General features: G+C 67.0%; 97 protein-coding genes and 4 pseudogenes (2 of these 101 running past the window's edge). 51 read left to right on the top strand and 50 right to left on the bottom strand.

The window, feature by feature from the left end:
• The 3 genes from QE373_RS04850 to QE373_RS04840 all read right to left on the bottom strand — a co-directional run.
• Window positions 1–1003: the 5' portion of a polyketide cyclase gene (locus tag QE373_RS04850; RefSeq protein WP_057508853.1), read on the bottom strand. 71 nt of this gene lie to the left of the window's left edge; only the first 1003 of its 1074 coding nucleotides appear in the window; its start codon is at window positions 1001–1003; its stop codon lies beyond the left edge, outside the window.
• Between the two features lie 228 nt (window positions 1004–1231).
• A complete protein-coding gene (locus QE373_RS04845) occupies window positions 1232–1873 on the bottom strand; it encodes a response regulator transcription factor (RefSeq protein ID WP_057508852.1) in 642 nt (213 codons plus the stop codon).
• The gene (locus QE373_RS04840) at window positions 1873–3063 is read right to left on the bottom strand and encodes a sensor histidine kinase (protein WP_309684132.1); all 1191 of its coding nucleotides are present in this window, start codon (window positions 3061–3063) and stop codon (window positions 1873–1875) included. The genes QE373_RS04845 and QE373_RS04840 overlap by 1 nt, the downstream gene beginning before the upstream one ends.
• Before the next feature lie 140 nt (window positions 3064–3203).
• On the opposite strand from QE373_RS04840, the gene QE373_RS04835 reads away from it, so the two are divergent.
• From QE373_RS04835 to QE373_RS04815, 5 genes are read left to right on the top strand one after another with little or no spacing between them, the layout of a single operon-like run.
• Window positions 3204–3800: a GNAT family N-acetyltransferase gene (locus QE373_RS04835; protein ID WP_057508850.1), complete on the top strand. Its 597-nt coding sequence runs from the start codon at window positions 3204–3206 to the stop codon at window positions 3798–3800.
• Between the two features lie 13 nt (window positions 3801–3813).
• On the top strand, window positions 3814–4593 hold the full coding sequence (gene minC / locus QE373_RS04830) for a septum site-determining protein MinC (RefSeq protein ID WP_309684129.1): 780 nt from the start codon (window positions 3814–3816) through the stop codon (window positions 4591–4593).
• Window positions 4594–4635: 42 nt separating this feature from the next.
• Entirely contained in the window at window positions 4636–5445 is an 810-nt protein-coding gene (gene minD, locus QE373_RS04825; RefSeq protein ID WP_042615169.1) for a septum site-determining protein MinD, read from the top strand.
• Window positions 5446–5447: 2 nt separating this feature from the next.
• Window positions 5448–5708, top strand: a complete 261-nt coding sequence (gene minE / locus QE373_RS04820) for a cell division topological specificity factor MinE (protein ID WP_042615170.1) — start codon at window positions 5448–5450, stop codon at window positions 5706–5708.
• A 49-nt stretch (window positions 5709–5757) separates the two neighbouring features.
• Window positions 5758–6237 carry a hypothetical protein gene (locus tag QE373_RS04815; protein ID WP_309684125.1) on the top strand — a complete coding sequence of 160 codons (480 nt, stop codon included), beginning with the start codon at window positions 5758–5760 and terminating at the stop codon, window positions 6235–6237.
• A 497-nt stretch (window positions 6238–6734) separates the two neighbouring features.
• On the opposite strand, the gene QE373_RS04810 is transcribed toward QE373_RS04815, so the two are convergent.
• The 5 genes and pseudogenes from QE373_RS04810 to QE373_RS04790 form a co-directional block, all read right to left on the bottom strand.
• Window positions 6735–7976 (bottom strand): DUF819 family protein, encoded by a 1242-nt coding sequence (locus QE373_RS04810; RefSeq protein ID WP_309684123.1) that lies wholly within the window; start codon window positions 7974–7976, stop codon window positions 6735–6737.
• A 121-nt stretch (window positions 7977–8097) separates the two neighbouring features.
• Window positions 8098–8700: pseudogene (locus QE373_RS04805) on the bottom strand (prolyl oligopeptidase family serine peptidase); the annotation flags it as partial.
• Window positions 8679–8780, bottom strand: a complete 102-nt coding sequence (locus QE373_RS04800; protein WP_309689557.1) for a hypothetical protein — start codon at window positions 8778–8780, stop codon at window positions 8679–8681. The gene QE373_RS04800 and the pseudogene QE373_RS04805, both read right to left, overlap by 22 nt.
• Window positions 8781–8953: 173 nt before the next feature.
• Window positions 8954–10550, bottom strand: a pseudogene (locus tag QE373_RS04795) (S9 family peptidase); the annotation flags it as partial.
• Window positions 10551–10675: 125 nt separating this feature from the next.
• On the bottom strand, window positions 10676–12643 hold the full coding sequence (locus QE373_RS04790) for an oligopeptide transporter, OPT family (RefSeq protein ID WP_123700434.1): 1968 nt from the start codon (window positions 12641–12643) through the stop codon (window positions 10676–10678).
• 141 nt (window positions 12644–12784) lie between these two features.
• Here QE373_RS04790 and QE373_RS04785 point away from each other — a divergent pair, with 141 nt between their 5' ends.
• Window positions 12785–13936: a heparan-alpha-glucosaminide N-acetyltransferase domain-containing protein gene (locus tag QE373_RS04785; protein ID WP_309684121.1), complete on the top strand. Its 1152-nt coding sequence runs from the start codon at window positions 12785–12787 to the stop codon at window positions 13934–13936.
• A gap of 75 nt (window positions 13937–14011) precedes the next feature.
• Window positions 14012–15763: an oligopeptide:H+ symporter gene (locus QE373_RS04780; protein ID WP_309684119.1), complete on the top strand. Its 1752-nt coding sequence runs from the start codon at window positions 14012–14014 to the stop codon at window positions 15761–15763.
• A 53-nt stretch (window positions 15764–15816) separates the two neighbouring features.
• Here QE373_RS04780 and QE373_RS04775 read toward each other — a convergent pair whose 3' ends face one another.
• The 3 genes from QE373_RS04775 to QE373_RS04765 all read right to left on the bottom strand — a co-directional run bounded on the left by QE373_RS04775 (window position 15817) and on the right by QE373_RS04765 (window position 19898).
• Complete coding sequence (locus QE373_RS04775) at window positions 15817–17796, bottom strand: S9 family peptidase (RefSeq protein ID WP_309684117.1); 1980 nt, start codon at window positions 17794–17796, stop codon at window positions 15817–15819.
• A gap of 99 nt (window positions 17797–17895) precedes the next feature.
• Window positions 17896–19116, bottom strand: coding sequence for an ISL3 family transposase (locus QE373_RS04770; protein WP_309683344.1), 1221 nt, complete (start codon window positions 19114–19116; stop codon window positions 17896–17898).
• A 146-nt stretch (window positions 19117–19262) separates the two neighbouring features.
• On the bottom strand, window positions 19263–19898 hold the full coding sequence (locus QE373_RS04765; protein ID WP_057508841.1) for a LysE family transporter: 636 nt from the start codon (window positions 19896–19898) through the stop codon (window positions 19263–19265).
• Window positions 19899–20034: 136 nt separating this feature from the next.
• Between QE373_RS04765 and QE373_RS04760 the strand changes: the two genes are divergently transcribed.
• The 4 genes from QE373_RS04760 (at window position 20035) to QE373_RS04745 (ending at window position 26388) form a co-directional block, all read left to right on the top strand.
• A complete protein-coding gene (locus tag QE373_RS04760) occupies window positions 20035–20940 on the top strand; it encodes a LysR family transcriptional regulator ArgP (RefSeq protein ID WP_042614669.1) in 906 nt (301 codons plus the stop codon).
• A 182-nt stretch (window positions 20941–21122) separates the two neighbouring features.
• On the top strand, window positions 21123–22829 hold the full coding sequence (gene mqo, locus QE373_RS04755; RefSeq protein ID WP_309684112.1) for a malate dehydrogenase (quinone): 1707 nt from the start codon (window positions 21123–21125) through the stop codon (window positions 22827–22829).
• A 196-nt stretch (window positions 22830–23025) separates the two neighbouring features.
• Window positions 23026–25182: a TonB-dependent siderophore receptor gene (locus tag QE373_RS04750; protein ID WP_309684110.1), complete on the top strand. Its 2157-nt coding sequence runs from the start codon at window positions 23026–23028 to the stop codon at window positions 25180–25182.
• A 258-nt stretch (window positions 25183–25440) separates the two neighbouring features.
• Complete coding sequence (locus QE373_RS04745) at window positions 25441–26388, top strand: nucleoside hydrolase (protein WP_057508872.1); 948 nt, start codon at window positions 25441–25443, stop codon at window positions 26386–26388.
• A gap of 144 nt (window positions 26389–26532) precedes the next feature.
• On the opposite strand, the gene QE373_RS04740 is transcribed toward QE373_RS04745, so the two are convergent.
• A complete protein-coding gene (locus QE373_RS04740; protein ID WP_309684109.1) occupies window positions 26533–27774 on the bottom strand; it encodes an MFS transporter in 1242 nt (413 codons plus the stop codon).
• A 249-nt stretch (window positions 27775–28023) separates the two neighbouring features.
• On the opposite strand from QE373_RS04740, the gene QE373_RS04735 reads away from it, so the two are divergent.
• Window positions 28024–28926 carry a TIGR03571 family LLM class oxidoreductase gene (locus QE373_RS04735; protein WP_309684108.1) on the top strand — a complete coding sequence of 301 codons (903 nt, stop codon included), beginning with the start codon at window positions 28024–28026 and terminating at the stop codon, window positions 28924–28926.
• On the opposite strand, the gene QE373_RS04730 is transcribed toward QE373_RS04735, so the two are convergent.
• Window positions 28892–30031 (bottom strand): metallophosphoesterase, encoded by a 1140-nt coding sequence (locus tag QE373_RS04730; protein ID WP_309684107.1) that lies wholly within the window; start codon window positions 30029–30031, stop codon window positions 28892–28894. The two genes, QE373_RS04735 and QE373_RS04730, sit on opposite strands and share 35 nt — an antisense overlap.
• Window positions 30032–30404: 373 nt before the next feature.
• Between QE373_RS04730 and QE373_RS04725 the strand changes: the two genes are divergently transcribed.
• Both QE373_RS04725 and QE373_RS04720 read left to right on the top strand, forming a co-directional pair.
• Window positions 30405–31067 (top strand): SDR family oxidoreductase, encoded by a 663-nt coding sequence (locus QE373_RS04725; protein ID WP_309684106.1) that lies wholly within the window; start codon window positions 30405–30407, stop codon window positions 31065–31067.
• A gap of 32 nt (window positions 31068–31099) precedes the next feature.
• Window positions 31100–31942 carry an isocitrate lyase/phosphoenolpyruvate mutase family protein gene (locus QE373_RS04720; RefSeq protein WP_309684103.1) on the top strand — a complete coding sequence of 281 codons (843 nt, stop codon included), beginning with the start codon at window positions 31100–31102 and terminating at the stop codon, window positions 31940–31942.
• 97 nt (window positions 31943–32039) lie between these two features.
• On the opposite strand, the gene QE373_RS04715 is transcribed toward QE373_RS04720, so the two are convergent.
• The 10 genes from QE373_RS04715 to QE373_RS04670 all read right to left on the bottom strand — a co-directional run bounded on the left by QE373_RS04715 (window position 32040) and on the right by QE373_RS04670 (window position 42363).
• Window positions 32040–32741 (bottom strand): MOSC domain-containing protein, encoded by a 702-nt coding sequence (locus QE373_RS04715; RefSeq protein ID WP_309684101.1) that lies wholly within the window; start codon window positions 32739–32741, stop codon window positions 32040–32042.
• Window positions 32738–33445, bottom strand: coding sequence for a FadR/GntR family transcriptional regulator (locus tag QE373_RS04710; protein ID WP_309684099.1), 708 nt, complete (start codon window positions 33443–33445; stop codon window positions 32738–32740). Before QE373_RS04710 ends, QE373_RS04715 begins: the two co-directional genes overlap by 4 nt.
• 85 nt (window positions 33446–33530) lie before the next feature.
• Window positions 33531–35378 carry an NPCBM/NEW2 domain-containing protein gene (locus QE373_RS04705; protein ID WP_309684097.1) on the bottom strand — a complete coding sequence of 616 codons (1848 nt, stop codon included), beginning with the start codon at window positions 35376–35378 and terminating at the stop codon, window positions 33531–33533.
• Window positions 35379–35389: 11 nt separating this feature from the next.
• Window positions 35390–36952, bottom strand: a complete 1563-nt coding sequence (locus tag QE373_RS04700) for a sodium/sugar symporter (RefSeq protein ID WP_309684095.1) — start codon at window positions 36950–36952, stop codon at window positions 35390–35392.
• Window positions 36953–37035: 83 nt separating this feature from the next.
• Window positions 37036–37914, bottom strand: a complete 879-nt coding sequence (locus QE373_RS04695) for a 2-dehydro-3-deoxygalactonokinase (protein WP_309684093.1) — start codon at window positions 37912–37914, stop codon at window positions 37036–37038.
• Complete coding sequence (locus QE373_RS04690; protein WP_309684090.1) at window positions 37911–38828, bottom strand: SMP-30/gluconolactonase/LRE family protein; 918 nt, start codon at window positions 38826–38828, stop codon at window positions 37911–37913. The genes QE373_RS04695 and QE373_RS04690 overlap by 4 nt, the downstream gene beginning before the upstream one ends.
• Before the next feature lie 2 nt (window positions 38829–38830).
• Window positions 38831–39979, bottom strand: coding sequence for a galactonate dehydratase (dgoD, locus tag QE373_RS04685; RefSeq protein ID WP_057509055.1), 1149 nt, complete (start codon window positions 39977–39979; stop codon window positions 38831–38833).
• On the bottom strand, window positions 39976–40590 hold the full coding sequence (locus QE373_RS04680) for a 2-dehydro-3-deoxy-6-phosphogalactonate aldolase (RefSeq protein WP_309684088.1): 615 nt from the start codon (window positions 40588–40590) through the stop codon (window positions 39976–39978). The genes dgoD and QE373_RS04680 overlap by 4 nt, the downstream gene beginning before the upstream one ends.
• A 7-nt stretch (window positions 40591–40597) precedes the next feature.
• Window positions 40598–41365 carry an SDR family oxidoreductase gene (locus QE373_RS04675; RefSeq protein WP_309684086.1) on the bottom strand — a complete coding sequence of 256 codons (768 nt, stop codon included), beginning with the start codon at window positions 41363–41365 and terminating at the stop codon, window positions 40598–40600.
• A complete protein-coding gene (locus QE373_RS04670; protein ID WP_309684084.1) occupies window positions 41362–42363 on the bottom strand; it encodes an aldose epimerase family protein in 1002 nt (333 codons plus the stop codon). Before QE373_RS04670 ends, QE373_RS04675 begins: the two co-directional genes overlap by 4 nt.
• A 454-nt stretch (window positions 42364–42817) precedes the next feature.
• Between QE373_RS04670 and QE373_RS04665 the strand changes: the two genes are divergently transcribed.
• Window positions 42818–44353 (top strand): M4 family metallopeptidase, encoded by a 1536-nt coding sequence (locus tag QE373_RS04665; protein WP_309684082.1) that lies wholly within the window; start codon window positions 42818–42820, stop codon window positions 44351–44353.
• Between the two features lie 69 nt (window positions 44354–44422).
• Here the strand turns inward: QE373_RS04665 and QE373_RS04660 are convergent, their stop codons facing one another.
• Window positions 44423–45430, bottom strand: coding sequence for a LacI family DNA-binding transcriptional regulator (locus QE373_RS04660; RefSeq protein WP_309684080.1), 1008 nt, complete (start codon window positions 45428–45430; stop codon window positions 44423–44425).
• Window positions 45431–45523: 93 nt separating this feature from the next.
• Between QE373_RS04660 and QE373_RS04655 the strand changes: the two genes are divergently transcribed.
• The 5 genes from QE373_RS04655 to QE373_RS04635 are packed head-to-tail and all read left to right on the top strand — an operon-like array spanning window position 45524 to window position 50156.
• Window positions 45524–46576, top strand: a complete 1053-nt coding sequence (locus tag QE373_RS04655; protein ID WP_309684078.1) for a sugar phosphate isomerase/epimerase family protein — start codon at window positions 45524–45526, stop codon at window positions 46574–46576.
• 27 nt (window positions 46577–46603) lie between these two features.
• Entirely contained in the window at window positions 46604–47821 is a 1218-nt protein-coding gene (locus QE373_RS04650) for a nucleoside permease (RefSeq protein ID WP_309684076.1), read from the top strand.
• 12 nt (window positions 47822–47833) lie between these two features.
• Window positions 47834–48958 carry a Gfo/Idh/MocA family oxidoreductase gene (locus QE373_RS04645; RefSeq protein ID WP_309684073.1) on the top strand — a complete coding sequence of 375 codons (1125 nt, stop codon included), beginning with the start codon at window positions 47834–47836 and terminating at the stop codon, window positions 48956–48958.
• Between the two features lie 19 nt (window positions 48959–48977).
• The gene (locus tag QE373_RS04640; protein ID WP_309684071.1) at window positions 48978–49841 is read left to right on the top strand and encodes a sugar phosphate isomerase/epimerase; all 864 of its coding nucleotides are present in this window, start codon (window positions 48978–48980) and stop codon (window positions 49839–49841) included.
• 18 nt (window positions 49842–49859) lie between these two features.
• A complete protein-coding gene (locus QE373_RS04635; protein WP_309684069.1) occupies window positions 49860–50156 on the top strand; it encodes a cytochrome c in 297 nt (98 codons plus the stop codon).
• A gap of 29 nt (window positions 50157–50185) precedes the next feature.
• Here the strand turns inward: QE373_RS04635 and QE373_RS04630 are convergent, their stop codons facing one another.
• The 5 genes and pseudogenes from QE373_RS04630 to QE373_RS04610 all read right to left on the bottom strand — a co-directional run bounded on the left by QE373_RS04630 (window position 50186) and on the right by QE373_RS04610 (window position 54964).
• Entirely contained in the window at window positions 50186–50929 is a 744-nt protein-coding gene (locus tag QE373_RS04630; protein WP_309684067.1) for a DUF1080 domain-containing protein, read from the bottom strand.
• Window positions 50930–50973: 44 nt separating this feature from the next.
• Window positions 50974–51549, bottom strand: a complete 576-nt coding sequence (locus QE373_RS04625) for a gluconate 2-dehydrogenase subunit 3 family protein (protein WP_309684065.1) — start codon at window positions 51547–51549, stop codon at window positions 50974–50976.
• Window positions 51549–53238, bottom strand: a pseudogene (locus tag QE373_RS04620) (GMC family oxidoreductase). Before QE373_RS04620 ends, QE373_RS04625 begins: the two are co-directional and overlap by 1 nt.
• Before the next feature lie 30 nt (window positions 53239–53268).
• Complete coding sequence (locus tag QE373_RS04615) at window positions 53269–54174, bottom strand: TIM barrel protein (protein ID WP_309689555.1); 906 nt, start codon at window positions 54172–54174, stop codon at window positions 53269–53271.
• Between the two features lie 229 nt (window positions 54175–54403).
• Complete coding sequence (locus tag QE373_RS04610) at window positions 54404–54964, bottom strand: single-stranded DNA-binding protein (RefSeq protein ID WP_309684063.1); 561 nt, start codon at window positions 54962–54964, stop codon at window positions 54404–54406.
• Window positions 54965–55700: 736 nt separating this feature from the next.
• Here QE373_RS04610 and QE373_RS04605 point away from each other — a divergent pair.
• Window positions 55701–56732, top strand: coding sequence for a LacI family DNA-binding transcriptional regulator (locus QE373_RS04605; RefSeq protein WP_123700462.1), 1032 nt, complete (start codon window positions 55701–55703; stop codon window positions 56730–56732).
• Between the two features lie 74 nt (window positions 56733–56806).
• Here QE373_RS04605 and QE373_RS04600 read toward each other — a convergent pair whose 3' ends face one another.
• The 4 genes from QE373_RS04600 to QE373_RS04585 form a co-directional block, all read right to left on the bottom strand.
• Complete coding sequence (locus QE373_RS04600; RefSeq protein WP_057509074.1) at window positions 56807–57187, bottom strand: SseB family protein; 381 nt, start codon at window positions 57185–57187, stop codon at window positions 56807–56809.
• A gap of 309 nt (window positions 57188–57496) precedes the next feature.
• Window positions 57497–59215 (bottom strand): alpha-amylase family glycosyl hydrolase, encoded by a 1719-nt coding sequence (locus QE373_RS04595; RefSeq protein WP_309684059.1) that lies wholly within the window; start codon window positions 59213–59215, stop codon window positions 57497–57499.
• The gene (locus tag QE373_RS04590) at window positions 59215–60714 is read right to left on the bottom strand and encodes an MFS transporter (RefSeq protein WP_309684057.1); all 1500 of its coding nucleotides are present in this window, start codon (window positions 60712–60714) and stop codon (window positions 59215–59217) included. Before QE373_RS04590 ends, QE373_RS04595 begins: the two co-directional genes overlap by 1 nt.
• The gene (locus QE373_RS04585; RefSeq protein WP_309684055.1) at window positions 60711–62957 is read right to left on the bottom strand and encodes a Six-hairpin glycosidase-like protein; all 2247 of its coding nucleotides are present in this window, start codon (window positions 62955–62957) and stop codon (window positions 60711–60713) included. The genes QE373_RS04590 and QE373_RS04585 overlap by 4 nt, the downstream gene beginning before the upstream one ends.
• 256 nt (window positions 62958–63213) lie before the next feature.
• On the opposite strand from QE373_RS04585, the gene QE373_RS04580 reads away from it, so the two are divergent.
• Both QE373_RS04580 and QE373_RS04575 read left to right on the top strand, forming a co-directional pair.
• Window positions 63214–65250 (top strand): glycoside hydrolase family 97 protein, encoded by a 2037-nt coding sequence (locus tag QE373_RS04580; protein ID WP_309684053.1) that lies wholly within the window; start codon window positions 63214–63216, stop codon window positions 65248–65250.
• A gap of 373 nt (window positions 65251–65623) precedes the next feature.
• Window positions 65624–68389 carry a TonB-dependent receptor gene (locus QE373_RS04575; protein ID WP_309684050.1) on the top strand — a complete coding sequence of 922 codons (2766 nt, stop codon included), beginning with the start codon at window positions 65624–65626 and terminating at the stop codon, window positions 68387–68389.
• Window positions 68390–68449: 60 nt separating this feature from the next.
• Here the strand turns inward: QE373_RS04575 and QE373_RS04570 are convergent, their stop codons facing one another.
• Together QE373_RS04570 and QE373_RS04565 are read right to left on the bottom strand one after the other, a co-directional pair.
• The gene (locus QE373_RS04570) at window positions 68450–68767 is read right to left on the bottom strand and encodes a hypothetical protein (RefSeq protein ID WP_309684048.1); all 318 of its coding nucleotides are present in this window, start codon (window positions 68765–68767) and stop codon (window positions 68450–68452) included.
• A gap of 206 nt (window positions 68768–68973) precedes the next feature.
• Window positions 68974–70590: an alpha glucosidase gene (locus QE373_RS04565; protein WP_309684046.1), complete on the bottom strand. Its 1617-nt coding sequence runs from the start codon at window positions 70588–70590 to the stop codon at window positions 68974–68976.
• A gap of 227 nt (window positions 70591–70817) precedes the next feature.
• Between QE373_RS04565 and QE373_RS04560 the strand changes: the two genes are divergently transcribed.
• Window positions 70818–71816 carry a polyprenyl synthetase family protein gene (locus QE373_RS04560; protein WP_309684044.1) on the top strand — a complete coding sequence of 333 codons (999 nt, stop codon included), beginning with the start codon at window positions 70818–70820 and terminating at the stop codon, window positions 71814–71816.
• Window positions 71817–72052: 236 nt separating this feature from the next.
• Here the strand turns inward: QE373_RS04560 and murD are convergent, their stop codons facing one another.
• The 3 genes and pseudogenes from murD to QE373_RS04545 all read right to left on the bottom strand — a co-directional run bounded on the left by murD (window position 72053) and on the right by QE373_RS04545 (window position 77486).
• Window positions 72053–73459, bottom strand: a complete 1407-nt coding sequence (gene murD / locus QE373_RS04555) for a UDP-N-acetylmuramoyl-L-alanine--D-glutamate ligase (protein ID WP_309684041.1) — start codon at window positions 73457–73459, stop codon at window positions 72053–72055.
• Window positions 73440–74792 carry a UDP-N-acetyl-alpha-D-muramoyl-L-alanyl-L-glutamate epimerase gene (gene murL / locus QE373_RS04550; protein ID WP_309684039.1) on the bottom strand — a complete coding sequence of 451 codons (1353 nt, stop codon included), beginning with the start codon at window positions 74790–74792 and terminating at the stop codon, window positions 73440–73442. The genes murD and murL overlap by 20 nt, the downstream gene beginning before the upstream one ends.
• Before the next feature lie 98 nt (window positions 74793–74890).
• Window positions 74891–77486, bottom strand: a pseudogene (locus QE373_RS04545) (bifunctional aspartate kinase/diaminopimelate decarboxylase).
• Window positions 77487–77562: 76 nt separating this feature from the next.
• Here QE373_RS04545 and QE373_RS04540 point away from each other — a divergent pair.
• Both QE373_RS04540 and QE373_RS04535 read left to right on the top strand, forming a co-directional pair.
• Window positions 77563–78435, top strand: coding sequence for a PhzF family phenazine biosynthesis protein (locus tag QE373_RS04540; protein WP_309684036.1), 873 nt, complete (start codon window positions 77563–77565; stop codon window positions 78433–78435).
• Window positions 78436–78463: 28 nt separating this feature from the next.
• Window positions 78464–79339 carry a PhzF family phenazine biosynthesis protein gene (locus QE373_RS04535; protein WP_309684034.1) on the top strand — a complete coding sequence of 292 codons (876 nt, stop codon included), beginning with the start codon at window positions 78464–78466 and terminating at the stop codon, window positions 79337–79339.
• A gap of 144 nt (window positions 79340–79483) precedes the next feature.
• On the opposite strand, the gene QE373_RS04530 is transcribed toward QE373_RS04535, so the two are convergent.
• Window positions 79484–79915, bottom strand: a complete 432-nt coding sequence (locus tag QE373_RS04530; RefSeq protein ID WP_057507030.1) for an OsmC family protein — start codon at window positions 79913–79915, stop codon at window positions 79484–79486.
• A gap of 351 nt (window positions 79916–80266) precedes the next feature.
• Here QE373_RS04530 and QE373_RS04525 point away from each other — a divergent pair, with 351 nt between their 5' ends.
• From QE373_RS04525 to QE373_RS04510, 4 genes are all read left to right on the top strand, one after another.
• Window positions 80267–80665 (top strand): HU family DNA-binding protein, encoded by a 399-nt coding sequence (locus tag QE373_RS04525; RefSeq protein WP_042612716.1) that lies wholly within the window; start codon window positions 80267–80269, stop codon window positions 80663–80665.
• 264 nt (window positions 80666–80929) lie between these two features.
• Entirely contained in the window at window positions 80930–81238 is a 309-nt protein-coding gene (locus QE373_RS04520; RefSeq protein ID WP_123700475.1) for a DUF3861 family protein, read from the top strand.
• 323 nt (window positions 81239–81561) lie between these two features.
• Window positions 81562–82086, top strand: coding sequence for a hypothetical protein (locus tag QE373_RS04515; RefSeq protein ID WP_309684028.1), 525 nt, complete (start codon window positions 81562–81564; stop codon window positions 82084–82086).
• Window positions 82087–82163: 77 nt separating this feature from the next.
• Window positions 82164–82760, top strand: coding sequence for a DUF1439 domain-containing protein (locus QE373_RS04510; protein ID WP_309684026.1), 597 nt, complete (start codon window positions 82164–82166; stop codon window positions 82758–82760).
• 63 nt (window positions 82761–82823) lie between these two features.
• On the opposite strand, the gene QE373_RS04505 is transcribed toward QE373_RS04510, so the two are convergent.
• Window positions 82824–83366: a type 1 glutamine amidotransferase domain-containing protein gene (locus tag QE373_RS04505; protein WP_309684024.1), complete on the bottom strand. Its 543-nt coding sequence runs from the start codon at window positions 83364–83366 to the stop codon at window positions 82824–82826.
• A gap of 87 nt (window positions 83367–83453) precedes the next feature.
• Complete coding sequence (locus tag QE373_RS04500) at window positions 83454–83921, bottom strand: SET domain-containing protein-lysine N-methyltransferase (protein WP_309684021.1); 468 nt, start codon at window positions 83919–83921, stop codon at window positions 83454–83456.
• Window positions 83922–84116: 195 nt separating this feature from the next.
• Between QE373_RS04500 and QE373_RS04495 the strand changes: the two genes are divergently transcribed.
• The 5 genes from QE373_RS04495 to QE373_RS04475 all read left to right on the top strand — a co-directional run bounded on the left by QE373_RS04495 (window position 84117) and on the right by QE373_RS04475 (window position 89425).
• Window positions 84117–84572: an SUF system Fe-S cluster assembly regulator gene (locus tag QE373_RS04495; protein WP_042615235.1), complete on the top strand. Its 456-nt coding sequence runs from the start codon at window positions 84117–84119 to the stop codon at window positions 84570–84572.
• A gap of 16 nt (window positions 84573–84588) precedes the next feature.
• Window positions 84589–86064 carry a Fe-S cluster assembly protein SufB gene (sufB, locus tag QE373_RS04490; protein WP_309684016.1) on the top strand — a complete coding sequence of 492 codons (1476 nt, stop codon included), beginning with the start codon at window positions 84589–84591 and terminating at the stop codon, window positions 86062–86064.
• Window positions 86065–86145: 81 nt separating this feature from the next.
• Window positions 86146–86910 (top strand): Fe-S cluster assembly ATPase SufC, encoded by a 765-nt coding sequence (gene sufC / locus QE373_RS04485; protein ID WP_309684014.1) that lies wholly within the window; start codon window positions 86146–86148, stop codon window positions 86908–86910.
• Window positions 86910–88172 (top strand): Fe-S cluster assembly protein SufD, encoded by a 1263-nt coding sequence (gene sufD, locus QE373_RS04480; protein ID WP_309684012.1) that lies wholly within the window; start codon window positions 86910–86912, stop codon window positions 88170–88172. Before sufC ends, sufD begins: the two co-directional genes overlap by 1 nt.
• Complete coding sequence (locus QE373_RS04475) at window positions 88169–89425, top strand: cysteine desulfurase (protein WP_309684010.1); 1257 nt, start codon at window positions 88169–88171, stop codon at window positions 89423–89425. Before sufD ends, QE373_RS04475 begins: the two co-directional genes overlap by 4 nt.
• Window positions 89426–89448: 23 nt before the next feature.
• Here the strand turns inward: QE373_RS04475 and QE373_RS04470 are convergent, their stop codons facing one another.
• A complete protein-coding gene (locus QE373_RS04470; RefSeq protein WP_309684008.1) occupies window positions 89449–90117 on the bottom strand; it encodes a transposase in 669 nt (222 codons plus the stop codon).
• Window positions 90118–90344: 227 nt separating this feature from the next.
• On the opposite strand from QE373_RS04470, the gene QE373_RS04465 reads away from it, so the two are divergent.
• Window positions 90345–90884: a GNAT family N-acetyltransferase gene (locus QE373_RS04465; RefSeq protein WP_309684003.1), complete on the top strand. Its 540-nt coding sequence runs from the start codon at window positions 90345–90347 to the stop codon at window positions 90882–90884.
• Window positions 90881–91213: a non-heme iron oxygenase ferredoxin subunit gene (locus QE373_RS04460; RefSeq protein ID WP_057508058.1), complete on the top strand. Its 333-nt coding sequence runs from the start codon at window positions 90881–90883 to the stop codon at window positions 91211–91213. The genes QE373_RS04465 and QE373_RS04460 overlap by 4 nt, the downstream gene beginning before the upstream one ends.
• 1 nt (window position 91214) lies before the next feature.
• Here QE373_RS04460 and QE373_RS04455 read toward each other — a convergent pair whose 3' ends face one another.
• On the bottom strand, window positions 91215–92246 hold the full coding sequence (locus QE373_RS04455; protein ID WP_309683999.1) for a hypothetical protein: 1032 nt from the start codon (window positions 92244–92246) through the stop codon (window positions 91215–91217).
• Between the two features lie 782 nt (window positions 92247–93028).
• On the opposite strand from QE373_RS04455, the gene QE373_RS04450 reads away from it, so the two are divergent.
• From QE373_RS04450 to QE373_RS04410, 9 genes are all read left to right on the top strand, one after another.
• Window positions 93029–95353, top strand: coding sequence for a catecholate siderophore receptor Fiu (locus tag QE373_RS04450; protein ID WP_309683998.1), 2325 nt, complete (start codon window positions 93029–93031; stop codon window positions 95351–95353).
• Window positions 95354–95410: 57 nt separating this feature from the next.
• Window positions 95411–96088: a Fe2+-dependent dioxygenase gene (locus QE373_RS04445; protein WP_309683996.1), complete on the top strand. Its 678-nt coding sequence runs from the start codon at window positions 95411–95413 to the stop codon at window positions 96086–96088.
• Between the two features lie 125 nt (window positions 96089–96213).
• The gene (locus QE373_RS04440; protein ID WP_309683993.1) at window positions 96214–96660 is read left to right on the top strand and encodes a hypothetical protein; all 447 of its coding nucleotides are present in this window, start codon (window positions 96214–96216) and stop codon (window positions 96658–96660) included.
• Window positions 96661–96807: 147 nt separating this feature from the next.
• Window positions 96808–99189, top strand: coding sequence for a TonB-dependent receptor (locus tag QE373_RS04435; RefSeq protein WP_309683990.1), 2382 nt, complete (start codon window positions 96808–96810; stop codon window positions 99187–99189).
• A gap of 166 nt (window positions 99190–99355) precedes the next feature.
• Window positions 99356–99994 carry a PepSY-associated TM helix domain-containing protein gene (locus QE373_RS04430; RefSeq protein WP_309683988.1) on the top strand — a complete coding sequence of 213 codons (639 nt, stop codon included), beginning with the start codon at window positions 99356–99358 and terminating at the stop codon, window positions 99992–99994.
• A 31-nt stretch (window positions 99995–100025) separates the two neighbouring features.
• Window positions 100026–100544 carry a DUF2271 domain-containing protein gene (locus QE373_RS04425; protein WP_309683985.1) on the top strand — a complete coding sequence of 173 codons (519 nt, stop codon included), beginning with the start codon at window positions 100026–100028 and terminating at the stop codon, window positions 100542–100544.
• Between the two features lie 89 nt (window positions 100545–100633).
• Window positions 100634–101437 (top strand): DUF4198 domain-containing protein, encoded by an 804-nt coding sequence (locus QE373_RS04420; RefSeq protein WP_309683983.1) that lies wholly within the window; start codon window positions 100634–100636, stop codon window positions 101435–101437.
• Between the two features lie 56 nt (window positions 101438–101493).
• Window positions 101494–102453 carry an FAD:protein FMN transferase gene (locus tag QE373_RS04415; RefSeq protein ID WP_309683981.1) on the top strand — a complete coding sequence of 320 codons (960 nt, stop codon included), beginning with the start codon at window positions 101494–101496 and terminating at the stop codon, window positions 102451–102453.
• Window positions 102450–104063 (top strand): flavodoxin domain-containing protein, encoded by a 1614-nt coding sequence (locus QE373_RS04410; protein WP_309683978.1) that lies wholly within the window; start codon window positions 102450–102452, stop codon window positions 104061–104063. Before QE373_RS04415 ends, QE373_RS04410 begins: the two co-directional genes overlap by 4 nt.
• 53 nt (window positions 104064–104116) lie before the next feature.
• Here the strand turns inward: QE373_RS04410 and QE373_RS04405 are convergent, their stop codons facing one another.
• The 4 genes from QE373_RS04405 to QE373_RS04390 all read right to left on the bottom strand — a co-directional run bounded on the left by QE373_RS04405 (window position 104117) and on the right by QE373_RS04390 (window position 107250).
• Entirely contained in the window at window positions 104117–104725 is a 609-nt protein-coding gene (locus QE373_RS04405) for a HutD family protein (RefSeq protein ID WP_309683976.1), read from the bottom strand.
• A gap of 49 nt (window positions 104726–104774) precedes the next feature.
• On the bottom strand, window positions 104775–105491 hold the full coding sequence (locus tag QE373_RS04400; protein WP_309683974.1) for a murein L,D-transpeptidase catalytic domain family protein: 717 nt from the start codon (window positions 105489–105491) through the stop codon (window positions 104775–104777).
• 31 nt (window positions 105492–105522) lie between these two features.
• Window positions 105523–106596: a L,D-transpeptidase gene (locus QE373_RS04395; protein WP_309683972.1), complete on the bottom strand. Its 1074-nt coding sequence runs from the start codon at window positions 106594–106596 to the stop codon at window positions 105523–105525.
• Between the two features lie 327 nt (window positions 106597–106923).
• Window positions 106924–107250: a helix-hairpin-helix domain-containing protein gene (locus tag QE373_RS04390; protein ID WP_309683970.1), complete on the bottom strand. Its 327-nt coding sequence runs from the start codon at window positions 107248–107250 to the stop codon at window positions 106924–106926.
• A 262-nt stretch (window positions 107251–107512) separates the two neighbouring features.
• Between QE373_RS04390 and QE373_RS04385 the strand changes: the two genes are divergently transcribed.
• The 4 genes from QE373_RS04385 (at window position 107513) to murU (ending at window position 111135) form a co-directional block, all read left to right on the top strand.
• Window positions 107513–109006 carry a M20 family metallopeptidase gene (locus tag QE373_RS04385; protein ID WP_309683968.1) on the top strand — a complete coding sequence of 498 codons (1494 nt, stop codon included), beginning with the start codon at window positions 107513–107515 and terminating at the stop codon, window positions 109004–109006.
• A 69-nt stretch (window positions 109007–109075) separates the two neighbouring features.
• Complete coding sequence (locus QE373_RS04380; protein ID WP_123700492.1) at window positions 109076–109348, top strand: GlsB/YeaQ/YmgE family stress response membrane protein; 273 nt, start codon at window positions 109076–109078, stop codon at window positions 109346–109348.
• 54 nt (window positions 109349–109402) lie between these two features.
• Complete coding sequence (locus tag QE373_RS04375) at window positions 109403–110425, top strand: phosphotransferase (RefSeq protein ID WP_309683966.1); 1023 nt, start codon at window positions 109403–109405, stop codon at window positions 110423–110425.
• A complete protein-coding gene (murU, locus tag QE373_RS04370) occupies window positions 110422–111135 on the top strand; it encodes an N-acetylmuramate alpha-1-phosphate uridylyltransferase MurU (protein WP_309683964.1) in 714 nt (237 codons plus the stop codon). Before QE373_RS04375 ends, murU begins: the two co-directional genes overlap by 4 nt.
• A 510-nt stretch (window positions 111136–111645) precedes the next feature.
• Here the strand turns inward: murU and hda are convergent.
• The 3 genes from hda to QE373_RS04355 are packed head-to-tail and all read right to left on the bottom strand — an operon-like array spanning window position 111646 to window position 114658.
• Window positions 111646–112356, bottom strand: coding sequence for a DnaA regulatory inactivator Hda (gene hda / locus QE373_RS04365; protein WP_057687340.1), 711 nt, complete (start codon window positions 112354–112356; stop codon window positions 111646–111648).
• A complete protein-coding gene (locus QE373_RS04360) occupies window positions 112353–113525 on the bottom strand; it encodes an AI-2E family transporter (protein WP_057687339.1) in 1173 nt (390 codons plus the stop codon). Before QE373_RS04360 ends, hda begins: the two co-directional genes overlap by 4 nt.
• Entirely contained in the window at window positions 113522–114658 is a 1137-nt protein-coding gene (locus tag QE373_RS04355) for a DUF2066 domain-containing protein (RefSeq protein WP_057687338.1), read from the bottom strand. Before QE373_RS04355 ends, QE373_RS04360 begins: the two co-directional genes overlap by 4 nt.
• A 98-nt stretch (window positions 114659–114756) precedes the next feature.
• Between QE373_RS04355 and purM the strand changes: the two genes are divergently transcribed.
• On the top strand, window positions 114757–115343 hold the 5' portion of the coding sequence (gene purM, locus QE373_RS04350) for a phosphoribosylformylglycinamidine cyclo-ligase (protein WP_309683959.1). Its footprint extends 475 nt past the window's final position; only the first 587 of its 1062 coding nucleotides appear in the window; its start codon is at window positions 114757–114759; its stop codon lies off the right edge, out of view.

The raw sequence follows: 115343 nt of genomic DNA, 5'->3' as shown, positions 1-115343 counted from the left end.
TTTCGTACGGACGGTCGATCACTTCGTTGCCGCCGGTCACCGACCAGGCGCGCAGTGCATTGCGGGCAATGTCCAGGCCAGCTACGTGACCGGTGTAGGTCGCATGGGCCGAACGGTGCGGAGCAACACGGACGTACTTCACCGGGGCGCCGCCATCGATCTTGACCGCCAGCTCTTCAGCCGGCACGCCTTCGGTACCCTTCTTCTTCACCGGCTGGGCGACGTCGAAGGCGTACTTCTCGGCACCGAAATCGGTGGTGATGATGCGGAACGGACCGACGGCTTCGAGGTTGTTGGCCTCCATCACGCGCTTGATCCATTCCTGGTTGTCAGCGATGGACTTGGTGATGGTGGCTTCGCCACGATCCACGTTGCCCGCGGTGACCACCAGCAGGTCTTCGGCCGGGACATCGACGATGGCCAGGTCGTTCAGCGGTGCTTCGGCGGTGCGGTAGTCCACGTTCGGCACGGTGGCCAGCATGTTCGCCATGCGCGACAGACCCAGCTTCAGGTCGTCACCGATGTGGCGGCTGACGTACAGGCCGGCGTAGCGACCGAACAGGTCGAAGCCGTACTTGACGCTGTATTCCTGGGTGATCTTGACGTTGCGACCATCCTTGCCGGTCGGCTCCAGCAGGAAGGCGGTCGTCTTGTCGTGACCCTTGGTGGCGTCTTCGATGGCGATGGCGACGCGCTTGTTCTGCTCGCTCTCGGTGATCTTCCAGGTGCCGTTGCCCAGGTCCTTGGACGTGTAGTCCAGGGTGGCGCCGACGCCAGCGGCCGGGCCGGAGAACTTCAGGTCGGTAGCGGGATCACGCAGCAGGAGTGGGTTCCAATCCTTGAAGCGACGCAGGCTGTTGACCGTGTCGTACACGATCGTCATCTTGCGGTTGGTCTCGATGCTTTCCGAAATGTGGCGCTCGCCCGGGAGGACCACGCCAATGATGACGAACAGGCCAGCCACGATCCCCAAGGCGATCAGGAACTCGATAATACGGGTCATTCAGAAGTCTCCGGGGCCGATCCCACGGCCGGGTTAATTGAAGCGAAGCGCCAATCCTAGCAGCTTCGTTGGCTTTGTTGATCTGGTTTGGACCACCGGTTTCCGTGTCGACAACCGATTTGTACAGACAAGGGGCCGAAGGGTAGCGCACATGGGCCACCCACCAGTAGGGGGGCGACCGGGCTTACCGGTTCATATTATCGGCAAACCCCCGTCATTCAACGGTTTTCAGACCAATTGCAGCTCGAATGCCTTGAGCACGGCACGGGTCCGGTCGCGCACGCCCAGCTTGGACAGGATATTGGACACGTGGTTCTTGATCGTGCCCTCGGCCACGCCCAGCGAATTGGCGATTTCCTTGTTGGAGAATCCACTGGCCATCAGCCGCAGGATCTCGGTTTCGCGGTCGGTCAGCGGATCCGGGCGGTCCAGGCTGACGAACTCGTTGCGCATGTGCTCCAGTCCGGACAGCAGGCGCTGGGTCACCGCCGGCTGCACCAGCGATCCGCCTTCGGACACGGTGCGGATGGCCCCCACCAGCTGGTCCAGGGTCACGTCCTTGAGCAGGTAGCCCTTGGCGCCGGCCTTCAGCCCGGCCAGCACCAGCTGGTCGTCGTCGAAGGTGGTCAGGATGATGGTCGGTGGCAGCTGCTCCAGCTTGGACAGCATCTGCAGGGCCTCCAGCCCGGACATGGCGGGCATCCGCATGTCCATCAGCACCACGTCCGGCTTGACCTGCGGAATGATCTCCACGGCCTGGCGCCCATCGGACGCCTCGGCGATGACTTCGATGCCATCGTCCAGCGCCAGCAGTGAGCGGATCCCCTGCCGCACCAGGGTTTGGTCGTCGACCAGGCAGACGCGAATCATCAACGAACTCCTTCAGGTGCGGTGCTCAGCGCCAGCGCTGGTACACCGGGAACCGAGGCACGCAGGCGGAAGCCTTGTCCCCGGTGGGTTTCAATCTGCAGTTCTCCACCACATTGTTGCAGGCGCTCGCGCATTCCGCGCAGGCCGTTGCCCACCATGATGCCATCAGCGCCGTCCCCATCGTCACGCGCCTCCAGGCTGACCCCGCCGGCCTCGCGCCGGACGGTGATCCACAGGTTGCGCGCGCCGGCGTGGCGCACCGCGTTGGTGATGATTTCCTGGGTGCAGCGCAGCAGTACGTGGGCCCGCTCGGGGTCTTCCACGTTCAGCGGACTGGGCACGTCCAGGTGGATGTCCAGCGAGGGCACCCGCTGGGTCAGCGGGCGCAGCGCCGCGGCCAGGTCGATGGCCCCGCTGTCGCGCAGCTGGCTGACCGCCTCGCGCACGTCGGTGAGCAGCAGCTTGGCCAGCGTATGCGCCTGGTGCACGTGTTCCTGTGCCCGGCCCTCGGTGATGTGGCCGGCCACTTCCAGGTTAAGACTGAGCGCGGTCAGGTGGTGGCCCAGCAGGTCGTGCAGTTCGCGGGAAATGCGCGTGCGCTCGTTGACCCGCGCACTTTCAGCCAGCAGCACGCGGGTGGCGCGCAGTTCGGTATTGAGCTGGCGCTGCTCCTCGCGGGCGTCGGTCTGCTGCCGCGCGACCAGGCTGGTCACGAAGATGAACATGGAGAAGCCGCCGTACAGCAGCGACTGCATGACCGCCTCGAACAGCGGGAACCGCAGCAGCACGTAATAGACCGGGGCGACCGCCAACTGGCTGACCAGCAGCCACAGCACCCCATAGCGGGCCGGCAGCATCCACGGAATCACCCCGGCCGCCACCATCATCAGGATGCTGCCCAGCCCGGAACCGCTGAGGAAGCTCACGCCCAGCGCGGAAATGGTCAGCAGCACCAGCGTGCCGCGATCGAGCCAGCTGGCATGGCCGCCGCTGCGCAGGTCGCGGGTCAGCCGGAAGTAGGCGCCGCCGAATACCAGATAGGCGGCAAACAGCAGCACCGCACCGCCGTTGTCACCGGCCGGGCGACGCAGGTTCTCGATCTGCGAGTAAACCAGGGGAAGACCGACCATGACCCAGGTAAACAGGCCGGCCAGGCGGAGGACACGGGTATGACTGAGGGCTCCCAACATCCCTGCATCTTAGGCTGAACCTGCCCTGCGTCACTCCCACGGAAGTCATGCCCCGGTTTCCCCCGGCAGCGTCCCCCCCATGCAATAATCAGTGGGAAGGGCCCGGCAACGGGCAACACGCACCACCCCACGGAGTCACAATGTCGATTGTCATCCGCGACGTGCGCGAGCATGAGCTCGATTCCGTCCTGGCCTTGAACAACAACGCCGGTCTGGCGATCCTGCCGTTGGACGCGCACCGGCTGCACCTGTTCTATGAAACCGCCGAGTATTTCCGCGTCGCCGAGCGCGACGGCAACCTGGCCGGGTTCCTGATCGGGTTCGGCAGTGAAAGCCAGCACGACAGCAGCAACTTCGCCTGGTTCAAGCAGCAGCTCGCCAGCAGCTTCTTCTATATCGACCGCATCGTGGTGGCCAGCCGCCGCCGTGGCGGTGGCGTGGGCCGTGCGTTCTACGCCGATGCCCAGAGCTACGCCGAACTGCGCTACCCGCAGATGACCTGCGAAGTTTTCCAGGACCATGGCGCCGATGCGGCGCTGCTCTTCCACGGCAGCTTCGGCTTCCGCGAACTGGGCCAGAACACCATGCCGCACGTGGATGTCCGCGCCAGCATGCTGGCCAAGGAACTGTGCAGCTACGCCTGGGTGAGCGATACCTACGGTGGCAAGCTGCCGGACGTGGCGTGGGCACGTGGCCGGCAACGGCCAGCCCCCGCCCTGCAGCCGGCGGGAACTTGAGGTGGCAGTGAACATGGATTACGAACAGGCCGGTGAACTGAAGATCGGCCAGGTGGGCATCGCGAACCTGCGCATCCGCACGATGGATGTGGAGCGCCTGGTGCAGGAAATGAACGAGCGGGTCAACCGCGCGCCCAAGCTGTTCGGACGCGCTGCGGTGATTCTTGATTTCGGCGGGCTGAGCCGCACCCCGGACGTGGCCAGCGCCAAGGCGCTGCTGGACGGGCTGCGTGGCGCCGGCGTGCTGCCGGTGGCGCTGGCCTACGGCACATCCGAGATCGAACTGCTGTCCCAGCAGTTGGGCCTGCCGCTGCTGGCCAAGTTCCGCGCGCAGTACGAACGTGCCGATGCCGAGCCGGCCCCGCCCCGTGCAGCGCCCGCTGCGGCCCCTGCGCGTGAACCGCGCCGCGCCGCGCCGGCTGCCGCCGCACTGGCCGCCGCATCGGCGCCGGGTGAAGCCCCCAAGCCGGGCCGCATGCAGTTGGCCAACGTGCGTTCGGGCCAGCAGCTGTACGCTGAAAACTGCGACCTCACGGTGATGGGCACGGTCGGCGCTGGCGCCGAAGTGATCGCCGATGGCAGCATCCACATTTACGGCACCCTGCGCGGACGCGCGCTGGCCGGTGCCCAGGGCAATACCGCGGCGCGTATTTTCTGCCGCGATTTCCATGCCGAACTGGTGGCCATTGCCGGCCACTACAAGGTATTGGACGATGTACCGGACAACCTGCGCGGCAAGGCCGTGCAGGTCTGGCTGGAACAGGACCAGATCAAGATCGCTGCGCTGGATTGACTTTGTCGCAGCCCCAACCAGAACAAGAGCAGGAGAAGTCCTTTGGCTGAAATCATCGTAGTCACCTCCGGCAAGGGCGGCGTCGGCAAGACCACCACCAGCGCAAGCCTTGCCTGCGGCCTGGCACGTCGTGGCAAGAAGGTGGCGGTGATCGACTTCGACGTCGGCCTGCGCAACCTCGACCTCATCATGGGCTGCGAGCGCCGCGTGGTGTACGACTTCGTCAACGTCGTGCACGGCGAAGCCACCCTCAAGCAGGCCCTGATCAAGGACAAGCGCTTTGACAACCTGTACGTGCTGGCGGCCTCGCAGACCCGCGACAAGGATGCGCTGACCCAGGAAGGCGTGGGCAAGGTGCTCAAGGACCTGGCCGCCGATGGCTTTGAATATGTCATCTGCGATTCGCCGGCCGGCATTGAAAAGGGCGCGTTCCTGGCCATGTACTTCGCCGACCGCGCCGTGGTGGTGGTAAACCCGGAAGTGTCTTCGGTGCGCGACTCCGACCGCATCATCGGCCTGCTGGACTCCAAGACCCACAAGGCCGAGAACGGCCATGACGTGCCGGCCTTCCTGCTGCTGACCCGCTACACCCCGGTGCGCGTGGAAGCCGGCGAGATGCTGAGCATCACCGACGTGGAAGAAGTGCTGGGCCTGAAGGCCATCGGCGTGATCCCCGAATCCGGTGACGTGCTCAATGCCTCCAACAAGGGCGAGCCGGTCATCCTGGACGGCGAATCACCGGCCGGCCAGGCCTATGACGATGCCGTCGCGCGCATCATGGGCGAAGATCGCCCGATGCGCTTCACCGCCGTGGAGAAGAAGGGCTTCTTCAGCAAGCTGTTCGGAGGGTAAGCATGGGCCTGTTCGATTTCCTGAAAGCCAAGAAGACCACCGCCGAGACAGCGAAGAACCGCCTGCAGATCATCATCGCGCAGGAACGCAGCCACCGCGGCGGTCCCGATTACCTGCCGCTGATGCAGCGCGAGCTGCTGGAAGTGATCCGCAAGTACGTCAACATCGATGTCGATGCGGTCAAGGTCGACCTGGTCAAGGACGGACAGCACGACGTGCTGGATATCTCCGTGGCCTTGCCGGAAGGGCCTGAAAAGCCCTGACTCCCTGCCCTGCCCGCGCCAGCCGCGGGCGGGGCATCTGCTTGATGCCATGAACGAACCCGCTCCCGAACCGTCGGTCACCCGCGTCGGCGACATCGCCTTCGACGATGCCGTGCGCCTGCTGTCCGCGCATGGCCTGCAGCTGCATCACGTGGCGCCCGGCGCGCCGATTCCCGGCAGCTACTGGGGCGAGCCCGAAGCCGGGATCATCGCCAGCGATGTCTACGTCCGCGATGACACGCCGGTGCATTCGATGCTGCACGAAGCCTGCCACCTGATCGTGCTGCCGCCGGAGCGGCGTGCGCTGGTGCATACCGATGCCACCGATTCGGTGCCCGAAGAAGACGCGACCTGCTACCTGCAGATCGTGCTGGCCGGGCAGCTGCCGGGGGTGGGCAGCGCGCAGCTGATGGCGGACATGGATGCCTGGGGGTACACCTACCGCCTGGGCTCCACGCGGGCGTGGTTCGAGCACGACGCGGAAGACGCACGGGCGTGGTTGGTCGAACGGGGTTTGTTGGTCGGCTGAGCTGTTTTGAGGGGATCAGTGGGCTGCGAGGGCGCGGGCGAGGCAGGCTGCACGGGACACGCCGCAAGTACGTCCATGTAGGCTACATCGCCGCATCCATGCGGCTGAGTGTCCCGTGCAACCTGCCCCGCCCGCGCCTGCCAGCTCAGCGCGACCGGTGGGGAAGAAGAAGAGCAGAAGCGGTAGCGCCGAAGGTAGCGGCAGGAGCCGCTGCCAACGTCGCTTGCGACGGCCCGTAGGGGGCCGGTCAGGATGACCGGCATAGCCATGCTCGGCGGCTGTTTGTTGACGATCGCGGATGGATTCCGCCGAGCACGGCTCGGCGCTACCTGCTTCTGCCTTTTTCTTTTCCCCTCCCCGGCGCGGACTGTCTGGGCGCGGGGTGGCGAGGGCAGGCGGGACCTTGAGCCGCAGGAGCGGCGAAGAGCTCCATGGACGGATTCACGCGTGTCCCGCTTGTCCTCGCCCACCCCGCGCCACGCATCAGCAATAAAAATCTACTGCCCCGCCAGCGCCCGCAGCGTGATCCCCACTACGTACGCCAGGTACGTGCCGGACGCATACCCCATCGTGCCCAGCAGCACGCCCACCGGCGCCAGCGCGGGATGGAACGCCGCCGCCACCACCGGTGCCGACGCCGGCCCGCCGATGTTGCTCTGCGAACCGATGGCGAAATAGAAGAACGGCACGTGCAGCAGCTTGGCCAGCAGCCACAGCAGCACGATGTGCACCGCGATCCAGATCAATCCCAGCGCGAACAGCCACGGACGATCCAGCAACGCCACCAGGTCCATCTGCATGCCGATGCAGGCAATCAGGAAGTACAACAGCAGCGATCCCACCCGCGAGGCGCCGACGCCTTCCAGCGTGCGCGCGCGGGTGAAGCTCAGCCCCAGGCCCAGCGTGGTCGACAGCACCACCACCCACACGAACGGCGCGTCCAGGCTGAACTGCGAGGCCCAGCTGACATGCAGCTTGAACCAGGCCGCCAGCGGGGCGCCGATGGCGTGGGCCAGGCCGACACCGCCGAAGGCCACCGCCACGATCAGCATCAGGTCGGTCAGGGTGGGAATGCGTTCGTGCTCGGCCTGGAAGCGGGTGATCCGCTCCTTCAGTTCATCGATCGCGGACGTATCGGCGCCACTGCGCGCATCGATCTTCGCCGAGCGCCCGGCCAGGAAAATCAGCACCGCCATCCACACATAGCCCACGCCCACGTCCACCACCGCGAACTGGCCGAAGGTGGTCGCGTCGACGTCGAACACTTCGCGCATCGCCAGCATGTTGGCCCCGCCGCCGATCCAGCTGCCGGCCAGCGCCGCCATGCCGGCCCAGGTATCGCCGGCCACGGTTTCCGGGTGCAGCGCGCGCATCAGCAGGAACGCCACCACCGCACCGATCATGATGCTGGCCGATGCGCCCAGGTACATCAGCACCAGCTTCGGCCCCAGCCGCAGGATCGCCTTGATGTCCACCGCCAAGGTCAACAGGACCAGCGCCGCCGGCAGCAGCACGTCCCGCGCGATCGGGTTGTACAGCCGGGTGTTCTGGCCGTCGATCAGGCCCACGGTGTTGTAGATGCCGGGCAGCAGGTAGCACAGCAGCAGCGCCGGCACGAAGGCATAGACGCGCTTCCACGGGCCGTGCGGGCGCGAGGCGGTCCAGAACACCGCACCGAGGGTGGCGGCGATCAGGCCGAAGACGACGATGTCGTTCTGGATCAAGGGAGTCGACGGCATGCGAATCCAGGGGTAGCGCCGAGCCATGCCCGGCGAGTGCAGCGGGGAAAAATGCCGCCGGGCATGGCTCGGCGTTACGGAAACAAAAAGCGCCGCCCCGGGGGCGGCGCTTCAACGCGGCTTACTGGCCGATGTGCTGCTTCAACCAGGCGTTCACCGTGTCATGCCACAACACGCTGTTGGCGGGCTTCAGCACCCAGTGGTTCTCATCCGGGAAGTACAGGAACTTCGAGTCGATGCCCTGGCGCTGCGCAGCAGTGAATGCCGCCAGGCCCTGCTCGACCGGGATGCGGTAATCCAGCTGGCCGTGGATGATCAGGATCGGCTTCTTCCAGTCCGCGACATGGTTGACCGGATTGAACTTCTCGTAGTTGGCCGGCTTGGCGAACGGGGTACCGCCCTGCTCCCATTCGGTGAACCACAGTTCTTCGGTGGCATAGCCCATCATGCGCTGGTCGAACACACCATCGTGGTTGACCAGGCACTTGAACGGGCTGTTCCAGTTGCCGGCGATCCAGTTGACCATGAAGCCGCCGTAGCTGGCGCCCAGCGCGCAGGCCTTGTCGCCATCCAGGAACGCATACTGCTTCAACGCCGCGTCCCAGCCCTTCTGCAGGTCTTCCAGCGGACGGTCGCCCCAGTGCTGGCTGATCGCATCGGTGAAGGCCTGGCCGTAGCCGGTGGAGCCGTGGAAGTCGATCATCACCACCGCGTAGCCCTGGCCGGTATACGGTCGCCCCAGTGCTGGCTGATCGCATCGGTGAAGGCCTGGCCGTAGCCGGTGGAGCCGTGGAAGTCGATCATCACCACCGCGTAGCCCTGGCCGGTATATCTTACCTGCCGCTGGAACTGATGGTGCCGATCTTCCTCGGTGGCCTGATTTCCTACCTGGTGGAGCGCTTCACACAAGGTGCGTGCCGATGATGAAGAAGGCCGCGACCGCGTGCACAAGCCGGCGTGCTGTTCGCCGCCGGCCTGATCACCGCGAAGCCCTGATGGGTATCGGTCTGCGGATTCCAGCGGTAGCTCCAGCCATTGCCGAAGCTGCCCTGCGGTCCGCCGTGGATCAAGAACGCCACCGGGTACTGCTTGCCTTCCTGGAAGTCGTGCGGCTTGACCACGTAGCCATGCACGGTGGCCGAAGCTGCCCTGCGGTCCGCCGTGGATCAAGAACGCCACCGGGTACTGCTTGCCTTCCTGGAAGTCGTGCGGCTTGACCACGTAGCCATGCACGGTGTCGTTGTTCCAGCCCTTGAACTCGAACTGTTCGAAGTCACCGAAGGACACGTCCTTCAGCACGTCACCGGCTGCGGGGGTCAGCGCGCGCAGCTCACCGATCGGCTGGCCGGCGGCCGGCAGCAGGCCGACCAGCACCTGGTCGTTGCTCTTCAGGCTGTTGCGGGTGATCGCCACGCTGTTGCCGGCCACGTCCACGGCGGTCACGCTGCCATCGCCGATCAGCTTGTCGACCTTGCCACTGGCCACGTCCACGGCGAACAGCGGGTGCTCGCCCAGCTCATCGGCGGTGGTGTAGATCGTGCTGCCATCGGCGGACAGCACGATGCCACCGGCCGAACGATCCCAGTCCGCGGCGATTTCGCGGGTGCTGCCGCTGGCCAGGTCCATCGCCATCAGGCCGAAGCGGTCGGCTTCGAAGCCCGGGCGCTTCATCGCGCGGTAGAACAGGGTCTTGCCGTCGGCGCTGAACACCGGGCCGGCATCCCAGGCCGGGTTGGCGGCGGTCAGGTTGACCGGCGCCTGCTTGCCTGCGGCGTCGAAGCGGTACAGGTCGAAGTTGGTCGACCACGGTTCTTCGCGGCCGGCCACGCGGATGCTGGCGACCACGCTGCTGCCATCCGGCGACCACGCGAAATCATCATTGCCACCGAATGGCTTGGACGGCGCATCGCCAGCCAGGGTCGCGCTGAGCGCAGAGGCGCCCTTCACCCCGGCGGCCTTGCCGGTCGGCAGCGGCGCTACGAACAGGGTGTTGCGGCGGCCATCGTTCCAGGTGTCCCAGTGGCGCACGAACATCGAATCGAACACCTTGCCGCTGGCCTTGGTGCCCTTGATCGCGGCCAGCTTCTTTTCGGTGCAGGCCAGGTCCGAACCACAGTCCTGGAAGACGCCGGCACTGAACAGCACGCGGTCGTCCTGCGGGGACACGTGGTAGCTGTCCACGTCCACCGGGAAATCGGTCAGCTGGCGCGGCGTGGTGCCGTCCAGCCCCTGCGCGTACAGCTGCTGGCTGCCGTTCCTGGCGCTGAGGAAGTACACGGTGCGGCCATCGGCCGACAACGAGGCCGAGTTGACGTTCCAGCCATTCGGGGTCAGCTGCTTCGGCGGCGCGGCATCGCGGGTGCGCAGGTTGCGCACGAACAGCGCATTGCTGGCCTTCTGTTCGTTGTCCACGCTGCGCTTGGCGAACACCACGCTGCCGCCATCGGCGGTGAGCACGGGCGAGGAAACACGGTCCAATGCGATCAGGTCGCGGACATCAAGGCCGCGGGCAGCAGCCACGGACGGCAGCGCCGCGAGCAGGCTCAAAGGCAACAAGGCATGACGCAGTTTCATCGGGTTCTCCGCGGGACGGCAAAACGTCGATGGTAGGCCCCGGCACGGCAGCGTGCCAAGGCCATCGGTCATGCCCGCGGCCCGGACAACGCCGGGCATGACCCGGCGCTACCCGACCCCGCCGATCAGCCGGCGTTGGCCTTCTTGCCGGTGCGGTAGATCAACCAGCCGACCAGGAACAGCACGGCCAGGCCGATCCACTGCGCGGCCGGCAGCGCGAACGGCACCGCCAGCACGTCGGCGCGGCCACTGACCACGATCGGCACGGCGATGGCGATACCCATCAGGGCTTCGCCGGTGATCAGGCCGGCGGCGAACAGCACGCCCGGCTTGTGCACGCGGTCGCGGCCTTCTTCATCATCGGCACGCACCTTGTGGAAGCGCTCCACCAGGTAGGAAATCAGGCCACCGAGGAAGATCGGCACCATCAGTTCCAGCGGCAGGTAGATACCGATGGCGGCAGCCAGCACCGGCACGCGGAAGCGCTTGCCGGTCTTCTTCAGCCACTCGTCCAGGGCGATGATGGCGGCACCGACCACGGCACCCATCATGATGAAGTTCCACGGCAGTTCGCCGCCGAACAGGCCGCGCGCCACCGACGCCATCAGGTTGGCCTGCGGGGCCGCCAGCGCGTTCGGGTGCTCCGGGGTGGGCGCGCCGATGCCGTAGGCGGTCGCCAGCAGGTTCAGCACCGGGGCCATGATCAGCGCGCAGGAGAACGCGCCGATGCCCAGCATCAGCTGCTGCTTCCACGGCGTGGCGCCGACGATGTAACCGGCTTTCAGGTCCTGCAGGTTGTCACCGCCGACCGCCGCCGCGCAGCACACCACCGCACCGATCATGATCGCCGCCACCGCGCCCAGCGGCGCACCGAAGGCGCCCACCGGGGTCAGGCCGTCCTTGCCCAGCAGCAGCACCAGCACCGCCGAAGCAAACAGGATGGTGGAGATGGTGATGCCCGAAACCGGGTTGTTGGATGAACCGATCAGGCCGGCCAGGTAGGCCGACACCGAGACGAACAGGAAGCCGGCGACGATCATGATGAGAGTCATCGGGATCGACACGTGCCACTGGCCGACGATGGCCTGGTACAGCGCCAGCAGCGGCAAGGTGAAGGCGACCAGCGCCACCAGCATCCACTTCATCGGCAGGTCGCGCTCGGTTTCGGCCAGCGCCGGACCGGTGCTCTTGCGCGCCGCGGCGAAGCCACTCTTGACCCCGCTCAGCAGCGATCTGCGCAGCGAGAACAGGGTCCAGATGCCGCCGATCAGCATCGCGCCCACGCCCAGGTAGCGCATCTTCGCGCCCCAGATGGCGAACGCCGCATCGGTGGACGAGGCGGTGGCGATGGACGCGGCCAGCGCCGGGTCGGTCTGCAGGAAGAACGCCTGGTAGACCGGGATGGCGATGTGCCAGGTGAGGATCGAGCCGGACACCACCACGATGCCGACATTCAGGCCGACGATGTAGCCCACGCCGAGCAGGGCCGGCGACAGGTTGGTGCCGATGAAGGCGGTGATCTTCGAGCTGCCCACGTAGGCCGAGGTGGCCCAGGCATCGGGGATCAGGCGCATGCCGCTGGCTGCGGCGACCTTGACCACCGCGCCGATCACGGCGGACAGGCCGAGGATCTTCAGGCCCGGGCCGGGGTTCTCGCCGGCCTTGAGCACTTCGGCCGCCGCCTTGCCTTCCGGGAACGGAAGCGGATCTTCAACGATCATCGAGCGCCGCAGCGGCACCGAGAACAGCACGCCGAGCAGGCCACCGAGGCCGGCGATACCCAGCACCCACCAGTACTTGAAGTCCGGCCAGTAGCCCATGATCACCAGCGCGGGGATGGTGAAGATCACACCGGCGGCGATCGACGAGCCGGCCGAGGCACCGGTCTGGACGATGTTGTTTTCCAGGATGGTGCCACCGCCCAGCAGGCGCAGCACGCCCATGGAGATGACGGCGGCGGGAATCGCGGTGGCGATGGTCAGGCCTGCGAACAGGCCCAGGTAGGCGTTGGCGGCCGACAGCACCACGGCCAACACGATGGCAAGCACCACCGCGCGGAACGTGAGCTGCTTGGGCGCAGCGACGTTGTTCATTGAAGCCCCTGATACGAAAAAATCCCTGCAACGCTAGCGTCCGGGTGCCTGCAAGTCCAGCGCGCCACAGCGCACGGCCTGGCAGGGGCTTGCCTGCAAATGATATGTTATATCCTTTCCACCCGCTTCCAGCGCAACCGCATGCCCCCTTCCGTCTCCACCCGGCTGGCCTCCATCGATCAGCTGCGCGGCACCGTGATGCTGCTGATGCTGCTCGACCACGTCCGCGAAACCTTCTTCCTGCAGCATCAGGTCAGCGATCCGATGGACGTGACCAGCGTGTCCCCTGCGCTGTTCGCCTGCCGCCTGCTGGCCCACCTGTGTGCACCGGTGTTCGTGCTGCTCACCGGCCTTTCGGCCTGGCTGTACGGCCAGCGCCAGGCCGATCCGCGCCGCGCCATCGCCGGCTTCCTGTTCAAGCGCGGGCTGTTCCTGGTGGTGCTGGAACTGACCCTGGTCAACTTCGCGTGGACCTTCCAGTGGCCGCCGGACACGATCTACCTGCAGGTGATCTGGGTGATCGGCCTGAGCATGATCGCGCTGGCCGGACTGGTCTGGCTGCCGCGCAGCGTGCTGCTGCCACTGGCCCTGCTGCTGGTGGCCGGGCACAACCTGCTCGATGGCGTGCACGTGCAAGGCAACGGCGTGCTGGCCACGCTGTGGAAAGTGCTGCATCAGCGCGACTGGATCGTGCTCGGCGATGCGCTGCGCCTGCGCACGTCCTACCCGCTGCTGCCGTGGATCGGGGTGATCGTGCTGGGCTACCTGATGGGACCGTGGTTCGCGGCCACCCGCCCGCCGGCACAGCGCCAACGCTGGCTGCTGTGGGCCGGCTGGGGCGCGCTGGCGGCCTTCATGCTGCTGCGGGCGCTGAATGTCTACGGCGATGCGCCGTGGCAGTTGCAGCCCACCACGCTGCAGATGCTGATGGGGATCTTCAACGTCACCAAGTACCCGCCCTCGCTGCTGTTCCTGCTGGCCACCCTGGGCGTGGGCCTGCTGCTGCTGCGCCTGTACGAAGTGCCCGGGGTGGCCGACGCGCTGCAGCCGTTGGCCCGGATCGGCGCCGCGCCGATGTTCTTCTACCTGCTGCACCTGTATGTGCTGAAGCTGATGTACCTGGCCGCGCTGGCGCTGTGGGGGCCGACCAACGGCGCACTGTTCGCGGTGGAATCGGTGGCCGCGCTGCTGCTGATCAGCACCGCGCTGGCGCTGCTGCTGTACCTGCCGACCAAGGCCTTCGCCGCGCTGAAGGCACGCCGCAGGGACCTGGCGTGGCTGCGCTATCTGTGAGGACCGCACGCACGTTCCGCGCATCGAAGGGGTTCTGACCGCATAATCCCGGGCCTCATTGTCTGCCCCCGACCGATGACCGCCATCGCTGCCAACGACGACTTCCTGGGCCATCCCAAGGGCGTGTACGTCTGCTTCTTCACCGAGATGTGGGAGCGCTTCTCCTTCTACGGCATGAAGGCGCTGCTGCTGCTGTACCTCACCAAGTACCACCTGTTCGGCGACAAGGCCGGGCTGGACCTGCTCGGCGCCTACGGCGGGCTGGTGTACTGCATCCCGGTGTTCGGCGGCATGCTGGCCGACCGCTGGCTGGGCATGCGCCGGGCGGTGCTGTTCGGCGGCGTGCTGCTGGTGCTCGGCCACCTGGGCATGGCCTTCGAAGGGCACGCGGCCTATCTGGAAAACGGCCAGGTGGTGCGCGATACCGGTGCACTGACCATCACCTACCTGTCGCTGGCGCTGATCATCATGGGGGTGGGCTTCCTGAAGCCGAACATCTCCACCATCGTCGGCAAGCTGTACGCCGAAGACGATCCGCGCCGCGATTCGGGCTTCTCGCTGTTCTACGCCGGCATCAACCTGGGCGCCCTGTTCGCTTCGCTGGTGTGCGGTTTCCTGGGTGAAGCGTACGGCTGGAAGTACGGCTTCGGCGCGGCCGGCATCGGCATGCTAGTCGGCCTCGGCATGTTCCTGTGGGGGCAGAAGTACCTGCACGGCCACGCCGAACCGCGCGATCCCGCTTCGCTGCGTGAACGCGTGCTGGGGCTGCCGCGCGAGTGGCTGATCTACGCCGGTGCGGTGCTGGCGGTGCTGCCGGTGGCGTGGCTGATGTGGGCCGCCGGCAACGGCGCCTTCGCCCTGGGCGGTGAGATCAGCCTGGCGCTGATGCTGATGCTGGTGGTGCTCGGTGGCGTGCTGCTGTGGTTCGCCTGGTTCACCGGCACCCGCTGCACGCCGGTGCAGCGCCAGCAGATGATCGCGCTGATGGCGCTGATCCTGATGGCGCTGGTGTTCTTCACCCTGTACGAGCAGAGCTATGGCTCGTGGGTCACCTTCACCGATCGCCTGTTGACCAAGGACATCGTGCCTGCGCTGGTGATCCGCGACGGCACGCCGCTGCCGTGGTCGATCGTGTCGCTGCTGCTGGCGCCACTGGGCTTCGTGGTCAGCGCGCGGCTGTCCGACCGTTCGCCGGGTTCGCCGTGGCCGCGCCGCATGTTCATCGCCATCGTGCTGGTGATGCTGGTGCTGCTGGTCCGCGATTGCCTGGTCATCCCGCAGACCGCCGGCTCGCTCACCTACCTTGGCGGGTTGTTCCTGGTGGTGCTGGCGCCGTTGTTCGCGTTGCTGTGGGCCTGGCTGGATCACCGCCGTGCCGAACCGGGCAAGGCGATGAAATCGTCCATCGGCCTGGTGCTGGGCGCGCTGTCCTTCGTGCCACTCGCGCTGGCTGCGCAGCAGGTCGGCGCGACCGGGCAGATGGCCAGTGTCTGGTGGCTGGTGCTGGCCTATTTCCTGCTGGCCAGCGGTGAAATGTGCCTGTCCCCGGTGGGCCTGTCGGCGGTGACCCAGCTCGCGGTACCGCGGGTGGTCAGCCTGATGATGGGCACCTGGTTCCTGGCCACTGCGTTTTCCGAAACGCTGGCCGCGTTGTTCGGCAAGCTGGCCGCCATCGAAGTACCCGAAGGCGAAACGCTGGACATCGTCAGCGCCTCGGCCAGCTACGCCCACCTGTTCTGGCTGTTGATGTGGATCGGCCTGGGCTGCGCCGTGCTCGCCTTCGCCACCGCCCCGCTGCTGCGGCGCATGATGCACGGGGTGAAGTAGGAAATAGGGGGACGGAGGGAATTAATCTCGATTAATTACCTCCGTCCCCTTTTTCACGGCGCCGCCGGCTTCGGTGCGGCGGCCTTGTCGCCCCCCAGGTTCTGCGACAGGAACGCCAGCAGCTTGCCGTAGTACTCGCGGCGGTTGGCATCGACGTAGAAGCCATGCCCTTCGCGCGGGTAGTACAGGCTTTCCACCGGCACGCCGGCCTTCTTCAGTGCCGCTTCCATGCGTTCGGTGTGCTGCACCGGCGCGCGCTGGTCTTCGCGACCGGCCGCCAGGAACACCGGCACCTTGATCTGCGCGGCCAGGTTGACCGGCGAGACGTCGCGCACCTTGTCGGCCGGGCCGATCCATTCGCGCAGGTAGGTTTCCCCGGACATCCACTGCTGGATGTCGCCGCGGCTGTGCATCATCGGCAGGTCGTAGACACCCACGTAGCCGGCGGCGCATCGGTACAGGTCCGGTTCCTTCGCCGCGCCCATCAGCGCCGCATAGGCGCCATAGCTGGCACCGTACACGCAGATTTTCGTCCTGTTGGCGACGCCCTCGCTGATCGCCCAGCGGGTGGCATCGGTCAGGTCGTCCTGCATCGCCATGCCCCACTGCTGGGCACCAGCCTGTTCGAAGGCACGGCCGTAGTTGCCGGAGCCGCGGAAGTTCATCTGCAGCACGGCGTAGCCGGCACTGGCCAGCATCTGCGCCTGGGTGTCGTAGGTGCCATCTTCGAAGATGCCGAACGGCCCACCGTGGGGCAGCACCACCATCGGCAGGTTCTTCGCCTCACGCCCGTGCGGGGTGGTCAGGAAGCCATGCAGCGGCAGGCCGTCACGCGCCTTGACGGTGATCGCGCGCACCGGGGCGGTCCGTGCCGGATCGATCCAGGTGCTGCGGCTGACCACGTGCTGGGCCGCCTTCGCTTTCTGGTCATAGATGAAGAAATCACCCGGATTGCGGCCGGAGAACGTCTCCACCAGCACCTTGTTGCTGTCGCGCGTACTGGAGGTAATGAAAACGGCGTCCCCGCCGAATGCCGATTCCAGGCTGCGGTACAGCTTGGCGTCGGCCGAGGTCTCGTCGAAGAAACGGGTGCGCGGCGTATCGCCGAGGAACAGCGCGCCCACCGGCACCGCCGTGCCGGGGCGATGGATCAGCCGCGCCGGGTCGACCATCGGATCGCGCAGCACGTCCTTGCGCTCGCCGCTGGCCGGATTCCAGCTGACGATCTTGTTGGGTCCCGAAGGCTGTTCCACGTTGAGGTAGGCCAGCGTGCCGTCGGCGGAAAAACCGATCGCGCGCTCGATCCGCTTGGACACCGCCTCGTCGTTGACCAGCTTCCAGTTCTCGTTGTTGCGATCGCGGTAGAACAGCTTGTTGACGTTGTCCGAACCGGCGCCCAGCGCGAAACGCGCGTTGCCTTCCGCATCGGTGGTGAAGGAGGCGCGCTGCACCGGCGAGCGGGTCACCGGGATGCGGCGCCCACTGGTCACGTCCATCCGCTCCAGCCGCGTATACGGGTCGCCGTTGAACGAGGACACCGCGATCAGCACGTGCTTGTCATCGCCGGGCAGGTCATCGCTCAGGAACGCGGCGACGGCTTCGGCCTTCTTGCCCGAAATGCGCGTGCCGGTGTTGCCGCCGGTCACCCGGTAGCCGACCAGCAGCTCGCCGCTGGTGGTGTTGGCGCGCAGCGAGTACAGCTCGCCGGTCGGCTGTGGCTCGTCGAGCGAACCGAATTTCTGTCCCAGTTCGATCAGCACGCGGTCATCGCTGACCCAGTCGAAACGCCGCGCGTGGTTGTTTTCCGGCGGCACGAAGCGACCCACGATCTGGCCGTCGGCCACGCGCAGGATCGCGACGGCGGTCGACTTCTCCAGCGGAATGGTCGCTGCGTAGTACTCGCCATTCGGCGACAGCTTGAGATCGGTGAAGCTGTCGCGCTTGAGGAACGTATCCAGGTCCACGTCGGCGGCCATTGCCATCAGCGGCAGGGCCATCGCGGCCATCATCGCCGCCAGTATCGTCTTGCGCATCCTTATCCCGCCCCTTGCGGACACCATGTCCGCGACAGGGCGATTGTAAACAGGACGTGAACGGATTGGGAATCAGGAAAACCTGAAATAAAAGGTTCTTCACCCAACTCCGGGGAAGGCCGCCCGGATCTTCAGGAAGAAATACGCGTCGTCTCGGTATCCGTAGGCGACGCGCTTGATGACCTTGATCTTGTTATTGATGCCTTCCACCAGGTTCGTCCCGAGCGGCCATCGGCAGTGGGCCAGGATGCCCGGGAGATATGGTTGCAGACGGCGGACAAAGATGCGCAGCGGCTCCAGCCCGCTTCGCAGGGCGCGATGCTTCCATGACCGCCAGGCCTTCTCCGCCCAGCTCTGGCTTCGGTAGCGCCACAGCTGCTTCAGGTCGTCTTTGAGCAGATACGTGGTCAGCAGGGCTTTGTTGGCGGCCAGCAGCTCCTCGAGTTGGACGCGCTGCTCGGCTGGGACGTTTTGCCTATTGCGCAGCAGGAGCCAGCGCGAGGTCTTCACCACCCGTCGCGCGGGCTTGTCGGTGCGTAGGCGATTGGCCTCGTCAACCCGCACCCGATCAATGACTTCGCGCCCGTACTTGGCCACGACATGGAAGAGGTCGTAGACCACCTCGGCGTTGGGGCATTGGGCTTTCACTTCCAGGTCGAATGCCGAATTCATGTCCATGGCGACCGCTTGGATGCGTTCGCAGCCGTCCCTTCCGAGTAACTCGAAGAAGGGGCGCACGTCAGCGCGACTGCGTCCTCGACCGACCCAAAGCACGCGCTTGCGTGATGGCTCGACCACCACGGTGGCGTAGCGATGGCCCTTCTGGATCGCAAACTCGTCCATCGCGATCACTCTTACGTCCGATAGGTCCACCGGCCCCAGCGTCTGCACCAGATGCCTGAAATCAAGTGCCTTGACCGTCTTCCAGTCCAAGCCATGCCACTTTGCGGTGGCATGGATCGAGGTCGTGGCACACATGCGTGCCACGCTCTGCGCAAGCCGTTGCGTTACCCGGGCATGCCGCTCCAACCAATCCAGATGCTCCAGCTTTGGCCCGCAGCGAGGACAGGCCAGTCGCTGTCGCTGGATCTCCAACTCGACCGGCGCATCGAACACAGGCAGGTCACGAACCCGCCGGAGCGTCTGGTCGTGGACGGCCACGACCCACTTGTCGCATCCGCTGCAGCGTCGGCGGCGGCGTGAATCGGGCACCAGCGAAAGCACCAGCCACGTGGCTGCGCCACGTGCCTCGCGGCGCCACCCATCCAGGCGATACCCCGCCCAGCCTCCCAGCAACGGCATACAATCCAGCTTGGCCACGGCCGGCCTCGGTTTGTTGTCTCGACAACTACAAATCTAGCTGGTCGGCCGTGCGCCTTCTCCCCTCAGATGGGAGAAGAACCAAATAAAAAGGGCGGCACCGTTTCCGGCACCGCCCTGCACACCACACCTTGGAGAGAGTGGAATCAGTGCACGCCACGGACCGCCAGGGTCAGGGCGAGGATGCTCAGGATCACCGCGATGGTGCCGTCCAGCACCCGCCAGGTGCCGGGCTTGTTGAACAGCGGCGCCAGCAGGCGGGCGCCCAGGCCCTGCGCGGTGAGCCACATGCAACTGGCGGTGACCACGCCGGCCGCATAGGCCATGCGGTCGTTGCCGAAGTTTTCGGCGATCGAGCCGATCACCATCATGTCCAGCCAGAAGTGCGGGTTGATCAGCGAAAAGCCGACCGCGGCCATCAGCACCGCGCGGCGGCTGCCGTCATCGCTTTCGGCTTCGCCCATGCCGCCGCCGCCGGCGATCGCACGCCGTGCCGACTTCAGGGCATACCAGGCCAGGAACGCCACGCCGGTCCACAGCACCGCGCTGGTCAGCCACGGCGCGGCCTGGATGAGGGTACGCAGGCCGGCCACGCTGGCGAAGATGAAGACCGCATCGATCGCCGCGCAGGTCGCCACGACCGGCACGATGTGCTTGCGCAGGATGCCCTGGCGCAGGATGAAGGCGCTCTGCGCGCCGACCACGGCGAACAGGCCGATGCCGGTGGCGGCACCACTGAACCAGGCCGCAAGGCCGGTGCTGGCGGAAATGATCGAGAACATGGGATACAACCTTGTCGTGCAGGGGGGCGGTGCCTCGCTAAGGCGGACAGCACCGGGTACGGGGCGTATTGTCGCGTTGCACCAATCCCAAGAAAAGCTAAACTTCCTTAAGCCTCTTTAGCAGAACTTAATCGCCATGCGCGTCGACCATGCCCAGCTCCGCGCCCTCGCCGCGGTCATCCGCGAAGGCAGCTTCGACCGCGCCGCGCAGGCGCTCAACGTCACCGCGTCGGCCGTGTCGCAGCGGGTCAAGGCGCTGGAAGACCGGGTCGGCCGGCTGCTGGTCAAGCGCGGCGCACCGGCCACCGCCACCGCCGAAGGCCAGGTGCTGGTGCAGCTGGCCGAGCAGACCGCGCTGCTGGAACACGATGCGCTGCACCGCATGGGACTGGCCGACGAAGACCTGCCGCAGGCCAGCATCCCGGTGGCGGTCAACCATGACAGCCTGGAAACCTGGTTCCCGCAGGCCGCCCAGCAGTTCGCCCAGGTCACCGGCACCACCCTGGACCTGCGCGTGGAAGACCAGGACCACACCGTGGAACTGCTGCGCCAGGGTACCGTGCTGGGCGCGGTGACCACGCTGGATGAACCGGTGCAGGGCTGCCAGATCCACGCGCTGGGCAGCATCCGCTACGCGGCCACCTGCACCCCGGAATTCCGCGACCGCCACTTCGGCAAGGGGGTCAGTGCGCAGGCGCTGGCCCAGGCCCCGGTGCTGGTGTTCAATCGCAAGGATGACATGCAGGCCCGTTTTGCCCGCCGCATGGCCGGGGTGGAGGTCCCCAACACCGCCCCCACCTGGTGGATTCCGTCCACCCGCGCCTTCGTGCAGGCCAACCTGGGCGGGCTGGGCTGGACCATGAACCCGTTGCCGCTGGTCAAGCGCCACCTGGATGCCGGGCGGCTGGTCTACGTGCGCCAGCGCGCCTGGGAGGACGTGCCGCTGTACTGGCAGCACTGGAAGGGCGATGTACAGACCATGGCCCTGCTGACCCGCGCCGTGCTGGGCGCTTCGACCGCACTGATCCGCCGCAAGCGCTGAGGCTTTGCCGGGTCGGGCCGGTCGCGCGCGCCGTCGCGCAGGATGCTGCGTCGCACCAAATCCGTACCGGAAAGGGGTAAAATCAGACACTGGTTGCCGTGGGCGGCTCTATCCTGACGCGTTTTCACGCGCCGTACCTGTCCGGCACGCATCCTGATTCCCTCCCCAAACGAATCGTTCCCATGAAGAAATTTGGCAAGGCTTTAGTCGCCCTGCTCGTGCTGCTGTTGGTGGCGTCGGTACTGTTCCTGTACTGGCCGCTCACCACGCGCTCGGTGCCGGCGGCAAGCAACGAAAAACCCGTTGATGTGGTCCTGGTGGGCGCTGGCATCATGAGCGTCACCCTGGCGACGTACCTGCAGGAACTGCAGCCGGACTGGAACATCCAGATCTACGAACGGCGCGATGGCGTGGCCGAAGAAAGCTCGGATGGCTGGAACAACGCCGGCACCGGCCACTCCGCGTTCGCCGAACTGAACTACACCCCCGAGCTTCCCGATGGCAGCATCGAAACCAAGCGCGCGGTCGGCATCGCCGAGCAGTTCGAGATCTCGCGCCAGTTCTGGTCGCACCAGGTGCGCGAAGGCCGCCTGAGCCAGCCGAGCGACTTCATCAACCCCACCCCGCACATGAGCTTCGTGTGGGGCGATGAGAACATCAACTTCCTGCACAAGCGCCAGCAGGCGCTGGTCAAGAACCCGCTGTTCTACGGCATGCAGTACTCCGAAGATCCCGCGCAGATCAAGGCGTGGGCACCGCTGCTGATGGAAGGCCGCGACCCGGCCCAGAAGGTCGCCGCGACCTGGATGCCGCTCGGCACCGACGTGAACTTCGGCGTCATCACCCGCCAGCTGACCGATGGCCTCAAGCGCAGCCCGAACTTCGGCCTGCACCTGGGCCATGAAGTGAGCGCGCTGCGCCAGAACGACGACAAGACCTGGAACGTGACCGTCAAGGACCTCACGTCCGGCAACGAGAGCACCACCCACGCGCGCTTCGTCTTCATCGGTGCCGGTGGTGCCGCACTGAAGCTGCTGCAGCTGTCGGGCATCCCGGAATCGAAGAACTACGGCGGCTTCCCGGTCGGCGGTCAGTTCCTCGCCTTCAAGGGCGCCGACGTCGCTTCGCGCCACAGCGTGAAGGCCTACGGCATGGCCGAAACCGGTTCGCCGCCGATGTCGGTGCCGCACCTGGATTCGCGCAAGCTGGATGGCAAGCCGGTGGTGCTGTTCGGACCGTTCGCGTTGTACAGCACCAAGTTCCTCAAGCACGGTTCGTGGTTCGACCTGTATTCGTCGGTGACCCACAACAACGTGGCGCCGATGTTGAACGTGGGTGCGGACAACCTGGACCTGGTGAAGTACCTGATGAGCCAGGCCCAGTTGAACGACGACGACCGCCAGGCGGAACTGGTCAAGTACTACCCCAACGCCAAGCGCGAAGACTGGACGCTGGTCACCGCCGGCCAGCGCGTGCAGATCATCAAGAATGATCCGCAGAAGGGGCCGCTGCTGCAGTTCGGTACCGAAATCGTGACCGACAAGGACCACACCCTGGCCGCCCTGCTGGGTGCGTCCCCGGGTGCCTCGACCTCCCCGCCGATCATGCTCGACCTGATGGCCAAGGCCTTCCCGGAAGAGATGAAGGCCGGCTGGGAAGCGCGCCTGCGCGAGATCGTGCCGTCCTACGGCCGTAAGCTCAACGAGAGCCCGGCGCTGACCAACGAGATCCGCACGCTGACCAGCCAGACGCTGAAGCTGCCGTTCCTGGACGTGCCGGCCGACGTGGCCCAGCCGGCCGCCATTCCGGCGACCGTGGCGCGCCCGGCCGAAGCGCCGCTGCCGCCGCAGGAAAAGCGCAACAAGAACGAGGAACTGCAGGCACTGTAAGCCTGCCCCGAGCTTCCGGCAGCAGACCAACGGCCACCTTCGGGTGGCCGTTTCTGTATCTGCCCGCCAAGGCCAACAGATGCGAATTGTAAAGTTTTCGATAATCATTTACATTTGCGCACCCTGATCCATCCGCTGGCGGCATCCCCGCCGGCCTTGCCCTGCCCGCCTTCCAGGCCCTTCCAGCGAATCCGTCATGACCGCCATTGCTTCGTTCCGCCACGCCCCGTTGGCCGTTGCCCTGCTGGCCGCGCTGTCCACCGCGCCCGCCCTGGCCGATACCCTCGCCGATGCCAGCGCTGCCGCCGACGCCAAGACCCTCGACAAGGTCAACGTGCGCGGCAGCCGCGCCGTCCCGTCCAGCACCACGCGCCTGCCGATCACCCTGCAGGAGACGCCGCAGTCCAGCACCGTGATCGGCCTGGAACGCCTGCAGGACGAATCGCTGTTCAGCATCAACGATGTGATGCGCAACGTCACCGGCGTCAACGTCTCCTTCTACGATACGCAGCGCCCGCTGTATTACGCGCGCGGCTTTGCCATCACCGATTTCCAGGTGGACGGCCTGCCGACCTACAGCGGTTCGACCAACCAGGAATACGACACCGCTTTCTATGACCGCATCGAAGTGATCCGCGGTGCCAACGGCCTGCTCAGCGGTGCCGGCGTGCCGTCGGCCACGGTCAACCTGCTGCGCAAGCGCCCGGGCAAGGACTTCGATGCATTCTTCGCGGTCAGTGCCGGCAGCTGGGACTTCCGCCGCATGCAGGCCGACGTCAACGCACCGCTGACCGCCGATGGCCGTTTCCGCAGCCGCGTGGTCGCTGCCTGGCAGGACAAGGACTACTACTACGACCGCTACAGCGAGGACAAGATGTCCGGCATGGCGGTACTGGAAGGCGACCTGACCGACTCCACCACCGTCACTGTCGGCTTCCAGACCCAGGACAACAACCCCACCGCCACCACCTGGGGCACGGTGCCGTTCTTCAACAGCGATGGCAGCTTCGCGCACCTGCCGCGCAGCACCAACCTGGCCCCGGACTGGGCCAAGTGGCAGCGCCAGACCAGCACCGCGTTCGCCAACCTGGAACAGCGCTTCGGCGAGAACTGGCTGCTGAAGGTCAACACCGCCTACACCCGCGGCAACGTGCAGAACGTGCGCGTGTACGGCAGCGGCTATCCGGATGCGACCACCGGCGCAGGCATCTACCTGCTGGGTGCGGCCGGCGAGACCGATGACACCCGCAAGGGCGTGGACGTCTACCTGTCGGGCACCTTCGGCCTGTTCGGCCGCGAGCACGACGTGGTGTTCGGCGGCAGCTTCTCCGACCTACAGTCCACCGCCTGGACGATGACGCCCACCGGCAGTTGGCGCTACGACATCCCGGACATCCACGCCTGGAATGGCAATGCGCCGGAACTGGTGGTCAACCGCACCGGCGCCCACCGCGATGCGCGCACCACCCAGCGCGGCGTGTATGCCTCCACCCGCCTGCGCCTGGCCGAGCCGCTATCGCTGATCGCCGGCGCGCGCCTGAGTTCGTGGGAAACCCGCACCCGCGCCTACAACACCGCCAACACCTATACCGCCACCAGCGGCGCCTACAAGGTGGATGACGAGGTCACCCCGTACGTGGGCTTGGTGTATGACATCACCCCGAACGTTTCCGGGTACGCCAGCTACACCGAGATCTTCAACCCGCAGAACTTCAAGGACCGCAACGAAAACCTGCTGGCGCCGGTGGAAGGGTCCAATGTCGAGGCAGGCATCAAGTCGCAATGGCTGGACGGCCGCTTCACTGCCAATGCAGCGGTGTTCGAGGCGAAGCAGGACAACTACGCCGTGCGCGATGCCAGCGTGCCGGACGGTTCGCTGAGCGACGGCAGTTCGGCCTATATCGGCATCAACGGCACCAAGGCGCGCGGTTGGGAAATGGACCTCAATGGCGAGATCCTGCCGGGCTGGACGGTCAATGCCGGCTTCACCCACGTCAAGGTGACCCGCGCGGCCACCGACCTGCTGTACGCGAACCTGCCCGAAGACTTCCTGCAGCTGAACACCAGCGTGCGCCTGCGCGGAGCCTGGGAGCGGCTGACCCTGGGCGGTGGCGTGCAGTGGCAGAGCAAGGTGCAGGGCTTCAACGTGCCCTACCCGCCCGGTGGCACGGTGACGGTCAACCAGCCGGCGTATTCGCTGGTGCAGTTCAACGCCAACTACCGCATCAGCGACAGCTGGACGGCCACGCTGAGCGTGCGCAACGCGCTGGACAAGACCTACTGGGCCAACCTGGACTACAACAACTACGGCGAACCGCGCTTCGTCGCCTTCAGCCTGCGCTGGAAGTACTGAGGGCAAGGCACGATCCTCTGCCCCGGTAGTGACGACCGCTGGTCGTCACGCGCTTCGCCGCTGCGCTCGCCGAGTATGGCTCGGCGCTACCGACCGCCGACCCTGCCTTGGTAGTGACGACCGCTGGTCGTCAGCGCCCTGGCGCTGCGCCCGCCGGGCGCGCCTGTCATCATGTCCGGACACTTGAGACACTACGCTACGGGCAGCCCCGCTGGGCGCGCCCCGCACCACCACGGACAGAAGAAGAACAACAACATGATGCACAACGTAATTTTCGATACCGACCCGGGCGTCGACGACGCCCTGGCGCTGCTGTACCTGCACAAGCACCCGCAGGTGAACCTGCTGGCCGTCACCACCGTGTTCGGCAATGCCGCCGTCGAATCGACCACCCACAACGCGCTGTTCCTGAAGCAGGCCTGGGGCCTGGACGCACCCGTGGCGCGCGGCGCCGCCGGCCCGCTGCAGCCCGATGCACAGCCCGAAGCCTGGCCGGTGCACATCCACGGTGACAACGGCCTGGGCAACCACCCGGTGCCGGCACAGCTGGACGTGGCCGCCGATCCGCGCAGCGCACACCAGCTGATCATCGACCTGGTCCGTGCGCAGCCGGGCCAGGTCACCCTGGTCGCGGTGGGCCGCATGACCAACCTGGCACTGGCCCTGCGCGAAGCACCGGATATCGCCTCGCTGGTACGTGGGGTAGTGATCATGGGCGGCGCGTTCCATGTCAATGGCAACATCACCCCGGCCGCCGAGGCCAACATCTGGGGCGACGCCGAAGCCGCCGACATCGTGTTCACCGCCAGCTGGCCGGTGATCGCCATCGGCCTGGATGTCACCACCCAGGTGGAGATGGATCGCCACGGCCTGGATGCACTGGCCCACGCTGGCGGCGCCGATGCGGACCTGGTGCGCGCGCTGTCGCAGGACTACGTGGACTTCTACCTGCAGGCCGGCCATAAGGGCATGGTGGTGCACGACTGCTGCGCCTGCATCGCGCTGACCCGTCCGGAACTGTTCGAGTTCGAGCATGCCAGCGTGCGCGTGGCCACCGATGGCGTGGCACGCGGGATGACCATCCCCAAGCCGGCCGGCATGGCCTTCGGCCCCAGCGTATGGGACGGCCAGGCAATGCAGTCGATCGCGATCGGCGTGGATGCCAGCGCCGTGCTGGCCGACATCGAAAAGACCCTGTCGCTGTAACGGCAGGGACGCTGTCACGGCCGCTTCGCTCGCCGAGCATGGCTCGGCGCTACCGGAGCGGGCGGCAGCGCCAGGGTAGTGACGGCCGCTGGCCGTCATCTGGTGGCGGGTGACGACCGTTGGTCGTCACGGCCGGCCGCTGCGCTACCGGAGCGGGCGGGTTTCCGGCAGGCGCCACAACACCGGCAGCACCAGCACCGCGACGATGGCGATCATCGCCCCGGGCGCGGCATTCCACCCGCTGCGCTCGACCCACCATTGGGCCAACCACGGCGTGGCACCACCGAATACCGCCGTGGCCATGGTCACCCCCAGCGCCAGCCCACTCAGCCGGCCTTCGCCGGGGAACTGTTCGGCCGTGGCCGAAGCCGCCACCGCACTGATGCCGCCAGCCACGCAGGCCAGCACCACCGCAGCACCGATCACGCCCATCGTCGATGCCTGCGCCATCCACCCGAACATCGACAGCGGCAGCAGCGCTGACAGCAGGGTCAGCCCCAGCAGCAGGGGGCGCCGACCAAACCGGTCCGACAGCAGCCCGAACAGCGGCGTGGCCAGGATCACCGCCACCGCGGCGATGGTCGACAGCCACAACGCTTCGCCCTCCCCGCGCCCATTGGCGTGCAGGAAGGCCGGCACATAGGTGATGCCTACGTAATAGGTGATCGAACCGAGTGCGGAGATCGCGAAGGTGCGTGCCACCGCGCCGGGATGGCTGCGCAGGATCTGCCGTATGGGCGCACTGGGCACGCTGCCCTCGCGCTGCTGGCGTTCGAATTCGGGCGATTCGTGCATGCCCGAACGCGCCAGCAGGATGAGCAGCGCCAGTGCGGCGCCGACGAAGAACGGGATGCGCCAGCCCCATGTATCCAGCGCAGGGGCCGGCAGCAGCGCCACGGTCAGCGCGGACAGCGCAACCGCCAGCAGCGCACCCACTTCACTGGCTGCCGAGGCCAGCGAGGTCACCAGCCCGCGTCGTCGTGGCGGCGCGCTTTCCAGCAGGTAGGCCACTACCCCGGTGTATTCGCCACCGACCGAAAACGCCATCACGCAGCGCAGTGCCAGCAGCAGCACACCGGCACTGGCACCGATCTGCGCATAGGTGGGCAACAAGGCCGTGGCCAGCATCGCCGCCGCCATCAACGCCATCGAGGCCAGCAGCATCCAGCGCCGCCCCAGCCGGTCGCCGAGATGGCCGAAACACAGCGCACCCAAGGGACGCATCAGATAGGACACCGCGAACCCGGCGAGGGTGGCCAGCAGGGCGGTCTCGCCGCCGCCGAAAAACACCCGTGACAGCACGGTGGCGAAGTACAGGTAGAGCGTGAAGTCGTACCACTCCACTACGGTGGAAAGCGCCGCGACCCACATTGAACGGCGATGCATCGTACCAACCGCGCTTCCTGCCCGATGCTGCATCCGCCCGCCTCCGCTCCAGAAGCGGCCACCCTAGCGCAGCGCAGGTGAAGAACAGACCGTGTACGCCACTGGGCTGCAGTATTCCAACGGGCGTGGCGCCTGCTGCACGGCATTGCGGCTAGGCTGCAGGGCTTGCCGGAAGGACGCATGCCCGTGCCCCGATACAAAGCCGCTTACGACACCCTTTTCATTCCTGGAGGCGTCACGCTCGGGCTCATGACGCCCGTCGGCAGCGACGCCGGCGCCCAACCCGACACCCCCCGGGCGGCCGCGCTGGCACGCTTGGCCGAAGCACAGGGTTTCGCCGCGCTGTGGGCGCGCGATGTCCCGTTGATGGTGCCGCAGCGCTCACCTGCGGACACGGCCGCGCCGCAGGCCAGCGCCGTCGATGATCCCTTCGTCTGGCTCACCCTGCTCGCCGCCGCCACCTCGCGCATCGCCATCGGACTGGCCGCGGCGGTGCTGCCACTGCGCCACCCGCTGCACATCGCCAAGGCCGCCCTGAGCCTGGACCGCGTCTCGAATGGGCGCTTCGTGCTGGGGCTGGGTTCGGGCGACCGGCCCGAAGAGTTCGCCGCCTTCGGTGCCGTGCTTGAGCAGCGCGCGCAGGTGTTCCGCGAGCGCTGGCCGTTGCTGCGCGCGGCGCTGTCGCCGGATGCACAGGAGCGTGCGCTGATGCTGCAGCAGGTCGGCTATCCGGTACTGCCCGCGCCTGCCGCACGGATCCCGATGCTGGTCGTGGGATCGGCCCGGCAGTCCCTGCAGTGGATCGCCGAACATGCCGATGGCTGGGCCACCTACCATCGCGAAGAAGCCACGCAGGAAGGCCGGATCGGACTGTGGCAGCACGCCCTGCGGCAGAAGCTCGGCAGTGCAACCAAGCCCTTCGTACAGTCCGCGCAGCTGCAGCTGCTGGAAGATCCTGCAGCGCCGGCCACCCCGCTGGAACTGGGCCTGCGTGGCGGCAGCGCTGCCGTTCGGGACTACCTGCAGCGCATGCATGCTCTCGGCGTGGACCACGTGATGTTCAACCTCAGTGGCGGGCGGCCCGCCGAAGAGGTCATCGAACAGATCGGCGCGGAGATCATTCCCGCGCTGTCGGCGCCGCCTTCAGGGTGATCAGGGTGATCTCCGAAGGCACGCCGATGCGCGCGGCAAAGCCCGGCCACAGGCCCGCGCCGTTGCTCACGTACAGGGTCATGTCGCCCACCTGGTAGCGGCCGGATACATAACCGCCGTTGGCCCGCTTCACCAGCTGGTCCATGCCGACGATGTGGCCGCCGTGGGTGTGGCCGGACAACTGCAGCTTCACCCCACGCGCCGCATTGGCCTGTGCTTCGCGCGGGCGATGGTCGAGCAGGATCACCGGCGCCTGCGGGTCGGCCCCCTGCAGCGCGGCGGCCAGGTCCGGCTGCGGCAGGTCATAGCGCGCGGCCACCGGGTCGGTGACCCCGGCGATGGTCAACGCCGCATCACCACGGCGCACTTCGGTATGGGTGTTTTCCAGCACCTGCATGCCCAGGCCGCGGAAGGCCTGCATCCATTGCGTGTATTGGGCGTAATACTCGTGGTTGCCGGTGATGGCGATGACCCCGTCCGGTGCCTGCAGGCCACCCAGCGGCTGGAAATCATCCGCACGGGCAGTGACCGTGCCATCGATCAGGTCACCGGTGATCACCACCAGGTCCGGCTTCAGCGCGTTGCTTTCGGCCACGACCTTGCGCACCCAGTCGCCGGTCAGCAGGCGGCTGGCATGGATATCGGTCAGCTGCAGCATGCGGTAGCCATCGAACGCGGGCGGCAGGCCGGCGATCTCCACGTCGATGCTGCGCGGCTTGGGTACGGCCATGCCCTGGCTGACCCCGAAGATGCCCAGCGCCAGCGCAGTGATTCCAGCCGTGGGCCGCAGCCAGCGCGCGCGCAACGCCGCGGTTGCGCTGGCCGAGCGCAGCAGGCGTGCAAGCAGCAGGGCGGCATCCAGCAGCAGCAGGAACAGCGCCCCCAGCAGCAGGGAGGTAAAGCCCGTGGCGAGCACGGCGATGGCCATTTTCGGGATTTCAGGCGAGGCCATGGTGCCGGTGAACTGGGCCACGATGCGGTGATGCAGGGCCATGGCGAAGACCAGCACGGCCAGGACAAGACGCACGGGCAGTGGCAGGCGCAGCGGCCAGACCAGGCGCAGCACGATGTACAGCGCGAGAACGGAAGCGATGACACTCAGCACGATGGGGGTTCCAGGGGGAGCAGTGGGGACGATAGCCGTGCATCGTGACTGATTTCGTATCCGGGGTTCCAGTGCGGAAAGCAGTGTTCCGCTGCGAACGGCTGGGCCCCTCGCGGGCGGCGTTTGACGTGGGTGCTGGGGTGGTCCGGGCGGGTGGGGTTGGCAGGACACGCCGCAAGTACGTCCGTGTAGGCTGCATCGCCGCATCCATGCGGCTCAGCGTCCTGCCAACCCCACCCGCCCGGCCCATGACAGGTTCACTGCGCCGGCCGCGGTTGGGAAAAAAGAAAAGAAGAGCTGCGCGCGGCCGCTACATGGTGGCAACGTTGGGTGGGGCATGGTGGGGGTTCATTTCCTGTCTGGAGTGCTCGGTATGAGCCAGGTCTTTGTTGTGGGTGCGGCTGGCAAGGTCGGGCGGCACCTGGTGCGGCAGTTGGCGGAGCGCGGCCACCGCGTGCGGGCCCTGCATCGCAAGGCGGAACAGGCCGATGCACTGCGGTCCGATGGCGCGCTGCCGGTGTCCGGGGACCTGCAGCAGTTGGATGCGGCGGGCCTGGCCGAACTGCTGGCCGGGAGTGACGTCGTGGTGTTTTCGGCCGGCGCCGGCGGCAAGGGCGGCGTGGAGACCACGCGTGCCATCGATGGGCGCGGACTGCAGGTCGCGGTGGATGCGGCGCGGCGTGCCGGCGTGCAGCGCTTCCTGCTGGTCTCTGCGTTCCCGGAAGCCGGACGCGGCACCTCGGTATCGGACACCTTCGAGGTCTACATGGAGGTCAAGAAGCAGGCCGATGTGTACCTGGCCGGGTCCGGGCTGGAGTGGGTGATCCTGCGGCCGGGCACCTTGTCCGATGCCGAAGGCAGCGGGCTTGTAACGGCCGGTCCGGCCATCGCCTACGGCGAGGTGCCGCGTGCCGACGTGGCCGCTACCCTGGTGGCCCTGGTCGAGCGCCCCACCATTGCGCGGGCGATCATCGAACTGACCGCGGGCAGCACGCCGGTAGGCGAGGCACTGCACTATCTTGCTTCGCAAGCCTGACACTCCCTCCACCGCCCACCGGGATTTCCCGCATGCCCACGCCCGATATCGGCGAACGCCGCCGACAGTTCCGCGCCCTGCACCAGCACGGCTGCTTCGCACTTCCCAACCCCTGGGATGTCGGCAGCGCGCGTTACCTGCAGAGCGCAGGCTTCAAGGCCCTGGCCTCGACCAGTTCCGGCCATGCCTGGAGCCAGGGCAAGGCCGATGGCGGTGAGGGCCTGGAGCAGGTACTGGCGCATCTGCGCGACATGGTCGATGCCACTTCGCTGCCGCTGAACGCGGATTTCGGTGATGGCTTCGGCGCGACGCCGGCCGATGTCGAACGTGCCGTCCTGCGCGCGATCGACACCGGCGTGGCCGGGCTGTCCATCGAAGATGCCGGGCCGGATGCGTTCCAGCCGCTGCGGCCCCTGGATGAAGCATTGGACCGGCTGCGTGCCGCGCGCGCGGCGATCGACCGTTCGGGTGCAGACGTGATGCTGATCGGTCGTGCCGAGAATTTCTTCGTCGGCCAACCCGACATCGACGACACCCTGCTGCGCCTGCGCGCCTATGCCGATGCGGGCGCGGACTGCCTGTATGCACCGGGCATCGTGCAGCGTACGCACATCGAGGCGGTGGTGGCCGCCGTGGCACCCAAGCCGGTGAACCTGCTGGTCGGTGGACCCAGCGCGTTCACCCTGCAGGACATCGCGGCGATGGGCGTGCGGCGGGTCAGCCTGGGCGGTGCATTGGCACGCGCGGCCTGGGGCGGTTTCATGCAGGCCACGCAGTTGCTGCAGGAACAGGGAAGCTTCGCCGGACTGCAGGGCGCAACGCCGGGCGCCACGTTGAATGCCTTGTTCGATCCGCCCCTCCACCGCGATGCCTGATGCAGGCCGCCGGCATGGCGATGCCGGTCGTCCTGACCGTCACCCTCCGGGCCGTCGCGAGCGACGTTGGCAGCGCCTCCTGCCGCTGCCTTCGCCGCTACGGGTTATCCGGTCCCTGCAACCGAGACTGCCAGGATTCCACTTCGTTGCGCTGCAGTCGGTTGGACAGCAGCTTCTTCCACGATTCGGTCAGCGGCAATCGGCTGGCTTCCTCCAGCACGCTGCGCTCCAGCGTCCGGTCGAACAGCACATGGCCCAGCCGGCGCAACGGCCAGTCCGGGCACACCCGCTCCACCACCGTCATCGCATCGCCCGGAGCCACCTGCCCGCCTTCCAGCACGCGGTAGTACCAGCCGGTGCGACCGCTGGACTGCATGCTGCGTGCCACGTCCGGCAGCCCGAAGCGGTCGTTGAGCTTCCAGCAGGGCTGGCGGCCCTGTGATACCTGCAGGATGGCCGTGCCGACCCGGATCACGTCGGCCAGGTGGATCGTATCTTCGGTCCAGCCGGTGCTGGAAAAGTTTTCGCCGAAGGCCCCACTCCCCGCCAGCAGCGGATGCGGATGTCCTTCGCGCCAGAAGGGATAGTGGTCGAAGGGATAGTGATGGATCGCTTTTTCCGGCCCCCCGTGCACGCGGCGATCGCCCTGCTCATCGCCTTCGATGCCTTCGGCATGGATGCGCACGGCCTGGCTGACTGGCGATTTGGCGATCGCGCTGCAGCTTCCAGGCCGCGTGTACGGTACTGCGCGTCCGGTATGGATCGCGTCCAGGGTCACCTCGGGCGGTATCGTGCTCATCGCGGTGCGGGCGCCTCGCTGCGCAGGTTGCTGCGGGAATCGGCAATCATCTCCAGCATCGCCTGCCGGGCCTGTTCGGGCTGCTGCGCGGCGATGGCTTCATGCACGCGCGCATGTCGTGGCAGCGAATACTTGAAGTCCGCATCGGCCTTGCGCGCGGACAGCAACAGGTAACTACCCAACGCGGTTTCGATCACGCTGAACAGCGGGCGCAGCAGTGCATTGCCGGTCGCGTCCAGCACGGCATGGTGGAAGCGCAGGTCCGCTGCCGCCCAGGCCTCCATGTCTTCGGACGCCGCCATCGCGGCGTACGCCTGGCCGATACGCGCCAACTGGGCATCGGTTCGCCGCTGCGCGGCCAACGCGGCTGCCGGCGGCTCGATCAGTTCGCGCATCTCCGCCAGTTGCTCGACGAACGCAAGCGTGGGCAACGCCGCGCCGTGCCAGGACAGTACGTCCGGATCCAGCAGGTTCCAGTGTTCGGACTCCCGCACCCGCGTGCCGATCTTCTGGCGGGTTTCGATCAGCCCCTTGGACCCCAGCACACGCAGTGATTCGCGCAGCGCGGTGCGGCTGACCTGCAGCTGCACCGCCAGCCGTTCTTCGCGCGGCAGTATTTCCCCGGGCTTGTACTGGCCAGCCACGATCAGCTTGCCCAGCTCATGCACGATCTGCCCATGCAGGCTACGACTGGACGTCGCCATCATGTCCGGACCTGGTCGGGGGCGCGTGGTTGTTGCATGCCGCCAGTATAGACCGGCCCTGCGCATGCCCCCGGCGGGCCTGCGGTCATTGCAGGCCCGCGCCGGCCCAGGCCACCACCGGAGCGGGGCCGCCTGCTGCCGTACTGGCCGCCTCGGCCACCAGTTCCAGCACCTGCACACCGTCCAGCCCGACCGCGATCCGCACCGGTGCCTGGCCGCGCCCGACTGGCGCGCTGGTGAACAACGGCTTGCCGTCTCCGTAGACCTTGAACACCACCTTGGACGAAGCGGCGGCGGCACTGTCATCCACGCCCGCAAGCGCGGTGAAGCGCTTGAAATCGCGCGCTGCCAGCACTTCAAGACGGGAGTTGGCGTGGATGCCGATCCCCCGCGCGTAGGACGTGCCGGCGATGCGCAGCGGCTCGCCCTGCGGCGTGCGGTCCACCCGCGGCGTGCCCGATACCTCGGCCGGCCGGGCGCTGTAACCGGGCAGGCCATCCACCGCCACATGGATGCGGCCGGTGATCTCGCCCAGTGAAATGCCGTCGCGCGTATCCGGCGTCCCGCTGACCTTCAGCAGCACCGCGCCGTGGGCTGGCAGGGTGAATCCCAGACCGCCTTCGGTGGCAGAGATGTCGCGCTGTTCCCACAGGTCGCGGGCATGCAGGGGCGCTGCATCGCTGAGCAGCATCTGCGCAGCGCTCACCCGTGCCTGCACCGTTGCCTCGCCCCGGTTGAACAGCAGCACGCCGCGTTCGCCGCGGGTGGACAACGGCTTGACCAGCACCTGCACGGGCCCGTCGCTGGCCACGATGCGCCCCTGGTTGCCGGCCGGATCCTGGTTCAGCGCGATCACCTCCGGATTGGACAGCAGCGCCACCTGTGCGGGGGTGGCATGGTTCACATCGAAGCCCACCAGCAGCGGCGCTGCCAGGATGGCCCACATCGAAAAGTGAGTGCGTGCTTCGGTCATGTGGTCGGCACCGAACTCGCCCAGCCCCACCGCCAGCATGTCCGGATCATTCCAGCGCCCCGGACCGGCATACAGTTCCCGGCGCGATGCGGTGTCGAAGTTGTGCAGCATGCTCTCCCAGGTCATTTCGATGTCCGCGCTGGTGCGCCACAGGTTGCCGTGGCGGCCGCCCCAGTTGCCCACGCCGGCTTCGCCCCATGGACAGATCGACAGCACGAAGTCGTTGTCCGGATTGAGCTGTGCCAGCAGCCTGCCGACCCGCGCGTATGCACCTTCGACCTTGTCCGCGTCGGTGCCCTGGGCGTCGCCACGCACGATCAACGGCCGCCCTTCGCGGTAGGTCGCGCTCGCCAGCGCCTTGCTGCCCTGCCCGAAATCGGCCAGCCCGCAGGCGTCGACCTTGATGTAGTCGAACCCCCATTCCCCGAACATCGTGGCCAGGTCACTGGCCTCGAAGCCTTCCAGGCCGATCTCGCGCTGCGCGGTCGTGCCCACCGGCAGGTTGGGGCTGTGCGCATCATGCGCCTGCGAGCACGCGTTGCGCCCCACGTCGGTGTACAGCCCGGCCTTGAAGCCCATCGCATGCAGGTGGTCGGTCCACGGCCGCAGGCTGGGTGGCCCGCTGCGGCTGGCCGCCATCGGGAACATGCTCGTGCGGATCTGGATGCCGCCGTCGGCACGACGCTGCAGCCACCAGCCATCGTCGATGTTGATGTAACGGTAGCCGGCCTGCTGCATGCCGTTGCGCTTGATGGTTTCGGCCACCGACAGGATCTTGTCCTGGGTGACTTCGGTACGGAACGCATTCCACGGGTTCCAGCCCATCGGCGGCGTCGCCGCGGCACCATGTCCGTACACGCTGAAGCGTGCGCTGGGCTGCAGATCCTGGCGGGACTCGGCGGCCATGCCGGACAACGGAACCAACGCCAATGCGACGGCAAGCAGGGTCGTGCGGGTCATGCTTTCTCTCCTCACCAGAACAGGGTGTACAGGGCGATCAGGATCGCGACGACCGCAATGGCCCCCACGTTGAAGGACGGGCGTGTTGCATACACCACGTCATCGGTGCGCACCACGTCCTTGGCCGGCGCAGCGGGCGTGGCCAGGGACACACCCACCGCCAGCAGCAGCGCCAGCAGGAACACCAGTCCGACCCGATCAATGAACGGCAAGGACGGCCAGGCCAGCTTCAGCACCACCGACAGCACGAACGAACCCACCGCCGCGGCCAGTGCACCGGCTTCGTTGGCGCGCTTCCAGAACAGGCCCAGCAGGAAGATCACCACGATGCCGGGAGTGAAGAAGCCGGTGTATTCCTGGATGTACTGGAACGCCTGGTCGAAGCTGCCCAGCAACGGCTTGGCGGCCAGGATGCCCAGCACCACCGTCACCGCCGCGGCGATGCGGCCCACGCGCACCAGCGTGGCCTCGTCATGCGGTCCTTTGCGCTGGGCGTAGAAATCCAGGGTGAAGATGGTCGCCACTGAATTGATCTTCGAAGCGAGCGACGCCACGATCGCCGCCACCAGCGCGGCGAATACCAGGCCGAGGATGCCGGTGGGCAGCAGCCGCATCATGGTCGGATAGGCCTGGTCCGGCGCGTCCAGGCCCGGTGCCAGCATCACCGCGGCGATGCCCGGCACCACCACGATGACCGGCATCAGCAGCTTCAGGAAGGCAGCGAACAGCACGCCCTTCTGCGCCTCGCCGATGTCCTTGGCCGCCAGCGCGCGCTGGATGATGTACTGGTTGAAGCCCCAGTAACTGAGGTTCATGATCCACAGCCCACCCACCAGCACGCTGATGCCCGGCAGGTCCTTGTAGAACGGGTTGTCCTTGCTGAGGATCATTTCGAAGTGGCCCGGATGCGCCTCCCACAGACGCTGCACGCCGGCCACGATGCCGGCGCCCTCGCCCAGCTGGCTGAGCGTCAGACCGGTCACCAGCAGCCCGCCCAGCACCAGCAGCGACACCTGCACGATGTCGGTCAGCGCCACCGCCTTCAGGCCGCCGTACAACTGGTACAGCAGCGCGAACACGCCGATCAGCACCACCGCCAGCATCTGGTCCATGCCGGTGACCTGGCTGACCGCGATCGCACCCAGCCACAGGATGGAGGTGACGTTGACGAACACATACAGGCCCAGCCAGAACACCGCCATCAGCGTGCGGATGCGGCTGCCGTAACGCTGCTCCAGGAACTGCGGCATGGTGTAGATGCCGTTGCGCAGGAACACCGGCAGGAACCACTTGCCGACGATCAACAGGGTCAGCGCGGCCATCCACTCGTAGGAGGCGATCGCCAGGCCGATTGCATAGCCCGAACCGGACATGCCGATGATCTGTTCGGCGGAGATGTTGGCGGCAATCAGCGAGGCGCCGACCGCCCACCACGGCAGCGACTTGCTGGCCAGGAAGTAGTCCTTGGCGTCCTTGGCGTGGCCGGCTTTCTCACGCGAAACCCACTGCGCCAACACGAATACGCTGGCCAGGTAGACCAGTACGATGGAGGTATCGAGCACCGAAAGTTGCATGTCCTGCTTCCTTGAGACGAGTGCGGTGGCGTGCCACCGGCGTTCGGAGATGAAACAAGTAACCCCTTGCCTTGCGCCTGCGCTTACATCGGCAGCTCACGTGCCCGTGCGAGCAGATACAGGCCGCGGGCCACGGCATCTTCGGCATGCCGCGTCGCCGTCCGGCCCACCAGCGCCAACGCGGACAGGTAGGCGTCGGCCAGGCCCTCTGCCGCGATCACGTGCACCGGTGCGCTGTGCGCATCGAGGTCCTGCAGTTCAGTGCCGATCAGCAGGCCGGACAGGTAGCTGGCCAGCTGCGCCGGCTGCAACTGGTCGAACAGCCCGCGGGTGCGCACGCCGAACAGCTGATGCAGCAGGCTGCGGTCGCGCGCGGCCATCGCCACGCCCTCGGCGAAGGCCGCCGCATCCAGTGGCGCATCGACCATCATCCGGCCCAGCAGGCTGTGCTGGCGCAGCACCGCGAACAGCTCGCCGGTCATGAAGGTGCTGAACCGTTCGATGCGTCCATCCACCACGCGTGCATGCTTGCTATGCGTACCCGGCAACAGCACGGCGTGACGGCCCGGCCCCAGCACCGGCAGCAGGGCACACAACTGGGTCTCCTCGCCGCGCATCACATCCGGTATCCCGTGCACGTCCATGCAGCTCAGTCCAGGTACCAGCCAGAGTTCGCGCGGGACGGCCGCCGATTGCAGCCTGCACATGCCCGCTGCGATCTCCTGCACCCCTGCCGGCGCCTGCACGTACGGCACTTCCATCCAGCCCTGGCGGCTGCCGACCATGCCGGTCATCACCACCAGCGCATCGTCCCAGCCCTCGATCAGCGTCTCCAGCACCTCGGCAAAACGGCCATCGGCGTTCAACAGCCCCTGGTCGGAGCGCCGGCTGTCCACGCGGTGTCCGTCACGGTCCAGGCGGAACGCGCGCAGGCTGGAGCTGCCCCAGTCGATGGCGATCATGCGTCCGTGAACCGCAGGTCGGGCAGGCCACGCGCACCCTCGAGCGAAACCCGGAAGACCCCGCCGCTGGTCGGCTGGTCCTGCAGCATCGCCACATCCAGCCCATCGCGGGCGGAAGTGACATACAAGGTGCCGAGACCATCGCCGGCAAACGCCACGCAGGTAGGTTGCAGGGCCGGCACCGGCAGGATCCGATCGACCTCGCCAGCGGCGGAGTAGCGCACCACCCTGCCCGCTCCCCACTGCGCGCCCCACACCCGCCCGTCGGCATCCACGACGGCCCCATCCGGCTCGGCTCCGCCGTCGATCACCGCGAATACGCGCGGATCGCTGACCGTCGCCGTGGCGGCGTCGTAGCCGGCGTGCATGATCCTTCCCTGCAGCGAATCGCAGTAGTACAGGCCCTGGCCATCAGGATCGAAACAGATGCCGTTGGCGATGGCCACCGGTTCAAGCGCCAGCGCGCGCAGCCCCTGTGCGATGGAGTACTGATGGAACCGCGCGGTGCGCGCACGCGCTGGATCTTCGTTGATGCAGCCGAACACGAAGTTGCCGTTCCGGTCCAGGCGACCGTCATTGATGCGCAGCGCGGCGCCGTCCATCGGCACCTCGCACACCTGCTCGCAGTTCAACCCTGCGCCGGGTTCGTCGCGCGAGGGATCGGCGAAATACAGCGCTTTTTCCATGCCCAGCAGCAACCGACCCGATTCGCACAGCGCCAGCGATCCCACCCGTCCCGGCGTGCTCCACCACTGCGCGCTGCCGGTATCCGGGTTGCCGCGCCAGATCCGTCGCCCGTTGATGTCGGTCCACCACAGCACGCGCTCGCGCGCACACCAGGTGATGCTTTCGCCCAGCGTGCAACGGCTGTCAAACGCCAATGCGGCCGTCGGCAGGATACCGTCCCCGCGCATGCTCACCATTCGGCCACGCTCCCGTCTTCGTGCCGCCACAAGGGATTGCGCCAATCACCGGCACGGCGTGCGCGTTCGACCACCACCTCCTCGTCGATCTCCACGCCCAGTCCCGGCTGGGTGAAGGGCAGCATCGAACCGTTGTGCAGGGTGAAGGCGTCCTTGTTCCTGACGTAGTCCAGCAGCTCGCCATCGGCGTTGTAATGGATGCCGATGCTCTGCTCCTGCAGTACCGCGTTCCAGCTGGCGAAGTCCACGTGCAGGCAGGCCGCCAGCGCCACCGGGCCGAGCGGGCAATGCGGTGCCAGCGCCACGTCGTGGGCCTCGGCCATCGCAGCGATCTTCATGCATTCGGTGATGCCGCCGGCATGCGAAAGATCCGGTTGCACGATCGACAGGCCACCTGCAGCGAACACGCTCTTGAACTCGGTGCGCGAGAACATCCGCTCACCGGCCGCCAGCGGAATGGCGGTCTGTTCGGCCAGGCGCGGGTAATACTCGGCCTGTTCGGCCAGCACCGGTTCTTCGATGAACAACGGGCGGTAAGGTTCCAGTTCGCGGATCAGGGTCTTGGCCATCGGCCAGCCCACGCGTCCGTGGAAATCCAAGCCGAATTCGATGCTCTGGCCGAACGCTTCGCGTATTTCGGCCACCTTGGCCACGGCCGCGTCGATGGTGCGGCTGGGCGCCAGCAGCGGCATCTCTTCGCAGGCGTTGAGCTTGAAGGTGTCATAGCCCAGCGCCACGCGTGCACGGATCTGTTCGATGATGTCGGCCGGGCGGTCGCCGCCCACCCAGCAATAAGTCTTCATGCGGTCGCGCACCAGCCCACCCAGCAGCTGGTACACCGGCACGCCCAGCGCCTTGCCCTTGATGTCCCACAGCGCCTGGTCGATGCCGGCCAGTGCGCTCATGAACACCGCGCCGCCGCGATAGAAGCCCCCGCGGTACATCACCTGCCAGTGGTCGTTGATGCGCGCCGGATCCTTGCCGACCAGCTGCTCGCCCAGTTCGTGCACGGCCGCTTCCACGGTGCGCGCACGGCCTTCGATGACCGGCTCGCCCCAGCCGACCACGCCTTCGTCGGTCTCGATCTTCAGGAACATCCAGCGCGGCGCCACGCGATAGGTACTCAGGCGGGTGATCTTCATGCGTTGGTCCTCCGCAGGGCAGCAACGAAGGCGTCCGCATGCTGGGCCGTGGCAGCTGCATCCTGGCCGGCGCGGTACAGCTCCCCGCCCAGTCCGGCACCGGCGCAACCGGCCTGCAGGTACTCGGCCAGGTTGCCGGGGCCGATGCCGCCCACTGCATACAGCGGCACATCGGCCGGCAGCACGGCCTTCAGCGCACGCACATAGCCCGGGCCGAACTGCGAGGCCGGGAACAGCTTCAGGCGCTGCGCACCGGCGGCCACCGCAGCGAAGGCCTCGCTGGCGGTGGCAAACCCGGCTGCGATATCCAGTCCACGCGAACGCGCATGCCCGATCACCACCGGGTTCGTGTTCGGCGTCACCATCAGCCGCGCGCCAGTGTCCGCCAGGCGGTCCACGTCGGCGATGTCCAGCACGGTGCCGGCGCCGACCTCGGCGTGCCCGTCGGCCTCCTGCAGGGCCAGCTGCACGCTGCCCAGCCAGTCCGGCGAGTTGGTCGGTATTTCAATCTGGCTGATGCCGGCATCGATCAGCACGCGCACGTGCGCACGGACCTCGTCCGGGGTGATGCCGCGCAGGATCGCGATCAGCGGGAGCGGGGAAGGGGTCATGGTTGGCTCAGTAGTAAAGTTGGCTGCGGCCGCCATCGATCAGGATGTCGGCGGCATTGATGAAGCGGGCTTCGTCACTGGCCAGGAACAGCGCGGTCTGGGCGACTTCCGACGCTTCGCCGATGCGTTTCGGCGGCAGCAGCGCTTCCTGTTCCCGGCGTGCCTGCGCGGGGTCGGGCTGCGATTCGAACCAGCGTTCGATGCGGTCCACCAGGATCAGCCCGGGCGAGATGGAGTTGAAGCGAAGGCCCTTGTCGGCGTACTCCAAGCCGAGCGCCTTGGTCAGGCCGATCAACGCGTGCTTGGCCACGTTGTACGGGAAGGCGCCCTGGATGATGCGATGGCCGTGCACCGAGGCGATGTTGACCACCGATCCCCTGCCCTGCCGCAGCATGCACGGCAACACCGCGCGGGCGAAGTTCCAATGGCCGCCAAGGTTGACGTCCAGGTTGCGCTGCCAGGTCTGCGAAGACAGCTCCAGCGGTGCGGAAAACACATCCATGCCGGCATTGCTGACCAGCACGTCAACCTGGCCGTAGGCTGACACCACGCGTTCCACGAAGGCCGCCACGGCATCGGCATCGCTGACATCGCCCTGCTGGAACAGCGCACAAACCGCGTCATCGGCGCCGGGCGCGGTCTGGTCGTAGCCGGCCACGATGGCACCGTGCGACTGGAACAGTCCGGCGATGGCACGGCCGATGCCGCTGGCCGCACCGGTGACGATGGCTACCTTGCCAGCCAGCCGCTGGGCGGGCTCGATCACTGCATTCATGGGGTGTCCTTGCTGAAGCGATAACAGATGCGGTTGCGGTAGACCGCACCGGGCTGCAACGTGATGTCCGGGAAGCCGGGCTGGTTCATTGCATCAGGAAAGGCCTGCGGTTCAATGCAGATGGCCGCGCGCGCGTGGTACGGCCTGCCCGATGCACCCTGCAGGCTGCCATCGAGGAAGTTCCCCGAATACACCTGCACGCCCGCCTGGTCGCTCGACACGTCCAGCACGCGGCCGGAATGCGGATCATGCAGGCGCGCCGCCGCGCGAATGCCGGCGCCTGCCGGGGTATCAAGAATCCAGTAGTGATCCAGGCCCCCGGCGACCTGCAGCTGCGCATCGCCCCTGACTGACAGCGCGTCGCCGATCACGCGCGCGCGGCGGAAGTCGAACGCGCTGTCGGCAACGTCGCGCACCTGCCCTGTAGGGAGCAGCGCAGCATCGAGCGCCACCGTGCGCGACGCAGGCAGCGCCAGAAGATGCGCGTCCACCGCGCCGGCTCCTTCGCCCGCCAGGTTCCAGAACGGATGGTGGGTCAGGTTGACCACCGTGGGGCGGTCGCAGGTGGCGGCGTAGTGCACGTGCAGGGTGTCGGTGTCATCCAGCCGATAGTCCACGGTGACCGTCAGCGCGCCCGGGAAGCCCTGGTCGCCATGCGGGCTGACCAGCTGCAGCCGCGCCCGGTCACGGCGCACGCCCAGCCACTGCCAGTCCCGTGCATCGAATCCGTCGGGCCCGCCATGGTGGGTGGTGAGGCCATCGACCGAATCAAGCCGGTGATGCTGGCCGCCGAGCATGAAGCCGGCCGTGCTGATGCGCCCGGCCACCCTTCCGATGCTGGCACCGAGAAACGCCCGACCCGATGTCCGCTGGCGCTGCGAGGCATGGCCCAGCACCACGTCTGCGAGCTGCCCATCACGATCCGGCACCCACATGCCCGCCAGGGCGGCGCCGCGCTGCGCGATCTCTGCCCGTAGCCCTTGGGCGTTTGCCAGCATCACCATGCAATCCACGCTCCACGCCAGGAAACTCCAGAGACACCACCATTCCACAGGTTCAAATGCGGTGCGACGCGGCCATCGGCCTGGACGGCAATTAATCAAATAATACTACAATTGAAAAGTTGCACTGCAGCATGCAGGTCGTCCTGCGTGCCTGGCTGTCATCCACTCCCCCCCTCCAGCCCCGGCAAGTTTCCCGGCAATGCGGCGCCAAGGGTCAGACACTCAAGTGCACGAGGGTAAGGGAAGGCGAGGATCACGCCAGGATTTCAAGCCATTTCCCCCCTGGCACCCTGCTGGCCCGTGCTGCTCCCTTACAGACCATCGCATCCGGCGCCGTTGCGGCGCCGCTCGTCCCGAAACACGGTGTCCTCGTCGGCGGTATCTCCCGGAAACACGCTCTTCCCGCAGGGCTACCGCTCCGGCATCCATCCAGCGAGGAGCGCCACCCATGATCCACCTGCCATCCCGCAGCATGCTGTCCCTCACTCTGCTTTCCGCCGCGATGCTCGCCGTACCCGCGGCGGCGGCCGAGCGCATTCCCCTGCATCGACTCGACCTCACCGCACCCCCGGCGTTGGCCCGCGGCAGCGCTGCCGCCCCGGGTCTGCCGTCGATGCTCGGGCTGGATGCCGGTTCCAGCCTGCAGCTGCTGTCCAGCCACACCGACCGCAACGGCGTGCAGCACCAACGCTTCGAACAGTTGCACCAGGGCGTACCGGTGTTCGGTGAACATGTGGTGGTCGCCACCGCTGCCACGGGCCAGGTGCGCAGCCTGTTCGGCACGGCGGTTGCCTCGCTGCAGGCCGATCTTCCAGATGTGACACCCCGCATCGACGGTGCGCGGGCTGCGGCCATCGCCAAGGCCAGTGCCCCTGGGATGCGCGCCGGCGGCATGCAGATACAGAACCAGAACCAGCGCCTGATGATCCACCTCGATGCGCACGCCGTGGCACGGCTGGCATGGGTGGTGGATTTCCTGGCCGAGGGCGAAGACCAGCCAGCCACCCGCCCTTTCACCATCGTCGATGCGATGGACGGCAAGGTCCTTGCACAGTGGGAGGGCCTGGCCACGGCGAAGAACGGCATCGGCCCGGGCGGCAACGAGAAGATCGGACAGATCGAATACGGCGCCACCGCGCCCTACCTCGACATCACCGCTGATGGCGAAACCTGCAGCCTGGAAAACGACAACGTCCGCACCATCGACATGAACCACAAGGTGTTCGGAGTCACTGCGCCGCACCGCTTCACCTGCCCGCAGAACACGGTAAAGCAGATCAACGGCGCCTACTCCCCACTCAACGATGCGCACTCGGCGGGCACCACCGTGTTCGACATGTACCGCGACTGGCTGGACACCGCGCCGCTGCGCTTCCAACTGAAGCTTCAGGTCCATTACGCACGCAATTATGAGAATGCGACATGGAACGGGCGCGTCATGTCCTTCGGTGATGGGCTGTCCATGTTTTATCCGCTCGTTGCACTGGACGTGGTCAGCCATGAGGTATCCCATGGCTTCACCGAGCAGAACTCGGGACTGATCTACAACACCCTGCATTCCGGCGGCATGAACGAGGCCTTCTCGGACATGGCTGGCGAAGCCGCCGAGTATTACCTGAAAGGCAGCAACAACTTCCTGGTGGGTGCCGAGATCATCAAGCGTGACGGCGCCCTTCGTTACTTCGAGGACCCCACGCGCGACGGCAGGTCGATCGGGCACGCGCGCGATTTCTACCCCGGCCTGAACAATCATTACTCGTCCGGCGTCTACAACAGGGCCTTCTACCTGCTGTCCCATCGCGAGGGCTGGGATACCCGGATGGCGTTCATTGCGATGGCGACCGCCAACCGGAACTACTGGACACCGAGCAGCACGTTTGAAAGCGGCGCCTGCGGCGTCATCAAAGCCGCGTTGGACCTGGATTACCCGATAGAGGACGTGGTGATCGCATTCGATGAAGTCGGCGTGCGATGCGATGCCTGAGCATCCCGTGGCGTGATGCCAGCAACGAAACCCGGCGGGTATCGCGCCTGCCGGGCTGTCGCCGCGCCGTCATCCCTGGCGGGGCCCGGCCGTCGATCCGCGCAGCATCAGGCTGAACGCCAGCGTCTGCTGAAGCGGGACGTCCCGACCTTCGATGATGGCCAGCAGCAGGTTGACCGCGCAGGCGCCGATGTCCCGCATCGGTTGCCGGATGGTCGTCAACGCCGGCGTCAGGTAACGGGACGACGCGAGATCGTCGAAGCCGACGATGGACAGGTCATCCGGTACGCGGATACCCCGATCCCGGCAGGCCGCCAGCGCGCCCAGCGCCATCTGGTCGCTGAAGCAGAAGATCGCCGTCGGCGCAGGCGTGCGGGCCAACTGCGCCAGCACCGCCGCATGGCCGGATTCCACGGAGAAATCCCCCGGCACGACGCGCAGGCTGCGCAGGCGGCCGTGCGCCTTGCCGGCGGCCCGGGCGCCTTCCAGCCGTTGCTGGTGAAGTGGGTTGTCAGTCGGCCCGCCGACCACCGCGATCCGCTCGTGACCCAGGCCATACAGATGCTCCATCACCGCGCGCGCGGCGGCCACGTTGTCGATGTGGACGCTGGGAATGCCCAGCGCGGGATCGAACTCACAGCCATTGACCACCGGCGCGGTGGGACCCGACTGCTCGACGATCGCGCGCGCGGTCGGGGGCAGGCGATGGCCCAGCACGATCAGTCCATCGGCCTCGTTGCGCCGGAGCATCTGCGCGTAGCGTTCTTCGCGTTCGGGTTGATGCTGGGTATCGCCCAGCAGCACGGCGTAGCCGACCGCCTGCGCCGCAGCCTCCGCACCCTGCAGGATCTGCGCGAAGAACGGATTGGCGATGTCAGGCACGGTGACCAGGATCTTGCCGCTGCGCTGGGTCTTCAGCGTCCGGGCCACCGTGTTGGGGACATAGCCCAGCGCGGCGGCGGCCTGCTCGATGCGGCTGCGCGTGGCCGGCAGCACTTTGTCCGGGCGGGAAAGCGCGCGCGACACCGTTCCGGCGGAGACGCCGACGTGTTTTGCGATGTCGTAGATGGTGGCCATGGTCGGTTCTGGTTGCCGCTGTGCAGTGCACAACAGGTTTCGTGGGACGTGCTGCTAGGGTAATGCAATCGATTGCATCCAGAGTAACCCCGCTTGAAGACACTCAAGGGTCCCGCGCTGTTCCTGGCGCAGTTCATCGGAGACACCGCTCCTTTTGACCGGCTGGACACGCTGGCCGGCTGGGCTGCGGGGCTGGGCTATTCCGGCGTACAGGTACCGACCGGCGCGCCGCACCTGTTCGACCTGGCCGAGGCCGCGCGCAGCCAGGCGTACTGCGATGACATCGCCGGCATGCTCGGCGCACACGGTGTGCAGATCACCGAACTGTCGACCCACCTGCAGGGCCAGCTGGTCGCCGTGCATCCCGCCTACGACAGCCTGTTCGACGGCTTCGCACCGCCGGACAAACGTGGCGATCCGGCCGCCCGCCAGGCCTGGGCGGTGGAGCAGCTGCTGCTGGCCGCCAAGGCCAGCCAGCGCCTCGGGCTGACCGCGCATGCCACGTTCTCCGGCGCGCTGGCCTGGCCGTACTTCTATCCCTGGCCGCAGCGCCCACCCGGGCTGGTGGACGAAGCCTTCGCCGAACTTGGCCGACGCTGGCGCCCCATCCTGGATGCCTTCGATGCCTGCGGGGTGGACCTGTGTTTTGAAATCCACCCGGGCGAAGACCTGCATGACGGCGCGACCTTCGAGCGCTTCCTGGACGTGGTTGACCACCACCGGCGCGCGAAAATCCTGTACGACCCCAGCCACCTGCTGCTGCAGCAGATCGACTACCTCGGCTTCATCGACCGTTACCACGATCGCATCGGCATCTTCCACGTCAAGGACGCGGAGTATCGGCCCAGCGCGCGCAGTGGCGTATATGGCGGCTACCAAGACTGGATCGACCGTCCGGGACGTTTCCGTTCGCTCGGCGACGGCCAGATCGACTTCAAGGCGATCTTCTCGAAGTTCGCCCAGTACGATTTCCCGGGCTGGGCGGTGCTGGAGTGGGAGTGCTGCCTGAAGCACCCGGAAGATGGCGCACGCGAAGGCGCTGCCATCATCGCCGACCACATCATCCGCGTGACCGAACGGGCCTTCGACGACTTCGCCGACAGCGGCGCGGACACGCAGTCACTGCATCGCATGCTGGGGATCTGAGCCATCACCGCCCTGGGAGGGGTAGCCATGACGTACGCCATGTCGCGCTTGGGCGCGATGATGTTCCTGCAGTTCTTCATCTGGGGCGCCTGGTTCGTGACCCTGGGCACGTACCTGGTGCAGGGCCCGCTGCAGGCCAGCGCCAGCCAGGTGGCGACGGCCTTCCTCAGCCAGTCCATCGGCGCCATCGTGGCACCGTTCCTGGTCGGCCTGGTCGCCGACCGCTACTTCGCCGCGCAGCGCATCCTCGCGGTGCTGCACCTGGCCGGCGCGGTGCTGATGTGGATGGCCTCCACGGCGACCGACTTCGGCACGTTCTCCGCCTGCGTCATGGGCTACATGCTGCTGTTCATGCCGACCCTGGCGCTGGCCAACAGCGTGGCGATGCGGCACATGCAATCGCCTGAAAAACAGTTCCCGCTGGTGCGTGTCGCCGGCAGCGTCGGCTGGATCGTGGCGGGCGTGCTGATCGGCTGGTTGGGCTGGGAACAAGCGCATCGGCTCGAGCTGACCTTCCAGATGGCGTCGATCGCCTCGCTGGCACTGGGCCTGTATGCCTTCACCCTGCCGCACACGCCGCCGCTGGCCCGCCAGCGCGATGCCGGCATGGGACAGATCCTGGGGCTGGATTCGCTGCGGCTGCTGAAATCACGCTCTTACCTGGTGTTTTTCCTGGCCTCCATCGCCATCTGCATTCCGCTGGCGTTCTACTACAACTTCACCAACCCGTACCTCAATGACCTGGGCGTGCGCGGTGCGGCGGGCCTGCAGTCGCTGGGCCAGGTGTCCGAAGTGCTGCTGATGCTGGCCATGCCGTTCCTGTTCGTGCGGCTGGGGGTCAAGACGATGCTGGCCGTCGGCATGGCGGCCTGGGTGCTGCGCTATGTCATGTTCGCCTTCGGCGACGCAGGCGGCGGCTTCTCGCTGCTGGTGATCGGCATCGTGCTGCATGGCATCTGCTACGACTTCTTCTTCGTCACCGGCCAGATCTACACCGATGCGCATGCCGGCCCCGCCGCGCGCAGCAGCGCGCAGGGGTTCATCACCCTGGCCACGTACGGCGTGGGCATGTTGATCGGCACGTTCCTGTCCGGCGCGGTGGTGGAGCACTACACCACCGCCGCCGGTCCGGACTGGCAGAAGATCTGGCTGTTCCCGGCAGGCGTCGCGCTGGTCGTGCTGATCGCCTTCCTGCTGCTGTTCCGCGACCGGCCGGTCATCGCGGCCGCGCCTTCCACGCCCTGAGGAGCCCACTGGATGAGCACGCTTGGAATCGCCATTGTCGGCACCGGCATGATCGGCGCGGTGCACCGACGCGCCGCGCTGCTGGCCGGGGCCACAGTCCGCGGCGTGGCCGCCTCTTCGGCGCAGCGCGCAGGCGAGGTGGCGCAGTCGTGGAACCTCCCGCGCGCGTACCGCGATCTCGATGAGGTCCTCGCCGATCCGCAGGTCCAGGTGGTGCACGTGTGCACGCCCAACCACCTGCACCGCGGCATGGCGCAGGCAGCGCTGGAAGCCGGCAAGCACGTCATCTGCGAAAAGCCGCTGGCGACCACGTTGGAGGACGCGCAGGCACTGGCCGCATTGGCCGCTGCGCGCGGGCGGGTGGCCACGGTGCCCTTCGTCTACCGCTACCACCCGGTGGTGCGCGAGGCCCGCGCGCGCATCGCGCAGGGAGAGCTGGGGCCACTGCACCTGATCCACGGCAGCTACCTGCAGGACTGGCTGCTGGACCCGGCCAGCAACAACTGGCGCGTGGACCCTGCACTGGGCGGCGCATCGCGTGTGTTCGCCGATATCGGATCGCACTGGTGCGACCTGGTGGAATGGGTCGGCGGCGCGCGCTTCGTCGACGTCAGCGCGGCCTTCGCCACCGTGATCGACGAACGTGGTGCCCCGACCGGGCAGAGCTTCAGCACCCCGGCGGCGGGCGGCGCGCGGCAGCCGGTCACCAGCGAGGACGTGGCCGCGGCGATGTTCAGGACCAGCGCCGGTACGCTCGCCTCGTTGACGGTCAGCCAGGTATCGGCGGGCCGCCGCAATCGCCTCTGGTTCGAGATCGATGGCGCCCGTGCCAGCGTGGCGTTCAACCAGGAAGACGCCGAGCGGCTGTGGATCGGCCTGCCCGACCAGCGCGAGGAAATCTTCGTGCGTGGGCCGGGCGCCGGCAGTGCCGAACAACGCCGGCTTTCGGTGCTGCCGGCCGGGCATGCGCAGGGCTACGGCGGCTGTTTCGATGCCTTTGTCGCCGACACCTATCGCGCCATCGAAGGCGAGCAGCCACAGGGCCTGCCCACCTTCGAAGACGGCGTGCGCTCGGCATTGATCGTCGACCGCGTCATTGCATCGGCCAGGACGCGCGCCTGGACCCCCATCGGTTGAATCCCCGGAGGATCTGTTGATGAACATCGCTGCACGCACCGCCACCCTCGCCCTGCTGTTGTGCGCTGCCCTGCCCGCTTTGGCAGGCCAGGCCGCCGCCCCGCAGCAGCCCATCGCGGTGCAGATGTACACGCTGCGCGACGCCGGCACGCTGGACCAGCAGTTGAAGATCGTCCAGGCCGCGGGCGTGCATGCGGTGGAGACGGTCGGCACGCAGGATGTCAGTGCCGCGCAGCTCAAGCAGCTGCTGGACCGCTATGCGATCAAGGCGATTTCATCCCACGTGGCGCTGGCCGACCTGCGCAAGGACCTGGATGGCGTGATCGCGTTCAACCGGTTGATCGGCAACACCACGCTGGTGGTGCCCTACCTGGACGAAAAGGACCGGCCCACCGATGCCGCGGGCTGGACGGCGTTGGGCCAGGAACTGGGCCGGATCGCCAAGCAGGTGCGCGCCAAGGGCATGCATCTGGCTTACCACAACCACGATTTCGAACTGGTCGACTTCAACGGCAGGACCGGTCTGGAGCTGCTGTTGGCCGCGGCCGGGCCCGACCTGCAGACCGAACTGGACCTGGCCTGGGTAGCGCGCGCCGGCCATGACCCGGCGCTGATGCTGGGAAAATTCCAGGGCCGCCTGTTCGCGGTACACGCCAAGGACAACGCGCCGAAAGGCCAGGCCGAAGACGAGGACGGCTTCGCTGCCGTGGGCCAGGGCGTGCTGGACTGGCCCGCGATCCTGCCCGCCGCCGAAGCGGCCGGCGTGCAGTGGTACATCGTGGAGCACGACCATCCACGCGATCCGGCCGCCGTCATCAAGACCGGCGCGGACTATCTGCGCGAACACCTGACCGCCACCCAGCCCGCCGGCGCAGCGCGCTAGCACGCCAAGGACCCCCACGTGAAAAAGATCCTGATACTTGCCGTGGTGCTATCGGCGGCGGCCCTCGCGAACCCCGCGTGGTGCAAGGACGACCCTGCCGCCGGCGCGCAGCTCTATGCTGTCCATTGCACGGCCTGCCATGGTGCCGACCGCGCGGGCGTCCCGCCCACGTTCCCCGCGCTGACCGACGTGGGCAAGCGCCTGCAACCGGCGCAGATCAAGGAGAAGATCAGCAAGGGCGGCGGCCTGATGCCGCCGTTTTCCCAGCTGTCAGCGCAGGAAATCGACGACATCACCCGTTTCCTGGCCAAGTAGGATCGCGGCGCCGCAAGGGCGCCGCGCGGTCATAGTTCGCGCACCCAGATGTTGCGGTAGCTGACCGCGGAATCGTGTTCCTGCAGGGAGATCGGCGCGCAGTCATGCGGCGCATACGAAGGCGCACCGATGTATTCGGTCCTGCCGGCCAGCACGGTGTCATCCTGCACCAGCACGCCGTTGTGCAGCACGGTGATGCGCGCCGGTGAGACCAGCCCGCCGCCTGGCGAAAAACGCGGTGCTTTCCAGATTATGTCGTAGGCCTGCCATTGGCCCGGGGCACGCGAGGCGTTCACCAGCGGCATCGCCTGCTTGTAGATCGAGCCGGCCTGGCCATTGGCATAGGTCGGGTTGTGGTAACTGTCCAGCACCTGCAGTTCGTAAAGGTCCTGCAGGAAGATGCCACTGTTGCCGCGGTTCTGGCCGTCGAAACCTGCGGTTGCAGCGGGCGTGCGCCACTCGACGTGCAGCTGGATATCGCAGAAGCGCTGCCGGGTGCGAATGCCCTTGCTGCCCGGCACCACGGTCAGCGCGCCGTCGGCAAGCCGCCACGGCACGCGGCCGCCCTGCTCCGACTCCCATGCGGATACATCCTTGCCATCGAACAGCACGGTCGCATCGGAGGGCGCGCCGCCCGCGGGCGTGGCCACGCTGGCAGGCACCGGCTTCCACACTTCGGTCCTGGTCGGATCGCGCGCGGGATCGCCGCCGGACTGCGCGAACACAGGAATTGCGGCCAGCAGGCCGGCCGTCACCAGAAGCGGTTTGATCATAGGGGTTCCAAGCGTGGGAGGCATGAGCGGAACGTGCCGGGCCATCAGCCGGTCGCCCAGGCAGGCGTACCGGGAACGTAGGGCACCTCGCCGTCGTAGCGGCCCGGCACGGCGACGTATTTGAGCACCTCGGTCGCACCGACTTTCGAGGTAAAGAAACTGAAAATGGTCAGTTGCTTGATCATGGTGAAGTAATGCGGGATTTTCTCGCCCGCCTCGGCGGTGCCGGTTTCGCCTACCTCGGCAACGCGTTTCCGGGCTTCAGCATCCAGGCCGCGCAGCAGTTCGGTGCGGTCGCCCGCGACGAGCGATACGAATCCGCCACCGGCGCGTTTGTCGATATCGGCCAGGCCGGCGCGGAACGCTGCCTGCTGCTCGGCGGTGTAGCAGTCGCTGACGAACCGCGCCATGAACGCACCTGCGCCGGCGTCCTTCGCTCCCGGCGTGGCGGTGCGCGGCAGGATCGTTTCGGCGATCTCATCCAGCGTGGCGATATCGGCGGCGGAGAAGGCGCTGTTCGGCCCCGCGGCGGGCGCCTGTCCGTGGACCAGCGCAGGCAGGCCGACCATCGCCGCGCCGGTGGCGGCGACGATCATCTTCAGCAGTTCACGGCGGTCCATCACAGGTTCCCCGCTTTCAGTTCGCGCACCGCGTGGTCGGCCGCCCGTGCGGTCAGGGCCATGTAGGTCAGCGAAGGATTCACGCAGGCGCTGGACGTCATGCAGGCGCCATCGGTCACGTAGACGTTGGGGGCATCCCAGACCTGGTTGTGCTGGTTCAGCACCGAGCTCCTGCGGTCACGGCCCATGCGCGCAGTACCCATCTCATGGATGCCCTTGCCCGGCGCGTAATCGTTGTCGTGCATCTCCACGTCCTTGACTCCGGCGGCCTCCAGCATCTCGGCGGCATCGGCGGCCATGTCCTTGCGCATGGCCGTTTCATTCGCGCGCAGGGACACGTCCATCGCCAGTACCGGCAGCCCCCACTTGTCTTTCCTGTCGCTGTCCAGGCGGATCGTATTGTCGTGGTGGGGCAGCATTTCACCGAATCCGGTCATGCCGATGCGCCAGTCGCCGGGCAGGGTCAGCGCGTCCTTCAGCTCGGCGCCGATGTTCAGCTCGGCGATCTCGCGCGACCAGCCGTTGCGGCTGGCCCCGCCCTGGTAACCGAAGCCGCGGGAATAGCCACGCTTGTCATTCGTGCCGACGTTGCGGAAACGCGGAACGTAGAAGCCGCAGGGACGACGGCCGAAGTAGTACTTGTCATCGTATCCCTCGACCCGCGCCGGAGGCGCCGGCGCCGAAATGATGGTCCATCACGTTGTGGCCCAGTTCGCCGGACGAAGAGCCCAGCCCACCATCCCAGACATCGGTGGCCGAGTTCATCAGCAGCCAGCTTGAATTGAACGAGGACGCGTTGAGGAAGATGACGTTGGCGGTGTACTGGTAGGTCTGTCCGTTTTCGGCATCGATGATCTCCACGCCACGCGCCCGCTTGCGGTCTTTGTCGTACAGCACTTCCTTGACGATCGAGAACGGCCGCAAGGTCAGGTTACCGGTCTTCATCGCCGCCGGCAGTGTCGCCGACTGGGTCGAAAAATACGCGCCAAACGGGCAGCCCAGGATGCACTTGTTGCGGTACTGGCAGTTGACGCGGCCCTGTTCGACCTTGGGCTGGGTGATGTTGGCGGTGCGCGAGTGGATCATGTGCCGGGTGCCGCCGAATGCCTTCTTGATCCGCGCGGCCACGTCCTTTTCGACGATGTTCAACGGGATCGGTGGCAGGAATTCGCCGTCCGGCAAAACGTCCAGCCCCTCACGCGTGCCGGCGATGCCCGCGAACTTCTCCACGTGGTCATACCAGGGCGCGATGTCGGCGTAGCGGATCGGCCAGTCGGTGGCGATGCCGTCTTTCAGGTTCGCCTCGAAATCCAGGTCCGAAAGGCGATAACTCTGCCGCCCCCACATCAGCGAGCGGCCGCCCACGTGATAGCCGCGGAACCAGTCGAAGCGCTTGGTCTCGATGTAGGGCGAATCCTTCTCATCGGCCCACATGCCTTCCAGATTCTCGGCCAGGCCGTAATCGCGCATCAGCACCGGAAAGTCCGCTTTCATTGCCTGGGTGGGCCGGTTGCGGTGCGGGAAATCCCACGCCTCCTTCATCGCGTTGACGTAGCCCTTGACGTGCTCGATGTTGCGTCCGCGTTCGAGCATCAGCACCTTGAGGCCTTTCTCTGCCAGTTCTTTCGCCGCCCAACCGCCACTGATTCCGGAGCCGACGACGATCGCGTCGTAATGATTGTCTGCCATGGGTATTGCATCACCTTGGTGGATATCGTTTCAGACGTCGCAGAGGCGTATCGCCTCGCGCAGCGAGCCGACGGGGTCCGGCGCCGCAGGCATGAATTCCTGCGCCAGATACCCATCGAAACCGGTGTCGCGGATCGCGCGACAGATGGCGGGGTACTGCAGTTCCTGCTGGTCTCCAATCTCGTGCCGGCCAGGCACGCCTGCGGTGTGGTAATGCTTGAAACATGCGTGATGCCGGCCGATGGTGGCGATGATGTCGCCCTCCATGATCTGCATGTGGTAGATGTCGTAGAGCAGGCCGAAGTGCGCCGAGCCGATCCGCTGGCACAATTCAACGCCCCACGCGGAGTGGTCGCACAGATAATCCGGATGGTCGACCTTGGAGTTCAGCAGCTCCATCACCAGCACCACGCCGCGCTTTTCGGCATGGCCGAGGATGCGCTTGAGTCCTGCTTCGGCATGCGCGATGCCCTGCTGGGGGTCCATGCCGTTTCGATTGCCGGAAAAACAGATCAGGTTGCGATAGCCGGCATCGGCCACCAGGTCGATATGCCGCGTGTAGCGCGCCACCAGTTCATCGTGGAACCGGCGGTCGGCGAAGCCTTTTTCCAGGCTGATTTCCGCGCCGTTGCACATGGAGCTGTAAACGCCATGGGCCTTCAGCGTGGGCCAGTCCTTCGGGCCGACCAGGTCGATGGCGGCAAAGCCGATGTCCCTGACCGTCTGGCAGAGCTGGGCTACCGACTGCTGCGGGAACGTCCAGCGGGCAACGGCGTGCTTCAAGTTGCCCTTCAGCGGAGCCGGAGCGGTGTCCGCGGCGCGCGCGGGCAGAACGGCTGCAGCACCCAGCCCGACGCTGCCGGCGACGGCCATGCGCAGCGCGTCCCGTCGCGTGAAGCCCGGAGCCGGGCCCGGTCCGTTCGAATGGATGGACATCCACCTGCCGGCCTCCCAACCGGTTTCAAACGCTATCGATTGCGGCAATGCAATCGATTGCACCATAGAGGAGGCGTTTGTTTTATTGCAAGACGCAGTGCACGAAAAGGCGTGCTGCAGGGCACAACGTGGCGCGTGCGGGCCATCTTCGACAGATCCATCGGACACAAAAAAGCCCCGTCAAAACGGGGCTTTTTCAAACGTCTTACGACCTGCAGCATTCCATCGATCAGAACGGGATATCGTCGTCAGCGAAGTCGTCCATCGGCGGCGCCTGCTGCGGCTGCTGCTGCGGGCGCTGCTGGCCGTAGCCGCCGCCCTGACCACCCTGGCCGCCCTGGCGCTGACCACCACCGCCACCGCCGCCGTATTCCTGGCGCGGGGCCTGCTGGCGCTGCGGACGATCACCGCCGTAGTTGCCACCGCCGCCGCCTGCTCCGCCGCCGCCGCCTTCACCGCGACCGCCAAGCATCTGCATTTCGTCGGCAATGATGTCGGTGGAATACTTTTCCACACCGTCCTGGCCGGTGTACTTGTCATAACGCAGGCTGCCTTCGACATACACCGAGCTGCCCTTGCGCAGGTATTCACCGGCGATTTCGCCGAGCTTGCCAAAGAACACCACGCGGTGCCATTCAGTACGCTCCTGCTGGTTGCCATCCTTGTCCTTGCGGACGCTGGTGGTGGCCAGGCTGATACGGGTGATGGCCATGCCGCCCTGGGTGTACTTCACGTCCGGGTCGTTGCCGAGGTTGCCGACCAGGATGACTTTGTTGATGCCACGCGCCATAGGAGTGTTCTTCCGTTGTCCGGGGACGGTCCGGGCGGGCCCTGGGGGCGCCGGCGCGGGACCGCCCCAGTGAATTGGGGGGATTGCAGAACGCCCCATGTTACCACCGGACGGGGTTCGGACTGGGGTGGGATCGGGTCGTCCGGGGTCGGGTTTCTACCCGTGTGGGGGCTCCCACCGTGCGGGGTTTGGCGGTAGGGGGGTTCCGAGGGGCGGTGGCGGCGTTAACGACCTGCGGCGGGATTCCGCCGAGCGTGGCTCGGCGCTACAGGGTCATGGCGGCGTTGCGACTGTTGGCCTGCGTTGGGATTTCGCCGAGCGTGGCTCGGCGCTACCTGCTTACGGGCGGCGGCACCGGTAGCGCCGACCCATGGTCGGCGTCGCGGACCTGCAGATTGCAACTTTTCTCATAGCCGCTCGCGATCGTTCCGCGCAGGATGACGGGGCTGGTCCAGCTGGACCGGCCAGGATCACAATCCTGTGTTGGAGTACCTTCCCCACGCTTTGTCCATGCTTGGAGTCAGGGCAGAGTATGCATCGACCCGTCGGTTCCATGGCGGGCGGTGCGTGGGGATCTTCGGATCCACCGGCCTATTGGGAAGTAACTCCACCGGTATTGTGACCCGCACCGTCCGCCACCTCGTGCTCCGGCGCAGGTGGCTTTCCGGCATGGCGCAAACCAGCGACCTGCGACAGCCCATGGCATCATGAAGGCCGTCATCCCAGCGCCGCGTTCATGACCATCAAAGGCAAAGCCACGTCCCTGGACATCGCCCACCTGGCCGGAGTTTCCCAGCCCACGGTGTCGCGCGCCCTGCGTGGCAGCCCGATGGTCAACGCCGAAACCCGCCAGCGCATCATCGCCATTGCCCGCGAGCTGAACTACAAGGTCGACAAGAACGCCTCCAGCCTGCGCCTGCGCAATGCCGGCACGCTGGCGTTGCTGTTCTTCGAAGACCCGACCACCGACGATTCGCTGATCAATCCCTTCTTCCACGCGATGCTGGGCTCGATCACCCGCGCCTGCGCGCTGCACGGCCGCGATCTGCTGGTGTCGTTCCAGCAGCTGTCCACCGATTGGCACACCGATTACGAAGACAGCAACAAGGCCGATGGCATCATCCTGCTGGGCTATGGCGACTACCACGAATCACTGACCCGCCTGCAGCGGCTGGTGGAACAAGGCACCCACTTCGTGCGCTGGGGCGCCGCCCTGCCTGGCCAGCCCGGCGTGTCGATCGGCAGCGACAACTACCAGGGCGGCTTCGACATCACCGCCCACCTGCTGGACCAGGGCTGCACCCGCATCGCGTTCCTCGGCCATGCCTCCAGCCATTACCCGGAGTTCCAGGAGCGCTATCGCGGGCACGTGGCCGCGCTGGAAGCGCGCGGCCTGGCGCCCGACCCGCAGCTGCAGGTCGATGCCATCACCACCGAAGAGTACGGGCAGACCGCCTGCGAACTGCTGCTGACACGCGGCGTGCCATTCGATGCCATCTGCGCGGCCAGTGACCTGATCGCCATCGGCGCGCTGCGCGCCCTGCGCGAACATGGCCTGCGGGTACCGCAGGATGTGCGCGTCACCGGCTTTGACGACATTCCACTGGCTGCGTCGGTATCGCCGCCGCTGACCACCGTGGCGCAGGACACCAAACAGGCCGGTCAGCTGCTGGTGGAGAAACTGCTGGCACTGGTGGCGGGAGAAACCGCCGAAGGGATGAGCATCCCGGTGAAACTGGTACTGCGCGAATCATCGCAGCAACGCTGAAGGAACAGGGAGGAGCGTTCCGGCCGTAGAGAGGTGCTTCATCGCCAGGGCGCCGGGTTTCGGGGCAGCTACCATTACGCGAAATCCTTCAGAATCTCGCCCACACCCGCCGGCGAAATCTCAAAGCCCAGCGTGGTGCCGGGATTGATCACCACCCCGTAGCCGCCCGGTACGCGGCGCAGCACGTCGAGCATCAGCCAGCGGATCTGGTGCGGGGCCTGTTCGGAATGGAAGCCGACGCGCGCCGGATCGGTGAACACGGCAACGTGCAGCACGCCCTGCTTGTCGAACAGCAGTGGGTCGAAACCGGTGCCATCAGGGGTGACCAGGCTGCCGGTGAGCAGCACCACCTCGGAGGCGACGAAGGCCTGCATGAAGGCCTTGATCGGCAATTGGCCGGCCATGGCGGTCTGCAGCAGGGTTTCGATCGGGGTCTGGGGCGGAAGGTCGGTCATGGTAGATGGAGCACGGCGAGCAGAAACTTGATTGTACCCAGCGCCGCGACGCAGATGCCCGGTAGTGACGGCCGCTCGCCGTCAGGGCGGGGTGCTGGGCTGATGTGGTGGGTGATTCAGGAGCAAGAGCCTGACGGCCAGCGGCCGTCACTACCAGAGCAAGCGCAACAGGGTGACGACCAACGGTCGTCACCTACCGATGCGGGGCCTGACGGCCAGCGGCCGTCACTACCGGGGCTGGGGTCTGACGGCCAGCGGCCGTCACTACCCGGAGCAAGAGCGTGACGGCCAGCGGCCGTCATCGCCGGGTCAGGGGGCGGCTAGTCTGCGGGTGCGGGCCTGCTGGTCGGCCATGGCGCGGTCGAGTTCGGCCTGCAGGGCCTTCTGCTGCACGGGGGCGTCCAGTACGTAGACCTTGATGCCGTGCGCGGGGACGTCGGCCTTCAGCGAGGCGGACACCTGCAGCATGCCGCCGTCCAGCGCGTCGCGCCAGGTGCCGGCCTGCAGGTAACGCTTCACTTCGATGCGGGCCGCTGCATCGCCCTTGTTCAACAGCACCAGCGCGGTCTGGTTGACCCCGCCATGCTGCAGCACGCGGAAGAACACCGCTTCGTTGCCTTGCAGGCGCTCGTTGACCTGCAGGCCGCGCTGCAGTGCCGGGGTGGCTTCGCGCAGTTTCGCCACGCGCTGCAACGGGTCGAAGATCGGGCTCTGTGCTGCCGCATCCACGCGCTGCTGGCCGAAGTAGGCGCGGTTGCCGGCGTGTTCGGCGCGGCCGCGCATGAAGCCGGTTTCCGAGCCGTAGTACAGCACCGGGATGCCGCGCGCGGTGAACAGCCAGTTGTTCGCGTCGATGAAGCCGGCATCGCTGGCATCCAGCCGCGGCATGTCATGGTTGTCGTAGAAACTCATCAGCTCGTACGGATTGGCGTACGGCCCGCCCAGCAGGTGCAGCGGCTCGGCCAGCGTTTCGAAGCCCTTCTGCTTCAGCCCGAAGGTTTCTTCCATCGCCCCGCGCGAGGGGAAATCCAGCACGCTGACGTTGGCGTTCGCCGGCCAGGTGTGCTCGGCGATCTTCGCCGCGTCGTAGTCGAACGCTTCGCCGAACATGAACATGCCCGGATGCTCGGCACGCACGCGGCGCACGAACTCGTTCCACCACGGGTGCGGCAGCCAGCCGATGGTATCGATGCGCAGCGCATCCACGCCCTGCGCGGTCCACTGCAGGTAGGCGCCGACCAGGTAATCCATCACCGCCGGGTTGTGTTCGTTGAAGTCGCCGAGCTCGGCCAGGTTGCCATCGAAGATCAAGCCCTTCGACGAGTCCACCGGCCCGATGTTGTTGTAGAAGGCGTGCAGCGGATTGTGGCTGGGATCCAGCTGCTGCGGCGCGAGGTTTTCGTGGTCGGCGATCAGCCTGCCGTCCTTGTCGAAGATCTGCCCGAACTGTGGCTGGCGCACCGGCATGGTCCACGACGGCGAGCCGTGGTTGCCGACGATATCCAGCACCACCTTCAGCCTGGCTGCGTGCAGGCCCTTGGTGAAGTCGGCGAACTGCAGGCCGGCGCTGGGCAGGTGCTCGTCCACCTTGTAGAAGTTGGCGCCCCAGTAGCCGTGGTAACCGGTTTTGCCGCGGTCGGTCAGGGTGCTGGTGCAGCTGATCTCCTTGCTGCCGGTGAAGGCCTGGTCCGGGTTGTCGACGATGGGGGTGATCCACACCGCGCCGAAGCCCAGGTTGCGGATGTAGTCCGCATTGTCCAGCACGCCCTTGAAGTCACCGCCGAGGTAGCCGATGTTGCCATCCACCTTGTCCGGGCATGGCACCGGGATGTCGAACGTGCGGTGCGCGCCGCCCTGGTCGCGGTGGTCATTGGACGGGTCGCCGTTGACGAAGCGGTCGGTCACCACGAAGTACACCGCATCGCGTGCGAACGGTTCGGTGGTGCCTACGTAGTCCGGGCGCGGGGCGGCGAGCGCCTGGCCAGCGAACAGGGCAAAACCTACAGCAACAGACAGACGCACATGCATCACACCACCTCCGGACGGGACGGAACACGCAGCACGCACAGGCCGGCCACGAGCAGGCTGCAGCCGCCCAGCACCAGCACCTGCATCGGCTGGCCACCCAGCCATGCGCGCAGGGCAAAGCCGAGCGCGCTGGCGGCCACCAGCTGCGGGATCACGATGAAGAAATTGAAGATGCCCATGTACACGCCCATCTTCGCCGCCGGCACGCTGTCCGACAGCAGGGCGTAAGGCAGGGACAGGATGGAGGCCCAGGCAAAGCCCACGCCCACCATCGACACCAGCAGCCAGCGCGGATCGTCGATGAACATCATCGACACCAGACCCGCCCCACCCAGCCACAGGTTGACCAGGTGGCTCCAGCGCAGCCCGATGGCGCGCACCATCAGCGGGATCAGCAAGGCGGCCAGCGCGGCGAAGCCGTTGTACGCACCGAACAGCACGCCGACCCAGTTGGCGCCTTCGTTGTAGGCGGCCGACTGCGGATCGGTGGAACCGAAGTGGGTGCCGGCCACCGCGGCGGTGGTGTAGATCCACATGGCGAACAACGCGAACCAGGAGAAGAACTGCACCCACGCCAGCCGCCGCATGGTGCCCGGCATGTTGCGCAGGTCATCGACGATGGTCGCCAGCATGTGCGTGCCGGGCAGCACGCGCGCCACGCCCAGCAGGATGCCGTAGGCCGCACACAGGCCGGCCAGCACGTACAGCATCCTGTCCCCGCGCTGCCAGGTGATCAGTGCCGCCAGCACGATGCCCACCAGCAGCCACAGCGCGATCTGCGCCCACGGTGGCACGCCGCGCGCGGCCACCGCATGGGCATGCGGCGGCTCGGCATCGGCGAAGCCGGCCAGCTCGGTCGGTGAGTATTCGCGCGTGCTCAGCACCGTCCAGGTGATCGCCGCCAGCAGCACCACCGCACCGAAGTAGAACGCATAGCGCACGGTGTCCGGCACTTCGCCCGGGGCGGCCGTATTGGCCACGCCGAAGTGGGCCAGGATGAAGGGCAGGAAGCTGGCGACGATGGCGCCCACGCCGATGAAGAAGCTCTGCATGGCAAAGCCGGTCGGCCGCTGGCGGGGCGCCAGCTGGTCGCCGACGAAGGCGCGGAACGGCTCCATCGACAAGTTGATGGATGCATCCAGCACCCACAGCGTGCCCGCCGCGATCCACAGCGTGGGCGAGTTCGGCATCACCAGCAACGCCAGCGTGGTCAGCACCGCGCCGATCATGAAGAACGGGCGGCGCCGGCCCCAGCGCGTCCAGGTGCGGTCGGACAGATAGCCGACGATGGGCTGCACCAGCAGGCCGGTCAGCGGTGCGGCGATCCACAGCCCGGGCACCGCTTCCATCGACGCACCGAGCGTTTCGAAGATGCGGCTGGCGTTGGCGTTCTGCAGCGCGAAGCCGAACTGGATGCCGAGGAAACCGAAGCACATGTTCCATATCTGCCAGAACGACAGCTGCGGTTTGTCGGGCCGGACGACGGCAGGACGGTTCATGGCCGGTCTCCTGCCAGGGCGGCGATCGGTGCCAGCAGCAGCGCCTTGACGTCTGCAGTGTTGAGCACGCCCGCGCGACCGCCCTTGCCGCCGGTGTAGTGGGCAAAGTGCTGCAACGCGCTCATGTTGAAGCCGTCCTGCAGCTGGAACGTGCACGTACCGGCGGGCAGATCGAACTCGGCGGCGGTGGATTCCTGCACCGCCACGCTGTGCGGCATCACCACGGTATGCGACTGCGCGGGCTGGCCGGCACAACTGACGGCGAGCTTTTTCACCGCCGCGGTGACCCCGGTATTGATCGGCCCGTTGGGGTTGTTGAACTGCAGCCGCAGGCGTACGCGACCGGCAGCGGGCTGCGTCCACGACCACGCCTGCGCGCCAGGCAGGCGCTGCTGCGGGCCGATGCAGGTGGTCGGGCTGTGCAGCGATTCCAGCGCGTCCGCGCGGCGGGTCAGGCTGAGGCAGTGCTGCAGGCCGTCGTCGGCGAAACGTGCCAGGCCATCGCGCGCGTCGACTGCGACGCCATCGCGCCACAGCACGTGCTGGGCGGGGACGGGGATGGTCCAGGCATTGCCTTCCCGCCTGGCCGAAGGCGCGGCTGGCGTGGCGGGTGCATAAGCGGCCGCAGCTGGGTGAGCCGGCGCGGGGTCAGAGTCCTTTCGCTTTGCGAAAGGACTCTGACCCCCGATCTGACTCCCGATCTGACCCCTTTCAGGTACCAGTTGCACGGTGGTGGTGGCACCGTCGCGCTGCGTCTTTCCGGCGACCAGCAGCTCACCCTGCATCACCTCAGGCTTCAGCAGCACGTAGCGCTTGCCATCCATCTGCAGCGTGATCCGGTCCCGCGTGCCGAACAATGGCGGCACCAGCGCGACCGGCAGCTTGGGTTGTACCTGGCCGTCGGCTTCCACGCCGAACACGCCCTGCAGCACCATGTCCAGGTAGCCGGCGACCGACCACAGCTGGCGTTCGGAGTTCACCACCGGGCCGCTCAGCGCGCCTTCGTCGACATGGATCTTCTGCGTCAGCAGCTCGTAGTTTTCCATGTTGGAACCGGCCAGCGCGGCACCGCGCATCAGCGATTGCACTTCACTGGTGATACGCGGTGCATCGTCCAGCAGCCGCGCGGCGCGCAACGAATACGCACTGACAAACGGCCAGATCGCGCGATTGTGGTAGACCGGCTGGTTGCCTTCCTGCGGCCACACCACCGGGCTGCCGGCTGCACTGGCCGGATACGCCGCCAATGCACGGCGCGCGCGGTCCGTCGGCAACACCCCGGCCAATACGCCCAGCGAGGTCGCCAGCAGATCGTACTTGGCATAGGGCACGGGGTGCGCCGCTTCGCCGATGTAGCTCATGTACTGCCCGGCGTCTTCGCGCCAGAAGCGTGCGTCGATCCGCGGCCCCAGGGCATCGGCCCAAGCCTTGTACTGCGCTGCGCGCGTGGCATCGCCGCGCTGGCCCGCCAGCTGCTCACCCAACCGCAGGGCCTGGTAATGCAGCACGTTGGTGGACAGCGCGAACGAATCGCCGATGAAGCGCACGTCTTCGCGGGTCCAGTCCGGATAAGTCTGCTCGCGCCAGTCCAGGAACGAGGTCTCGCCGCGGTACAGGCCGGTGGCCGCGTCGAACACCATGGCACGGTCCTGCGCCAGCGTGCCCTGCAACGCCTGCCAGACCTGGTCGGCGAAGGCGCTGTCATCCAGCAGGTGGCGGGCAGCGAGGAACCACACGATGCGGTCGCTGCTGATCGGCCAGCTGCCACCGGAACCGGTGTCCTGGGCCACGAACAGGCCGGGGGTCATGCCATCGCGCGCTTCGGACAACTTGAACTGCAGCGACTGCCGGGTGCGCTTCGGATCCAGCCGTGCCAGCGCCAGGTCGGCGGCGAAGCTGACATCGCGCGTCCAGACATACGGCCAGTTGGCACCGGTCTTGAAGCACTCGCACGGCACCGGCCGGCCTTCGTCGAAGGACGGATCGCGGATCGCATCCACGCGGTCCTGGTCCATTTCCTGCTGCGCAAGCGCGAACAGCGCATCGAACATCGGGCTGGCGGTGTCGCTGCGCATCGGCTGGGCGGCAATGCGCAGCTGGCGATCCGGCGTGTGCAGCACGAAGCCACCACCGGCCACGGATTCAGCGCGCGCGGTGCGACCCTCGAATTCCAGGTCGGCGGCATGCGCGGCCGAACCCAGCGTCGTCGCGATGGCGACGGTCAGGCAGATCATCTTCAGCATCGAAGCGGACGACCGGCTTGCGCCCGTCACCCTCCCTCCCTCTTTGCATGTTGTAGGTCCCCGCTTGCCAGGCGGCCGGCAGGGGCGCAACGCCTCCCTCAAGGCATCGTGCGGACATGGTAGACGGCAGGCGCGGGAGCTGCCCTGCCTGCATACGTATTCATGGGCTGCCGCGTCTGGCCTCCCGGCCGGCTGGGCTATGGTCGGCGCAGTTCCTGCATCGCCCTGGGAGGGGAAATGTCGCTGTTTTCGTTGTTTGCTGCGTGCTCGCCGCGCGCCCTGGCTGGGCCTGGCCCTGCTGCTGGCCAGCCCCGTGTTGCTGGCTGCCACCGTGCCGTCGGCCAGCGTCGAATCGCCGGGGAAGATCCTGAAAGTGACGCTGCAGGTGGACGGCGGCACCGCCCGTTACCAGGTGCAGCGACTCGGCGATACGGTGGTGGACGCCTCCAAGCTCGGCTTCGAGCTGCGCGATGGCCGGCTGGACCGCGATTTTGAGATCACCGGCAGCAGCACCCGCCGCTTCGATGAAACCTGGGAACAGCCCTGGGGCGAGCGCCGGCTCACCCGCAACCACTACAACGAACTGACGGTTTCCCTGCGCCAGACCACCGGTGACAGGCGCCGGCTGGACGTGGTGTTCCGGGTATTCGATGACGGCGTCGGCTTCCGTTATGTGTTCCCGCAACAGCCTGGGCTGGCCGAGGCGATCATCGATGAGGAGCTCACCGAGTTCGCCATCGCCCAGCACTCCACCGCGTGGTGGATCCCGGCCGGCGAACCGATCCACTATGAATACCTGTATGCGCGCACCCCGCTGCAGGAGGTGCCGCTGGCACATACCCCGATCACCCTGCGCAGCGACAGCGGCCTGCACGTGGCCATCCACGAAGCCGCGCTGGTGGACTATGCCGGCATGTGGCTGCGCCGCACCGATGGCCAGCGCCTGCGCGCGCAGCTTTCCCCGTCCGCCGAAGGCTGGAAGGTGCGCCGCGCCCTGCCCTTCGCTACGCCGTGGCGCACGCTGCAGATCGCCGACCGCGCCGGCGGGCTGGTCGAATCGGACCTGATCCTCAACCTCAACGAACCCAATGCGCTGGGCGATGTCAGCTGGGTCAAGCCGTCCAAGTATCTGGGCGTGTGGTGGTCGATGCACCTGGACGAGGAGAGCTGGGCCACCGGCCCGCGCCACGCCGCCACCACGGCGAAGACCAGGAAGGTGATTGATTTCGCCGCCGCCAACGGCTTCCGCGGCGTGCTGGTGGAAGGCTGGAATCCCGGCTGGGATGGCAACTGGGTGGGCAACGGCTACGACTTCGACTTCACCCGCGCCACCCCGGACTTCGACATCGAGGCGCTGTCCGCCTACGGCGCGAAGAAGGGCGTGCACCTGGTGGGCCACCATGAAACCGGCTGTGCCATCGACCACTACGAGGACCAGCTGGGCGCGGCGCTGGACCTGTACGCGCGGCTGGGCGTGGATTCGTTCAAGACCGGCTACGTCTGCGATGACGGCCAGGTCGACCGGCGCAACCTGGCCGGTGGCCCGCTGCTGCGCGAATGGCACGACGGCCAGTTCATGGCCCGCCACCATTTGAAGGTGGTGCAGGAAGCGGCCGCGCGCAGGCTGGCGGTCAACCCGCACGAGCCGATCAAGGACACCGGCCTGCGCCGCACCTATCCGAACTGGGTATCGCGTGAAGGGGCGCGCGGCATGGAGTACAACGCGTGGGGCCAGCCGCCCAATCCGCCGGAACACGAGGTCAACCTGGTGTTCACCCGGATGCTGTCCGGGCCGATGGATTACACCCCCGGCGTGCTGTCATTGAAGGGCCGCCATGGCCAGGCCATTCCCAGCACGCTGGCCCGCCAGCTGGCGCTGTACGTGGTGCTGTACAGCCCGATCCAGATGGCCGCCGACCTGCCCGAGCATTACCTGCAGCACCAGGACGCTTTCCAGTTCATCAAGGACGTAGCGGTGGACTGGGAACAGAGCCGGGTGCTGGACGGTGAGGTCGGCGACTTCGTCACCATCGTGCGCCGCGACCGCAACAGCCGCGACTGGTTCCTCGGCAGCATCACCGATGAACACGGCCGCGTGCTGCCGGTGTCGCTGGGCTTCCTGGAACCGGGGGTGCGCTACCGCGCGGAGATCTACCGCGATGGTGACGGGGCGGATTTCCGCAGCAATCCCTTTGCCTTCGCGCGCGAAACCCGGGAAGTCACCAGCGCCGACGCGCTTACCCTGGTGCTCGGCCCCGGCGGCGGCCAGGCGATCCGCTTCACCCCGCTGTGAAGGGCGGGACGCCAGCCGCGGTCAGGTAGTGACGGCCGCTGGCCGTCTCTAAACCACACGCGCTGATCGGTAGTGACGGCCGCTGGCCGTCTTCAAGCACCACGTGCTGATGGGTAGTGACGGCCGCTGGCCGTCTTCAAGCACCACGCGCTGACGGCCAGCGGCCGTCACTACCCACACGCCGTCGCTGCCCTCGCCAACATGTAATCGCTTACACCGCGTGTCGCTGCATTGAATACGTATGCAGGCTGATTCCAGCGCGCGGCGCGCTGCATACCATAGCGTCGCAGTCAGCGGCCACCGTGCCGCGACCCGTATCGGCAGTGCCGGCGCGGACCACAACTAGATTCGGCAACATTGCCTGGGAGGGGAAATGTCGAACCACAAGCGCAACGCGCTGTCATTGGCGCTGGCCGTCGCACTGTCACCGGTACTCGCTTTCGCGCAGTCCACCACGTCCACCACCGCCGGCGGCCAGACCGGCAGCGGCGCCACCAACCTGGACGCGGTGCAGGTCACCGGCATCCGTCGCGGCATTGAAAACGCCATCGCGGTGAAGCAGGACGCCACCTCAGTGGTGGAAGTCATTTCCGCCGAAGACATCGGCAAGCTGCCCGACGTCAGCATCGCCGAATCGCTGGCCCGCCTGCCCGGCCTTGCCGCCCAGCGCGTGGCCGGCCGTGCGCAGGTGATCAGCGTGCGCGGCCTGTCCCCGGACTTCGCCACCACCCTGCTCAACGGCCGCGAAGTGGTCAGCACCGGCGACAACCGCAGCGTCGAATTCGACCAGTACCCGTCCGAACTGGTCAATGGCGTGACCGTGTACAAGACCCCTGACGCGGCACTGGTCGGCCAGGGTCTGTCGGGCACCATCGACATGCAGACCGCCCGCCCGTTGAGCTTCCCGGACCGCGTGATCGCGGTCAGCGGCCGCTACCAGAAGAGCTCGCTGGGCGACGCCGCCAACGTGGATGAATTCGGCAACCGCATCAGCGCCAGCTACATCGACCAGTTCCTGGACAAGACCCTTGGCATTGCCATCGGCTACGCGCACAGCGATAACCCGATCCACGAAAACCAGGTCGGCCTGTACGAGCCGTGGACCACCGAACACACCGACAACGGCAACCGTCCCGGCCTGGCACCGGGCGTGACGTTCAGTGACGGCATCAAGGCGCTGCGCCGCACCGGCAACAGCAAGCGCGACGCCTTCATGGCGACCGTTCAGTTCCGCCCGAACAACAGCTGGACGAGCACGCTGGACGCGTTCCATACCGACGCCGAGCAGATCGACACGGCCAACCAGTTCGAGGTCAATCTCAGCAACTTCAACGGCGGTTATACGCCGGGCCTGCTGATCACCAACCCGCAGGTCGGCGCCGATGGCACCTTCCAGGGCGGCACCGCCACCGGCGTCTATCCGCTGGTGCGCGGCATGTACAACAAGCGCGAAGACAAGATCGATGCGTTCGGCTGGAACAACGAGTTCACCTTCGGCAACGGCGTCAAGCTGGTGGCCGACGTGAACTACTCCAAGGCCACCCGCGATGAGCTGAACCTGGAAAACAACCTGCAGCTCACCCCCATGCCGCAGCTGGACAGCGTGGGCGTGGTGGTGCGGCCCAACGGGTTCTCGCAGATCAACCCGGGCCTGGATTATTCCAATCCGGATGCGCTGTTCCTGACCAACACGATCTACGGCTCCGGCTACGGCAAGGTGCCACAGGTGGAAGATCGCCTGAAAGGCGGCAAGATCGCGCTGACCCTGCCGGCACCGGAGGCCCTGTCCAGCTTGTTCGCCGATATCGATGTGGGCGTGAATTACGCTGATCGCCGCAAGCAGAAGACCCAGGCCGAAGGCAACATCCTGCTGGGCGCGCAGGGCGATGCCAATGTGGCGTCCGACCTGCAATACCGTCCCGTCAACCTGGGCTTCGCCGGCATCGGGTACATCCCGGCCTGGAACGTGCCGGCCGCGGTCGAGCGCTACATGGAGTTCAACCCTGTCACCGACCTGGACTATCTGATCCCGAAGTCGTGGACGGTGCAGGAGAAGATCACCACCGCCTGGCTGCGCGCCAACATCAACACCGACATCGGCGTGGTCGGCGTGCGTGGCAACATCGGCGTGCAGATGCAGCACGTGGATCAAAGCTCGCAGTCCAACTACTTCGATCGTTCACGTCCAGTGGGCCAGGAAGTGCTGCCGATCGACGACGGCAAGACCTACAAGGACTGGCTGCCCAGCTTGAACCTGGCCTTCATGTTCCCGCACCAGCAGACGCTGCGCTTTGCCGCCGCCAAGCAGGTCGCGCGCCCACGCGTGGACCAGATGCGCGCCGGGCTGGAGTTCGGCGTGGACACCGCCACCGGTCGACCGGGTGGCAGCGGCGGCAACCCGCTGCTGGATCCGTGGCGCGCCACCGCCTTCGACCTGTCGTATGAAAAGTACTTCGCCGAGCGTGCCTACGTGGCCGCCGCGGTGTTCTACAAGGACCTGAAGAGCTACGTGTACACCCAGTCGGTGGATGACTACGACTTCAGCGATCTGTTGGCCAGCTATGTGCCGCCGCCGGGCATGGTCGCGCCGGTGCTGCCGACCGGTACGTTCTCCTCGCCGCAGAACGGCAAAGGTGGCACCCTGCGCGGCCTGGAGCTGACCGCTTCGCTGCCGCTGGACATGTTCACCGATGCCCTGCGTGGCTTCGGCGTGCAGGCCAGTGCCACGTTCAATGACAGCGACATCGAGATCCTGGATCCGGAAAGCGCCTCCAGCGTGGGCAGTGATCCGATCGCCCTGCCCGGCCTGTCCGACCGCGTGTACAACCTCACCGCCTACTTCGAACGCAACGGGTTTGAAGCACGCGTGAGCCAGCGTCGCCGCTCGGACTTCATCGGTGAAATCGGCAACTTCAACGGTAATCGCACGTTGCGTTACGTGGTGGGCGAGAACGTGACCGACGCGCAGATCAGCTACACCTTCAGCGACAGCAGCGCGATGGCCGGCCTGACCCTGCTGCTGCAGGGCACCAACCTGACCAACGAACCGTACCGCACCTATGCAGGCACCACTGATCGCCCGCTGGAATATGTGGAATGGGGCCGCACCTACATGCTGGGTGTGAACTACCGGTTCTGATCCACCTGCCAGGTCGAGGACAAGGGGCGCCCAATGGGCGCCCCTTTCCATTTGCACATGTCAGTCACAGCGGAAGCGGAGCGTCCCACTGCAGTTCTGGAGGAGCGGAACGTCGACCAGAGGCATCGAGGTCTTGTTCAACTGGCGGCTACCGTCCGGGCGCGGACAGAAGGCATTGATCGCACAGCTGTCTTTGGCAAGATTCGCCCAAGCCAAAGCACATCCCTGCGCGAACGCCGGCGACTGCTTGAAGGCATTTACGCAAGCGGCATGGTCATTGCGCGGGACACCGCTACGTTCTCCCGATGCATGGGCTGCCGGGGGCAGGATGGCTGCAACAGACGCCAGGACGAGGAAACAGCTCAGGATGGATTTCATGAGACACCTCACGTTGATGGAGTGCCTAGTGTCGAGCGCGGCCGTGGCGCGGTCTCTGCACTATTTTGTAAACAGGGATTCGAATTCGACGCGCTGCGGACAGGATTCACCACCACGCCCTATCGATCCGCGGCGCGCCAGCCGCGCGCAAAAAAGGGCGCCGCCTCTCGGCAGCGCCCCTCAAGTACCACCAACGGAGAAAACAATCAGCCGATGCGGCGGCCGCAGTACACCGCGTGCGCGGGCAGTGCCAGCTCGGTGCCATCCACCGAACCGGCATCCGGGCCGGGCACGTCCATGGCCTGCCACGCGCCCTCTGGCAGCAGCTGCCGCGCCGGCAGCGAAGACAGGTTGAAGGCCAGCAGCATCACCTCATCACCCAGCGTGCGTTCGAACAACAGTACCGGCTCGGCGCTGTCCAGGAAGCGGATATCACCGTGCAGCAGCACCGGCTGCGTGCGCCGCCAGGCCAGGAAGCGGCGGAAGGCCGACAGCACCGAATCCGGCTGCGCTTCCTGCACGGCAACCGCGCGCGACTGGTGGTCGGCCGGGATCGGCAACCACGGTTCGCCGGTGGTGAAACCGGCCAACGGGGCATCGACCCACGGCAACGGGGTACGACAGCCGTCGCGTCCCTTGAAGTTCGGCCAGAAGGTGATGCCGTACGGATCCTGCAGGGCCTCGAACGGGACGTCGGCCTCGCCCAGGCCCAGCTCTTCGCCCTGGTACAGGCAGATGGACCCGCGCAGCGAACACAGCATCGCCACCAGCATGCGCGCCAGGCGCGGATCGGCCGGATGCCCGCCCCAGCGGGTCACTGCACGCTCCACGTCGTGGTTGGAAATGGCCCAGCACGGCCAGCCCTCGGTCATCGCCGTTTCCAGCCGCGAGACCGTATCGCGGATGTAGGCCGCGCTGTAATCGTCCACCAGCAGCTCGAAGCTGTAGCCCATGTGCAGGCGCTTGGCCGTGGTGTATTCGGCGGTGGTGGCCAGCGAATCCTCCGAAGAGATTTCACCCAGGCTGACCGCCCCCGGATACTGGTCCAGCAACGCGCGCAGCTCCTCCAGGAACGGCAGGTTTTCCGGCTGGGTATTGTTGAAGTAGTGGTACTGGTAGGCGTACGGATTGTCCGGACTGAAACCGCGCCCGACCCGGTTGTCCGCCGGCTTGGGTGGATTGTCGCGCAACTGCCGGTCATGGAAGCAGAAATTGATCGCGTCCAGGCGGAAACCATCCACCCCGCGATCCAGCCAGAACCGCACGTTGTCCAACGTGGCCTTCTGCACCGCCGGATTATGGAAGTTCAGGTCCGGCTGGTCGGCCAGGAAGTTGTGCAGGAAATACTGCTCGCGCCGCGGCTCCCACTGCCAGGCCACGCCACCGAACAGTGACATCCAGTTGTTCGGCGCAGTGCCGTCCTCGCGCGGGTCGGCCCAGACGTACCAGTCCGCCTTCGGATTGGTGCGGTCCTGGCGGCTCTCGCGGAACCAGTCGTGTTCGATCGACGTATGGCTCAGCACCTGGTCGATCATCACCTTCAGGCCCAGCGCATGCGCCTTGGCCAGCAGCCGATCGAAGTCGTCCAGGTTGCCGAACAGCGGATCCACGTCGCGGTAGTCGGCGATGTCATAGCCGAAATCGGCCATCGGCGATTTGAAGAACGGCGAGATCCAGATCGCGTCCACGCCGAGCGCGGCGATGTAGTCCAGGCGGTCGATGATGCCGGGCAGGTCGCCGACTCCATCGCCGTTGGCATCGAGGAAACTGCGCGGGTAGATCTGGTAGATGACGGCGCCGCGCCACCATGGCGTATTGGACATCAGGCCCCCCTCCGGGCTCTGTTGGCCCCTGCGGAAACACGGGCCGGAATGCAGCTGAGGAAGCTTAGCCTCGGGCCCCGCGGCATGGTGCCGGCTGCATACGTATTCACGGCTCATGGAGCGTTTCCGCCACTGATCCAGGCCCCTCGCCGGCGCCGCCGCCCGCACATGCGCCCGAATTCACGGCCAGCGCCTATAATTGGCGGCGAGCCTTGAAGCCAGACCGCATGACCATCATCGAAGACACCCGTGCCGCCCTGGGCCTGCCCCAGATCCAGACGCTTGCCGCCGACGACATGGCCGCCGTCGATGCCCTGATCCGGCGCCGGCTCGCTTCGGACGTGGTGCTGATCAACCAGATCGCCGACCACATCATTTCGGCCGGCGGCAAGCGCCTGCGCCCGATGCTGGTGATGCTGGCCGGCCGCGCGGTCGGTGGCGCCGGCCCGGAACACCACCAGCTGGCCGCGATCATCGAGTTCATCCATACCTCCACCCTGCTGCACGACGACGTGGTGGACGAATCCAGCCTGCGCCGTGGCCGCAGCACCGCCAACGCGCTGTGGGGCAACGCGCCCAGCGTGCTGGTGGGCGATTTCCTGTACTCGCGCAGCTTCCAGCTGATGGTGGAACTGGACCGCATGCCGGTGATGCGGATCCTGGCCGACACCACCAACCGCATCGCCGAAGGCGAAGTGCTGCAGCTGCTGCACGTGCATAACCCGGACACCGACGAGGCCGCCTACCTGCGCGTGATCGAACGCAAGACCGCGGTGCTGTTCGCCGCCGGAACCCGCCTGGGCGCGCTGGCCAGCGGCGTTGACGAGGCCACCCAGCAGGCGCTGTACGACTACGGCATGGCGCTGGGGTATGCCTTCCAGATTGCCGATGACGTGCTGGATTATTCGGCCAATGCCGAAGAACTGGGCAAGAACCTGGGTGATGACCTGGCTGAAGGCAAGGCGACCCTGCCGCTGATCCATGCCATGGCCCATTCCGACGAGGCCACCCGCCAGCGCCTGCGCAGCATCGTGCAGGATGGCGACGCCAGTGCGATGCCCGAGGTCTTGGCCGCGATCCGCGCCACCGGCGGGCTGGACTACAGCCGCAACCGCGCCGAGGAATATGCCGCCGCCGCCGAACGCGCGCTGGACGGCCTGGCCGACAACGATGCGGTAGCCGCCCTGCGCGGCCTGGCCCGCTACGCCGTCAGCCGCAGCCACTGACCCGGCAGCGTCGACCCAGCGTCTGACCGGTAGCGCCGACCCATGGTCGGCGAGCGCAGCGGAAAGCACATCATCGCCAGCATCCGCCGAGCATGGCTCGGCGCTACCCTGCGACCGCCAGACGGTAGCGCCGACCCATGGTCGGCGAGCGCAGCGGCGCGGTGCAGCAGGCATGATCGCCAACGTCCCGCCGAGCACGGCTCGGCGCTACCTGCTCCACCTGCAGCAGTTTGCGGTCAAAGGCCGATGCCGGGGATCGCGCTGATCAGGTCGGGGTCGAATCCGGCCAGTTCGGCGAAATGACGGCCGCGGGCGACGTAATCGCGGTATACGCCATAACTGGGGGCGCCCGGTGACAGCAGCACCACGCCGCCAGCAGCGCCCAGCGCAGCGCGTGCCAAGGTCATTGCCTCGGCAAGATCCTGCGCGGCGTGCAGGCCGAAGCGGCCGGCGTCGGCCAGCGGCTGCAGCAGCGCGTTGATCCGCGGCCCGTTGGCGCCCATGGTGACGATCTCCAGCGGCGGCTGATCGTGCGCCATGTGCTGGACGAAGTCACTCCAGTCCAGCCCGCGGTCATGCCCGCCCACCAGCAGTGCGATGCGCTGCCCGGCGAAGCAGTCCAGTGCGGCCAGGCTCGCGTGCGGGGTGGTGCTGATCGAATCGTTGACGTAGACCACGCCCTCGCGCGCACCGATGCGCTGCAGCCGGTTGGGCAGCGGCCGGAACGACTGCACCGCCGGCGCCAGCGCCACCGCGTCCAGCCCCAGCGCCTCGATGGCCGCCAGCACCGCACACAGGTTGCCGCGGTTATGCCGTCCGGGCAGCGGCGTATCGCTGCTGTTGAATACCGGCTGTTCGCCGCGGTGCACGATGTCGCCCCGCATGTGCCAGCCGCGCGGCTGGTTGAACCAGATCACCTCGCTGCCTGGCAGGGCCAGCGCGGCAAGCTGCGGATCAGCCGCGTTGAGCACTGCGATGCGCGGCGCGCCTTCGGTGACCAGCGCCAGCTTGTCCTGGATATAGCGCTGTTCGCTGCCGTGCCAGTCCAGGTGTTCAGGGAAGATGTTCAACACCACCGCGACCTGCGGGTGCGCCCCACTACGGGCGACCTCGCCGGTCTGGTAACTGGACAGCTCCACCGCCCAGTACGCCGGCGCCGGCCGGGGGTCCAGCACTTCCAGCAAGGGCAAGCCGATGTTGCCGACCAGCCCGGTGCGATGCCCGGCCGCGCGCAGCAGGTGCGCCAGCAGCGAGGTGGTGGTGCTCTTGCCCTTGGTACCCGTCACGCAGATCGTGTTGCCTACCGTGCCGTCAGCGGCGGCGTGTTCGGCGAACCACAACGCGGTGCCGCCGATGAACTGCGTGCCCTGTGCCAATGCCGCCTGCGCCACCGGCAGGTAGGGGCTGATGCCCGGCGATTTGATCACCACATCGAAGCCGGCCAGCTGATCCGCGCTGGGTTCGCCACGGACATCCAGCGCGGTGCCGGCCTCCGCCCGCGCCGCGTCCATTTCGGCGGCCGGGCAGAACAACGTCAGCGGCAGCGCCGGCAGGCGCGCGCGCAGTACCGCGTAGGCCGCACGTCCCTCACGGCCCCAGCCCCACAACGCGACCCGCTTTCCCTCAAGCTGCGAAATCTTCACGCACCCGCTCCCACAACCTGGCCGGGATGCGATGCTCGCCCTGCAGTTCCAGCATCGGCTCCACGGCCAGTTCGTTGGCATCAAGCTGCGGCAGGATCTCGTTGCAGAAACGCTTCACCAGCGCGTCTTCCTTCCAGTCCGGGCGCGTGGCCAGGGTGGCCATCGCCGCGCGCGACTCCTTGCCCTCGCCCACGCATTCGAACGGCTTGTGGTCCTGGAATTCGAGCAGCGCATCAAAGCCGCCGGCCTGGTCCAGGTCATCCAGCAGGTTGCGGCCGAAGATGCGCACCAGCCGCGCCTTGGACATGAACGGTGCGAGCGCCAGGAACACGAAGTGGCACTTCGGGCACACCCCACACCAGCGGTTCACCGGACGCTCGCCGAGGATATGGAAATTGCGGTTGCAGCTGGAGAAATGCGCGTCGTAGAAATCGGTCTTGGCGAACTGGCGTGCAACCGCCAGTTCGGACATCGGCCGCAGCAGCGAGTAGTACTGCAGGTCGGCTGCGACATAGCGCTGTACGTGGCGGCCGAAGGCCTGCTCGAACGCCCAGCCCTTCGACCACTGGTGGTTGACCTCGCCGGTGCCCGGGATCTGGCTGCCATAGCTGGCCGAACGTTCGTTTGAAAACACCACCTGGTCCACGCCCTGCAGCAGCGCTGCCAGCACCATGATCGCCGAGTTCACCGCGGTCACCGGGATGTGCCCGTTCCAGGCCCCCTTGCGGTTGAGCTCGAACAGCTCCGGCGCCAGCGCGCGGCCCAGGTTGAGGGTCGGCAGGCCGGTACGCTCGGCGCAGGCGCGGATCAACTGCGAGCCGCCGATCCAGGTGACCGTCTCATCCACGCCGGCACGGCGCAGCGCTTCGATGCTGACCAGCGAATCCTTGCCGCCGCCGATGGCCACCAGCGCATGCGGCTGCAGGCCCAGCGCCGGCGCCGGCGCCACCTCGCCGGCCACCGGCAGGCGGAAGCGCCCGCGCAGGTTCAGGCCGTTGCGGTAGGCGAACTCGCCCAGCCCGTGCAGGTAGATGCTTTCCACCAGGGCTGCGGTTTCCGCGTCGATCGCATAGCCATCGATGGCCACCGTGTCCGGCACGCCCGCCTTGTAATAACTCACGCCGGCGATCAGATGCAGCAGCTGCAGCGCACGCTGTACCGCGGCGGCGCGCTCCGGCGACAGAGAGAACGGGGCGCCGGGCACGGTGATGGTTTCCACCATCTCCGGGCCGTGGTCGAAGGCGTAGACCAGGCGCGCCACGCCGGTGTCCGCGGCGAAATCGCAGCGGACGAAGCGGAAGCAGGCAACCTGGTGTTTATCGAAAGCAGTCATGGGGTATCCGGATCAGGCACGTTTGCGTGCGGGCACGCAGGCGGTTTTTGCAGGGGGATGGTGCGCAGCGACAGGCGCCGGCGCGAAGCAGGCGCCGCTCATTCCAGGATGTCCTCGCGCGGCATCGCACGCTGGTTGTAGGTGCTGGCCATCACGTAGCCATACGCCCCTGCATCGGCCACCACCATCACATCGTCCGGTGCGGTGGACGCCGGCAGCTTGCGGCGCTTGCCGAACACATCGCTGGACTCGCAGATCGGCCCCACCACGTCGAACGCGGCTTCGGCGTAGCCGCCCTGCCGGCTCAGGTTTTCGATGTCATGCCAGGCGTCATACAGCGCCGGCCGGATCAGGGTGTTCATGCCGGCATCCAGGCCGACACGGCGCACGCCCTCCTTTTCCACCACCTGGGTGCAGCGGGTCAGCAGCACGCCCGATTCGGCCACCAGGTAGCGGCCCGGTTCGATCGCCAGGCGGAACGCCGGATGCACGGCCTTGACCTCGGCCAGGCCTTCGGCCCAGGCCTCCAGGTCGAAGGGTTCGTCTTCTTCGCTGTAGGGGATCGGCATGCCGCCGCCGATGTCGATGGTCTGCACGGTGCCGATGCGGCGGGCGAAGCCGGCCAGCTCATCGCACATCAGGCGCCAGTGCTGCGCGGTTTCCACGCCGCTGCCCAGGTGCGCGTGCAGGCCGACGATGGTGGTGCCCAGCTCGGTGGCGGTACGCACGAATTCGTCCACGCGTGCCATCGGCAGGCCGAACTTGGATTCCTTGCCGCCGGTGCGCACCTTGGCATGGTGGCCTTCGCCACGGCCCAGGTCCACGCGCAGCCACAGTTCGCGGTTGCGGAACAGGTCCGGCCAGCGCTGCAGGGCTTCCACGTTGTCCACGGTGACGGTGACGCCGAGCGCGAACGCCGCCCTCGAATTCTTCGCGGGGGCAGAAGCTGGGGGTGAACAGCACGCGCCTGGGCGACAGCCCCGGCAGCACGTTGAACACGTGCTTCAGCTCCCCGTGGGAGACGCATTCCAGGCCGAAGCCTTCGGCTTCCAGCGTCTCCAGGATGGCCGGATGGCTGTTGGCCTTGATCGCATAGTAGCGCTGGTCGATCGGCGTGATCGCAGCCAGCGCGCGCGCACGGGCGCGTACCGTCGGCAGGTGGTAGACATAGCGCGGCGTACCGGCTTCGGCCAGCTGCAGCAGGTGCGCACGCTGGCCACGCCACCACGGCGTGCCACGCGGGCGCACGGTGCCGGCGATTTCACGCCAGCGCGGGCCGAACACCGCGGTCTCTTCCACCGGCATCGCACCGCTGTCGATCAGCTCGGCATGCAGGATCGGCAGCAGGCCGTCGGCGTCGGTCTCATCGATGACGAAGGTCAGGTTGAGGTCGTTGGACGACTGCGAAATCATGTGCACGCGCTCGCGGCCGAAGGTCGCCCAGACATCGGACAGCTTGTGCAGCAGCGAGCGCATGCCGCGGCCGACCAGGGTGATCGCCGCGCAGGGCACGATGATCTTGACCTTGCAGATCTGCGACAGGTCGGCCGACAGCGCGGCCAGCACATCGGTATTGACCAGGTTTTCCGAGGGATCCAGCGACACGGTGACGTTGGTTTCGGCCGAACCGATCAGGTCCACCGACAGCCCATGCTTCTTGAACAACCCGAATACATCGGCCAGGAAGCCGACCTGCTGCCACATGCCGATGCCTTCCATCGACACCAGCACGATGCCGTTGCGGCGGCTGATCGCCTTCACCCCCGGCACCGGCGCGGCACTGCCGTCGATGCTGGTACCCGGCAGTTCCGGGCGCTCGGTATCCAGGATGGCCATCGGCACGCCGGCATCGCGGCACGGCTTGATCGAGCGCGGATGCAGCACCTTGGCGCCGGTAGTGGCGATTTCCTGCGCTTCGTAATAATCCAGCCGGGTGAGCAGGCGGGCGTCGGGCACGTCTTTGGGATTGGCGCTGAACATGCCCGGCACGTCGGTCCAGATTTCTACCCGGCTGGCGCCAAGCAGCGCACCGAAGTACGCCGCCGAGGTATCCGAACCGCCCCGGCCGAGGATCGCGGTGCCGCCGTCGGCGTGCCGCGCGATGAAGCCCTGGGTGATCAGCAGGCGGGTCGGCTGCGCGCGGAAACGCTGCGCCCATGCCTCGTCGGATTTCCACTGGCAGTTGACGGAAAGGCGCTGCGACCACGGGCTCTGGTTGGGCAGCGGCGGCAGCGCATCCAGCCACTGCCGCGCATCCATCCAGCCCATGTCCAGGCCGTTCTGGTGCAGGTAGGCGGCACCGATGCTGGACGACAGCAGCTCGCCCTGGCCCAGTACCTCGGCCTGCCAGTCCAGCGTGCGCGCGGCGGCGCGCGCATCGTCCAGCAGCGCCTGCAGCGCAGCCAGGCGTTCGCCCAGCACCGCGCGCGGCAGCTCCAGTTCGTCCAGGAAGGCCTGGTGGCGCTCGACCAGCGCGGCCACGCGCGCGCGGCTGTCGGTCGCGCCATCGGCGATGGCGGTCAGCTCGTTGGTCACCCCGGACAGCGCCGACACCACCACCAGCACGCGCGAGCCGGTCTCTTCCGCACGTTTTTTGGCCAGTTTCCCGATCGTGTCCCAGCGATGGCGACGCGACACCGAAGTGCCGCCGAACTTGAGTACGATCCAGCGATCGACAGGGGAAGAAACTGGCATGTAAGTATTCTGGTTATGGTGGGGGAGACCGCCCGCGAGGAGCGGAACCCCCGATTCTAAGCCCAACACGCCGCCCATGACCGCCCACCGCTACCTTCAGCTTGATGTCTTCGCCCCGCGCCCCGGCACCGGCAACCCGCTGGGGGTGGTATTCGACGCCGACAGCCTGTCCCCCACAGCCATGCAGGCCCTCGCCGCGTGGCTGAACCTGTCCGAGACAGTGTTCTTCGTGGCACCCACCGCGCCGGGTGCGGATTACCACATCCGCATCTTCACCCCCGGCAGCGAGCTGCCCTTCGCCGGCCATCCCAGCGTCGGCGCGGCCTGGGCCGCGGTGACCAGCGGCCTGGCGATTCCGCGCGATGGCACGCTGCTGCAGCAGTGCGCCGCCGGCCTGCTGCCGGTGCGGGTGGACGGTCCGCATGCCGCGCCGACCATCCACCTGGCCAGCCCCACCGCCCGCCGCTGCGCGGTGGACCGCGGCGAGCTGCCGGCCAGCCTGCAGGCACTGGGCGGCCCCGCGCAGGCCGCCGAACTGTGGGACAACGGCCCGCGCTGGTGGCTGCTCGCTGCGTGCGATGCCCGTGCCGTGCGCGAGCTGCGCCCCGACATGGCCGCCCTGCGCGACTGGACCAACGCCACCGATGCCACCGGCGTGGCGGTATATGCGCCCGAATGCGCCGACGACCACGACCTGGTGGTGCGCGCGTTCTGCCCGGGCGATGCGGTGAACGTGCCGGAAGACCCGGTGACCGGCAGCGCCAACGCGCTGATTGCCAGCGTGCTGGCCCAACGCCACCAGCTGCCCGGCCACGATGGCCGCTACATCGCCAGCCAGGGCCGCGAAATCGGCCGCGATGGCCGCGTGCACCTGCACGTGGACGGCGGCGGGGTGGCCTGGATCGGTGGACAGGTGCAGCCGGTCATCGACGGCACGGTGCACTGGTAAGCTGCGCGACCCCTTACGGAGCCTGCCGATGACCACCCGCCGTTTCCTGCAGCTGGACGTATTCTCGCCTTCGCCGGGCGCCGGCAATCCGCTTGCCGTGGTGCTGGATGCGGAGGGCCTGGACGCGGCGGCAATGCAGGCCATCGCCCGCTGGACCCGGCTGCCGGAGACCACCTTCGTGTTCCCGCCGCAGGATGCGTCGAGCAGCTATCGCCTGCGGATGTTCAGCCCGCAGAAGGAAGTCCCGTTTGCCGGCCACCCCAGCATCGGCACCGCGCACGCGGTGCTAGAGGCCGCACTGGCCGTGCCGGTGGACGGGGTGCTGGTACAGGACGGCATTGCCGGAATGCTGCCGCTGCGCGTGCAGGGCGATGGCGCGCAGCGCCGTATCGCCATCCGCACCCCGCGCGCATCGGTCGCCGAGGTGGTCGACCCTGCCGATGCTCGGCTGGCCAGCGTCCTGCGTGGCTGGTCGCTGGGTGCCCTGCCGCCGGCACGCATGCAGGGCGGACGCAGCTGGTGGGTGGTGGAGCTGACGGACGAAGCCGCGCTGCGCGGCCTGCAGCCCGAGTGGGACGCGGTTGCGGCGCTGGCGGAATCCACCGACAGCATGGGCGTGTTCGCGTATGCGCGTTGCAGCGGTCAGGCATGGGACTTGGCCGTGCGTGCCTTCGTGGGCAACTGCAGGCGTTTTGAGGATGCGGCGTCGGGCGCGGCCAATGCGGTGCTGGCGGCATGGCTGGACGAGCGCGGCGCACTGCCCGGCGGACGTCGCGACTACGTTGTCAGCCAGGGCCGCGAGGTCGGCCACGATGCGCGTCTGCACCTGCATGTGGATGCAGAAGGTGAAGTGTGGTCCGGCGGCCAGGTGCAGACGGTCATCCGCGGCACGATCGATTGGTAGCAGGTGACAGGACAGCCAACGGCCGTGCCTGCCAGGTACCTTGGACGGCCAGCGGCCGTCACTACCGGGTAAGTGGGACGGCCAGCGGCCGTGCCTGCCAGGTAAGCGGGACGGCCGGCGGCCGTCCCTGCCGGGCCTGCGGTGTCAGAGCAGCTCGGCTTCCAGTGCCACCGGTACCGCGCTGAGTGCCTTGGAGACCGGGCAGTTCTGCTTGGCGTCATCGGCGATGGCGCGGAACTTCTCCGCCTCGATTCCCGGCACCTTGGCCTTGACCTTCAGCGTGATCTGCGAAAGCTGCGGGCCGCCTTCCATCGACAGGTCGACCTGGGCTTCGGTGTCCAGTGCCTCGGGCGGGAAGCCGGCTTCGGTCAGCTTGGCCGACAGCGCCATGGTGAAGCAGCCGGCATGCGCGGCGGCGATCAGTTCTTCCGGGTTGGTGCCCTTCTCATCACCGAAGCGGCTGCTGAAGGCATAGCGGGTATTGTCCAGCAGGCCACTCTGTGGCGTGCTCAACTGTCCCTTGCCTGTCTTCAGGTCACCTTCCCAGTGCGCGGTGGCGCGGCGCGAAATACCCATTGTGCAGCTCCTTCGGTTGAGTTCGGGACCTACCGTACGCAGGCCCGCGTTAGCGTCGCGTCGCTCTGCTGCGACGCGATGGCGCACGCTGTTCCGACGAACGGCCAGCATCGCGCGGCAGGGCCTCCGCCGTGACCGGAAAACCGGGTTTTTCCCTTCCAATTCCACGGCTTCAGTGCGATGCCCCAGCACCGGCTGGCGACCATGCCCCCCGACAAAGGTCGAGTGGCAGCGAAAAAAGCAGGCTTTTCCGCGTATAACCTATTGGCGGCGCGGTGTAGTTGCCCTACATTGCGCTTGCCGACGGGGTCGGCATGACCAAACAACCAACCGTTCACGGAACAGGAAACCATGGCAAAGACCGCTAAGAAGGCTGCCCCGAAGAAGGCAGTAAAGAAAGTTGCTACCAAGGCAGCCGCCAAGCCGGCCGCGCCGAAGCCGATCAAGGACGTGCTGACCAAGTCCGGCCTGGTTGCGCACATCGCTGAAGCGTCCGGCGTGGTCGCCAAGGACGTGCGCGCGGTGCTGGCCTCGCTGGAAACCGCCGTTGCCTCTTCGGTGCACAAGAAGGGCGCGGGCAGCTTCACCCTGCCGGGCCTGCTGAAGATCACCACCGTCAGCGTCGCCGCCAAGCCGAAGCGCAAGGGCATCAACCCCTTCACCAAGGAAGAGCAGTGGTTCGCCGCGAAGCCGGCCACCACCAAGCTCAAGGTGCGCCCGCTGAAGAAGCTCAAGGACGCCGCGCTCTAATCGCGCCGGCATACCGGGTTTCACCGCGAACGGGACGGCTGATGGCCGTCCCGTTCGTTTTTGCGGCGTCGCATGCGGGCCGCAACACAGTGTGCCGTTGCTGGCCGATGTCATGCGCAGCGGTGCCAGGTGCTGTGCTGCAAGGCGTTGCGGCCGACGCAGACGGCCCACCTGCGGGACAATGGAACACTGCGTGCAGCGGGCCTGGTCGTAGTGCCTGCATGGCAGCCCTATGGTGGATGCATCCCCCAATGGACGCCCGCCATGGCCAGCCCTTCCACCCGCTACCGCCTGACCGTTACGCCGATCGAAAAGGACGGCCTGCAGTGCAGCGGCCGTTGCACCATCGAAGTGGAACATCGCGCGCAGCGTGACTGGATGCGCCTGCTCGAGGGTGCCCCGCGGCTGGCGGGCTTCAGTGGCGATGAACGCGCGGCGGTGTTGATCGCCGCCCAGATCCTGCGCGATGTGGTGCAGCGCCATGTCGACGAACCCAACCATCCGCTGGCTGCCCACGCGGTGAAGCTCAACGCGGCGCTGGACGCTTTGGACAGCCTGCACGCCCCGGCGTGAGGGTGAGGCTGCAACAGCAATGGCAACGTCAGAAGCTGCAGGACTGCCTGTTGGCGGGGCGATGAGGCCGTGCAGGACACGCCGTGAATCCGTCCTTGGAGGCTCGCTGTTGCCATCCATGGCAACAGACGGTCCTGCACGGCCTCACCGCCCCGCCTTTGACAGGTTCATGGCGGCCTTGGGTTCTTGGTAGCGACGGCCCGCAGGGCGCAGGTGGGGGTGACCGGGATACCCGTGGTCGGCGGCATCCGGGGTGGAACCTGATGGCAGGCGCAGAGGCGCCTTGGCTACACTGCCTGCTTCCGTCCTGACGAGTGCGACCGATGCGCGGTGCCGGCTGGCTGTTCCCGATGCTGATGCTGCTGGGTGCGTGCCAGCGCGCGGCAGATGCTCTCGCTGCAGCGGACGTTGCGGTCGCCGGGCAATCCGCAGACGCAGCGCCGGCCGGCACTTCCGCGGGTGGGGACGCCGATGCGCTGCCGCTGTTGGCGGCGGTCGCCGCTGATGCGCCGGATCCAGGCGCGGTGGTGCGTACCTACGCTGGCCACCTGCTGCGCCGCGATTTCGACAAGGCCGATGCCAGCTGGATGGTCGCCCCGCCTCCCGGGCGTGCCGACGATGCCGCACTGCGTTCGCTGCGCGATGTGCGTGACCTGCGGATCAGCACCGAGCCGCCGCAGGCGCGCGACCAGCAGCGCCCCACCCACCTGATCGAAGTGCCGGTGCGCGTGCGCGTGCTCACGGCCACCACCACCCTGCGTTACAGCGGCTGGTACCGTCTGGTGCCGGATCCGCAGCGCAGTGGCTGGCTGATCCAGGCGGCTCGCCTGCAGCCGGTGCTGGACTGACCGCTCCCCCACCATGCACGCGCGGTTCAGTGCGACCGGCTATCTTCTGCATGTCCCCCTTTCAGATGGCCACGACCATGCGTCTTCGTCCGTTGTTCACCCGCTTGGCCACCGCCACGGTGCTGGTGGCCGCCACCATCGGCGCGCAGGCCGCGCCGTCCATTGATGGCCGCCAGTTGTCGGTGGGTGCCGGCGACGTGCAGCAGTACCTGGAGGGCAGTTTCCCGCGCACGCAGGACGCGCTCGGCGGGTTGATCGCACTGACCATGAGCCACCCGCAGCTGACGCTGCCGGCAGGCGAACGCCTGAACCTGGGCATGGATATCGCGCTGGCCACGGCGGGTGGCGCGCCGGCGAAGCTGGGCACGGTGAAGCTGAGCAGCGGCCTGCGCTACGACCAGCAGACCCAGGGCTTCCACCTGCAGCAGCCCACCATGGAAGACTTCGTGCCGGCCCAGCAGGGCGCGCGCCTGGATTCACGCACCAAGTCACTGCTCAACGCATGGCTGGGCGACTACGCGCAGCGTGAGCCGATCTATCGGATCGACCCGGCCGTGGCCAGCCTGCTTGGCACCTTGCAGGTGCAATCGGCACAGGTGAAGAACGGCCGCCTGCAGGTCACCTTCAACCAGGATCTCGGCACGATGGTGCCGCCGGGGTTGTTGGGCAAGTGAGGCGGCCGGGTGTCAGGCAGTGGCCCGGCAGCGCCGGACCCTGCCCGGCGCTGCCAGTGAGCCTCAGGCGTCGAGTGCCTTTGCCAGTGCTTCGCTGAAGGCCGGAATATCGTCGGGCTTGCGGCTGGTGATCAGCGCTCCATCGACCACCACCTCCGCATCGCGCCACTGCGCGCCGGCGTTTTCAAGATCGCGGCGCACCGACGGCCACGACGTCACCTGCTTGCCCTTGGCCAGACCGGTGTTGATCAGCAACCACGGGCCGTGGCAGATAGCCGCTACCGGCTTGCCGGCGCTGCCGAAGGCTTCGATGAAGGCCAGCGCGGCTTCGTCGATGCGCAGGGTATCCGGGTTCATCTGGCCCCCGGGCAACAGCAGCGCATCGAACTCGTCCGCGTTGGCGTCGGCCAGCGCCAGGTCGACGGTCACCGCTTCGCCCCAGTCTTTTTCTTTCCAGCCCTTGATGCTGCCTTCCTTGGCGGGGGACACCACGCGGGTGGTCGCGCCCCAGCCTTCGAGCAGTTTCTTCGGATCGGTCAGTTCGGACTGTTCGAAACCGTGCGTGGCCAGGATCGCGATCTTCTTGCCTTCAAGACGCTGTGCCATGGGGATGCTCCGATGTGTAAAGGAGCTGCCAGCATCACCGCCGGCCCATGTTCCGGCGGTGATACCGATGTGGACGAGGCGTGCAACTCAGCGCTTGGGCTGCAGCATGGTGCCGGTGCACTTCTTCGATCCGCAGCGGCATTCCCATATCTTCTTCAGCCGCGCAGTGTGGCGCTCGGCCAGGGTGATGCCGTAGTTGTAGACCAGCTCCTCGCCCGGCGCGATATCGCGCAGTGCCTCGATGAACACCTTGTCTTCGCGCGTGTTGCCGTCCTCGCTTTCCTCGATCAACGCTTCGCAGTTCGGCTCGCAGCTGTGGTTCATCCAGCGCGCCTCGTTGCCCTTGTAGTTGGCATCGATCACGTAGTCGTCGTTCAGGGTGAACAGGAAGGTGTGGCCACTTTCCACGTCGCCGCTGTCGTCGGCGTCAACGTCGGCGTGGCTGCGCAGCAGGCCCTTGTACTGGATCACCCGCTCACCCTGCTTCAGGGGCGCGATGGCGAACACGCCGTTGCCATGGATGGCGGATTTGCGGGCTTTGATCTTCTTCGGCATGGGCGCAGGGGGCGTTCTGGAAAGAGGAGCGTTGATTCTCCCTTAATCTTCGTGATTGCCAAAATCATGGCCAGGCCGCACCATTGCGCGCTCGCCGCGACCCCACGGGTCGGCGCCCCGGAAAGGCCCGGCTTGGACGCGGGCGCATAAAAGCGTACAATTTCGGTCCGCTTTGCAAATCAGCTGCAGACCCCCATGCTCCGCGTCACCAAGCTCACCGATTACGCCACCGTGGTGCTGACCGTGCTCGCCGCTCGTCCGGCCGAGGTGCTCAGTGCGACCGAGCTGGCCGAGTTCACCGGCCTGGAACCGCCGACCGTCAGCAAGGTGCTCAAGCCGCTGGCCCAGGCCGGGCTGGTCGAAGGCCTGCGCGGCGTCCGCGGCGGCTACCGGCTGACCCGCGCGCCCGGCGAAATCTCGCTGTTCGAGGTGGTCGAGGCCATGGAAGGTCCCTTGGCGCTGACCGAATGCAGCCACGACAACCACCAGTGCAACATGGCGCCCAAGTGCGGCGCGCGCAGCAGCTGGCGGCTGATCAACGACGTGGTGTCCGAGGCGCTGCGTGCCGTCACGCTCGCCCAGATCCTCTCCCCCCTTCCCCTTGTTGACGACTCCCAGCGCCGTGCCATCGCGGCCGCTGTCGTCTCCTGATCCACAGGCAGCCCCCATGGCCACCGACATCATCGATACCGTCATCACCGACGACACCCCCAATCGCGAGATCCACGAGCAGCTTGGCCGCAAGTATTCGGCCGGCTTCATCACGGACATCGAATCGGATTCCCTGCCGCCGGGCCTGGACGAGGACACCATCCGCGCCCTGTCGGCGAAGAAGGAAGAGCCCGAGTGGATGACCGAGTGGCGCCTGCAGGCGTACCGCCATTTCCTCACCATGGCGATGCCGGACTGGGCCAAGCTGAAGATCGCGCCGATCGACCTGCAGGGGCTGAGCTACTACTCCGCGCCGAAGGGCCCGAAGTACGCCTCGCTGGACGATGTGCCCAAGGAACTGCTGGACACCTATGACAAGCTCGGCGTGCCGCTGCACGAGCGCGCCAAGCTGGCCGGCGTGGCGGTGGATGCGGTGTTCGATTCGGTGTCCGTCGGCACCACCTTCCGCAAGGAACTGGCCGAAAAGGGCGTGATCTTCTGCTCCATGTCCGAAGCGATCAAGGAGCACCCGGAGCTGGTCAGGCAGTACCTGGGCACCGTGGTGCCGGTCGGTGACAACTATTTCGCCGCGCTCAATTCGGCGGTGTTCTCCGATGGCAGCTTCGTGTTCATCCCCAAGGGCGTGCGCTGCCCGATGGAACTGAGCACCTATTTCCGCATCAACGCCGGCCACACCGGGCAGTTCGAACGCACGCTGATCATCTGCGAAGACAAGGCGTACGTGTCCTACCTGGAAGGCTGCACCGCGCCGATGCGCGATGAGAACCAGCTGCATGCCGCGGTGGTGGAACTGGTCACGCTGGAAGATGCGGAGATCAAGTATTCGACGGTGCAGAACTGGTACCCGGGCGATGAGAACGGCGTCGGCGGCATCTACAACTTCGTCACCAAGCGTGCCGAATGCCGTGGCGCGCGCAGCAAGGTCACCTGGACCCAGGTGGAGACCGGTTCGGCGATCACCTGGAAGTACCCTTCCTGCGTGCTGCTGGGCGATGACTCGGTGGGCGAATTCCACTCGGTGGCGTTGACCCATCACCGCCAGCAGGCCGACACCGGCACCAAGATGATCCACGTCGGCAAGCGCACCAAGAGCAAGATCATCAGCAAGGGCATCAGCGCCGGTCGCGGCCAGAACACCTACCGTGGCCTGGTGAAGATCGAGCGTGGTGCCGAAGGCGCGCGCAATTACACCCAGTGCGATTCGCTGCTGATCGGCAAGAAGTGCGGCGCGCACACCTTCCCGTACATCGAGGTCAAGAACCCCGCTGCGACGGTGGAACACGAAGCGACGACCTCGAAGATCTCCGACGACCAGCTGTTCTACTGCCGCGCGCGTGGCATCAGCCAGGAAGACGCGGTGTCGCTGATCGTCGACGGCTTCTGCAAGCAGGTCTTCCGCGAACTGCCGATGGAGTTCGCGGTGGAAGCCAAGAAGCTGCTCGACGTCTCGCTGGAAGGCTCGGTGGGCTGAACCCCGCCCTGCCCCCGCGTATTGCATTCGAACCAAAACATCATTGGCGGGCCCCGGGCCCGCACCACGGAAACCCCCACCATGCTGAAGATCGACAACCTCCACGCGCGCATCGGCGACAAGGAAATCCTCAAGGGCCTGTCGCTGGACGTAAAGCCCGGCCAGGTGCACGCCATCATGGGCCCCAACGGTGCCGGCAAGTCCACGCTGGGCAACGTGCTGTCCGGCCGTGAAGGCTATGACGTGAGCGAAGGCAGCGTGCAGTTCGAAGGCAGCGACCTGCTGCAGCTGTCGCCGGAAGAGCGCGCGGCGGCCGGCCTGTTCCTGGCCTTCCAGTACCCGGTGGAAATCCCCGGCGTCAACAACACCTATTTCCTGCGCGCGGCGCTGAACGCACAGCGCAGGGCGCGCGGCCAGGAAGAGCTGGATTCCATGCAGTTCCTGAAGCTGGTGCGGCAGAAGCTGGCCGTGCTGCACCTGAAGGATGAACTGCTGCACCGTGGCGTCAACGAAGGCTTCTCCGGTGGCGAGAAGAAGCGCAACGAGATCTTCCAGCTGGCCGTGCTGGAGCCGAAGCTGGCGATCCTGGACGAAACCGATTCCGGCCTGGACATCGATGCGCTGAAGAGCGTCGCCGACGGCGTCAACGCACTGCGCAGCCCGGAGCGTTCGTTCCTGGTCATCACCCACTACCAGCGCCTGCTGGACTACATCAAGCCGGATTTCGTGCACGTGCTGGCCGATGGCCGCATCGTGCAGTCCGGTGGACCGGAGCTGGCGCTGCAGCTGGAAGAGGACGGTTACGACTTCCTGAAGAACCGAGTGGTGCCGGAGGCAGCGGTCTGATGAGCGCATTGCTGGATTCATTGGCCGCCACGTTCTGCGGCAGCGACGCGCGCCGCGACGTGCTCGATGCCGCGCTGCGCGATGGCCTGCCCGGCCCGCGCACCGAGGCCTGGAAATACACCTCGCTGCGCCAGCTGGAGCGTCGCAGCTTCGGCGCTGCCCCGCTGACACCGCCGGCGCTGGACGTCGCCCTGCTCGATGACATCCCCGCCCCGCGCCTGGTGTTCGTCAACGGTCGCCTGCACGACGGCCTGAGCGACACCCACGGCCTGCCGGCCGGCGTGCAGCTGGAGCCGCTGTCGGCCGCGTTGGCCGCCGACGAAGCAGGCGCGCGCGTGCTGGCCCGCCGCTATGAGCGCGGCGATGAAATCTTCGCCCGCCTGAACGCGGCACTGGCCGATGAAGGCGTGGTGCTGCGGGTGGACGAAGGCGTGCAGGTGGATGTGCCGCTGCAGCTGGTGTTCGCCAGCGTGGCCACCGGCAGCGACCTGGCCTGGCACCACCGCTCGCTGATCGAACTGCGTGCCGGGGCCAGCCTGGGCATCGTCGAACACCACCTGCAGGCCGGCGATGGCGCCCACCTGGACAACAGCGTGGTGCATGTCCACCTTGCCCGCGAGGCAGTGCTCAAGCACGCCCGCCTGCAGGCCGGCAGCACGCGCCAGACCAGCTTCCTGCGCACCGATGCGGTGCTGGCGCGCGATGCCCAGTACCACCGCGTGGACCTGGAACTGGGCGCCGCGCTGAGCCGCCACGAGCTCAACGTGCGCCTGGAGGGCGACAACGCACAGCTGACCGCCAATGGCGTGCTGCTGGGCACCGGCCGCCGCCACGTGGATACCCGCCTGGGCATCGAACACATCGCGCGTGACACCAATTGCGAACTGCTGTGGCGCGGCGTGGCGGCCAACCGCAGCCGCGTGGTCTTCCACGGCGGCATCCACATCCGCGAAGGGGCCGACGGCACCGACGCCAATCTGTCCAACAAGAACCTGCTGCTGTCGGCCGACGCCGAGATCGATACCCAGCCCACGCTGGTGATCGACGCCGAAGAGGTCAAGGCCGCGCACGGCGCCACCGTCGGCCAGCTCGATGCCAATGCGCTGTTCTACCTGCGTTCGCGCGGGTTGCCGCAGGAACAGGCGCAGGCCCTGCTCAGCGCTGCGTTCTGCCACGAGCCGCTGAAGATCCTGCCGGACGCACTGCGCGAGCAGCTGGGTCGCCGGCTGGACCGCGCCCTGTCCGAGGCGGGCGTGGCATGAACCTGTCCACGCCGCGCCCGCAGGCCGACACCGGCGCCGCCCCGGACTGGGGCCGCGTGCGGCAGGATTTCCCGCTGCTGATGCGCGAAGTGCACGGCAAGCCGCTGGTCTATTTCGACAATGCCAACACCGGCCAGAAACCGGTGCAGGTGATCGGTGCGGTGGATGAGTTCTACCGCCGCTACAACGCCAACGTCAGCCGTGCGGTGCATGCGCTGGGCACCGAGGCCACCGACGCCTACGAAGGCGCACGCACCAAGCTGGCGCGCTTCCTCAACGTGCGCGCCAGCGAGCTGGTGCTGTGCAGCGGTACCACCTTCGCCCTCAATCTGGTCGCCTATTCGTGGGCATTGCCGCGGCTGAAGACAGGCGATGTCATCCTTGTCTCACGGATGGAACACCACGCCAACATCGTGCCGTGGCAGCTGGTGGCCGAACGCACCGGCGCCAGCGTGCGCGTGGCCGAGATCAGCCCGGATGGATCGCTGGACCTGGACGCCCTGCGCCGCGCCATGACCGCCGAGGTCAAGCTGCTGGCCGTGGCCCATGTATCCAACGTGCTGGGCACGGTGAACCCGGTGCGCGAGATCTGCCGCGAAGCCCGCAAGCGCGGGATCATCACCGTGGTCGACGGCTCGCAGGCGGTGCCGCACCGCAAGGTCGACGTGGCCGCGATCGGCTGTGATTTCTACGCGATCACCGGCCACAAGATGTGCGGACCGACCGGCACCGGCGCGCTTTGGGCCCGCCGTGAGCACCTGGATGCGATGCCGCCGTTCCTCGGCGGTGGCGAAATGATCAAGGAAGTCAGCTTCGAGGGCACCGTGTTCAACGAGGCCCCGCACAAGTTCGAAGCCGGCACGCCGAACATCGCCGGCTTCATCGGGCTGGGCGTGGCGGTGGATTATCTGGAATCGCTGGGCCTGGCGCACGTGGAAGCCCGCGAAGCCGAGCTGCTGGCGCACTTCACCGAAGAACTGCAGAAGATCGACGGCCTGCGCATCTTCGGCACCGCGCCGGAGAAGGCGGCCGTGGTGTCCTTCCTGGTCGAGGGCGCGCACGCCCACGACCTGGCCACCCTGCTGGACCTGGAAGGCGTTGCGATCCGTTCCGGCCAGCACTGCGCGCATCCGCTGCTGCAGTATTACGGCGTCGCCGCGACCTGCCGCGCCTCGTTGGCGTTCTACAACACGCACGAAGAAATCGAGCGTTTCATCGTGGCGCTGAACAAGGTCCGCAAGCTGCTGGGTTGAGAAGAAGGGGTCAGAGTCCGGGGTCAGAGTCGTTTTGCCTTATGCGAAACGACTCTGACCCCGGACTCTGACCCCTTTTCTGCTTCGCTGGTGAGGGCCCGCTGACGCTGCAGCGAGCGCCGTATTTCCCCGATCTGGCCCTCCGGCATCGTCGATTCCACGAAAGACGCATACCGTTGTTGCTGCGCGCTCGCATCGGGCCCCAAGGCGACATAAGTCGCGTGCGGCACGACCTCTCCCGCACGTATACCCAGCGCATTGCTGGCATAGCTGGACCACCTGTAGCGCGCGGGATGATCCACCATTCCGGCCCGTACCGGATTCAGTTCGATGTACCGATAGCAGGCGAGCACGTAGGCATCATCGCCCACCAGCGACGCATGGAACCTGCCCTCCCAAAGGGTGCCGGATCGGACATGCACGTCGTTGAAGTAGCGCACGTAGCGGCGACCGAGGTGTTGCATGAGCCGGGATGCGGCACCCGCGGTCTGTGGGGTCAGCAACAGGTGCACGTGGTTGGACATGAGGACGTAGGCGTGCAGGACGCATCCAGTCAACGATGCCGCACGGCGCAGCATCGACAGATACCGGAAGCAATCCGCGTCGCTCCTGAAACAACACTGGCGATCATTGCCTCGCTGCACAAGGTGCAGCGGTAGTCCGGGCGCGGATACTCGGGGCTTGCGAGGCATGGCTGAAGCATCCCAGCCAGCAGCCACGGCTGGCTATCCGGTCTACCTGTGACATGCGTGGGACAGGGGTCAGAGTCTGGGGTCAGATTCCTTCTCTCTCCGCAAAGAGGACTCTGACCCCTGACTCTGACCCCTGACTCTGAAGAGGACTCTGACCCCTGACTCTGACCCCTGACTCTGACCCCCGACTCTGACCCCATTTGTTCATGGCCCGCTAGAATGTCGGTATGACCACGCTGACCTTCCGGGCCGCCACGCCGGCCGACATTCCTGCCCTGATCGGCCTCGTCACCTCGGCCTACCGTGGCGACGCCAGCCGGGCCGGCTGGACCACCGAAGCGGACATTCTGGACGGTGCCCGCATCGATGCCGAGGGCCTTCAGGCTGACATCGCGCGTCCGCGCTCGACCATCCTGCTCGCCGAGCGCGATGGCCAGCTGCTGGCCTGCGCCCACGTCGCAGATGGGGGCGAGCACGGCTATTTCGGCATGTTCGCCGTCGACCCCACCCAGCAGGGCAGCGGCCTGGGCAAGCAGGTCATTGCCGAAGCGGAGGCCCATGGCGTTCGCGAGTGGGGCCTGACCAGCATGCTGATGACCGTGATCGACATCCGCGAGGAGCTGATCGCCTTCTACGAGCGCCGCGGCTACCAGCGCACCGGCATCAAGAAGCCGTTCCCTTATGGCGACGAGCGGTTTGGCATTCCCAGGCGCGATGACCTGCAGTTCGAGATCCTGGAAAAGCACCTGCCGGGGACGACGCGATGAGCGGGGCCTGGACCTTCGTCTGCGCCAGCAACGAGCTGCTGCCCGGCGAAATGAAAAGCGTGTTCGACGAGGTCACTGGCACCCCGATCGTGGTGTTCAACCTGGACGGCGACCTGTACGCGCTGGAAGACCAGTGCACGCATGAAGAATTCGAGCTGTCCTCCGGCGAGTTCAACAGCGCCGAAGGCAGCATCGAGTGCGTGCTGCACGGCGCCCGCTTCGACGTGCGCGATGGCCGGGCGCTGTGTGCCCCCGCGTACAGCCCGGCGCCGAAGTTCCCGGTAAAGCGCGAACACGACGCGGTCTGGACGCGGGACGACCGCGACTAGCCTAGTGACGGCGCAGCGACGCCTGCGCAACGGGCACTTGGCCGGCGCACGCAGTGCGTTGCTCGTACACCCACTGCGCCAGGTAAAGGTCGAGTACCGGCAGCCCCACGCAGGTCATCAAGGCCGGACGCGGGAGGCGCGCAAGACGCTGCAGCGCGCGGTCATGCAGGCTGCGGATCCTGAAAAGTCCCGCCAGGTCGGACAGCCGCAGGTTCTGCCGCGCGAAGTACAGCGGCAGGCTCTGCGAACTGCGGTGACACACGCTGTCCACGTCGTCGCAGAGCACCGTACCGCGCCCCAGCGTGCGTTCGATGAAGGCGGCCGGCAGCTCGTCACCGCCCAGATGCAGCACCACGGCATCGTCGTGCAGCCTGTCGGCCGGCACGATGGGCGCGCCGGCGTTGGTGGCGGTGATCAGCAGATCGGCGTGTCCCGGGCCATCCCCGCCAACGCCGACCTCCAGCCCGGTGCGCGCGGCTGCCGCGGCAGCGAACGACCGTGCGCTCGACGGCCGGCGGCTGCAGACCTCGATCCGGCTGATCCGGTCGGCATGATGGGCATGAAGGTCATCGACAACGCAGTCGGCAATGGGCCCGGCGCCGTACAGGCAGACCGAAAACCGCTGCTTGTCGGCGAGCAGCTGGTCGACCGCCAGCGAGGCATAGGCGCCGGTCCGTTGCGCGGACAGCCCGGTGCCATCGAACTGGGCGAGCGGGGTCATGGTCAGCTTGTCGTACAGGATCAGCTGCGACTGCGAACGCGGAAGCCCCAGCGCGTGGTTGCAGGCATTGGAGCCGACGATCTTCACAGCGCAGTACCTGGCATTCGCACTCACCAGCGCGTTGAGTTTCCAGTTCAGTCGCTGGTTGCCCGGACACACGTCGGCCGCCGTTTGCCCCAGCAGCAGCGCCAGCTCATGGTCATGGGGCTGCAGCACCACCTTGCTCCCATAGGCGATGCCCTCGCCCATGTCGGCAATGGCGCGGCGGACCAGCCTGCCGGTGGTTCGTGGATCCAGCCCTTGCAGCGGCATGGTGTCGGATTCGGGGAGCGCCGATAGATCCCCATTGTCAGGCGGAAAATGCATGGCAAGCGACCAGGTGAGCCGGAATTGGCGTGGCAGAGGCTAACGGCGCCTGCCCGGCGCAATCCTTGACGGAGTACCTGCAGTCAGCGCCCTACGGCATCCCCTTACGACGATTCAGGCATCCCCCGAACCCGCTCCTCTCCAAATTCGCAGGGACCGCACGCTTTACATGCGAATGGTTCGCGTTACTGCTACCATTTGTAACACCATGTATCAGGCCTCTCCTGCGTGACTCCTCGCCAGCCGCGTTTCCCCGATCTCTCCGCCCTTGTGGGCCGCGGAGCGTGGCCGCTGTTGGTCGTGGTGATGGTGCTGATGCTCTGGCAGGCCAGCGCGCGGGGTGCGGTCCACGTCTCCGCCACCGGCTACAGCGCGGTCCTGCTCCGGGGCGGCCCGATGCCTCACCCGGGGGTGCCCGTTGATCACGCGATGGCGTCGGCCGAAGCGGAATCCGAGGCCGGACGCAGCAAGCCATCGGGCTGGAAGGCGACATCCCACAGCCTCCTGCTGCAGCACCGGCCACGGACCTCACAGGTACCGGACCGGGCGCTGGCGTTCCGTGCGCGCCTGCCACGGCGACCGCTGGGACAGGCGCCTCCGCGCAGCGCCTGACTGCCGCTGCCTGCGGGCTCCGGCACGCCATCTCCTTCGCACGCCGCCGGCCGACCGCCGGCCGCTGCCCTGTTGTCGCCTGGCGGACAGCTACCGCCATCATCGAATTCCTGCCCATGAACCCGATCAAAAGCCGCAAGCACGCTTCCGCGTTCCGTCCCCTGCCGCTGGCCACCGCCAGCCTTGCCGCGGGCCTCGGCCTGGCCGCCCTGCCCTCGCTGGCCTTCGCCGACAGCAACGACGGCGCACGCACGCTGGACAAGGTGGACGTGCACGCCACCCGCGGCTACAAGGCCGACAAGGTCGCCTCGCCGAAGTTCACCCAATCGCTGCAGGACACCCCGCAGACCATACAAGTGATCACCGCCGACCTCTTCAACCAGCAGGGTGCCACCACCCTGACCGAAGCGCTGCGCAACAGCCCGGGCGTGGGCACCTTCTTCGTCGGTGAGAACGGCAACACCGCCACCGGTGATGCGCTGTACATGCGCGGCTTCGACACCTCCAGCAGCCTGTTCGTGGACGGCGTGCGCGACCTGGGCTCGATCTCGCGCGATGTGTTCAATACCGAGCAGGTGGAGATCACCAAGGGCCCGGCCGGCACCGACAACGGCCGCTCGGCGCCCACCGGTGCGATCAACATGGTCAGCAAGCAGGCCACCCTGCACGATGAAGTGTCCGGCACCGCCAGCCTGGGCAGCGACCAGCAGCGCCGCGCCACCGCCGATTGGAACCAGTCGCTGGGGGCGACCAGTGCGCTGCGCCTGAATGCCGTGTGGCAGGACAGCGACCAGCCCGGCCGCGACCACGTCAACAATTCGCGCTGGGGCATCGCGCCGTCACTGGCATTCGGCCTGGGCACCGACACCCGCTACGTGCTCAACCTGCTCTACGTGGACCAGGACAACGTGCCCGATGGCGGCGTGCCGACCCTCGGCCTGCCCGGCTGGATCCCGCAGCCCACCCTGGAAGCGCTGGCCGGCAACCCGGTGGATCCGCAGAACTTCTACGGCACGCGCGCCGACCATGACGATGTCAGCGCGAAGATGGCCACCTTCCGCATCGAGCACGATTTCAACGATGCCGTGCGCCTGACCAACACCGCGCGCTGGGGCCGCACCGAGCAGGACTACCTGCTCACCGCGTTCATGGGCACCGGCACCCGCGCCGCCAACGGCGCACCGACGGGGAACATCCGCTACACCGACCGCAACGACCTGTCCACGTACACCATCGCGCGCAGCCTGCCCACGCTGAAGGACCAGCGCAACACCCTGCTGACCGACCAGCTCAACCTGCGCGCGGACTTCGCCACCGGTGCCATCGCGCACAACCTCAGTACCGGCCTGGAGTACACCCGCGAAGAGATGGACAGCTTCGGCCAGGCCGTCACCGGTGGCAGCAGCTGGCCGGCGGCGAACCTGTACGCCCCGGACTGGAACGTCGGCGGCCTGACCTGGGGCCACAACGGCGCCGATGCACATGGCAGGACCACCACCTGGTCGGCCTACCTGTTCGACACCCTGCACCTGGGCGAAAGCCTGCTGCTGACCGCCGGCGTGCGCGCCGACCACTACGACACCCGATACGCCAGTTCGGTGGTGTGCGGCGGCCGTGCGGGTCCGGCCTGCGGCACCAACCCGGTCGGCACGGTGCTGCAGACGCCGACACTGGAAGCATCGGACACGCTGCTCAACTGGAAGCTCGGCGTGCTGTACAAAGCCGGTGATACGGCCAGCATCTACGCCAATTACGCGCTGTCGCAGCAGCCGCCGGGCGGCAGCAATTTCGCCCTCAGCAGTTCGGCCAGCAGCCTGGACAACCCGCGCCTGGACCCGCAGGAAGCGAAGACGTTCGAAGTGGGCAGCAAGTGGGCCTTCCTTGATGATGCGCTGGCGCTGAACCTGGCGATCTTCCAGACCGATGTGGAAAACGAGATCAACACCCAGGTGCTGGATGATGCCGGCAACCCGACCCAGACCGGCAGCAAGCGGGTCAAGGGCGTGGAACTGTCCGCCGTCGGCCGCGTCACCGAAAACTGGTCGCTGTCGGCCGGTTACAGCCACCTGGACACCGAGGTCAAGGAAGGCGCAAACGTAGCGGCGGACGGTACCAGCAACCTGACCTACACCCCCGACGATGCCTTCACTGCATGGAGCACCTATGCGCTGCCGTTCGGGCTGACACTGGGCGGCGGCGTGCGTTACAGCAGCGCCATGCATCGCGGCACCGACGGCGCCGTCGGCACGCCCTCCTTCACCAAGTCGTACACGGTGTACGACGCGGTGCTGTCGTACGCGGTGAACGAAGCGCTGGTGCTGCGCTTGAACGCGTACAACGTGTTCGACAAGCAGTATGTGGCTGCGATCAACAAGAGCGGCTACCGTTACACCCCGGGCACGCCGCGTACGTTCCTGCTCAGCGCGGACTTCCGCTTCTGAACCCAGCGCGCGGGACGCCCACGCGTCCCGCGCCTTCTCCCTTACCGGACGAACACGATGCTGCTGCACATCCCCAACGTGCTCACTGCCGAGGAACTCGGCGACCTGCAGGACGCGCTGCAACAGGCCGACTGGACCGATGGCCGCGAGACCGTCGGCCGCCAGGGCGCGCAGGTCAAGCGCAATGAGCAGTTGCCCGATGGCTCGCCGCTGAAAGCGCGGTTGGGTGGGGTCGTGCTGGCCGCCCTGCAGCGCAATCCGCTGTTCTTTGCTGCCGCGTTGCCCTTGAAGATCCTGCCGCCGCGCTTCAACCGCTACCAGGGTGGCGGCACCTACGGCTTCCACGTCGATGGCGCGGTGATGGCCCATGGCGCGCAGGGACACCTGCGTTCGGATGTGTCCTGCACCCTGTTCCTGTCAGCTCCGGAGTCCTACGACGGGGGTGAGCTGATCATCAGCGATACCTACGGCGAGCACGAGGTGAAGCTGCCGGCCGGCGACCTGATCCTGTATCCGTCCAGCAGCCTGCACCAGGTGAACCCGGTCACCCGCGGTGCGCGCGTGGCCTCGTTCTTCTGGCTGCAGAGCATGGTCCGCGACGATGCCCAGCGGCGCCTGCTGTGGGAGATGGATACCTCCATCGAGCGGCTGCGGCAAAGCCAGGCCGATGCGGCCGCCGTGCTGCAGCTGAGCGGGGTGTACCACAACCTGCTGCGACGCTGGAGCGAGGTCTGAGATACAACCTGACAGCCCTTCACGGCTGTCGCAAACCGTTCTCATTTGCAACGGCAAACGACTCTCACTACAATCACGCTCCGTGCACGCCGGGTTCCGCCGGCGGCCACTATCCGGGGCCTTCCTTGCGTCATCCGCACCGCCACCATCAGCTCGGCGCCGCCATGCGCGGCCAGCGTCCCGCGCTGGCCGGTCTGCTGGCGTGGGTGGCCATGCTGGCGTTGCTGCTGGGCTCCCTGCCGCTGCTCGCACCGGGTGCCGACCCGCATGCGCCGTCGGCCGTGCTGCAGGCGCCGCTGCCGGTGGAGGAACGTGGCGGCGGCGACGTGCCGCTGCACGAACAGGCACCGGCGAAGCTGCGCCGCACGTCACTGACCAACGAAGCCGCTGCGGCGCAGACCACGCCCGGCCCGATCGCTGCCATCGCCGTGCTCGGCTGGACCCTGTTGGCGCGCACGCCGGCCGACACCGCTGACCGTTCCCGCGACTGGCGCCATGCCAGCGCGCAGCCGCCCCGCGCCGATGCGCCCGGACGCCGCCAGCAACGCGGCCAGGCGCCTCCGCTGGCCTGATCCACCTCCCGCGCAGGCCCTGCCTGGGGCATGCGCGTTGATCGCTTCTGCCGCGTCATTTCCCGTCGGCCCGGACCGGGCCCTTCGCACTGCACCGCGCCACCGGCCCGGCTGCGGCGCTTTCCAGCACCCTTTGGAGTTACTGCCATGGCCCAGCGCCATCGTCTGCGTTCGTCCGTTTCCCGCACCGTCCTGTCCAGCGCCCTGCTGTGCGCCCTGGCCGCGCCGGCCTTGGCCGAAGTCGCCGCGCCGCGCACCCTGGACCACGTGGTGGTCACCGCGTCCGGCTTCGAACAGAAGATCACCGATGCACCGGCCAGCATCTCAGTCATCACCCGCGAAGAACTGGCCAAGCGCCCGTACATGACCCTGCTGGATGCCGTGCGCGACCTGGAAGGCGTGGACGTGGGCGAAACCCGCGACAAGACCGGCCAGGGCTCGGTGTCCATGCGCGGCATGGGCTCGGACTACACGCTGCTGCTGATCAACGGCCGCCGGCAGAACAACCACGGCGACATCTACCCGAACAACTTCGGCGGCAACCAGTTCAACCACATCCCGCCGCTGGATGCGATCGAGCGCATCGAAGTGATCCGCGGCCCGGCCTCCACCCTGTACGGTGCTGATGCGATGGGCGGTGTGATCAACGTGATCACCAAGCGCGCGCTGGACAGCTGGCACGGTTCGGCCACGATCGGCCGCACCTTCGAAACCGATGACCAGTTCGGCGATGACAGCACCGTCGATGCCTTCATCACCGGCCCGCTGGTGCCCGGCGTGCTGAACCTCAGCGCGCGTGCCAGCTGGTATGACCGCAAGGCCTCCAATCCGGTGTATTCGCCGTCCACCGATCCGGCCGGCGTGGAGCACACCCGCCCGCTGGGCTTCGGCGCGGGCGGCAAGACCGTGGACAACACCAACAAGGCCGGTGGCATCAGCCTGGAATGGAATGCCACCGATGCCCAGCGCATCACCCTGGACTTCGATACCTCGCGCCAGGAATACGACAATTCGATCAAGATCAACGACGCCGGCGTAGAGGAATACCCGGTCGGCACCGTCGATGGCATCGCCTCGATCTGGCGCGGCAACTCCACCACCTGCATCACCCGCCGCAACTGCACGCGTGCCGATCCGCGCGTCGGCTACAGCGCCAGCCAGGAGTTCACCCGTGATGCGTGGGCGCTGACCCATGAAGGCGACTGGAGCTTCGGCCGCAGCCTGGTGTCGTTGGCCCACGTGGCCACCAACAACGATGGCCGCACCATGCCGTTCACCGTGGACGAACGCCGCCAGCTGCTGCAGATGCTCAACGGCACCGGGGCCTACGTCGGCCAGACCGAGGCACAGCGCCGCGCCGCCGCCGAAGCCGCCTTCCTGCCCCGTCCCAAGCGCACGCTGGAAAGCGCGCAGTACACCCTCGATGTCAAGCTGGACATCCCGTTCCAGGCTGCCGGCGAACATGTCGCGGTGGTCGGCGCGCAGGTGATCCGCGGTGAGCTGACCGACGGTGTGTTCGGCATGGAAAGCGGCAATCCCGGCCAGGTCCAGGACCACAACATGTACTCGCTGTTCGCCGAGGACACCTGGAACATCACCGAACCGTTCGCGCTGACCTACGGCCTGCGTTTCGATGACCATGAAGTGTTTGGCAACCACCTCAGCCCGCGCCTGTACGGCGTGTACACGCTCAACGAAGCGTGGACCATCAAGGGCGGCGTCAGCACCGGCTTCAAGACCCCCAAGACCACCCAGCTGTATGACGGGGTGACCGGCTTCGGTGGCCAGGGCACGTCGCCGATGTATGGCAACCCGGACCTGCAGCCGGAAACCAGCACCAGCACCGAACTGGCGGTGTACTGGCAGCACCCGCAGGGCCACAGCGCCAATGCCACCGTGTTCCACAACAGGTTCGACGACAAGATCACCTCGCAGCCGTGCGGCCCCGGCTTCGCGCAGCCCTGCACCAGCTCCGGCGAGTACGCCGAACTGGGTTATGCGAGCAGCTCGCGCACGGTCAACATCGACGAGGTGGTGATCCAGGGCGCCGAAGTGGCCGGCCGCTGGGAGATCAGCGAACGCTTCGCACTGCGTGCCAACTACACCTATACCGACAGCGAACAGAAGAGCGGCGCGGAGAAGGGCCTGCCGCTGGGCAACAGCGCCAAGCACATGGCCAACGCCACCTTCGACTGGCAGGCCAGCGAGCGCTTCAACGTGTTCCTGACCGGTGAAATGCGCTCCAAGCGCTACCGCGCCGTGAGTGCGGTCACCAACCAGCCGCTGTACTACAAGGACTACACCGTGCTGCACCTGGGCGCCTCGTACAAGGCGACCGAATGGCTGACCGTGAACGCGCGGATCAACAACCTGCTGGACCGCGACTTCACTACTTACCAGGCCACCTTCACCGACCTGGACGGCAACGGCGCCTATGCCGATGGCACCAACGAAGTGCTGTTCGAGGACGACTACAACAACAAGGACAAAGCGCGCAGCGTCTGGGTCAGCCTGAACGTCTCGTTCTGAGGGTAGTGACGGCCGCTGGCCGTCATGTTGCCTGGTGGGTGACGACCGTTGGTTGTCACAAAGCGTGAGGACCAACGGTCCTCACCCACCCCTACCCCACCCGCTAATTGCGAACAATTCTCATCAATGCTGTAATGCCTCCTCTCCCTGAGCCCTGCCCATCTGCGTGAGCCGTTCTGTCTCTTCTACCGTGCAGCAACAGCAAAGCCGCGGTTTCTGGCTGCGCACGCTGCATCAATGGCACTGGATCAGCTCGGCCGTCTGCCTGGTCGGCATGCTGCTGTTCGCCGCTACCGGCATCACGCTCAACCACGCGGGGAAAATCGAAGCGACCCCGCAGGTAGACAACCGCCAGCTGGAACTGCCCGCCGCAGTGCTGGGCCAACTGGGCACGCGCGAAGACGGCAACGCGCCGCTGCCGCGCGCCGCACGCCAGTGGCTGGATGCCGAACTGGATATATCAATTGGTGGCCGCGCCGCGGAGTGGTCGCCGGAAGAGATCTACCTCTCACTACCGCGTCCCGGCGGCGATGCCTGGCTGAGCATCGACCGCGAAAGCGGCGCGGTGGAATTCGAATCGACCTCGCGCGGGGCGGTGTCCTACCTCAACGACCTGCACAAAGGGCGCAATGCCGGCCCGGCGTGGGGCTGGTTCCTGGATGTGTTCGCCGTGGCCTGCCTGGTGTTCTGCATCACCGGACTTTTCCTGTTGCACCTGCATGCGCGACAGCGGCGCATGACCTGGCCGCTGGTCGGCCTGGGCCTGATGATTCCGCTGCTGATCGCCCTGTTGTTGATCCATTGACCTTCCCTGCCCTTTCCTGCTGGAGCCGCCCATGCGCGTCACCCTCACCATTGCCCTCAGCGGCCTGCTGGCCACCTCGCCGGCCTATGCGACCACGCTGGACATCAACGTCGAAGTGCCCAAGCTCAACGTCGCCGAGTACCACCGTCCGTACGTGGCGATCTGGCTCGAAGGCGCTGACCAGAAGGTCGCCGCCAACCTGTCGGTCTGGTACCAGCAGACCGGCAACAGCGAAGGCCATGGCACCAAGTGGCTGCCGGACCTGCGCCAGTGGTGGCGCAAGAGTGGCCGCACGCTGGAGGTGCCGGTGGACGGGGTGACCGGTCCGACACGTCCGGTCGGCACCCACGCGCTGTCGTTCAATGATCGCCAGCCGGCGCTGAAGGACCTCGCGCCGGGCAACTACACCCTGGTGGTGGAAGCAGCGCGCGAAGTCGGCGGGCGTGAACTGGTCAAGGTGCCTTTCAACTGGCCGGCCAAGACCGTGCAGAACGCTTCGGCGCAAGGCAGCACCGAACTGGGCAAGGTTACCCTCGCCGTCAAGCCCTGACCGGTTCCCGCATGGGGTCAGGTCCCTTCTGCACAGCAGAAGCGATCCGACCCCGGTTCCTACCTTCTTCTTCCTGGAGTGTCATCCCGATGAAGCGCACGCTCGTCCTCGCCGCCGCCCTGGCCGCTGCCCTTCCGTTCTCCGCGCTGGCCCACAAGGCCTGGCTGCTGCCGTCGCAGACGGTGATCGCCGGTACCAACCCGTGGATCACCGTGGACGGTGCCGTGTCCAACGACCTGTTCTACTTCAACCATGTGCCGCTGCGCCTGGAATCGGTGGTGGTCACCGCCCCGGACGGCAGCAGCGTGCAGCCGCAGAACGGTGCCACCGGCAAGTTCCGCAGCGTGTTCGACATCGAGCTGAAGCAGGCCGGCACCTACCGCATCGCCTCGGTCAACGACGGCCTGTTCGCCACCTACGAGTTGAATGGCGAGCGCAAGCGCTGGCGCGGCAATGCAGCCAGCTTCGGCGAACTGCCGAAGGAAGCGAAAAACGTGCAGGTGTCCGAATCCGTCGGCCGGGTGGAAACCTTCGTCACCAATGGTGCGCCGAATGCCACCGCACTGAAGCCGACCAACAAGGGCATCGAGCTGATCGCGGTGGGCCACCCGAACGATCTGTTCGCCGGCGAGGAAGCGACCTTCCGCGTGCTGGTGGACGGCAAGCCCACCGCAGGCCTGGAGTTCGAGATCGTGCGCGGCGCTACGCGTTACCGCAATGCGCAGGAAGAGATCAAGGTCACCAGCGATGCCAAGGGCGAGATCAAGGTGAGCTGGCCGGAAGCCGGGATGTACTGGCTGGAAACCGGCACCGAAGACAACAAGACGTCGGTGAAGCAGGCTGAAAAGCGTAGGCTGAGCTACGTGGCGACGCTGGAAGTGCTGCCGCAATGATGAACCCCGGAGCCGGGCCTGGCCCGGCTCCACAGGCACCTTGCACGCACTCGCCGATGACCAACCCGCTACTCGATATCGCACGCCTCGGCGGCACCACCATGGGCACCTCGTGGTCGGTTTCACTGGCGCTGCCGCGCAGCCGCGACCTGCATCCGCTGCACGCCGGCATCCAGGCCCAACTCGACCGCGTCGTGGCGCAGATGAGCACCTGGGAACCGACATCCGACCTGAGCCGCTACAACCGTGCCGCGGCCGGCAGCTGGCACCCGTTGCCATCGCAGACCCGCCACGTGCTGGCCTGCGCGCAGCAGGTGGCGGCAGCCAGCAACGGCGCCTTCGATCCCACGCTCGGCCCGCTGGTGGCGCTGTGGGGCTTTGGTGCACACGCCGCCGCGCGGGGCCGCCCGGATGGGCAGGCGGTCGAAGCCACCCGCGCACGCTGCGGCTGGCAGAAGCTGCAGTGGCAGGGCGATGCGCTGCTGCAGTCCGGCGGACTGGAACTGGACCTGTCGGCCATTGCCAAGGGCTTCGGCGTGGACGAGGTGGTGCGCTGGCTGCAGGGCCAGCAGATCAGCGCCGCGCTGGTGGAAGCAGGTGGCGAACTGCACGGCTATGGCCGCAAGCCTGACGGGCAGCCGTGGCGGGTGCTGGTGGAATCGGCACCGGAAGAAGACGCACACACACCCACCCCGCCACGCGTGCTGGACCTGGATGGCCGGGCGATCGCCACCTCCGGTGACCGCTGGCACCACTACCAGCACGACGGCGAGCAGATAAGCCACAGCGTGGATCCGCGCAGCGGCCGGCCGGTACAGCGCGCGGCGGCGGCGGTGACCGTGGTGGCCGCCGATGCCATGCACGCCGATGCGTGGGCGACCGCGCTGACCGTGCTGGGCCGCGATGCCGGCCTGGAACTGGCCACCCGACTGGGGTTGGCGGCGCGCTTCCTGGAACGCAGCGCGGATGGCCCGCTGGAAACCCTCAGCCCGGCCTTCCAGGCGCTGCTGCCATGAGCCTGCGCCCGTCACGCGCGCTGCTCGGCAACCTGCTGGTACTGCTGGCGCTGGCGCTGGTGGCCTGGCTGCTGCTGCGCCTGCACCTGGACGACAACGGCTGGATGCCTGCCCCGCGCCGCGCTGCGTTATGGACCGCGATCGCCAGCGTGGGCGGCTATGCCGCACTGTGCGCCCTGCTGTGGTGGCAGGGACGGCCACGCCGCGAACGGATCGATCCAGCCCAGCGGCCGATCCTGCTGGTATGGGCCAGCCAGACCGGCTTCGCCGCACAGTTGGCCGAACGCAGTGCCGATGCCCTGCGCAGTGCCGGCCTTGCGGTGCGGCTGCGCAGCATCGAGCAGCTGGATGCCGCCCTGCTGGCGGACAGCGAACGCGCGTTGTTCATCGCCAGCACCACCGGCGAAGGCGATCCGCCCGACCATGCCGCCCCGTTCCTGCGCCGGCTGATGACCGCAACCCCCTCGCTGGGCCACCTGCACTACGGCGTGCTGGCCCTGGGCGACCACAGCTATGCGCACTTCTGTGCGTTCGGCCACCAGCTGGACGACTGGCTGCGCCGGCATGGCGCGCACGCGATGTTCGACACGGTGGAAGTGGACAACGCCGATCCGGCCAGCCTGCGCCACTGGCAGCAACTGCTGGGCCAACTGGGCGGCGATGCCAGTGACCAGCCGGACTGGAGTCCGGTGGACTACCAAGCGTGGACGCTGCTGCAGCGCGAACACCTCAATCCCGGCAGCGCGGGTGGCCCGGTGCACTGGCTGCGGCTGCAGCCACCGCCGGCCGCAGCCGGAAGCGAGGCAACGTGGCAGGCCGGCGACATCGCCGAGATCGGCCCGCGGCATGCGCCGGAGGTGGTGCAGGCGTGGCTGCAACGGCACCAACTGCAGGGCGACACGTTGCTGGCCGACGGGCAGACCTTGGAGGCGCGGTTGTCACGTTCGCAGCTGCCCGGTGTCACCGCGGGCGGCGATCTGCAGACGTTGCTGTCGATGCTGCAGCCGCTGCCGCATCGCGAATACTCCATTGCCTCGGCGATGCACGACGGCGCGCTGGAACTGCTGCTGCGCCGCCAGCTGCGCGCCGACGGCACGCCGGGCATCGGCAGCGGCTGGCTGTGCGATGTGGCGGCGGTCGGCGGCACGATCGATTTGCGCCTGCGCCGCAACCCCAATTTCCATGGCGTGGCCAGCACGCGACCGTTGATCCTGATCGGCAACGGCACCGGCATCGCCGGCCTGCGCGCGCACCTGCACGAACGTGAAGCCGCCGGCGCCAGCCGCAACTGGCTGCTGTTCGGTGAACGCAATGCCGCGCACGATTTCCACTTCGGCGATGAACTGCTGCAGATGCAGCAGCGCGGGATGCTGGAGCACCTGGATGCGGTGTTCAGCCGCGACGGCGGTGCCCATCGTTACGTGCAGGATCGCCTGTTGGCCGAAGCCGTACGGCTGCGCCGATGGGTCGATGAAGGTGCCGCCATCCTGGTCTGCGGCAGCCTGCAGGGCATGGCGCCGGCGGTGGATGCGGTGATCGAACAGGTGCTGGGCGCGGAAGGAAAAGAGGCGCTGGTGCTGGCCGGACGCTACCGCCGCGACGTGTACTGAAATACACACTACAGAAGCACGCTCTAAAGAGGCACGCGCAACGGAAGCATGCGCTACGGCACCGCCTGACCGAGCCGGATCGCCAGCAGTTCACCGCCGCCGTGCAGTGCATGCCGACGACGCTCGCCGGCGGCCAGCCAGGCGGTATCACCCTGCTGCATCGGCGGCAGGCCGGCGTCGGCGTCGAACCGCGCCTGCCCGGCCAGCAGGTGGATGGCCCAGGCCACGCCAGGTTCGGTGAAGAAATACATGGGCCCTACGATCGGGCGGTGCAGCAGTTGCGCGGTCAGCGTGTCGCGCCGCCACATCAGGTTGAAATCATGGGTGGTGCCGTCGACCAGTTCGCCGTGCAGTGCCTGTTCGCCGGCGAACCGCACGCGACCATGCGGCGGCAGCACCTCGTCCAGACGACCATCATCGAAGCGCAGGCGCACCCCGTTTCCGTGCAGCAGCACCAGCTCGCGATCCACGCCCGGGAAGCTGGAAAACGCAGCGTCTGATTCGATTTCGGCGATTGAAAGACGCAGCGCCCAGTCTTCGCCCTGCAACGGCAGGCGCAGGATTTCACGCGTCCAGCCCAGGCCATTGCGCCAGCGCTCGCGACGGTAGTCGACGCTGGGGATGACCTGGCTGGGATGCTGCAGGATGTCGGCGGCGTTCATGCGCCCATTGTGCCGTGCCGCCTTCGCGCTGACGAACGCAACGGCGCGGTCAGCGCTTGGCCAGGCGGCCGCCACAGTCGGCGTCCAGCAGCTGGGAGCGCTTCAACCAGTCCTGGTCCGGGTAGTACGCAAACACCATCGTGCCGCCGCTCAGGGCGTCGATCAGCGGCTTGGCCACCGTCAGCCGTACGGCGGGGCAGCCGAGGCTGCGGCCCAGCCGGCCCTGCAGGCGCGCCGCAGACGGGTTCACGTAGGGCGCGCCATGGATCACGATCGCCCGCTCGCGCGCATGGTCGTTGAAACCCGGCTCCAGCCCGTCCAGGCGCAGCGAGTACCCATTCCCACCGACGTAGGTTTCCTGCGCGGTGAACGCCCCGATGCTGGACATGAAACTGCCCTCGCGATTGGAGAAGTGTTCGGTGCGGTCCGCGCCGCTGTTGCGACCATGCGCGACCCATTCCTCGAACAGCAGGCGCTGCCGACGCAGGTCGAACACCCACAGCCGCTGCTGGGTGGACGGTCGCGAATAGTCGATCACGCCCAGGCGATCGGGCACCACGCCCAGTTCGGGACGGCGCAGCGCACAGCGCATCGCACTGGCGGCCAACTGCAGCACCTTGCGGTCTGCATTGGGCGCAACCCGGGCCAGGATCGCGCCCAGGTCGGGGCCGGACGCCGCAGCGGGCGGGGTCTGTGCAAGGGCAGGCAGGCTGCAGGCGGTGAACAGGCCGACGGCAGCCAGCCAGCGGAGGCGTGGCGGTTTCATCTGGGCAGCAACACGAGGTTGGATGCAGACCTTACAGGGTGGACCCGGTCGGCTCGGATTCCAACACCGGCTGCAATCCCGGTTCAGCTGCACTTGGGCGTACCGCTGGCAGCGAGGTCACCAGCAGCGTGGTGCCCGGGACCAGCGCGGCGTACAGCTTGTGGGCGAAATCCGGCGGCAGGGCCATCGGCAGCGACGGCGTGGCGAGCAGGTCCGGCGTGGCCTTCGCATCGGCCTGCCCCAGCAACGGATAGGCGGTCCAGCGGTGCAACCGCTGGTGCGCATCCAGCGGACTGGGCTGGTCGGCGTAGCCTTCGCCCATCACGAACAGCGTGGTGCCATCGAAAGCCGGCAGGGCCGAGGCCGCAAGCGGTGATTCACCGATCAGCACGCCATCGCGCAGCACGTAGACGCGCTGGTCATGCAGGCTCACCAGCACGCCGACCTGGCCCGCCGGGGCATCCTGTTCGTTCCAGTAAGCCGCCGTTTCCGTGCCGGCCGGGACCTCCGGCAGCGACTGGCCGCGGCTGGTGACCGGGGCCAGCACGGCCGGGTAGGTCAGGGTCATCGGCGAGCTCTTGGCATCGGCCACCACCACCGTATCGCCGCGCTGGGTGGCACTGAACAGCTTCTGCGCGAAGGCCTGCGGCAACCGTACGCAGCCGTGCGACGCCGGGTGCCCGGGCAGCGCGCCCCCATGCAGGGCGATGCCATCCCAGGTCAGCCGCTGCATGTAGGGCATCGGTGCACTGTTGTAGATGCTGGAGCGGTGGTCCTTGTCCTTCTGCAGGATGGTGAACACCCCGGTCGGCGTCTCGTGGCCAGCTCTGCCCGAACTGATGGTGCTCAGGCCGATGGCGATGCCGTTGCGGTAGACGTAGGCGCGCTGCTCTTCCAGGCTGACCACCAGCACGATGGGGCCCGACGGGGAGATCTCCGGGTGCCAGAGGTATTCACCGGGCTTGAGGTCGGTGGGTCCGCGCACGGCGGGTTCGGCCGATGCCTTGGTGGGCGCGGCCGGCGCGGGCCCTTGCGCATGCAGCGGCCGAGGAGCGGAAAGCGCAAGCGCCGTGGCGATCATCAGGGAACACTGCAGCAGTCGCATCAGTGCGGTCATCCGGTGGGGTGGCAAGGTTTCACGCTAATGGGTCGGCGGCCTGAAAAAAAGAAGGCCCGGCGACACAGCCATGTGTCGTACCGGGCCCTGACAACGTCCTTGTCGGCCTCCCGCCACCCCGCGCATCCTGCGATGGGGGCAGCGTGCTCCGTGCACGGAGGCCGCGATCATCCCTGGTTGTTTATCCCAGCCCCTTCCACAGGTCTGTGATGCCACCATCCTGGTGTGGTTGACGCCTCCCTGCGCCAGTCGCTGCCGCCACGTCCCGTGGCCGGCCCGGGTCCGCTTCCTGCGAACCGCGACAATTCCCCTGTATCAACGCCTTGGCACGGACCGCACCGGTACCGCTCCGGGTACCGGATCCACCCGGGACGTCATGTCCCCGGTCGTGATCCGCTGTCGATTCCGTTCGACGATGGCTTTCCCTATGCCCTTCACCTGCGTCAAGTCCTCGACGCGTCGGAAAGGCCCGTGCTGCTGCCTGTGCTCGACGATCGCGGCAGCCCGGCTGGGCCCCACCATCGTCAATCCCTGCTGCAGAGCAGAGGCATCTGCCCGGTTGATGTCGACCGGCGCGGCCGCAAAGGCCTGCGTGATCCCCATCGCCAGAAGCAGTGCCCGCAACACGATCCACCAAGGCACGACGTCGTTCTCCTTGTGATCCGAACCTGTCCCGACCGGCATTCCCGTCGGTAGAGACACTGTCCGTCACCACATGTACACAGACTATCGCCCGATGACATTTCTTACAGCCAGCTAAATACCCGACGCCGTGTAGGAAATTTCCTACCCCGGCTGACGTGAAAAGACGGGCCAACCCCGTCAGCCGCCCCTATGGCGCACAGCCGGCCATTTCCCGCACGCGTAGAATGGGCAGATCAGTCATTCCAATTCGGAGCTCCAGATGGACAGCGCCAAGCTCGGCCACTATGTCAACCAGAAATGGGACGAGGAAATCGTCCCGCAGCTGGTGGATTACATCCGCATCCCCAACAAGTCGCCGATGTTCGACGCCAACTGGGTGCAGAACGGCTACATGGAGCAGGCTGTTGTCCTGATGGAGACCTGGGCCAAGGCCCAGGACATCCCCGGCCTGAAGGTCGACGTGGTCCGCCTGGAAGGCCGCACCCCGCTGATTTTCCTGGAAATCCCGGCAAGCGGCAGCGAGACCGGCGACGACACCGTGCTGCTGTATGGCCACCTGGACAAGCAGCCGGAAATGACCGGCTGGGACGACGACCTGGGTCCGTGGATCCCGGTGCTGCGCGATGACAAGCTGTACGGCCGTGGCGGCGCCGATGACGGGTACGCCATCTTCGGTTCGCTGGCCGCGGTGCTGGCGCTGCAGGCCCAGGGCCTGCCGCATGCACGCTGCGTGATCCTGATCGAAGCCTGCGAAGAATCCGGCAGCTACGACCTGCCCGCCTACGTCGACCACCTGGCCGACCGCATCGGCAAGCCCTCGCTGGTGGTGTGCCTGGATTCGGGCTGCGCCAACTACGACCAGCTGTGGTGCACCACCTCGCTGCGCGGCCTGACCGGCGGCAACTTCTCGGTCAAGGTGCTGAATGAAGGCGTGCACTCCGGTGACGCATCCGGCGTGGTGCCGTCCAGCTTCCGCCTGCTGCGCCAGCTGCTCTCGCGCATCGAAGACCAGGATACCGGCCGCATCCTGATCGACGGCATGCAGGTGGAGATTCCCGCCGAGCGCCTGGAGCAGGCCAAGCGCGCCGCCGAAGTCGTCGATACCGCCATCTTCGACAAGTTCCCGCTGGTCGACGGCCTGGTGCCGATGAACGAAGACCTGACCGAGCTGGTGCTCAACCGCACCTGGCGCCCGGCCCTGTCGGTGACCGGCATCGGCGGCATGCCGTCGCTGGAATCGGCCGGCAACGTGCTGCGTCCGCATACCGCGGTGAAGCTGTCGCTGCGCCTGCCGCCGACCGCCGACGGCAAGGCCTGCGGCGAACTGCTGAAGGAAGCCCTGCTGCGCGACCCGCCGAACGGTGCCGAAGTGACGCTGGACCTGGAGAAGGCCTCCAGCGGCTGGAACGCACCGGCGATGTCGCCGTGGCTGACCAAGGCGATCGACGATGCCAGCCAGATGTTCTTTGAAAAGCCGGCCATGTACATGGGCGAAGGTGGCTCCATCCCGTTCATGGGCATGCTCGGCGAGAAGTTCCCCGGCGCCCAGTTCATGATCACCGGCGTGCTCGGCCCGCATTCGAACGCACATGGTCCGAACGAGTTCCTGCACATCCCGATGGGCAAGAAGGTCACCGCCTGCGTGTCCAAGGTGATCAGCGAGCACCACGCCGCCAGCCTGCGCGGGGAAACCAGTGGTTCGCCGGTCGCCGCCGACAGCGGCACCCGCCACGGCGGCCACGGCTGCTGCTGAACTGGGTAAAGTGAGCGACGCCGCCGGCCTGGCCTGGCGGCGTCCCTCCGTGCAAAGGATTCGATGCCCATGAATGGTCTGTTCGGCAGCAGCAGCTGGCTCTACATCATCCTGGTCGGCTTCGTGGTCGGCCTGCTCGGCCGCTTCGTCATGCCCGGCAACAACCGCATGGGCTGCCTGCTGACCATCGTGCTGGGCATCGTCGGCGCGTTGCTGGCCGGCTGGTTCGGCCAGTACATGGGCTGGTACGCCGCCGGTGAACCGGCCGGTTTCCTCGGTGCGGTGCTCGGCGCGGTCGCGGTGCTCGCCCTGCTCCGGCTGGTCAGCGGCGGTCGTCGCTGATCCTTCTTTCTTCTTCCTGATGTCGGCGCCCGCGGGCGCCCGGGTGCTGCCTGCATGAACGATCCCGCTTCCCATCCCGAACGCGCCGCGCAGCGCCTGCATTGGGCGCGCGCGCGGCTGGGCGATGAACTGGCCACGCTGGATCGGGCGTCGGTGGATGCGGGCATGCGCAGTTACTGGCGCGCCACCAGCCGCGCTGGCAGCCACATCGTGATGGATTCCCCGCCCGGCCTGGAAGACGTGCGGCCGTGGCTGCGCATGCGCGCGCTGCTGCAGGCGCAGGGCCTGCGCGTGCCGGCGGTGCTGGCCGAAGACATCGAGGTGGGGTTGTTGTTGCTGGAAGACCTGGGCGGGCCGACCCTGGCCAAGGTGATCGACGCTGGCAGCGCCGATGCGTGGTTCGAGCGCGCGATGGACCAGCTGCTCACCCTGCAACGGATGCCGGTGCCGGACGACTTCGGCCGCTTCGGCGAGGCCCTGCTGCAACGCGATGCGGGGCTGTTCGACGACTGGTTCCTGCAGCGCCACCTGGGCATCAGCCTGGACGCCGATGACCGCGCCAGCCTGCAGGCCGCCCAGCAGGTGCTGATGGACAACGCACTGGGCCAGGCGCAGGTGATGACCCACCGCGATTTCATGCCGCGCAACCTGATGCCGGTGGCCGATGGCCCGGCGGTGCTGGACTTCCAGGACCTGGTGCGTGGACCCATTGCCTACGACCCGGTCAGCCTGTTCAAGGATGCCTTCCTGAGCTGGCCGCTGGAACGCGTGGATGGCTGGCTGGCGCGCTACCACCAGCGCGCGCTGGCGGCCGGCCTGCCGGTGCCGGCGCTTGCGGTTTTCCTGCGCGATGCCGACTGGCTGGGCATCCAGCGCCACCTGAAGTGCCTGGGCATCTTCAGCCGCCTGCGCTACCGCGATGGCAAGGGCCATTACCTGGACGACGCACCGCGTTTCATCGCCTACCTGGATGAAGTACTGCCGCGTTACCCGGAACTGGCGGGACTGCAGCACCTGCTCGATACGCGCATCAAGCCGGCGATGGCAGCCCAGGGCGAACCGGTACCGGCCCGATGAAGGCGCTGGTCTTCGCTGCGGGCCTGGGCGAGCGCATGCGCCCGCTCACCCTGCACACGCCCAAGCCGCTGTTGCCGGTGGCCGGCAAGCCGTTGATCGTGTGGCACCTGGAGCGGTTGGCGGCGCTTGGCGTCCGCGATGTGGTGGTCAATATTTCGTGGCTCGCCGGCGCGTTCGCGCCCACCTTGGGCGATGGCAGCCAGTGGGGCCTGCGCCTGCACTTCGTCAACGAAGGCGACACCCCGCTGGAGACCGGAGGCGGCATCCTGAACGCCCTGCCGGCACTGGGCGATGCCCCGTTCCTGGTGGTCAACGGCGATATCTGGACGGACTTCGACTTCGCTACCTTGCCGCGCGAGCCGGCCGGGCAGGCGCACCTGGTGATGGTGGACAACCCGGCCCAGCACCCGCACGGCGACTACCGACTGGATGCCGACGGCGTGCTGCACCATGACCGCGCCGGCGACTGCCTGACCTATGCCGGCATCGGTGTATACCGGCCGTCCATCGTGGCCGACTGGCGGCAGGTGATCGGCACGGCAGCGGGCAGCGAACGCACGCCGCCGCGCTTCAGCGTGGTGCCGCTGCAGAAGCATTTCATGGCGCAGGGGTTGATCACGGGGCAGCACCATCGTGGACGCTGGACGGATGTGGGGACGGTGGATCGGCTGCGCGCGCTGGAAGCGGAGTTGGGTTGGTCGAACGGGTGAGACCCCCTCGCGGGTGGCTGTTGTTTGAAGCCGCCGCTGGGGGCGGGCCGGGCGGTGGGGCTGGTCGGGGGACGGCAAAGACCGCATCCTGCGGGCCTCGTTTCGCGCCATCCATGGCGCTCAACGCCCCCGCCCAGCCCCGCCGCCCGTCCCCCTGACAGGTTCCGGTGGCCGCCACCCGCGTGATGAAAGAAATAAAGGCAGGGGTCAGAGTCCTTTCGCTATGCGAAAGGACTCTGACCCCCGTCTGTTTCCCCACTCCCTTCACCCTGCGATCCGCCGACCATGGGTCGGCGCCACCCGGGCCACCATGGACCTGTCGAAGGTGGGGCGGGGTGGGTTGGCGGGACGCTGAGCCGCATGGATGCGGCGATGCAGCCTCCATGGATGGATTCACGGCGTGTCCCGCCAACCCACCCCGCGCCGCCAACACACAGCCCTGCAGGCTGTTGCCTTTGCCTTTGCTCCAAAGCGGGCCGCCGGGCTGCAAGCCCGGCATCCACCCACCGCTCAGTAACGCGGCCGGCCGTCTTCCAGTACCTGGCGCAGGAACGGCACGGTGATCCGCCGCTTGGCCGCCAACGATTCGCGATCCAGCCAATCCATCAGCGTGATCAGCCCGCCCAGCTCGCGCCCGGAATGCGACAGCAGCCATTCGATCGAGGCCTCGTCAATGGCCAGGCCACGGCGCAACGCGCGGTCGCGCAGCACCGCCGCACGCCCCTCCTCGTCCAGCGCCTGCAGCACCACGCGCACGCACTGGCCCAACCGCGAACGCAGGTCCGGCAACACCAGGCCCAGCTCGGCCGGCGAAGCCTGCGCCGTATACATCACCGCCGTGCCCGCCGCGCGCGCACGATTGTGGAAATCAAACAACGCCACCTCGTCCTCGCGCCCACCGGCCACCGCGTCCAGCCCATCCAGCACCACCAGGTCGCGCTGTTCCAGCCCTTCCAGCACCGCACGCACCCGCCCCACTACCGCACTCAACGGCACGTAGGTCGGCGTGCGCCCGGCCTGTTCGGCGTTGGAACACATCGCCAGGGCCTGGTGGGTCTTGCCGGTGCCGGCCGCACCTTCCAGGTACACCCAGTCCGGGCTGGCGCCCACGGCGATCGCGCGCAGCTGCGCCAGCGCACCATCCGGTGCGCCGATGAAGGTCTCCAGTCGCTCGTCCTGCGGGTAATGCAGGGCCAGCGGCAGCTGCGGTACTGCGCTCACTTCGGTTCCGGCCCCTTCGGCGAACCGTCGACGATGATCACCGGCTTGTCGATGTAGGAATCGAGCACGATGGACGGCTTCTCACCGGCATACAGCTCGCTTTCGCGGTAGCGCTGGTGCGCATAGCGCAGCAGCACGTTGCTGACCGCCGCCACCGGCAGTGCCAGCAGCATGCCGAGGAAGCCGAACAGCTGGCCACCGGCCATCACCGCGAAGATCACCGCCACCGGATGCAGGCCGATCTTGTCGCCGACGATGCGCGGGGTCAGCACGTAGCTTTCCAGCAACTGGCCCACGGTGAACACCACGCCGACCAGCAGCAGCAGCTTCAGGTCGAAGCCCTGCGCCTGCACCAGGGCGGCGATCACCGCCATCAGGATGCCGGTGGTGGCGCCCAGGTAGGGAATGAAACTGATCAGCCCGGCGATGATGCCGATCAACAGCCCAAGGTTGAGGCCGACCATCGTCAGGCCACCGGCATAGATCACGCCCAGCGCGATCATCACCAGGAACTGGCCACGGATGAACGCGCCGAGCACGTCGTTGGACTCGCGCGCCAGCTGGGTGATGGTGCCCACGTGGTTGCGCGGGATGACCGAACGCACGCGCTCCACCAGCAGGTCCCAGTCACGCAGGAAGTAGAACGCCAGGATCGGCAGCAGCAGCAGGTTGACCACCCAGGTCACCATCGCAAAGCCGGAACGCTGCACATAGCCGAAGAACTGCTTGGCCACCCCGCCGGCCTGCTGCCAGTGGCTGCGGATGTAATCCATCACCCGCTCCGAATCCAGCCATTGCATCACTTCCAGGCCGGTCTTCTGTTCGAACCAGGGAATGCCCTTTTCCATCAGCCAGGCCTGGGCCTGCGGCGCGGAAGCGATCAAGGTGCTGATCTGGCGCTCGATCATCGGCACCAGGATCAACAGCAGCGCGGTGATCACCAGTACCATCGCCACGAACACCAGGATCACGCCGGTGTTGCGCGAACGTCCGGTGGCTTCGATGCGGTCCACCAGCGGATCGCCGAGCCAGGCCAGCGCGAGCGCCAGCACGAACGGGGTCAGGATGGGCGCCAGCAGCCAGACGACCCAGCCGATCAGCAGCGCGACCGCGACGAACTTGACGCGGCGCAGGAACAGGGCGATTTCCGCCTCCGGGGTGTGGATCATCGCAGGCGGTACTCGTTGCTGGCCGGGGCCGGGTTCTGTTCTTCACCGTCCAGGGTGATCGCCACCGGGGCGACCGGCACCAGCACGCCGTCCTCGCCCAGCATGCGGTTCAACCCGGCAAGGCCGGTGGTCATTTCAACGCTCAGTTCCAGCCGGTTGCCCAGCGCGCGCAGCGGGATGATGTTGCGCACCACCGGCACTTCGCGCAGGCCGGCGGCCAGGCGCATGTAGTCGTCGGCACTGTCGATCCCGGTCACCACGATGCGGTAGGTGCCGGCCTGGCCGGTCGCCGCGCCAGGCTTGGCGTACCGGCGCACCAGCGCGTCGGCCGCGCCGTCGGCACCGCCGGCCATCGCCCGCATGGCGTTGGCATCCTTGGTGGTCCATTTGTTCAGTTCACGGCCGTTGTCGACGAACACCCAGTCCGCCGTCCAGCCGCCCTCCGCGCGCGACAGCTTGCCGATCAGCTGCATCGGCGGGGCGTAACGGGCCGAAGCGCGGGCCACCGCAGCGGTGTCCTGGCGCCAGATCGCGCCGACCAGCGCCTGTTCGGCGGTGCTGCCAGTGGGCAGGCCCAGCTTGAAGCCGCGTTCCACCGCGCGCGCCAGCACCGGGCGCACCGCGTTGGCCTGCTGCACGGTCACCAGCCGCGGGCCGCTGCCATCGTCGATGGCCAGCCACAACACCGGCTTGGGGCGCGGCAGCGGCCACACCGGCAGTCCCAGCGCGGCCACCATCGCATCCACGTCGTCTTCCCGGAAGCGGGCGACCAGCAGCGTGCGGAAGTTCGGCGCGCCGCTGGCGGTGGTGCTCTGGTCCTGTTTGTAGTCGTAGCTCTGCACGTAATCCTTGGCGTTGCGCAGGGCCTGCACCACGCCCGGGCGGGCGGTGATGTTGCGGTCGCCGGACAGTTTGCCCAGCACTTCGGCCAGCGCGCGCGACAGGCCGCCGTTGCGATCGGCGTCGCTTTGGCCCCGGACCGGGACCTCGGCCTCGTAGGCGCCGGCGGCGGTGGCCACGTCTCCTTCGGTGCGCAGGCCGCTCTGGGCCAAGGCGGCAAAGGGCAGGCACGCCGCGAGGAGCATGATGAGGAACGTGGTCCTGAGGGGGCTGCGGGGCATCTGGACTTCCATTGGCTCGACGTATCCGGGGAGATTGTTGCCCGAATAGGGTCTTTGCGCCAACGTGGCCTGTTAAAATCGCCGTCTCACCCTTGCCAGCGCCGACGCCCGTGACCAACAGCCCGTCCTCCGCCCCTACGCCCCTCACCTACCGTGACGCGGGTGTCGACATCGATGCCGGCAACGAACTGGTCGAGCGCATCAAGCCGCTGGTCAAGCGCAGCTTCCGCCCTGAAGTGATGGGCGGGCTGGGCGGCTTCGGCGCCCTGTTCGACCTGTCCAACAAGTACCGCGAGCCGGTCCTGGTGTCCGGTACCGACGGCGTCGGCACCAAGCTGAAACTGGCCCAGCAGCTGGGCCGCCACGACACCATCGGCATCGACCTGGTCGCCATGTGCGTGAACGACGTGCTGGTGCAGGGCGCCGAGCCGCTGTTCTTCCTGGATTATTTCGCCACCGGCAAGCTGGACATCGACACCGCGGCGGCGGTCGTAGGCGGCATCGCCACCGGCTGCACCGAAGCGGGCTGCGCGCTGATCGGCGGCGAAACCGCTGAAATGCCCGACATGTATGCCCCGGGCGAGTACGACCTGGCCGGCTTCACGGTGGCCGGCGTGGAAAAGAGCGAACTGAAGGACGGCGCCAGCGTTGCCGAGGGCGACGTGCTGATCGGCATCGCCTCGTCCGGCCCGCATTC

Source organism: Stenotrophomonas sp. SORGH_AS_0321 (genome assembly GCF_031453215.1).
GTDB lineage: Bacteria > Pseudomonadota > Gammaproteobacteria > Xanthomonadales > Xanthomonadaceae > Stenotrophomonas > Stenotrophomonas chelatiphaga.
The sequence above is the reverse complement of the archived record's forward strand: the minus strand, read 5'-3'. Positions and strand labels throughout refer to the sequence as shown.

Excerpts from the sequence above, each read along its gene's own strand:
- QE373_RS04845 (WP_057508852.1), bottom strand. The coding sequence starts at position 1,873 with ATGATTCGCGTCTGCCTGGTCGACGACCAAACCCTGGTGCGGCAGGGG.
- QE373_RS04840 (WP_309684132.1), bottom strand. The coding sequence starts at position 3,063 with ATGTTGGGAGCCCTCAGTCATACCCGTGTCCTCCGCCTGGCCGGCCTG.
- QE373_RS04835 (WP_057508850.1), top strand. The coding sequence starts at position 3,204 with ATGTCGATTGTCATCCGCGACGTGCGCGAGCATGAGCTCGATTCCGTC.
- minC (WP_309684129.1), top strand. The coding sequence starts at position 3,814 with ATGGATTACGAACAGGCCGGTGAACTGAAGATCGGCCAGGTGGGCATC.
- minE (WP_042615170.1), top strand. The coding sequence starts at position 5,448 with ATGGGCCTGTTCGATTTCCTGAAAGCCAAGAAGACCACCGCCGAGACA.
- QE373_RS04815 (WP_309684125.1), top strand. The coding sequence starts at position 5,758 with ATGAACGAACCCGCTCCCGAACCGTCGGTCACCCGCGTCGGCGACATC.
- QE373_RS04810 (WP_309684123.1), bottom strand. The coding sequence starts at position 7,976 with ATGCCGTCGACTCCCTTGATCCAGAACGACATCGTCGTCTTCGGCCTG.
- QE373_RS04800 (WP_309689557.1), bottom strand. The coding sequence starts at position 8,780 with ATGATCGACTTCCACGGCTCCACCGGCTACGGCCAGGCCTTCACCGAT.
- QE373_RS04790 (WP_123700434.1), bottom strand. The coding sequence starts at position 12,643 with ATGAACAACGTCGCTGCGCCCAAGCAGCTCACGTTCCGCGCGGTGGTG.
- QE373_RS04785 (WP_309684121.1), top strand. The coding sequence starts at position 12,785 with ATGCCCCCTTCCGTCTCCACCCGGCTGGCCTCCATCGATCAGCTGCGC.
- QE373_RS04780 (WP_309684119.1), top strand. The coding sequence starts at position 14,012 with ATGACCGCCATCGCTGCCAACGACGACTTCCTGGGCCATCCCAAGGGC.
- QE373_RS04775 (WP_309684117.1), bottom strand. The coding sequence starts at position 17,796 with ATGCGCAAGACGATACTGGCGGCGATGATGGCCGCGATGGCCCTGCCG.
- QE373_RS04765 (WP_057508841.1), bottom strand. The coding sequence starts at position 19,898 with ATGTTCTCGATCATTTCCGCCAGCACCGGCCTTGCGGCCTGGTTCAGT.
- QE373_RS04760 (WP_042614669.1), top strand. The coding sequence starts at position 20,035 with ATGCGCGTCGACCATGCCCAGCTCCGCGCCCTCGCCGCGGTCATCCGC.
- mqo (WP_309684112.1), top strand. The coding sequence starts at position 21,123 with ATGAAGAAATTTGGCAAGGCTTTAGTCGCCCTGCTCGTGCTGCTGTTG.
- QE373_RS04750 (WP_309684110.1), top strand. The coding sequence starts at position 23,026 with ATGACCGCCATTGCTTCGTTCCGCCACGCCCCGTTGGCCGTTGCCCTG.
- QE373_RS04745 (WP_057508872.1), top strand. The coding sequence starts at position 25,441 with ATGCACAACGTAATTTTCGATACCGACCCGGGCGTCGACGACGCCCTG.
- QE373_RS04740 (WP_309684109.1), bottom strand. The coding sequence starts at position 27,774 with ATGCATCGCCGTTCAATGTGGGTCGCGGCGCTTTCCACCGTAGTGGAG.
- QE373_RS04735 (WP_309684108.1), top strand. The coding sequence starts at position 28,024 with ATGACGCCCGTCGGCAGCGACGCCGGCGCCCAACCCGACACCCCCCGG.
- QE373_RS04725 (WP_309684106.1), top strand. The coding sequence starts at position 30,405 with ATGAGCCAGGTCTTTGTTGTGGGTGCGGCTGGCAAGGTCGGGCGGCAC.
- QE373_RS04720 (WP_309684103.1), top strand. The coding sequence starts at position 31,100 with ATGCCCACGCCCGATATCGGCGAACGCCGCCGACAGTTCCGCGCCCTG.
- QE373_RS04715 (WP_309684101.1), bottom strand. The coding sequence starts at position 32,741 with ATGAGCACGATACCGCCCGAGGTGACCCTGGACGCGATCCATACCGGA.
- QE373_RS04710 (WP_309684099.1), bottom strand. The coding sequence starts at position 33,445 with ATGGCGACGTCCAGTCGTAGCCTGCATGGGCAGATCGTGCATGAGCTG.
- QE373_RS04705 (WP_309684097.1), bottom strand. The coding sequence starts at position 35,378 with ATGACCCGCACGACCCTGCTTGCCGTCGCATTGGCGTTGGTTCCGTTG.
- QE373_RS04700 (WP_309684095.1), bottom strand. The coding sequence starts at position 36,952 with ATGCAACTTTCGGTGCTCGATACCTCCATCGTACTGGTCTACCTGGCC.
- QE373_RS04695 (WP_309684093.1), bottom strand. The coding sequence starts at position 37,914 with ATGATCGCCATCGACTGGGGCAGCTCCAGCCTGCGCGCGTTCCGCCTG.
- QE373_RS04690 (WP_309684090.1), bottom strand. The coding sequence starts at position 38,828 with ATGCGCGGGGACGGTATCCTGCCGACGGCCGCATTGGCGTTTGACAGC.
- dgoD (WP_057509055.1), bottom strand. The coding sequence starts at position 39,979 with ATGAAGATCACCCGCCTGAGTACCTATCGCGTGGCGCCGCGCTGGATG.
- QE373_RS04680 (WP_309684088.1), bottom strand. The coding sequence starts at position 40,590 with ATGACCCCTTCCCCGCTCCCGCTGATCGCGATCCTGCGCGGCATCACC.
- QE373_RS04675 (WP_309684086.1), bottom strand. The coding sequence starts at position 41,365 with ATGAATGCAGTGATCGAGCCCGCCCAGCGGCTGGCTGGCAAGGTAGCC.
- QE373_RS04670 (WP_309684084.1), bottom strand. The coding sequence starts at position 42,363 with ATGCTGGCAAACGCCCAAGGGCTACGGGCAGAGATCGCGCAGCGCGGC.
- QE373_RS04665 (WP_309684082.1), top strand. The coding sequence starts at position 42,818 with ATGATCCACCTGCCATCCCGCAGCATGCTGTCCCTCACTCTGCTTTCC.
- QE373_RS04660 (WP_309684080.1), bottom strand. The coding sequence starts at position 45,430 with ATGGCCACCATCTACGACATCGCAAAACACGTCGGCGTCTCCGCCGGA.
- QE373_RS04650 (WP_309684076.1), top strand. The coding sequence starts at position 46,604 with ATGACGTACGCCATGTCGCGCTTGGGCGCGATGATGTTCCTGCAGTTC.
- QE373_RS04645 (WP_309684073.1), top strand. The coding sequence starts at position 47,834 with ATGAGCACGCTTGGAATCGCCATTGTCGGCACCGGCATGATCGGCGCG.
- QE373_RS04640 (WP_309684071.1), top strand. The coding sequence starts at position 48,978 with ATGAACATCGCTGCACGCACCGCCACCCTCGCCCTGCTGTTGTGCGCT.
- QE373_RS04630 (WP_309684067.1), bottom strand. The coding sequence starts at position 50,929 with ATGATCAAACCGCTTCTGGTGACGGCCGGCCTGCTGGCCGCAATTCCT.
- QE373_RS04625 (WP_309684065.1), bottom strand. The coding sequence starts at position 51,549 with ATGGACCGCCGTGAACTGCTGAAGATGATCGTCGCCGCCACCGGCGCG.
- QE373_RS04615 (WP_309689555.1), bottom strand. The coding sequence starts at position 54,174 with ATGTCCATCCATTCGAACGGACCGGGCCCGGCTCCGGGCTTCACGCGA.
- QE373_RS04610 (WP_309684063.1), bottom strand. The coding sequence starts at position 54,964 with ATGGCGCGTGGCATCAACAAAGTCATCCTGGTCGGCAACCTCGGCAAC.
- QE373_RS04605 (WP_123700462.1), top strand. The coding sequence starts at position 55,701 with ATGACCATCAAAGGCAAAGCCACGTCCCTGGACATCGCCCACCTGGCC.
- QE373_RS04600 (WP_057509074.1), bottom strand. The coding sequence starts at position 57,187 with ATGACCGACCTTCCGCCCCAGACCCCGATCGAAACCCTGCTGCAGACC.
- QE373_RS04595 (WP_309684059.1), bottom strand. The coding sequence starts at position 59,215 with ATGCATGTGCGTCTGTCTGTTGCTGTAGGTTTTGCCCTGTTCGCTGGC.
- QE373_RS04590 (WP_309684057.1), bottom strand. The coding sequence starts at position 60,714 with ATGAACCGTCCTGCCGTCGTCCGGCCCGACAAACCGCAGCTGTCGTTC.
- QE373_RS04585 (WP_309684055.1), bottom strand. The coding sequence starts at position 62,957 with ATGCTGAAGATGATCTGCCTGACCGTCGCCATCGCGACGACGCTGGGT.
- QE373_RS04575 (WP_309684050.1), top strand. The coding sequence starts at position 65,624 with ATGTCGAACCACAAGCGCAACGCGCTGTCATTGGCGCTGGCCGTCGCA.
- QE373_RS04570 (WP_309684048.1), bottom strand. The coding sequence starts at position 68,767 with ATGAAATCCATCCTGAGCTGTTTCCTCGTCCTGGCGTCTGTTGCAGCC.
- QE373_RS04565 (WP_309684046.1), bottom strand. The coding sequence starts at position 70,590 with ATGTCCAATACGCCATGGTGGCGCGGCGCCGTCATCTACCAGATCTAC.
- QE373_RS04560 (WP_309684044.1), top strand. The coding sequence starts at position 70,818 with ATGACCATCATCGAAGACACCCGTGCCGCCCTGGGCCTGCCCCAGATC.
- murL (WP_309684039.1), bottom strand. The coding sequence starts at position 74,792 with ATGACTGCTTTCGATAAACACCAGGTTGCCTGCTTCCGCTTCGTCCGC.
- QE373_RS04540 (WP_309684036.1), top strand. The coding sequence starts at position 77,563 with ATGACCGCCCACCGCTACCTTCAGCTTGATGTCTTCGCCCCGCGCCCC.
- QE373_RS04535 (WP_309684034.1), top strand. The coding sequence starts at position 78,464 with ATGACCACCCGCCGTTTCCTGCAGCTGGACGTATTCTCGCCTTCGCCG.
- QE373_RS04530 (WP_057507030.1), bottom strand. The coding sequence starts at position 79,915 with ATGGGTATTTCGCGCCGCGCCACCGCGCACTGGGAAGGTGACCTGAAG.
- QE373_RS04525 (WP_042612716.1), top strand. The coding sequence starts at position 80,267 with ATGGCAAAGACCGCTAAGAAGGCTGCCCCGAAGAAGGCAGTAAAGAAA.
- QE373_RS04520 (WP_123700475.1), top strand. The coding sequence starts at position 80,930 with ATGGCCAGCCCTTCCACCCGCTACCGCCTGACCGTTACGCCGATCGAA.
- QE373_RS04515 (WP_309684028.1), top strand. The coding sequence starts at position 81,562 with ATGCGCGGTGCCGGCTGGCTGTTCCCGATGCTGATGCTGCTGGGTGCG.
- QE373_RS04510 (WP_309684026.1), top strand. The coding sequence starts at position 82,164 with ATGCGTCTTCGTCCGTTGTTCACCCGCTTGGCCACCGCCACGGTGCTG.
- QE373_RS04505 (WP_309684024.1), bottom strand. The coding sequence starts at position 83,366 with ATGGCACAGCGTCTTGAAGGCAAGAAGATCGCGATCCTGGCCACGCAC.
- QE373_RS04500 (WP_309684021.1), bottom strand. The coding sequence starts at position 83,921 with ATGCCGAAGAAGATCAAAGCCCGCAAATCCGCCATCCATGGCAACGGC.
- QE373_RS04495 (WP_042615235.1), top strand. The coding sequence starts at position 84,117 with ATGCTCCGCGTCACCAAGCTCACCGATTACGCCACCGTGGTGCTGACC.
- sufB (WP_309684016.1), top strand. The coding sequence starts at position 84,589 with ATGGCCACCGACATCATCGATACCGTCATCACCGACGACACCCCCAAT.
- sufC (WP_309684014.1), top strand. The coding sequence starts at position 86,146 with ATGCTGAAGATCGACAACCTCCACGCGCGCATCGGCGACAAGGAAATC.
- sufD (WP_309684012.1), top strand. The coding sequence starts at position 86,910 with ATGAGCGCATTGCTGGATTCATTGGCCGCCACGTTCTGCGGCAGCGAC.
- QE373_RS04475 (WP_309684010.1), top strand. The coding sequence starts at position 88,169 with ATGAACCTGTCCACGCCGCGCCCGCAGGCCGACACCGGCGCCGCCCCG.
- QE373_RS04470 (WP_309684008.1), bottom strand. The coding sequence starts at position 90,117 with ATGCCTCGCAAGCCCCGAGTATCCGCGCCCGGACTACCGCTGCACCTT.
- QE373_RS04465 (WP_309684003.1), top strand. The coding sequence starts at position 90,345 with ATGACCACGCTGACCTTCCGGGCCGCCACGCCGGCCGACATTCCTGCC.
- QE373_RS04460 (WP_057508058.1), top strand. The coding sequence starts at position 90,881 with ATGAGCGGGGCCTGGACCTTCGTCTGCGCCAGCAACGAGCTGCTGCCC.
- QE373_RS04455 (WP_309683999.1), bottom strand. The coding sequence starts at position 92,246 with ATGCCGCTGCAAGGGCTGGATCCACGAACCACCGGCAGGCTGGTCCGC.
- QE373_RS04450 (WP_309683998.1), top strand. The coding sequence starts at position 93,029 with ATGAACCCGATCAAAAGCCGCAAGCACGCTTCCGCGTTCCGTCCCCTG.
- QE373_RS04445 (WP_309683996.1), top strand. The coding sequence starts at position 95,411 with ATGCTGCTGCACATCCCCAACGTGCTCACTGCCGAGGAACTCGGCGAC.
- QE373_RS04435 (WP_309683990.1), top strand. The coding sequence starts at position 96,808 with ATGGCCCAGCGCCATCGTCTGCGTTCGTCCGTTTCCCGCACCGTCCTG.
- QE373_RS04425 (WP_309683985.1), top strand. The coding sequence starts at position 100,026 with ATGCGCGTCACCCTCACCATTGCCCTCAGCGGCCTGCTGGCCACCTCG.
- QE373_RS04420 (WP_309683983.1), top strand. The coding sequence starts at position 100,634 with ATGAAGCGCACGCTCGTCCTCGCCGCCGCCCTGGCCGCTGCCCTTCCG.
- QE373_RS04415 (WP_309683981.1), top strand. The coding sequence starts at position 101,494 with ATGACCAACCCGCTACTCGATATCGCACGCCTCGGCGGCACCACCATG.
- QE373_RS04410 (WP_309683978.1), top strand. The coding sequence starts at position 102,450 with ATGAGCCTGCGCCCGTCACGCGCGCTGCTCGGCAACCTGCTGGTACTG.
- QE373_RS04405 (WP_309683976.1), bottom strand. The coding sequence starts at position 104,725 with ATGAACGCCGCCGACATCCTGCAGCATCCCAGCCAGGTCATCCCCAGC.
- QE373_RS04400 (WP_309683974.1), bottom strand. The coding sequence starts at position 105,491 with ATGAAACCGCCACGCCTCCGCTGGCTGGCTGCCGTCGGCCTGTTCACC.
- QE373_RS04395 (WP_309683972.1), bottom strand. The coding sequence starts at position 106,596 with ATGCGACTGCTGCAGTGTTCCCTGATGATCGCCACGGCGCTTGCGCTT.
- QE373_RS04385 (WP_309683968.1), top strand. The coding sequence starts at position 107,513 with ATGGACAGCGCCAAGCTCGGCCACTATGTCAACCAGAAATGGGACGAG.
- QE373_RS04380 (WP_123700492.1), top strand. The coding sequence starts at position 109,076 with ATGAATGGTCTGTTCGGCAGCAGCAGCTGGCTCTACATCATCCTGGTC.
- QE373_RS04375 (WP_309683966.1), top strand. The coding sequence starts at position 109,403 with ATGAACGATCCCGCTTCCCATCCCGAACGCGCCGCGCAGCGCCTGCAT.
- murU (WP_309683964.1), top strand. The coding sequence starts at position 110,422 with ATGAAGGCGCTGGTCTTCGCTGCGGGCCTGGGCGAGCGCATGCGCCCG.
- QE373_RS04360 (WP_057687339.1), bottom strand. The coding sequence starts at position 113,525 with ATGATCCACACCCCGGAGGCGGAAATCGCCCTGTTCCTGCGCCGCGTC.
- QE373_RS04355 (WP_057687338.1), bottom strand. The coding sequence starts at position 114,658 with ATGGAAGTCCAGATGCCCCGCAGCCCCCTCAGGACCACGTTCCTCATC.